Origin of the sequence: Dyella caseinilytica (genome assembly GCF_016865235.1) — a bacterium.
Classification (GTDB): Bacteria; Pseudomonadota; Gammaproteobacteria; order Xanthomonadales; family Rhodanobacteraceae; genus Dyella_B; species Dyella_B caseinilytica.
The window spans coordinates 3550319-3665279 of the sequence record NZ_CP064030.1; the positions used below are offsets into that span (position 1 = coordinate 3550319).

Annotated in this window: 106 protein-coding genes, 1 tRNA gene and 1 other RNA gene (2 of these 108 cut by a window edge); 44 read left to right on the forward strand and 64 right to left on the reverse strand. The window is 60.0% G+C overall.

What is annotated here, in order from left to right; translation table 11 throughout:
* The 4 genes in view from ISN74_RS15645 to ISN74_RS15660 are tightly spaced (at most 14 nt apart) and all read right to left on the reverse strand, a layout consistent with a single transcriptional unit that may run on beyond the window.
* Nucleotides 1-109, reverse strand: partial view of a pilus assembly protein PilP gene (locus ISN74_RS15645; protein ID WP_425488851.1) — the 5' end (the start) only. 407 nt of this gene lie to the left of the window's left edge; the window shows 109 of its 516 coding nt (coding positions 1-109); its start codon is at nt 107-109; its stop codon lies beyond the left edge, outside the window.
* Nucleotides 110-123: 14 nt separating this feature from the next.
* Nucleotides 124-795 (reverse strand): type IV pilus inner membrane component PilO, encoded by a 672-nt coding sequence (locus ISN74_RS15650; RefSeq protein WP_188800100.1) that lies wholly within the window; start codon nt 793-795, stop codon nt 124-126.
* Nucleotides 795-1511 (reverse strand): PilN domain-containing protein, encoded by a 717-nt coding sequence (locus ISN74_RS15655; RefSeq protein WP_188800101.1) that lies wholly within the window; start codon nt 1509-1511, stop codon nt 795-797. Before ISN74_RS15655 ends, ISN74_RS15650 begins: the two co-directional genes overlap by 1 nt.
* Nucleotides 1511-2569: a pilus assembly protein PilM gene (locus ISN74_RS15660; RefSeq protein ID WP_188800102.1), complete on the reverse strand. Its 1059-nt coding sequence runs from the start codon at nt 2567-2569 to the stop codon at nt 1511-1513. The genes ISN74_RS15655 and ISN74_RS15660 overlap by 1 nt, the downstream gene beginning before the upstream one ends.
* 553 nt (nt 2570-3122) lie before the next feature.
* Here ISN74_RS15660 and ISN74_RS15665 point away from each other — a divergent pair.
* Nucleotides 3123-5654 carry a penicillin-binding protein 1A gene (locus tag ISN74_RS15665; RefSeq protein ID WP_188800103.1) on the forward strand — a complete coding sequence of 844 codons (2532 nt, stop codon included), beginning with the start codon at nt 3123-3125 and terminating at the stop codon, nt 5652-5654.
* 193 nt (nt 5655-5847) lie between these two features.
* Nucleotides 5848-6525, forward strand: coding sequence for a hypothetical protein (locus tag ISN74_RS15670; RefSeq protein WP_188800104.1), 678 nt, complete (start codon nt 5848-5850; stop codon nt 6523-6525).
* Between the two features lie 214 nt (nt 6526-6739).
* Here ISN74_RS15670 and ISN74_RS15675 read toward each other — a convergent pair whose 3' ends face one another.
* The 7 genes from ISN74_RS15675 to rpoZ form a co-directional block, all read right to left on the reverse strand.
* Nucleotides 6740-8035 carry a citrate synthase gene (locus tag ISN74_RS15675; protein ID WP_188800105.1) on the reverse strand — a complete coding sequence of 432 codons (1296 nt, stop codon included), beginning with the start codon at nt 8033-8035 and terminating at the stop codon, nt 6740-6742.
* A 236-nt stretch (nt 8036-8271) separates the two neighbouring features.
* Nucleotides 8272-8517 carry a type B 50S ribosomal protein L31 gene (locus ISN74_RS15680; protein ID WP_188800106.1) on the reverse strand — a complete coding sequence of 82 codons (246 nt, stop codon included), beginning with the start codon at nt 8515-8517 and terminating at the stop codon, nt 8272-8274.
* Nucleotides 8518-8602: 85 nt separating this feature from the next.
* The gene (locus ISN74_RS15685) at nt 8603-9544 is read right to left on the reverse strand and encodes a nucleoside hydrolase (protein WP_188800107.1); all 942 of its coding nucleotides are present in this window, start codon (nt 9542-9544) and stop codon (nt 8603-8605) included.
* A 59-nt stretch (nt 9545-9603) separates the two neighbouring features.
* Nucleotides 9604-11718, reverse strand: a complete 2115-nt coding sequence (gene recG / locus ISN74_RS15690) for an ATP-dependent DNA helicase RecG (protein WP_188800108.1) — start codon at nt 11716-11718, stop codon at nt 9604-9606.
* 79 nt (nt 11719-11797) lie between these two features.
* Nucleotides 11798-12181 carry a RidA family protein gene (locus ISN74_RS15695; protein ID WP_188800109.1) on the reverse strand — a complete coding sequence of 128 codons (384 nt, stop codon included), beginning with the start codon at nt 12179-12181 and terminating at the stop codon, nt 11798-11800.
* 90 nt (nt 12182-12271) lie between these two features.
* Complete coding sequence (locus ISN74_RS15700; protein WP_188800110.1) at nt 12272-14434, reverse strand: RelA/SpoT family protein; 2163 nt, start codon at nt 14432-14434, stop codon at nt 12272-12274.
* Nucleotides 14435-14576: 142 nt separating this feature from the next.
* Nucleotides 14577-14867 carry a DNA-directed RNA polymerase subunit omega gene (rpoZ, locus tag ISN74_RS15705; protein WP_126673373.1) on the reverse strand — a complete coding sequence of 97 codons (291 nt, stop codon included), beginning with the start codon at nt 14865-14867 and terminating at the stop codon, nt 14577-14579.
* Between the two features lie 197 nt (nt 14868-15064).
* Between rpoZ and ISN74_RS15710 the strand changes: the two genes are divergently transcribed.
* On the forward strand, nt 15065-15931 hold the full coding sequence (locus tag ISN74_RS15710; protein WP_188800111.1) for an MlaA family lipoprotein: 867 nt from the start codon (nt 15065-15067) through the stop codon (nt 15929-15931).
* Nucleotides 15932-16010: 79 nt separating this feature from the next.
* Here ISN74_RS15710 and ISN74_RS15715 read toward each other — a convergent pair whose 3' ends face one another.
* The 7 genes from ISN74_RS15715 to ISN74_RS15745 form a co-directional block, all read right to left on the reverse strand.
* On the reverse strand, nt 16011-16319 hold the full coding sequence (locus tag ISN74_RS15715) for an STAS domain-containing protein (RefSeq protein ID WP_188800112.1): 309 nt from the start codon (nt 16317-16319) through the stop codon (nt 16011-16013).
* Nucleotides 16306-16989: an MlaC/ttg2D family ABC transporter substrate-binding protein gene (locus ISN74_RS15720; protein WP_188800113.1), complete on the reverse strand. Its 684-nt coding sequence runs from the start codon at nt 16987-16989 to the stop codon at nt 16306-16308. Before ISN74_RS15720 ends, ISN74_RS15715 begins: the two co-directional genes overlap by 14 nt.
* 23 nt (nt 16990-17012) lie before the next feature.
* A complete protein-coding gene (mlaD, locus tag ISN74_RS15725; RefSeq protein ID WP_188800114.1) occupies nt 17013-17885 on the reverse strand; it encodes an outer membrane lipid asymmetry maintenance protein MlaD in 873 nt (290 codons plus the stop codon).
* A gap of 52 nt (nt 17886-17937) precedes the next feature.
* A complete protein-coding gene (gene mlaE / locus ISN74_RS15730; RefSeq protein WP_188800115.1) occupies nt 17938-18711 on the reverse strand; it encodes a lipid asymmetry maintenance ABC transporter permease subunit MlaE in 774 nt (257 codons plus the stop codon).
* On the reverse strand, nt 18708-19544 hold the full coding sequence (locus ISN74_RS15735) for an ABC transporter ATP-binding protein (protein WP_188800116.1): 837 nt from the start codon (nt 19542-19544) through the stop codon (nt 18708-18710). Before ISN74_RS15735 ends, mlaE begins: the two co-directional genes overlap by 4 nt.
* Before the next feature lie 94 nt (nt 19545-19638).
* Nucleotides 19639-20268, reverse strand: a complete 630-nt coding sequence (gmk, locus tag ISN74_RS15740; RefSeq protein WP_188800117.1) for a guanylate kinase — start codon at nt 20266-20268, stop codon at nt 19639-19641.
* Nucleotides 20269-20361: 93 nt separating this feature from the next.
* Nucleotides 20362-21219, reverse strand: coding sequence for a YicC/YloC family endoribonuclease (locus ISN74_RS15745; protein ID WP_188800118.1), 858 nt, complete (start codon nt 21217-21219; stop codon nt 20362-20364).
* 77 nt (nt 21220-21296) lie between these two features.
* On the opposite strand from ISN74_RS15745, the gene rph reads away from it, so the two are divergent.
* The 12 genes from rph (at nt 21297) to ISN74_RS15805 (ending at nt 35890) form a co-directional block, all read left to right on the forward strand.
* Nucleotides 21297-22025, forward strand: coding sequence for a ribonuclease PH (gene rph / locus ISN74_RS15750; RefSeq protein WP_188800119.1), 729 nt, complete (start codon nt 21297-21299; stop codon nt 22023-22025).
* Between the two features lie 2 nt (nt 22026-22027).
* Nucleotides 22028-22627 (forward strand): RdgB/HAM1 family non-canonical purine NTP pyrophosphatase, encoded by a 600-nt coding sequence (gene rdgB / locus ISN74_RS15755; protein WP_188800120.1) that lies wholly within the window; start codon nt 22028-22030, stop codon nt 22625-22627.
* A 3-nt stretch (nt 22628-22630) separates the two neighbouring features.
* Nucleotides 22631-23794: a radical SAM family heme chaperone HemW gene (gene hemW, locus ISN74_RS15760; protein WP_188800121.1), complete on the forward strand. Its 1164-nt coding sequence runs from the start codon at nt 22631-22633 to the stop codon at nt 23792-23794.
* Nucleotides 23795-23870: 76 nt separating this feature from the next.
* Nucleotides 23871-26276 carry a DUF1631 family protein gene (locus ISN74_RS15765; RefSeq protein ID WP_188800122.1) on the forward strand — a complete coding sequence of 802 codons (2406 nt, stop codon included), beginning with the start codon at nt 23871-23873 and terminating at the stop codon, nt 26274-26276.
* Complete coding sequence (locus tag ISN74_RS15770; protein ID WP_188800123.1) at nt 26273-26605, forward strand: PilZ domain-containing protein; 333 nt, start codon at nt 26273-26275, stop codon at nt 26603-26605. The genes ISN74_RS15765 and ISN74_RS15770 overlap by 4 nt, the downstream gene beginning before the upstream one ends.
* 69 nt (nt 26606-26674) lie before the next feature.
* Complete coding sequence (gene pepQ / locus ISN74_RS15775) at nt 26675-27994, forward strand: Xaa-Pro dipeptidase (RefSeq protein WP_188800124.1); 1320 nt, start codon at nt 26675-26677, stop codon at nt 27992-27994.
* Between the two features lie 555 nt (nt 27995-28549).
* Entirely contained in the window at nt 28550-30130 is a 1581-nt protein-coding gene (locus ISN74_RS15780; protein WP_188800125.1) for a cytochrome ubiquinol oxidase subunit I, read from the forward strand.
* 3 nt (nt 30131-30133) lie between these two features.
* Nucleotides 30134-31267 (forward strand): cytochrome d ubiquinol oxidase subunit II, encoded by a 1134-nt coding sequence (gene cydB / locus ISN74_RS15785; RefSeq protein ID WP_188800126.1) that lies wholly within the window; start codon nt 30134-30136, stop codon nt 31265-31267.
* Between the two features lie 9 nt (nt 31268-31276).
* The gene (locus ISN74_RS15790) at nt 31277-31489 is read left to right on the forward strand and encodes a hypothetical protein (RefSeq protein WP_188800127.1); all 213 of its coding nucleotides are present in this window, start codon (nt 31277-31279) and stop codon (nt 31487-31489) included.
* 62 nt (nt 31490-31551) lie between these two features.
* Nucleotides 31552-33291, forward strand: coding sequence for a thiol reductant ABC exporter subunit CydD (gene cydD, locus ISN74_RS15795; RefSeq protein ID WP_188800128.1), 1740 nt, complete (start codon nt 31552-31554; stop codon nt 33289-33291).
* The gene (gene cydC, locus ISN74_RS15800) at nt 33288-35060 is read left to right on the forward strand and encodes a thiol reductant ABC exporter subunit CydC (protein WP_188800129.1); all 1773 of its coding nucleotides are present in this window, start codon (nt 33288-33290) and stop codon (nt 35058-35060) included. The genes cydD and cydC overlap by 4 nt, the downstream gene beginning before the upstream one ends.
* A gap of 113 nt (nt 35061-35173) precedes the next feature.
* Nucleotides 35174-35890 (forward strand): hypothetical protein, encoded by a 717-nt coding sequence (locus ISN74_RS15805; protein ID WP_229679315.1) that lies wholly within the window; start codon nt 35174-35176, stop codon nt 35888-35890.
* Between the two features lie 65 nt (nt 35891-35955).
* Here the strand turns inward: ISN74_RS15805 and ISN74_RS15810 are convergent, their stop codons facing one another.
* From ISN74_RS15810 to ISN74_RS15820, 3 genes are all read right to left on the reverse strand, one after another.
* Nucleotides 35956-38049 (reverse strand): phosphocholine-specific phospholipase C, encoded by a 2094-nt coding sequence (locus ISN74_RS15810; RefSeq protein WP_188800130.1) that lies wholly within the window; start codon nt 38047-38049, stop codon nt 35956-35958.
* A gap of 427 nt (nt 38050-38476) precedes the next feature.
* Nucleotides 38477-39826, reverse strand: coding sequence for an aminopeptidase P N-terminal domain-containing protein (locus ISN74_RS15815; RefSeq protein ID WP_188800131.1), 1350 nt, complete (start codon nt 39824-39826; stop codon nt 38477-38479).
* Nucleotides 39784-40347: a UPF0149 family protein gene (locus ISN74_RS15820; RefSeq protein WP_188800132.1), complete on the reverse strand. Its 564-nt coding sequence runs from the start codon at nt 40345-40347 to the stop codon at nt 39784-39786. The genes ISN74_RS15815 and ISN74_RS15820 overlap by 43 nt, the downstream gene beginning before the upstream one ends.
* Before the next feature lie 99 nt (nt 40348-40446).
* On the opposite strand from ISN74_RS15820, the gene ISN74_RS15825 reads away from it, so the two are divergent.
* From ISN74_RS15825 to ISN74_RS15845, 5 genes are all read left to right on the forward strand, one after another.
* Nucleotides 40447-40671 (forward strand): TIGR02449 family protein, encoded by a 225-nt coding sequence (locus ISN74_RS15825; RefSeq protein ID WP_188800133.1) that lies wholly within the window; start codon nt 40447-40449, stop codon nt 40669-40671.
* On the forward strand, nt 40664-41002 hold the full coding sequence (locus ISN74_RS15830) for a cell division protein ZapA (protein WP_188800134.1): 339 nt from the start codon (nt 40664-40666) through the stop codon (nt 41000-41002). Before ISN74_RS15825 ends, ISN74_RS15830 begins: the two co-directional genes overlap by 8 nt.
* 7 nt (nt 41003-41009) lie before the next feature.
* Nucleotides 41010-41195: non-coding RNA, 6S RNA (gene ssrS / locus ISN74_RS15835), on the forward strand.
* Nucleotides 41196-41581: 386 nt separating this feature from the next.
* A complete protein-coding gene (locus ISN74_RS15840; RefSeq protein WP_188800135.1) occupies nt 41582-42196 on the forward strand; it encodes a 5-formyltetrahydrofolate cyclo-ligase in 615 nt (204 codons plus the stop codon).
* A 280-nt stretch (nt 42197-42476) separates the two neighbouring features.
* On the forward strand, nt 42477-42914 hold the full coding sequence (locus tag ISN74_RS15845; protein WP_188800136.1) for an EVE domain-containing protein: 438 nt from the start codon (nt 42477-42479) through the stop codon (nt 42912-42914).
* Nucleotides 42915-43097: 183 nt separating this feature from the next.
* On the opposite strand, the gene kch is transcribed toward ISN74_RS15845, so the two are convergent.
* Nucleotides 43098-44279 carry a voltage-gated potassium channel protein gene (gene kch / locus ISN74_RS15850; RefSeq protein WP_188800137.1) on the reverse strand — a complete coding sequence of 394 codons (1182 nt, stop codon included), beginning with the start codon at nt 44277-44279 and terminating at the stop codon, nt 43098-43100.
* A gap of 153 nt (nt 44280-44432) precedes the next feature.
* Between kch and rpiA the strand changes: the two genes are divergently transcribed.
* The 3 genes from rpiA (at nt 44433) to ISN74_RS15865 (ending at nt 49214) form a co-directional block, all read left to right on the forward strand.
* Nucleotides 44433-45074, forward strand: coding sequence for a ribose-5-phosphate isomerase RpiA (rpiA, locus tag ISN74_RS15855; protein ID WP_188800138.1), 642 nt, complete (start codon nt 44433-44435; stop codon nt 45072-45074).
* A 408-nt stretch (nt 45075-45482) separates the two neighbouring features.
* Nucleotides 45483-48350, forward strand: a complete 2868-nt coding sequence (locus ISN74_RS15860) for a TonB-dependent receptor domain-containing protein (RefSeq protein ID WP_188800139.1) — start codon at nt 45483-45485, stop codon at nt 48348-48350.
* A 201-nt stretch (nt 48351-48551) separates the two neighbouring features.
* Nucleotides 48552-49214 carry a MarC family protein gene (locus ISN74_RS15865; protein WP_188800140.1) on the forward strand — a complete coding sequence of 221 codons (663 nt, stop codon included), beginning with the start codon at nt 48552-48554 and terminating at the stop codon, nt 49212-49214.
* A gap of 100 nt (nt 49215-49314) precedes the next feature.
* Here the strand turns inward: ISN74_RS15865 and ISN74_RS15870 are convergent, their stop codons facing one another.
* Nucleotides 49315-50067, reverse strand: coding sequence for an SDR family oxidoreductase (locus tag ISN74_RS15870; protein WP_188800141.1), 753 nt, complete (start codon nt 50065-50067; stop codon nt 49315-49317).
* Nucleotides 50068-50209: 142 nt separating this feature from the next.
* Here ISN74_RS15870 and ISN74_RS15875 point away from each other — a divergent pair, with 142 nt between their 5' ends.
* Nucleotides 50210-51106, forward strand: a complete 897-nt coding sequence (locus ISN74_RS15875; RefSeq protein ID WP_188800142.1) for a LysR family transcriptional regulator — start codon at nt 50210-50212, stop codon at nt 51104-51106.
* A 120-nt stretch (nt 51107-51226) separates the two neighbouring features.
* Here the strand turns inward: ISN74_RS15875 and ISN74_RS15880 are convergent.
* The 3 genes from ISN74_RS15880 to rplM form a co-directional block, all read right to left on the reverse strand.
* A tRNA-Gln gene (locus ISN74_RS15880) sits at nt 51227-51300 on the reverse strand.
* A gap of 67 nt (nt 51301-51367) precedes the next feature.
* Nucleotides 51368-51760 (reverse strand): 30S ribosomal protein S9, encoded by a 393-nt coding sequence (rpsI, locus tag ISN74_RS15885; RefSeq protein ID WP_126673400.1) that lies wholly within the window; start codon nt 51758-51760, stop codon nt 51368-51370.
* A 9-nt stretch (nt 51761-51769) separates the two neighbouring features.
* Nucleotides 51770-52198 carry a 50S ribosomal protein L13 gene (gene rplM / locus ISN74_RS15890; RefSeq protein ID WP_188800143.1) on the reverse strand — a complete coding sequence of 143 codons (429 nt, stop codon included), beginning with the start codon at nt 52196-52198 and terminating at the stop codon, nt 51770-51772.
* A gap of 400 nt (nt 52199-52598) precedes the next feature.
* Between rplM and ISN74_RS15895 the strand changes: the two genes are divergently transcribed.
* Together ISN74_RS15895 and coq7 are read left to right on the forward strand one after the other, a co-directional pair.
* A complete protein-coding gene (locus ISN74_RS15895) occupies nt 52599-53789 on the forward strand; it encodes a (Fe-S)-binding protein (RefSeq protein WP_188800144.1) in 1191 nt (396 codons plus the stop codon).
* 11 nt (nt 53790-53800) lie between these two features.
* The gene (gene coq7 / locus ISN74_RS15900; RefSeq protein WP_188800145.1) at nt 53801-54442 is read left to right on the forward strand and encodes a 2-polyprenyl-3-methyl-6-methoxy-1,4-benzoquinone monooxygenase; all 642 of its coding nucleotides are present in this window, start codon (nt 53801-53803) and stop codon (nt 54440-54442) included.
* Nucleotides 54443-54652: 210 nt separating this feature from the next.
* On the opposite strand, the gene speD is transcribed toward coq7, so the two are convergent.
* Complete coding sequence (gene speD / locus ISN74_RS15905) at nt 54653-55438, reverse strand: adenosylmethionine decarboxylase (protein WP_126685269.1); 786 nt, start codon at nt 55436-55438, stop codon at nt 54653-54655.
* Nucleotides 55439-55741: 303 nt separating this feature from the next.
* Here speD and crp point away from each other — a divergent pair, with 303 nt between their 5' ends.
* A complete protein-coding gene (gene crp / locus ISN74_RS15910) occupies nt 55742-56437 on the forward strand; it encodes a cAMP-activated global transcriptional regulator CRP (RefSeq protein WP_188800146.1) in 696 nt (231 codons plus the stop codon).
* Between the two features lie 344 nt (nt 56438-56781).
* Here the strand turns inward: crp and ISN74_RS15915 are convergent, their stop codons facing one another.
* The 14 genes from ISN74_RS15915 to ISN74_RS15980 all read right to left on the reverse strand — a co-directional run bounded on the left by ISN74_RS15915 (nt 56782) and on the right by ISN74_RS15980 (nt 71764).
* Nucleotides 56782-57732, reverse strand: coding sequence for a bifunctional helix-turn-helix transcriptional regulator/GNAT family N-acetyltransferase (locus ISN74_RS15915; RefSeq protein WP_188800147.1), 951 nt, complete (start codon nt 57730-57732; stop codon nt 56782-56784).
* 72 nt (nt 57733-57804) lie between these two features.
* Complete coding sequence (locus tag ISN74_RS15920; protein ID WP_188800148.1) at nt 57805-58506, reverse strand: HAD family hydrolase; 702 nt, start codon at nt 58504-58506, stop codon at nt 57805-57807.
* A 2-nt stretch (nt 58507-58508) separates the two neighbouring features.
* The gene (gene trpC, locus ISN74_RS15925) at nt 58509-59303 is read right to left on the reverse strand and encodes an indole-3-glycerol phosphate synthase TrpC (RefSeq protein WP_188800149.1); all 795 of its coding nucleotides are present in this window, start codon (nt 59301-59303) and stop codon (nt 58509-58511) included.
* A gap of 47 nt (nt 59304-59350) precedes the next feature.
* Nucleotides 59351-60409 (reverse strand): anthranilate phosphoribosyltransferase, encoded by a 1059-nt coding sequence (gene trpD, locus ISN74_RS15930; protein WP_188800150.1) that lies wholly within the window; start codon nt 60407-60409, stop codon nt 59351-59353.
* Nucleotides 60406-61005, reverse strand: a complete 600-nt coding sequence (locus ISN74_RS15935; protein WP_188800151.1) for an anthranilate synthase component II — start codon at nt 61003-61005, stop codon at nt 60406-60408. The genes trpD and ISN74_RS15935 overlap by 4 nt, the downstream gene beginning before the upstream one ends.
* Nucleotides 61006-61246: 241 nt before the next feature.
* Nucleotides 61247-61918, reverse strand: coding sequence for a hypothetical protein (locus ISN74_RS15940; protein ID WP_188800152.1), 672 nt, complete (start codon nt 61916-61918; stop codon nt 61247-61249).
* Between the two features lie 24 nt (nt 61919-61942).
* Nucleotides 61943-64000 (reverse strand): acyltransferase family protein, encoded by a 2058-nt coding sequence (locus tag ISN74_RS15945; RefSeq protein ID WP_188800153.1) that lies wholly within the window; start codon nt 63998-64000, stop codon nt 61943-61945.
* An 88-nt stretch (nt 64001-64088) separates the two neighbouring features.
* Complete coding sequence (trpE, locus tag ISN74_RS15950; protein WP_188800154.1) at nt 64089-65564, reverse strand: anthranilate synthase component I; 1476 nt, start codon at nt 65562-65564, stop codon at nt 64089-64091.
* A gap of 243 nt (nt 65565-65807) precedes the next feature.
* Nucleotides 65808-67814 (reverse strand): ATP-binding protein, encoded by a 2007-nt coding sequence (locus ISN74_RS15955; RefSeq protein ID WP_188800155.1) that lies wholly within the window; start codon nt 67812-67814, stop codon nt 65808-65810.
* Between the two features lie 33 nt (nt 67815-67847).
* The gene (locus tag ISN74_RS15960) at nt 67848-68444 is read right to left on the reverse strand and encodes a hypothetical protein (RefSeq protein WP_229679378.1); all 597 of its coding nucleotides are present in this window, start codon (nt 68442-68444) and stop codon (nt 67848-67850) included.
* Entirely contained in the window at nt 68444-69133 is a 690-nt protein-coding gene (gene pdsR / locus ISN74_RS15965) for a proteobacterial dedicated sortase system response regulator (protein WP_188800157.1), read from the reverse strand. Before pdsR ends, ISN74_RS15960 begins: the two co-directional genes overlap by 1 nt.
* A gap of 730 nt (nt 69134-69863) precedes the next feature.
* Nucleotides 69864-70535, reverse strand: a complete 672-nt coding sequence (gene rpe / locus ISN74_RS15970) for a ribulose-phosphate 3-epimerase (RefSeq protein WP_188800158.1) — start codon at nt 70533-70535, stop codon at nt 69864-69866.
* Nucleotides 70536-70640: 105 nt separating this feature from the next.
* On the reverse strand, nt 70641-71447 hold the full coding sequence (djlA, locus tag ISN74_RS15975) for a co-chaperone DjlA (protein ID WP_188800159.1): 807 nt from the start codon (nt 71445-71447) through the stop codon (nt 70641-70643).
* The gene (locus tag ISN74_RS15980; protein WP_188800160.1) at nt 71444-71764 is read right to left on the reverse strand and encodes a c-type cytochrome; all 321 of its coding nucleotides are present in this window, start codon (nt 71762-71764) and stop codon (nt 71444-71446) included. The genes djlA and ISN74_RS15980 overlap by 4 nt, the downstream gene beginning before the upstream one ends.
* 115 nt (nt 71765-71879) lie before the next feature.
* On the opposite strand from ISN74_RS15980, the gene ISN74_RS15985 reads away from it, so the two are divergent.
* The 7 genes from ISN74_RS15985 (at nt 71880) to ISN74_RS16015 (ending at nt 78820) form a co-directional block, all read left to right on the forward strand.
* Complete coding sequence (locus tag ISN74_RS15985; protein WP_188800701.1) at nt 71880-72776, forward strand: phosphoribosylaminoimidazolesuccinocarboxamide synthase; 897 nt, start codon at nt 71880-71882, stop codon at nt 72774-72776.
* 4 nt (nt 72777-72780) lie between these two features.
* Complete coding sequence (locus ISN74_RS15990) at nt 72781-73113, forward strand: DMT family transporter (RefSeq protein ID WP_188800161.1); 333 nt, start codon at nt 72781-72783, stop codon at nt 73111-73113.
* Entirely contained in the window at nt 73113-73601 is a 489-nt protein-coding gene (locus ISN74_RS15995; RefSeq protein WP_229679319.1) for an Mpo1 family 2-hydroxy fatty acid dioxygenase, read from the forward strand. Before ISN74_RS15990 ends, ISN74_RS15995 begins: the two co-directional genes overlap by 1 nt.
* Entirely contained in the window at nt 73598-74011 is a 414-nt protein-coding gene (locus ISN74_RS16000) for a hypothetical protein (RefSeq protein WP_188800162.1), read from the forward strand. Before ISN74_RS15995 ends, ISN74_RS16000 begins: the two co-directional genes overlap by 4 nt.
* 241 nt (nt 74012-74252) lie before the next feature.
* The gene (locus ISN74_RS16005; protein ID WP_203546629.1) at nt 74253-76253 is read left to right on the forward strand and encodes a phospholipase D-like domain-containing protein; all 2001 of its coding nucleotides are present in this window, start codon (nt 74253-74255) and stop codon (nt 76251-76253) included.
* A 72-nt stretch (nt 76254-76325) separates the two neighbouring features.
* The gene (locus ISN74_RS16010; protein ID WP_203546630.1) at nt 76326-77525 is read left to right on the forward strand and encodes an SEL1-like repeat protein; all 1200 of its coding nucleotides are present in this window, start codon (nt 76326-76328) and stop codon (nt 77523-77525) included.
* A gap of 146 nt (nt 77526-77671) precedes the next feature.
* Complete coding sequence (locus ISN74_RS16015) at nt 77672-78820, forward strand: SEL1-like repeat protein (RefSeq protein ID WP_229679321.1); 1149 nt, start codon at nt 77672-77674, stop codon at nt 78818-78820.
* 190 nt (nt 78821-79010) lie between these two features.
* Here ISN74_RS16015 and tkt read toward each other — a convergent pair whose 3' ends face one another.
* Complete coding sequence (gene tkt, locus ISN74_RS16020; RefSeq protein WP_188800166.1) at nt 79011-81005, reverse strand: transketolase; 1995 nt, start codon at nt 81003-81005, stop codon at nt 79011-79013.
* Nucleotides 81006-81281: 276 nt separating this feature from the next.
* Between tkt and ISN74_RS16025 the strand changes: the two genes are divergently transcribed.
* Nucleotides 81282-81878 (forward strand): outer membrane protein, encoded by a 597-nt coding sequence (locus ISN74_RS16025; RefSeq protein ID WP_188800167.1) that lies wholly within the window; start codon nt 81282-81284, stop codon nt 81876-81878.
* Nucleotides 81879-81954: 76 nt separating this feature from the next.
* On the opposite strand, the gene ISN74_RS16030 is transcribed toward ISN74_RS16025, so the two are convergent.
* The 3 genes from ISN74_RS16030 to pyk all read right to left on the reverse strand — a co-directional run bounded on the left by ISN74_RS16030 (nt 81955) and on the right by pyk (nt 85108).
* Nucleotides 81955-82959 carry a class I fructose-bisphosphate aldolase gene (locus ISN74_RS16030; RefSeq protein WP_188800168.1) on the reverse strand — a complete coding sequence of 335 codons (1005 nt, stop codon included), beginning with the start codon at nt 82957-82959 and terminating at the stop codon, nt 81955-81957.
* 147 nt (nt 82960-83106) lie between these two features.
* On the reverse strand, nt 83107-83553 hold the full coding sequence (locus ISN74_RS16035) for an energy transducer TonB (protein ID WP_188800169.1): 447 nt from the start codon (nt 83551-83553) through the stop codon (nt 83107-83109).
* A gap of 82 nt (nt 83554-83635) precedes the next feature.
* Complete coding sequence (gene pyk, locus ISN74_RS16040; RefSeq protein ID WP_188800705.1) at nt 83636-85108, reverse strand: pyruvate kinase; 1473 nt, start codon at nt 85106-85108, stop codon at nt 83636-83638.
* Between the two features lie 146 nt (nt 85109-85254).
* Here pyk and ISN74_RS16045 point away from each other — a divergent pair, with 146 nt between their 5' ends.
* A complete protein-coding gene (locus ISN74_RS16045) occupies nt 85255-87300 on the forward strand; it encodes an alpha/beta hydrolase family protein (RefSeq protein ID WP_188800170.1) in 2046 nt (681 codons plus the stop codon).
* 19 nt (nt 87301-87319) lie between these two features.
* Here the strand turns inward: ISN74_RS16045 and ISN74_RS16050 are convergent, their stop codons facing one another.
* Both ISN74_RS16050 and ISN74_RS16055 read right to left on the reverse strand, forming a co-directional pair.
* Nucleotides 87320-88132: a S1/P1 nuclease gene (locus tag ISN74_RS16050; RefSeq protein WP_188800171.1), complete on the reverse strand. Its 813-nt coding sequence runs from the start codon at nt 88130-88132 to the stop codon at nt 87320-87322.
* 53 nt (nt 88133-88185) lie between these two features.
* Nucleotides 88186-88650, reverse strand: a complete 465-nt coding sequence (locus ISN74_RS16055; protein WP_188800172.1) for an OsmC family protein — start codon at nt 88648-88650, stop codon at nt 88186-88188.
* A gap of 176 nt (nt 88651-88826) precedes the next feature.
* On the opposite strand from ISN74_RS16055, the gene gap reads away from it, so the two are divergent.
* Together gap and ISN74_RS16065 are read left to right on the forward strand one after the other, a co-directional pair.
* On the forward strand, nt 88827-89840 hold the full coding sequence (gap, locus tag ISN74_RS16060) for a type I glyceraldehyde-3-phosphate dehydrogenase (RefSeq protein WP_188800173.1): 1014 nt from the start codon (nt 88827-88829) through the stop codon (nt 89838-89840).
* Between the two features lie 155 nt (nt 89841-89995).
* Entirely contained in the window at nt 89996-90901 is a 906-nt protein-coding gene (locus tag ISN74_RS16065; protein WP_188800174.1) for an SEL1-like repeat protein, read from the forward strand.
* A gap of 70 nt (nt 90902-90971) precedes the next feature.
* On the opposite strand, the gene ISN74_RS16070 is transcribed toward ISN74_RS16065, so the two are convergent.
* The 6 genes from ISN74_RS16070 to hppD form a co-directional block, all read right to left on the reverse strand.
* Complete coding sequence (locus ISN74_RS16070; RefSeq protein ID WP_188800175.1) at nt 90972-91898, reverse strand: 2OG-Fe(II) oxygenase; 927 nt, start codon at nt 91896-91898, stop codon at nt 90972-90974.
* A 157-nt stretch (nt 91899-92055) separates the two neighbouring features.
* Nucleotides 92056-92556, reverse strand: coding sequence for a thiol peroxidase (tpx, locus tag ISN74_RS16075; protein WP_188800176.1), 501 nt, complete (start codon nt 92554-92556; stop codon nt 92056-92058).
* A 114-nt stretch (nt 92557-92670) separates the two neighbouring features.
* Entirely contained in the window at nt 92671-93654 is a 984-nt protein-coding gene (locus tag ISN74_RS16080) for a fumarylacetoacetate hydrolase family protein (protein ID WP_188800177.1), read from the reverse strand.
* Nucleotides 93655-93758: 104 nt separating this feature from the next.
* Nucleotides 93759-95057 (reverse strand): homogentisate 1,2-dioxygenase, encoded by a 1299-nt coding sequence (hmgA, locus tag ISN74_RS16085; protein WP_188800178.1) that lies wholly within the window; start codon nt 95055-95057, stop codon nt 93759-93761.
* 5 nt (nt 95058-95062) lie between these two features.
* A complete protein-coding gene (locus ISN74_RS16090; protein ID WP_229679379.1) occupies nt 95063-95452 on the reverse strand; it encodes an endonuclease domain-containing protein in 390 nt (129 codons plus the stop codon).
* 76 nt (nt 95453-95528) lie between these two features.
* Nucleotides 95529-96623 carry a 4-hydroxyphenylpyruvate dioxygenase gene (gene hppD / locus ISN74_RS16095; RefSeq protein WP_229679325.1) on the reverse strand — a complete coding sequence of 365 codons (1095 nt, stop codon included), beginning with the start codon at nt 96621-96623 and terminating at the stop codon, nt 95529-95531.
* Nucleotides 96624-96738: 115 nt separating this feature from the next.
* Between hppD and ISN74_RS16100 the strand changes: the two genes are divergently transcribed.
* A complete protein-coding gene (locus ISN74_RS16100; protein ID WP_188800179.1) occupies nt 96739-97212 on the forward strand; it encodes a MarR family winged helix-turn-helix transcriptional regulator in 474 nt (157 codons plus the stop codon).
* A 61-nt stretch (nt 97213-97273) separates the two neighbouring features.
* On the opposite strand, the gene ISN74_RS16105 is transcribed toward ISN74_RS16100, so the two are convergent.
* Together ISN74_RS16105 and ISN74_RS16110 are read right to left on the reverse strand one after the other, a co-directional pair.
* Nucleotides 97274-98782 carry a peptide MFS transporter gene (locus ISN74_RS16105; RefSeq protein WP_188800180.1) on the reverse strand — a complete coding sequence of 503 codons (1509 nt, stop codon included), beginning with the start codon at nt 98780-98782 and terminating at the stop codon, nt 97274-97276.
* 123 nt (nt 98783-98905) lie between these two features.
* Nucleotides 98906-99754 (reverse strand): tryptophan 2,3-dioxygenase, encoded by an 849-nt coding sequence (locus ISN74_RS16110; protein WP_188800181.1) that lies wholly within the window; start codon nt 99752-99754, stop codon nt 98906-98908.
* Nucleotides 99755-99966: 212 nt separating this feature from the next.
* On the opposite strand from ISN74_RS16110, the gene pdhA reads away from it, so the two are divergent.
* The 3 genes from pdhA to ISN74_RS16125 all read left to right on the forward strand — a co-directional run bounded on the left by pdhA (nt 99967) and on the right by ISN74_RS16125 (nt 103493).
* Entirely contained in the window at nt 99967-101052 is a 1086-nt protein-coding gene (gene pdhA, locus ISN74_RS16115; protein ID WP_188800182.1) for a pyruvate dehydrogenase (acetyl-transferring) E1 component subunit alpha, read from the forward strand.
* A 3-nt stretch (nt 101053-101055) separates the two neighbouring features.
* Nucleotides 101056-102036, forward strand: a complete 981-nt coding sequence (locus tag ISN74_RS16120; RefSeq protein ID WP_188800183.1) for an alpha-ketoacid dehydrogenase subunit beta — start codon at nt 101056-101058, stop codon at nt 102034-102036.
* Between the two features lie 77 nt (nt 102037-102113).
* A complete protein-coding gene (locus ISN74_RS16125; protein WP_188800184.1) occupies nt 102114-103493 on the forward strand; it encodes a dihydrolipoamide acetyltransferase family protein in 1380 nt (459 codons plus the stop codon).
* A gap of 88 nt (nt 103494-103581) precedes the next feature.
* Here ISN74_RS16125 and ISN74_RS16130 read toward each other — a convergent pair whose 3' ends face one another.
* The 8 genes from ISN74_RS16130 to ISN74_RS16165 all read right to left on the reverse strand — a co-directional run bounded on the left by ISN74_RS16130 (nt 103582) and on the right by ISN74_RS16165 (nt 112671).
* Nucleotides 103582-104289 carry an MHYT domain-containing protein gene (locus ISN74_RS16130; RefSeq protein WP_188800185.1) on the reverse strand — a complete coding sequence of 236 codons (708 nt, stop codon included), beginning with the start codon at nt 104287-104289 and terminating at the stop codon, nt 103582-103584.
* Nucleotides 104290-104312: 23 nt separating this feature from the next.
* The gene (locus tag ISN74_RS16135; protein WP_188800186.1) at nt 104313-105596 is read right to left on the reverse strand and encodes a methyl-accepting chemotaxis protein; all 1284 of its coding nucleotides are present in this window, start codon (nt 105594-105596) and stop codon (nt 104313-104315) included.
* A gap of 237 nt (nt 105597-105833) precedes the next feature.
* Nucleotides 105834-107231 carry an MFS transporter gene (locus ISN74_RS16140; RefSeq protein WP_188800187.1) on the reverse strand — a complete coding sequence of 466 codons (1398 nt, stop codon included), beginning with the start codon at nt 107229-107231 and terminating at the stop codon, nt 105834-105836.
* 74 nt (nt 107232-107305) lie between these two features.
* Nucleotides 107306-108772 carry an NAD-dependent succinate-semialdehyde dehydrogenase gene (locus tag ISN74_RS16145; protein ID WP_188800188.1) on the reverse strand — a complete coding sequence of 489 codons (1467 nt, stop codon included), beginning with the start codon at nt 108770-108772 and terminating at the stop codon, nt 107306-107308.
* The gene (locus tag ISN74_RS16150) at nt 108769-109806 is read right to left on the reverse strand and encodes an aldo/keto reductase (RefSeq protein WP_188800189.1); all 1038 of its coding nucleotides are present in this window, start codon (nt 109804-109806) and stop codon (nt 108769-108771) included. The genes ISN74_RS16145 and ISN74_RS16150 overlap by 4 nt, the downstream gene beginning before the upstream one ends.
* Before the next feature lie 34 nt (nt 109807-109840).
* On the reverse strand, nt 109841-110362 hold the full coding sequence (fae, locus tag ISN74_RS16155) for a formaldehyde-activating enzyme (RefSeq protein ID WP_188800190.1): 522 nt from the start codon (nt 110360-110362) through the stop codon (nt 109841-109843).
* 234 nt (nt 110363-110596) lie between these two features.
* Nucleotides 110597-111979 carry a sensor histidine kinase gene (locus tag ISN74_RS16160; RefSeq protein ID WP_188800191.1) on the reverse strand — a complete coding sequence of 461 codons (1383 nt, stop codon included), beginning with the start codon at nt 111977-111979 and terminating at the stop codon, nt 110597-110599.
* Nucleotides 111976-112671 (reverse strand): response regulator, encoded by a 696-nt coding sequence (locus tag ISN74_RS16165; protein WP_188800192.1) that lies wholly within the window; start codon nt 112669-112671, stop codon nt 111976-111978. The genes ISN74_RS16160 and ISN74_RS16165 overlap by 4 nt, the downstream gene beginning before the upstream one ends.
* Before the next feature lie 182 nt (nt 112672-112853).
* Between ISN74_RS16165 and ISN74_RS16170 the strand changes: the two genes are divergently transcribed.
* Nucleotides 112854-113351 (forward strand): periplasmic heavy metal sensor, encoded by a 498-nt coding sequence (locus ISN74_RS16170; RefSeq protein WP_188800193.1) that lies wholly within the window; start codon nt 112854-112856, stop codon nt 113349-113351.
* A 16-nt stretch (nt 113352-113367) separates the two neighbouring features.
* Here the strand turns inward: ISN74_RS16170 and ISN74_RS16175 are convergent, their stop codons facing one another.
* A complete protein-coding gene (locus tag ISN74_RS16175) occupies nt 113368-113571 on the reverse strand; it encodes a hypothetical protein (protein ID WP_188800194.1) in 204 nt (67 codons plus the stop codon).
* Nucleotides 113572-113628: 57 nt separating this feature from the next.
* Between ISN74_RS16175 and ISN74_RS16180 the strand changes: the two genes are divergently transcribed.
* Nucleotides 113629-114961: the 5' portion of an inorganic phosphate transporter gene (locus tag ISN74_RS16180; RefSeq protein WP_188800195.1), read on the forward strand. Its footprint extends 251 nt past the window's final position; only the first 1333 of its 1584 coding nucleotides appear in the window; it begins with the start codon at nt 113629-113631; its stop codon lies off the right edge, out of view.

A 114961-nucleotide genomic window follows, 5' to 3' on the forward strand; every position in this document is an offset into this window, starting at 1 on the left:
TTTCCTGCGCGACCCAGTCGCGCAGATCCGACATCCCGCGCGTACAACCTGCGAGCATCAGCGCCGTGCCAAGCAGCAACAAGACCTTGGCCAGAAGAACAGGTTTCATGGCAGGCATGTTCCTCATTTCCGCCCCCCAGCCTTCTTACCCTTGGCCTTGCTTGCTGTATCGCCCGTTTCGGAATCATCCAGATAGCGATAAGTCTTCACCGTGCCCTGCAATACCAGTAACTGGTTGGGACCGGGCTCTGCGCCCTTGCCAGGTGAATTAAGGGGAGTCAGCGAAACATCGTGCATGGTCAGAATCACCACACGCGGCAGCGAAGCCACGCCGCTGATGAATGCACCAAACTGATGGTAAGTACCGATCATCTTCAGCTGGATCGGCTTCTCGGCGTAGAAGTCCTTCGGTACTTCCGTACCCGGCTGGAACAGCTCCTGTTGCAAACCAGCTGACAAAGCCGTTTGCGAAACATCCACCAACAGCTCAGGCATTTCGGTCCTGCTTGGCAACTGGCGCAGCAATTGGCGCAGCATGTCCTTCATCTCGTCGAGCTGCTGTTGCAGCGCTTCCAGATTGACCGATTTGGCCTGCTTGTCGGAGAACTCCTTCTTGAGCGCCTCCTCTTTCCCGGCAAGACTCTGCAAGCTGTTTTGCTGATCGCTGATAAAGCTGTACCAGCCGAGAAAGATGATCACCACGAACAACAACACCGTAAAGAACGTCTTGACCGACATCGGCCAGCCGCCGATGTTGTTGCGGTCCAGACTGCGCAAATCGTCGAGGAGTTTCATTACTTGGCCCCTCCCTTGACTGGCGCAGCACCGCTTTGAGCGGGTGCCTTGGCGGTGGCCGAGGGTGTCATCACCGGCTTGAGCGCAGTCGCTGCGGGAACGATCGGTGCGGCCACGCCTGCGCTGCTGCTTGAGGAAGCGGGAGCTGCATTCCCTTGGTCCGTACCGTCATCCTTAGGCTTTTGCAGCGACACCGTCAGGCCGAAGCTATACGGCATGCGCGAAGCGTCGTGGCTGTTCTCGGTCTTGCTCAGATCGGTCTGCCCCATCCAGGGAGAGATCTCGATATTGCGCATGTATTCGGCAACGCTCGCGTTTGATTGCGCGACGCCGTCGAGCACCATCTGATCACCGGCCTGCTTGATCGAGGTCAAACGTACGCTGCCCGGAACCGTCTTCACCAGTTCGTCGAACAAGTGCACCATCTGCGAGCGATTGGCCTGCAGCTGTTCGATGATCTGCTTGCGCGCCAGCAACTGCGAGCGCACCTTTTCCAGATCCTTGATCTTGTCCAGGCGCACATCCACCTGCTTGATCTGGTCCTGCAAGTAGGCATTGCGCTCGTTCTGGTTGTCGATGCGCATACCCATCCAAAAGCCCCACAGCATCAGAACGCCAATGCCAGCCACGGCTGCGGCACCGAGTTGCATGAAGAACTCGCGCTGCCGCTGCTTGCGGCGCTCGGCGCGCCACGGAAGTAGGTTGATGCGTGCCATCAGTCGAAACTCCTCATGGCGAGTCCGACCGCGATCATCAGCGCTGGCGCGTCCTGTGTCAGCGACTGGGCCTGCACCCGGCTGGACAGGGACATGCGGGCGAGCGGATTGGCGACGATGCAAGGCAAGCCAAGCTGCTCTTCCAGCATGCTGTTGATGCCTTCGATCGATGCGCATCCGCCAGCCAGCACGACCTGGTCAACCTTGCTGTATTCACTGCCTGCGTAGAAGAACTGCAGCAGGCGGCTGATCTGCTGTACCAGCGACTCCTTGAACGGCTGCAATGCCTCGGTTTCGTAGGATTCCGGCAATCCACCCTTGCGCTTGGCACGGCCGGCTTCCTCGTAAGAGAGTCCGTAGCGGCGCATGATCTCGTCGGTCAACTGCTTGCCGCCGAAGACCTGTTCGCGCGAATAGATAGTGCGCTGGTTCTTAAGCACCGAAAGCGTGGTCATGGTCGCGCCGATGTCGACGACCGCCACCAGCGCATCACGCCCCACGTTCAACTGATCGGAGATCAGCGTAAAGGCATTCTCCAGCGCGAAGGCTTCGACGTCGATCACCTGAGCTGTCAAACCACCGAGGTCGAGCGCGGCAACGCGCATATCGACATTTTCCGTGCGCGATGCCGCGAGCAGCACGTTATTCATTTCGGGGTTGTCGCGTACCGGGCCAAGCACCTCGAAATCGAGACTGACTTCGTCGATCGGGTACGGAATGTACTGATTGGCCTCGACCTGGATCTGGCCTTCCAGATCTTCATCCGACAGCTCGGCGGCCATCGGCACGATGCGCGTAATCACCGCCGAACCAGCCACCGCGGCAGCGGCATGCTTGATCTTGGTTCCTGAGCGCGCCAGCGCTCGACGCACAGCCTCGCCGACGGCCTCGACCTCGACGATATTTTTCTCGACGACGGCATTAGGGGGCAGCGGCTCGATCGCGTAGTGCTCTACGCGATAGCGGCCTCCGGTCTGACTGAGCTGCAGCAACTTGACGGCCGTCGAACTGATGTCGACACCAACAAGTGGCGGCTTCTTGGGTGTAAAGAGCCCCACGATGATTCCCCCTTGACCCCTGGCGCTTCCGCCAGTAACTGGCAGGATTGCTGGGTCATTAGATCCAAAAATTAACGCAATAGCAACGGCCTACGCGATCTTCTTCGAGACTTTTGGCGTGATGGCCTGCACATTTGGACCAACCCGCGGGTTACCACGATTAAGGTTTTGCTAATCCGTCGCTGATGCTGCACATACTGCAACATCTATACTCTGAGCTGTTTTGACTCAGGTCTCGATTGAGACGATCTGATTCATGTTCCACAGGTAGCATGATGTCCAAGGATGACAAGCTGTGTGGGTAGTCGAGGAAAGGGCAAAGGTTTTCCTTGAACAGCTAAGGTGCAGATGCCCCGGCCACTCCCTGCACAGCAACGCAATCAATCGGACATCGGCATATATCTTCAAAATCAATGCGTTGGAATCAACTCTGTCTACCCCAAGCCCTACGACTCATCATGCCCGGCAGACCAACCGCCTGCCCTTGTTGATGGTCCATCGGCCTGCCATTTCGCAGAGTTGGTAACACCAACCCGAGCACCCCTTGAACTCCATGACGCGAATTCTGAAAGCCCTGTTGCGCTGGTTCCTGATCCTGGGCTTCAGCGGGCTCCTGCTGATTGCCGCTGCTGCCGGCGTGGCCTATTGGCTGGTAGCACCCCGCCTCCCCTCGGTGGCCGTTCTCAAGGATTACCACATGCAGGTGCCTCTGCGGGTCCTGAGCGCAGACGGCAAGCTGATCGCCACCTTCGGCGAGACGCGCCGCATCCCGGTCTCCATCGACCAAGTGCCGGACATGCTCAAGCATGCCGTGCTTTCGGCCGAAGATGCAGACTTTTACACCCATCCCGGTGTCGACTGGCGCGGCGTCGTGCGCGCGGGCTTCCACGTGCTGGCTTCGGGTGGCAACAAGACTCAGGGTGGCTCGACCATTACCCAGCAGGTCGCCCGCAACTTCTTCTTGAGCCCTGAAAAACTCTACTCGCGCAAGCTGATCGAGATGTTCATCGCCCTGCGCATGGAGGGTGAGCTCACCAAGGACCAGATCCTTGAGCTTTACCTCAACAAGATGTTCCTGGGACATCGCTCGTACGGCATCGCCGCGGCGGCCGAGTACTACTACGGCGAGCGTCTGGACCAGTTGACGGTCGCGCAATGCGCGGCTATTGCCTCCACCTTCCAGCTCCCCTCAGCAGTCAACCCGCTCACCAATACCTCGCGTCTGATCGCCCGCCGCAACTGGGTGCTCGGGCAAATGCTGGAGCACAAGTACATCAATCAGGCGCAATACCAGGAGGCGATCAATGCTCCTGACGACGCCGCCCCGCACGAACAACCGATCCAGGTAGAAGCTCCTTACCTGGCCGAAATGGCCCGCCTGCAGGCATTGGACCGCCTCGGCAACGACGCCCTGACCGAAGGCTATGTGGTCAAGACCACCATCCTGAGCACCCGACAGCTAGCCGCTGTCGCGGCGGTGCGTGATGGCCTGTCCATCTACGATCACCGCCACGGCTGGCGCGGCCCCGAGGCGCATCAAGAGCTTCCGCCGAATGCCACCGATGCCGATTACGGCAACGCACTGTCCAGCTACACGGATCTCGCAGGACTCACCCCGGGCCTGGTGATTGCCTCCGACGCAACCGAAGCCTCCGTCTATCTGCCGAACAAGCAGACGATCAAGCTCAGCTTGAGCGCGATGGATTGGGCTCACCCGTACATCAACGAAACCCGCGTCGGTGCCGCTCCCAAGGCTGTCAGCGAAGTACTCAAGCCTGGCGACATCATCCGCGTGATTCAGGACGATAAGGGCAACTGGCTGCTCACCCAGATTCCGAAAGCCCAGGCGGCCCTGGTGTCGCTTGATCCCGAGAATGGTGCCATCCAATCACTGGTCGGCGGCTTCAACTTCCAGCGCAGCAAGTTCAATCGCGCGGTCATGGCTGCACGCCAGCCGGGCTCCAGCTTCAAGCCGTTCATCTACTCCGCAGCATTCGAACGGGGCTTTAATGCAGCCTCGATCGTCAACGACGCACCACTGGCCCTGCCCGACCCCTCTCAGCCGAACGGGCTGTGGACACCATCGAACGACGACAACAAGTTCGCTGGCCCGATCCGCCTGCGTGAAGCGCTGATCGAATCGAAGAATCTGGTCTCAGTGCGCCTGCTCGATGCAATCGGCGTGCGTTACACCAGGGATTACGTCACCCGCTTCGGCTTCCCGCTTGACGCCCTGCCGAGCAATCTATCGATGGCGCTCGGTACCGCCTCCGTGTCACCGCTGAGCATGGCGCGCGGCTATGCCGTGTTTGCCAACGGCGGTTATCTCGTTACGCCTTATTTCATCAGCGAGATCGATGACCGCGACGGCAAGCCCGTGTATGTCGCCAATCCGGCGCGCGCCTGCGCCAACTGCCAGGCGCGCTTGCTGGAAAACAGCCCGCCTGCGCCACCACCGGCAAGCATGCTGACCAATGGCGTCGCAGCAGCCTCGACCAACGCTCCGGCTCCGGCCAGCAGTGTTGCCATGGCGGGTGAAACCACGCTGCCCGCCGATGCACATAACGGCGAGGCCGCTCCGGTACTGGCACCGCACGTGATCGATATCCGCAACGATTATCTGATCACCTCCCTGATGAAGGACGTCATCGCGTCGCCGATGGGCACCGGCTACGCCGCCAAGACGCTCAATCGCCCAGACCTTGCCGGCAAGACCGGTTCGACCAACGATCACCGCGACGCCTGGTTCGTCGGCTTCAACGGCGACCTCTCGACCGCCGTGTGGGTGGGCTTCGACGACTTCGGCTCCTTGGGCAAGGGCGAATTCGGCGCCAAGGCAGCCCTGCCGATCTGGATCGACTACATGGGCGACGCCCTCAAGGGGCTCCCCGAAAGCAGCCTGCCGATGCCGCCTGGCATCACCACGGTGCAGATCAACCGTGAGAGCGGCCTCCCCTCCGATCAGGGTGATCCGGATGCCATGTCAGAGATCTTCAAGGTCGAAGACGTGGACCGCCTGCACAACCAGGCCATGCAGCAACAGCAGCAAAGCCAGGATCAGCAGCAGGCCAACGACATCTTCTAGCCCTTGCGGCCCAGGCTGGCACGGATGACGCCAGCCTGGCACCGATCCAGGCACGCCAAGCACCTGATTCATCTCGGTGAACCGCTCAGCCATAGCAAACTGAAAACTTGAGAAAGTACAGAAAGGCACGTTCTCAACATCTTGATAATTTTCCGGTAGTCTTGGCTCGGACGCGCAACAGAGGGCCGGAGTCATGGCACGAGGCGAGCACCATCGCATCCACGCACACGACCGCGTGCAGCGCAACCGTCTACGCGTCGCCCAGGAGGCGGCGCGCCTGATGAGTGAACACGGCATCCGGGACTTCCACCACGCCAAACGCAAGGCCGCTGAGCGGCTGGGCGTGCTGGATGAACAAGCCCTACCCCGTAATCACGAGATCGAGGACGCGCTGCGTGAGCACCAACGCATCTTCCAGGGTGAAAGCCAGCCTCAGCTGGTAAGAGCCCGGCGCGAGGCTGCCGTGGAAGCCATGCGCTTCCTGCTTCGCTTCGAGCCCCGGCTGGTGGGTGCGGTGCTGGATGGCACGGCGGACTCCCACTCGGCGGTATGCCTGCACGTCTTCAGCGACGATCCGGAAGCCATCGGCATCTACCTGCGCGAGCATGGCGTGCCGGTGGAAACGCAGACGCGCCGGCTGCGCGTGAGCCGCGAGGAACAGGTGGAATATCCGGTGTTGTTGTTCGCGGCCGACAACATCCCGTTCGATCTGACCGTGCTACCGCATAACGCGCTGAGGCAGGCGCCACTGGATCGCATCGACGAAAAACCCATGCGTCGCGCATCGCTATCCTCGGTGGAAATCATGCTTGCCGAAGAGGACAGCGAGCAGGATGATTTCGAGCGGAAACTGGCAGCTGCCCTTAGATAAATAATGCGCTTTTCGCGTTCGCCTCCTCTCCCCTTCGGGACGCGGGGAGCGGCCATGGATGGCCGCGTCTTGAGGAGCGAGGAAGAGGATTGAGGTGAGGGGTCACGCTGGCGGCACCCTTTATTGAAGTGCGCTTCAAATCATTTAACTACGCGCAAGATTGTCCCCTCACCCCAGCCCTCTCCCCAGAGGGGAGAGGGAGTAGTGCTAACGATCAGCGCTTGTCTTTCGCCACGTAGTCGCGCTTGTCGGAACCGACATACAGCTGACGCGGACGACCGATACGCGAACCTGGCGTTTCGTGCTGCTCGATCCAGTGCGCAATCCAGCCGGCCGTGCGTGCGATGGCAAACATCACGGTGAACATCTCGGTCGGGATGCCCAGGGCCTTGTAGATGATGCCGGAATAGAAGTCGACGTTCGGGTACAGCTTGCGCTCGACGAAATAGTCGTCCTTCAGTGCCGCTTCTTCCAGCTTCATGGCCACATCGAGCAACGGGTCGTTGACGCCCAGCTCGTCCAACACCTTGTGGCACATCTCGCGGATGATCTTCGCACGCGGGTCGAAGTTCTTGTACACGCGGTGGCCGAAGCCCATCAGGCGGAAGTTGTCGTTCTTGTCCTTGGCACGCTTGACGGCAGTTTCCACCTTGTCCGCCGTGCCAATCTCTTCCAGCATCTTCAACACGGCTTCGTTGGCGCCGCCGTGTGCCGGACCCCACAGCGCAGTGATGCCGGCGGCGATCGACGCATACGGGTTGGCACCGGTGGAACCCACCAGACGCACCGTCGAGGTGGAAGCGTTCTGCTCGTGATCTGCGTGCAGGATAAACAGCAGATCCAGCGCCTTGGTAGCCACCGGACTCATCTGCAGCGGCTCGCTCGGCACTTCGAACATCATGTGCAGGAAGCGATCAACGTATTCGAGGTTATTGCGCGGATAACGGAACGGCCAACCAATCGAATAACGGTAGCAGGCGGCAGCGATGGTCGGCATCTTGGCGATCAGGCGAATCGCGGCCAGCTTGCGGTCTTCCGCGTTATCGACATCCAGATCGTCATGATAGAAGGCCGACAGCGACGCCACCGACGCGGCCAGCATGGCCATCGGATGCGCGTCGTGATGGAAGCCCTGGAAGAAGTTCTTGTGCGACTCATGCATCATCGTGTGATGCGTGATGTCGTTTTCGAACGTAGAGAACTGGCTCTTGTTCGGCAGCTCACCGTTCAACAGCAAGTACGCCACTTCGAGGAAGCTCGACTTCTCGGCAAGCTGCTCGATCGGGTAGCCGCGGTACATCAGCACGCCCTGATCGCCATCGATGTAGGTGATGGCGCTCTTGGTGCTGGCAGTACTGCCATAGCCCGGGTCGTAGGTGAAGTGCCCTGTGTCCTTGTACAGCGGGGCAATGTCGATGCAGGCCGGACCAATCGTACCGGTCAGCAACGGAAGTTCGCTGCTACGGCCGTTGGACTCATCTACCAGCTTGACGGATTTTGAATCGGACACGGAAACCTCCTACACGTGGGTCGCCACCGGGGCAACCGCATAGCGGCAACCAGCCGGCGAGGGAAAGGCACATCACTGCGGGGAATCAGCGATGCATCCGATCCATTATCGCACATCGGCCTATCAACATCCGAGGCCGCATGGTCCACTTGACACGCGCAAAAACACAGGGCAGGCGCGAGGCCTGCCCTGTGCTCAATAGCTAACCTGCCTATGACAGCAGGTATGCAGAATGATTACTTCTGCGCGTAACGGCGGCGGAACTTGTCCACGCGTCCGCCCACGTCGAGGGTCTTCTGCTTGCCTGTGTAGAACGGGTGCGAATGGCTGGAGATATCCACCTTGATCAGCGGGTACTCGTTGCCGTCTTCCCACTTGATGGTTTCCTTGGTCGCAATCGTCGAACGCGTCAGGAACGCGAACTCAGACGACAGGTCCTGAAACACCACCTGGCGGTAATTCGGATGGATATCGGGCTTCATGACTGACTCAAAGCGGTGGGTGAAAAGAGCGGCATTATAGGTTCCGACCAAGGGTTCGGTCAACCGACCTGCCCCGCCACACCCTTTACGCCGGCGTCTTGACCCCGAGTGCCTGCCGCACCATCGCGGCAAACTTGGCCTGATCCAGCTCCAGAACCACGTTGGCCCGGGCCGGCAGTTTCAAGCGATTGCCCCAGTCCACCACGGTCGCACCACGGGTCAAACGGCCGTCAAGTTCCACGCCGACATGGCGCTGCTCGCCGCGCACCACCACGGAAGGGTCGATGGCCACCGCCATGGCCAGCGCATCGGCCGCGATGATGCCACGCCGGCCGCCGCGGCGATTGGTCTCCCGTGCCACCTGGAACACCCTGCCGAAGAAAGCCGCCCGGCGATCGCCTTCGGCCAGCCACTCGTCAAACTCTGCCTCGTCGAACGCGTGACGCAACGTAAGCTCCCAGTCGACCAAGTCAAAGTCCGGAAAGCCCTCGAACACGATATGCGCCGCTTCCGGATCGAAGCCGACATTGAACTCGGCCGGCACACGGCCGGTGTTGCCATGCCCTGTCACCGCACCACCCATCACCACAAGGCGCTTCACGCGCTGCGGCAACGTGGGATCCAACTTCAGTGCGAGCGCCAGATTGGTCAGCGGCGCCAGCGCCACCAGCGTCAACTCGCCGGGACGCTCGCGCGTGAGCCGCAACAAGGCAAGCGCTGCATGTTCGCCTTCCACGCACGCTGCGGGCTCCGGAAAACCGACATCGCCTAATCCGTCCCTGCCATGCACAAACGCGGCGTCTTCCTCCGGCAACCGCACCAACGGTGTCGGGCAGCCGGCAAACACAGGTGTCGAAGCACCCGCCAGATCCACCAGCGTGCGCGCGTTACGCACGGTGTGCGACAGACCTACATTGCCCGCGGCAATGCTCAAACCCAGCACATCCGCGTGTGCGTGCGCCATCAGAATCGCCAGCGCGTCATCCACGCCGGGGTCGGTGTCGATCAGGAGTTGCGGCTTGCTCATGGGGATTCCTTAGGCGAGCGGCCTAGCTTATTGCGAGGAACAAACATCGAACAAGGTCATCACGCATTGGCGTATCGCGACGCTCCACCGATCCAGCGTTCAATCAAACGCCCTGCCCGTTCAGCATGCTGCGCCAGCATCTGTTCGCCGACATGCTGCACGGCCGGCAGCAAATGCGCGTCGCGTGAGAGATCGGCCATACGAAAACTAAGCTGCCCGGTCTGGCGCGTACCAAGCACTTCGCCGGGTCCGCGTAGTTCCAGATCCTTTTCCGCGATGCGAAATCCATCATTGGTTTCACGCATGACTTGCAGGCGCTCACGCGCCAGTTGACCCAACGGCGGCTGATAGAGCAGTACACAATTCGACGCGACAGCGCCGCGCCCAACCCGGCCGCGTAACTGATGCAATTGAGCAAGCCCCAGGCGTTCGCTGTTTTCGATCACCATCAAGCTGGCATTGGGCACGTCCACACCCACCTCAATCACCGTGGTGGCTACCAGCACGGCCAGTTCGCCCGCCTTGAACGCATCCATCACCACCTGCTTTTCCTTGGGCTTCATGCGGCCATGGATCAGACCAACCTTGCAATCGGTCAAGGCGTGCGTGAGTTCGGTATGCGCCGCTTCGGCAGCCTGCGCGCGCAGTTGCTCCGATTCTTCAATCAACGTGCACACCCAATAAACCTGACGTCCTTCCATACAAGCGGCATGAATGCGTTCAACGACTTCCGCACGCCGCGCATTGGAAATGGCAATCGTTTGGACAGGCGTGCGTCCGGGCGGCAATTCGTCGATCGCGGAAACGTCCAGGTCAGCGTAGGCGCTCATCGCCAGCGTGCGTGGAATGGGCGTTGCGGTCAGCACCAGTTGATGCGGCACCAACTCCCCCTCCAATCCTTTGTCGCGCAAAGCAAGCCGTTGCTGCACGCCGAAGCGGTGTTGCTCGTCGACAATCACCAGGCCAAGACGCGAGAACGCCACACCCTCCTGCATCAAGGCGTGTGTACCGATCACAATCGGCGCACCCTCGGCCACACGCTCCATGGCTTTTTGACGCGCTTTGCCTTGTTGTTTACCGGCCAGCCATTCGACAGCGATGCCCAGTGGTTCCAGCCAATGGCGGAAATTGCGCAGATGCTGTTCTGCCAGTAGTTCCGTTGGCGCCATCAATGCCACCTGATAGCCAGCTTCCACAGCCGACATGGCGGCCGCGCACGCTACCGCGGTCTTGCCCGATCCGACATCGCCTTGCACCAGGCGAAGCATGGGACATGGTTGGGACGTATCCGCAGCCACTTCCTTGATCACGCGCTGCTGCGCAGCGGTGAGCTTGAAGGGCAAGGACGTGAGCCAACGCTTTTGCAACTTACCCTGCTTGCCCAGGACCGGCGCGCGACGTTCGCGCACAGCTGCGCGCAACCGCTTCAGGCTCATGTGTTGAGTAAGCAACTCCTCGAAAGCAAGGCGCTGCTGTGCGGGATGCCGCCCCTGCATAAGCTGATCCACGCGCGCATCGGCCGGCGGACGATGCACATACAGCAAGGCTTCGTGCAAGGAGGTGAGCCCATGCTCCGCGCACAACGATGGCGGGATCAGCTCCAACTCGGCCTCTGCGGGCAGCAGTAGCAGGGCCTTGGCAATCACACCGGCCAGACGCTTTTGTCCAAGACCTTCCGTGGTGGGATAGACCGGCGTGAGGCATTCATCCAGAACCACTTCCGCAGTCTCATCCAGACGCCGGTACTGGGGATGCACCATTTCCAGGCCGGACGAACCTTGCCGTACCTCGCCAAAACACAGCAAGCGGATGCCAACCCGGAACTGCTCGGCTTGTGCGCGATTGAAGTGAAAGAAGCGCAGCAGCAAGGTCTGCATCACGCCGTCGCCGATCGCCACTTTCAACTGCGGGCGATAGCGCTGGGTCTTCTCAACCGCCTCCACCGTGCCAATGACCTGCACGCGCATGCCGGGGCGCAAGTCACTCAGGGAAAGGAGATGCGTACGGTCTTCATACCTCAGTGGCAGATGAAACCAGAGGTCCTGCACGGTGTGCAGCCCCAGACGGGCCAAAGTTTCGACCAAAGCAGGTCCTACCCCGCTGAGCCTGGACACTGGCAGCTTGCCGGGATCGGCCATGGTTTCTGTCATCAGCTGGGGTTTGGTCGCAGCCATGCGTCAAGACTAACCGAGCGTGCTCGTGCACGCTGCCGGACTGCCGACAAGAGCTGTCAGCAGTCTTCGCGCGTCTGAATCAGTCCAGCGCCATGATTGCATCGACTTCGACCTGCGCGCCCTTCGGCAAGCCGGAAACCTCGATGGTGGAACGCGCCGGATAAGGCTGCTGAAAGTACTCGCCCATCACGGCGTTGACGGCCGCAAAGTTCGCCAGATCCGTCACATAGATGCCCACGCGCACGATCTGCGATAGCGAACCACCCGCCGCTTCCGCCACGGCCACCAAGTTGTCGAACACACGGCGCGTCTGCGCGCTGATATCGCCTTCGATCAACGCGCCGGTGGCGGGATCAAGCGGAATCTGGCCGGAGAAATACACGGTATTGCCGGCACGCACGGCCTGCGAATAAGGGCCGATGGCGGCAGGGGCTTTGTCGGTAGCAATGATGGTGCGGGGCATGGGTCGATCCATTGCAGTCAAAGGCTGCAGTGTAATGGGAACGGGGAACAGCCAGTATCGCGAAACACTGATCTTCCCTATCCGCCATTTTCACAGCGGATAGCGATACGCCCCGCTCACCACACCCGTGCGCCGCACGCGTCGGATCACCTCGGCAAGGTGCTTGCGGTTCTTCACCTCGATCGTGAACAGCAGCGTGGCTGCGGCCATGTCGCGCTCAACATATTCCACGTTCTCGATGTTGGAATCCGCCGCAGCAATCGCCGCTGCCACAGTGGCCAGCACACCAGGGCGGTTGATGACTTCGATGCGCAGCTCGGCACGGTAATCGCCCTGCACGTCGCGATCCCATTCGATCGCCACGCTGCGTTCGGGCGACTTGCGCAGCTCCGCAACGTTAGGGCACTCGACACGATGCACGACGATGCCCTTGCCGGGCGAGAGATAACCGATGATGTCGTCGCCGGGCAACGGGTGACAGCAATTGGCGAAGCTCAACACGCCACGTTCGGCACCGGTGATACGGATCTTTTCCGCCACATGCGTCACCGACGTACCTCGCGCTGTCGCGCCACGCGAAGCGACCAATTGGCTGGCCACCTGATCGGGCATGCGGTTGCCCAATGCGATATCCGAGAGCAGTTCTTCCAGTCGCTTGAACTTGGATTTCTGCAGGAATTTCTCCAGCACTTCCGGCTGGATCGCATCGAGGCTGGTGCCTGCCGCATCGAGGGCGCGATCGAGCATGCGATGACCGAAATCGACCGCATCCTCATGCTGCAAATGTTTCAGGTATTGGCGGATCGCCGTGCGCGCCTTGCCGGTGACTACGAACTCCAGCCAGGCGGGATTCGGCACGGCCGATGGTGCGGTGATGATCTCGACCAGCTGTCCCGATTCCAGCCGCGTGCGCAGCGGCAGCAGCTTCTTGTCGACACGCACCGCCACCGCATGATCGCCCACGTCGGTATGCACCGCGTAAGCGAAATCGAGCGCCGTGGCATTGCGCGGCAACGACAGAATGTCGCCACGCGGCGTGAACAGATAGGTTTCATCCGGAAACAAATCGATCTTGACGTTCTCGATGAACTCCGCCGCTTCCGGCGTGTTCGCCTGGCTATCGGCCAGCGATGCAATCCACTCGCGCGCACGCGCCTGCGCGCTATTGGCGGGACCGCTTTCGGTCTTATAAGCCCAGTGCGCAGCGACACCGCGCTCCGCCACCGAATCCATTTCCTCAGTACGGACCTGCACCTCGATCGGCGCACCAAACGGCCCAAGCAGCACGGTATGCAGCGACTGATAGCCGTTGGCCTTGGGAATCGCGATGAAATCCTTGAAGCGGCGATCGACCGGCTTGTAGAGCGCGTGCACCACGCCCAACGCCATGTAGCAACTCATCGCGCTATCGGTCACGACACGAAAGCCGTACACATCCATCAACTGCGCAAAGCTCTTGTGCTCGTTGCGCATCTTCGAATAGATGCTCCACGGCGACTTGATCCGCCCCACGACCCGCACTGGGATGCGCTCTTCTACCAATCGCGCCGTCAACGCACCTTCGATGCGTCCCATGGCCTCACGACGATTGCCCAGCGCCGCGCGAATGCGTTCGCTGATCACGCGATAGCGATCGGGATAGAGCGCGCGGAAGCCAAGATCCTGCAATTCCGCCTTGACCTTGTTCATGCCCAGTCGTTGGGCAATAGGCGCGTAGATTTCCAGCGTTTCGCGCGCAATGCGGCGTTGCGAATCCGATTCTTTGGCACCCAGCGTACGCATGTTGTGCAGGCGGTCCGCCAGCTTGATCAGGATCACGCGCAGATCGCGCGCCATCGCCAGCAGCATCTTGCGGAAACTTTCAGCGTCCGCTTCCTGGCGGCTGGAAAAGCGCATCTTGTCCAGCTTGGTGACGCCATCGACCAGTTCAGCCACGGTTTCGCCAAACTCACCCGCCAGGGCGGTGCGACTAAGCGCCGTATCTTCCAGCGTGTCGTGCAGGATCGCCGCGATGATGGTTTCGGCATCCATGCCCATCTCAGCCAGAATGCCGGCCACAGCGATGGGATGGGTGATGTAGGGCTCGCCGCTCTTGCGCGTCTGCCCTTCATGCGCCACGGCGCCCACTTCGTAGGCACGCAGAACGCGCGCCACGTGTTGTTCGGGCAGGTAAGCGATGCGCTCTTTCAGCGCCAGCACATAGGGTGGCAGTGCAGACGTATCCTCGGGAGCGGGATGCGTAGCCACCGTCATGGAATCACGACGCCCGTTCAGGCGATCGCCTCGCTAGGAAAGAGAAACAGAGTCGGACAAGTACGAAGGGAAAGTGCGGCACAACCCACTTGTCCGGTAGGCCCGGATCGACGACTGCACTGTCGACAGCCGCCGCCTTTCATTAGTCGTCTCCGCCCTTGGAGAGGTCGTCGTCCACTTCCTGTGCGGCCCATTCCAACGCCTCGCGCTCGGCGCGCTCGCGTTCGGCACGGTCGATCTCGTCGATGGTGGCCTGGTCGATGCGACGATCAGCGATCTCGCGCAGCGCCAACACGGTCGGCTTGTCGTTGTCGGGGTTGACTGCCGGTTCAGCGCCGTTGGCGAGCTGGCGGGCGCGCTTGGTCGCCATCAGCACCAGTTCGAAACGGTTATCGACCACCTCAAGGCAGTCTTCCACGGTAATGCGGGCCATAGGAAATCCTTACACAATAAAAGACTTATGCGGTCTGACAGTTTATCGGGCAGCCACTTGGCTGGCAATGCGATTGGCTCTTATCATGCCAGATCGCCTGGCACCCGCTCGAAACGGCCGTGCAAGTCGTGCACAATATAGAACTAGAAAGTACAATTTTACCAAAAATCCCCTTTTTTGCAGCGGACCCCCTCTCGATGCCCTCCCTGCCTCGCCTCGTATTGAGTCGCCTCCTGCCCCTCGCGGCCACCGTCCTGCTGGTGGGCTGTGCCATAGCCCCGCCCCGTACGGATGACCCGCTGGAGAAGTTCAACCGCAAGAGCTACGCCTTCAACATGGCGCTGGACAAGCACGTACTGCGTCCGGTGGCCGTGGGCTACACCAAGGTAACGCCCAAGCCGGTGCAGACCAGCGTCAGCAACTTCTTCACCAATATCAAGCTGCCGATCAGCATCGCCAACAACCTGCTGCAGGCTCGCCCGAGCGACGCGATCACCGATACCGGCCGCTTCTTGATCAACATGACGGTGGGTGTTGCCGGCTTCTTCGATCCGGCCACGCACATGAAGATCCCGCTGAAGGAAACCGACTTCGGCATCACCCTGGCCCGCTGGGGGGTGCCCGAAGGCGACTACGTGATGATACCGCTGCTTGGACCATCCACCTTCCGCGACGTCTGGCAGTATCCGGTCGACGGCTATCTGTTTGACCCGCTCAGCTATTTCGAGCGCAACCATCAGTTCCATTGGGGTCAGTACTACATCCCCGAAGTGGTCTATTTCATCCAGATGCGCGCCCAGCTGCTTGATGCCGACAGCTTCCTGCAGAGCGCCTACGATCCCTACGCCTTCGTACGTGACGCATGGCGGCAGACTCGCCTGAACAAGCTCTATGACGGCAACCCGCCAGCCGACGTGATGCTGAAGCTGCAGCAGGGCCAGAGCTCGAACAACAAAAACCCCAACGAGAACTTCGATCCCGCCGAATTGCTGAAGGAACAACAGCAATGGGAGGAGAAGCAAAAGCAGCAGAACAATTCAGGCACGCCTTCCGGCAACCAGTAAAGCGCCGAAGTGCAGACATAAAAAAAACGGGGCGATTGCCCCGTTTTTTTTATGCCTTGAAAAGATCCCAGCGCAATCGTCAGTGCAAAAACGGCTCCACGCCGCAGACCTGTGCAAGCGCCTGCATACCTGCCGGCACATGGCGCACGGCCACCTTGCGTCCGCCCTGATCAGCCTCAGAAAGTGCCGCCAATACGCACGCCAAACCTGCGCTGTCGCAGTTCGTTACCCCGGAAAGGTCCAGGGTTTGGCGATCGCTTTTCGCAAATGCAGTACGCATCGCCGCGAGCGCATTCGCAGCCGTGGCGAAATTCAGCGCACCGGACACGGCGACCGTGTCCGGTGCGTCGGAAACAACCCGAAACTCACCGGATTTACTTGGCGCCATTACCTTTGTTTTCCTGTTCCATCTGCTGCAGCGCCTTGTCGCCCTGCGTTTCCAGATCCGCGATCAGCTTATCGAGACCTTCTTTCTTGATCTCGGCATCGACCTGGTTGCGATAGTTCGTGATGTAGGAGATGCCCTCGATGATCACGTCATACGCCTTCCACTGACCGTCGGCGGTCTTGTGGAACACGTAGTTCACCGCGATCTGCTTCTTGTCGTCGGTGGTCACCTGGGTCTTTACCACGGTGTACTTGTCGTTGAGCTCACCCTGGAACGGCAGGACATTCACGGAGCCCTTGGAATAGCTCAGCAGGCCTTCCGCGTAGCGGTTGGTCAGCGAGGTGTAGAACGCCTTGGCAAAACGCGAGCGCTGCTCCGGCGTAGCTTCACGGGCGTGCATGCCAAGCACCAGGATCGATGCCCAATCGGTATCGAAGTGCGGCAGGAAGATCTGATTGATCAGCGCCACCAGCTTGGGCTTGTTGTTTTGCAGCTCGGCCCGGTGATCGGCGATCTGGGTGTTGAGATCGTGAACGATCTGCTGCACCACCGCCTCCGGTGCCGCTGCGTTGGAAGTTTGCGCGCTCGATGCATCCTGAGCGAAGGCCGGCGCGGCAATCACAACGCTGCCCAGGGCGATGGCGGTGGCAATAGCCAAGTGACGCAACATGGATGACTCCTAGTAAGGCCGGCTCAATGCTTGCCGGCAGGTGTATTGGATGAACCGTTGCCACCGGCATTGCTGCCGCCGCTGGACGAACCATTGACCAGGAACTTGCCGATCAGATCTTCCAGCTGCATGGCCGACTGCGTCAGTACGAGCTGGTCACCATCCTTCAGGGAATTCGGCGAACCACCGGGTTGGATCGCAACATACTGGCTGCCAATCAAACCACTGGTGAATATCGATGCCGACGAATCGTCCGGAATCTGGTTGAACTTCTTGTCGATGACCAGGGTCACCGTGGCGTCGAGTTTGACCGGATCGGCCTTGATCGCCGCCACGCTGCCGATCGCCACGCCCGACATTTTCACCGGCGCCCCTACGAAAAGCGTACCCACATTAGTGAAATCGGCACGCACCGAATAGGTACCGCCAATCGCATCGGCGACACCGCCGCCGCCCATGAACTTGCTGAGCAGTTCCTCCAGCGGCGCCGAGGACTTGGTCAGGCCAATATGACCACCATCGGCGACGTAAGTTTTAGCGCCGCCGAATTGCAGGCCCACATATTGATCGCCCAGCAGGCCGCTGGTGTAGATCGTCGCAACGGAGTCGCTGGGGATCTGGTTGTATTTCTTGTCGATCGACAAGGTGACGTCGGCAACGTCCTTGCCCGGCTCCAGCACGATCGACTGCACCTGACCCACGCGCACGCCAGCCACTTTCACCGGCGCCCGCTCCTTGAGCTGGCCGATGTTGGCGAACTGCGCATCGACGGTGTAACTGGAACCCTGATGGCTGTTGGCAACCGAACTGGTCTGTGTCGCGAGATAAGCCAGCGCGGCGAAACCAAGCACGATGAACAGACCGGTGCCGACGGCATAGGATTTTCTCTGGCTCACGGCAAAGTCCTCAAAAAGAAGCAATTATTCATGAAGGTCCACATCAGCCCATTCACATCAGGAACGCGGTGAGCACGAAATCCAGCGCCAGGATCGCAATCGATGATGCGACCACTGTGCGCGTCGTGGCATAAGCCACGCCTTCGCTGGTTGGTGCTGTGGTATAGCCCTGGAATACGGCGATCAGCGAAATTACCGCGCCGAACGCGGCGCTCTTCCACATCACACCATTGATGATGTCATCCCACACGTTCACGTTGGCGGTCATGTTCGACCAGAACGTGCCGTTGTCGATGCCCAGCCAGTCCACGCCGACCAAATGGCCTCCGAAAATACCCATGGCGCAGAACACGCAGCACAGCAGCGGCGTGGCGATCACGCCAGCGAGGAAGCGCGGGGCCGCCACATAGGCAATCGGATCCACCGCCATCATTTCCATCGCGGCAATCTGGTCGGTCGCGCGCATCAGGCCGATTTCCGCGGTAATGGACGTGCCTGCGCGGCCGGCAAACAGCAATGCGGTCACCACCGGCCCCAGTTCACGATAGATGGCCAGCGCCACCACCGAACCGGTGGCCGAGGTACCGCCGAAGATGGCCAGTACGTGATAAAGCTGCAGACCCAGCACCATGCCGATGAACAGTCCGCAGGTCATGATGATGGTGAGGCTCATGGCGCCCACAAACCAAATCTGCCGGGCTGTCTCGCGCGCATGCCGCAGGCTGCGCGGTACGGCGGCAAGAATGCGCAGCAGGAACAGGCCGCAGTTGCCGATCTGCGCCAGGGTCTGCATCACGATGTTGTTATGCTGCATTTGTGCGCTCATGCCGCACCATCCCTGAAACCGAGGGCCTGCGCGTAGTCGCCTGCCGGATACTGGAACGGCACCGGACCATCCGCTTCGCCGCCGAAGAACTGGCGCGTCCAAGGCGAACCGTCGTCGGCAATGGTGTTGGGATTGCCCTGCGCCACCACTTTGCCGTTGGCGATCAGATAGATGTGATCGGCCACTTCCTTGATCGCGGCCAGTTCGTGCGCCACCACCACACTGGTGATGCCGAGCGTGTCATTGAGCGTGCGGATCAGCTTCATCACCTGGTTCAGCGCGATCGGATCCAGGCCAACGAAGGGCTCGTCATACAGGATCAGCATGGGATCGAACACGATCGCACGCGCCAGCGCCACCCGTCGCGCCATGCCGCCGGACAGCTCGCTGGGCGTCAGCGAAGCCGCGCCGCGCAACCCAACGGCCTGCAACTTGGTCAGCACGATGTTACGAATCAGCACTTCCGGCAGCTTGGTGTGCTGGCGCAAGGGGAACGCCACGTTTTCGAACACGTCGAAATCGGTCAGCAGCGCGGAGTTCTGGAACAGGTAGCCGATGCGCTCGCGCAGCTCGAACAGCTGATCCCGGCTCAGCTCCGGCACGTTCAGGCCATCGACCCGCACCTCGCCCTTGCTGCCGCGCATCTGGCCGGTGATGTGCTTGAGCAGGGTGGTCTTGCCGGTGCCGCTGGGCCCCATGATGGCAGTCACCTTGCCGCGCGGGATATCCATGTCCAGGGCGTCGAACACGGTCTTGCCGCTGAGCACCGTGGTGAGGCCACGGATGCGCACCAGTGCGCGATCGTCAGGCTTGGCAGAGACGGTATCAATCATGGGGAGGGGACGGCATCCAAAGTGGGCAAGTTAACTGAAGTGGGCATCCAATGCTATACGGACCGGTGTAGTAATCCCCCGACCAGGAAAGAACCTAATTGTCGGCCAATAGTTCCTGGATCAAGGTCTCGTGCCGCTGACATTGGGGTGCCGAACGCAGGCGCACAGCCCGAACGATGGCCTGAAGCCCGTCCAACGCGTCCTCAAAACGATCGTTGACGATGATGTAATCGAACTCGTGGGCATGAGCGATCTCCCCCCGCGAGTTGCGCAACCGCCGCTCGATCACCTCGGCGCTGTCCGAGCCGCGGCCACGCAGGCGGCGCTCCAGCTCGGCCCGCGAGGGTGGCAGGATGAAGACGCTGACGCAATCAGGCTTGGTCTTGCGGATCTGTGCGGCACCCTGCCAATCGATCTCCAGCAGGACGTCGCTACCCTGCTGGAGCAGGTCCTGCACCGTCTTGCTGGAGGTGCCATAGAAATTGCCATGCACCTCGGCGTGTTCGAGAAAGATGCCTTCGGCCACTTCGCGCTCGAACTCGGTGCGCTCGACGAAATAGTAATGACGCCCGTACTGCTCGCCCGGACGCGGCGGCCGCGTCGTATGCGAAATCGACAGGGAGATGCCCGGCTCGCGCTCCAGCAAGGCATTGACCAGCGTGGATTTGCCCGCACCGGAAGGTGCGGCGACGATGAATAGCGTGCCGCTGCTATCAGGCGACATGATGCGAAGCTCCTTCGCGCCCTCGCCCTGTCGGGGAGAGGATCGGAGTGAGGGGCTTCCGCTCGCGCGGTATAACCGTGATGCGCGGCGTTTTCATTCGATGTTCTGCACCTGTTCGCGCATCTGTTCGATCAGTACTTTCAGCTCCACCGCCGCATTGGTGCTGCGCGCGTCGATCGATTTGGAACCCAGCGTGTTCGCCTCGCGATTGAATTCCTGCATCAGGAAATCCAGCCGCCGGCCCACCGGTTCCTTCAGGCCGAGCACGCGGCGCGTCTCTGTGATGTGCGTGCTGAGCCGGTCCAGCTCTTCATCCACATCGGAACGCGTGACCTGCAGCACCAATTCCTGCTCCAGACGCCCCGGATCGGCCGGCTGCTTGAGATCGGCAAGGCGCGATTCCAGGCGCGTACGCAGTGCGGCGCGAATCTCCGGCATCCAGGTGCGTACGTCCGCCACGATGCGTGCGACGCCGTCCAGCCGCTCCCGAAGGATATCGCCCAGCTTGTTGCCCTCACGCTCACGGGTGGCAGCCAAAGCGTCGAGTGCACGATCCAGCACACCGAGCAGAGCCGCCTGCTGCACTTCTTGATCCACCTCGGCATGCTGCAGCACGCCGGGAAAGCGCAGCAGTTCGGTGAATTCGATGCGCATACGCGGGAAGCGGGCTTCCATATCCAGCGCCAGTTCCGACAGCCGCGCCACCATGGTGGTATCGACCTGCAGCGATTCGCCCCGCGACTCGCCACGCCGCACAATCACATCGACCTTGCCGCGCGACAGCCGGGCCGCAATGCGCTCGCGCAAAGCCGGCTCGAAGCTGCGAAGCTCTTCCGGCAGGCGCGGGCTGATTTCCAGGTAGCGATGATTGACCGTACGCAACTCGCAAGTTAGCGCCCCGGTTGGGGTCACGGCCTCAGCAGAGGCGTAGGCAGTCATGCTGCGAATCATGGTGCGAGGTGATCCCGGGCGATGGAGAAAGGGGGCAATGGTAAACTGTCCCACCCTGACTTGCCCAACACGACCTTATGACAGTGTCCCGCCCGAGCGGCCGCGCCCATGACCAGCTGCGCCCTATCACCATCGAGCGGCGTTACACCCGCCACGCCGAAGGTTCGGTGCTGATCGCCTTCGGCGATACCCGCGTGTTGTGCACCGCCAGCATCGAAGACCGCCTGCCTCCCTGGCTGCGCGGCAAAGGCGAAGGCTGGGTCACTGCCGAATACGGCATGCTTCCACGTGCCACCTCCACCCGTACGCAGCGTGAGGCCACGCGCGGCAGCCAAGGCGGACGCACGATGGAAATCCAGCGCCTGATCGGTCGCAGTCTGCGTGCCTGCATCGATCGCCAAGCCCTGGGCGAGCGTGTCATCACCCTGGATTGCGATGTACTGCAAGCCGACGGAGGCACCCGCACTGCCGCTATCACCGGTGCCTATGTGGCATTGGTCGACGCGGTCAATGTGTTGATGAAGCGGGAGAACCTGCGGCGCAATCCCGTCATCGGCGCGGTAGCCGCGGTATCGGTGGGCGTCTACCAAGGCGCGCCGGTGCTGGATCTGGACTACGCCGAAGATGCCAATTGCGACACCGACATGAACGTCGTGATGAACGACGGGGGCGGCTTCATCGAGGTGCAAGGTACCGCTGAAGGACACGCTTTCCGCCGCAACGACATGAATGCCATGCTCGAACTGGCCGAGAAAGGCATCAGTGAGCTGATCGCACTTCAGCGCTCGGCACTGGAATCACACTGATCATGCAGCGCATCGTTCTCGCCAGCAGCAACCAGGGCAAGCTTGCCGAATTCAACGCACTGCTTGCGGACAGTCATTTTGAAGTCGTGCCGCAAGGTGAACTTGGTGTAGACGATGCGGAGGAAACCGGCCTTACCTTCGTTGAAAACGCGTTGTTAAAGGCTCGCCACGCTTCGCGTGTCACCGGACTACCTGCGCTGGCCGACGACTCGGGCCTGTGCGTCGCGCATCTGCGCGGCGCACCCGGCCTCTATTCGGCGCGTTACACCGGTGTGCACGGTGACAGCACTGCCAATAACGCACGCCTGCTGCGTGAGCTCAATGGCGTGCCCACAGAACAACGCGGCGCGTTCTTTATCAGCGTGCTGGCCCTGTTATGGCATGCCGAAGATCCTGCACCATTGATTGCCGAAGGGCGCTGGCATGGCCGCGTCTTGGAAGCGCCTCGCGGTACGCATGGCTTCGGTTATGACCCGCTGTTCCTGCCGCACGAACAATTGCTCAGCGCAGCAGAACTGGAGCCCGCCGTAAAAAACCGCCTGAGCCACCGTGCACAGGCAATGGCCCAACTGCACGCCCACATCGCTGAGTTGCACACCTGATTCATGAACTTGATCGCCCCACCGCTGGCGCTGTACGTCCACATGCCGTGGTGCGTGAAAAAGTGTCCCTACTGCGACTTCAACTCACACGGCGTGCGCGGTGAACCGCCCTACGCGGCTTATGTGGAAACATTGCTGGCCGATCTCGATGCTGATCGCCATGATTTCGGCGGCGCGCTGACAGAAAGACCTATCGTCAGCGTGTTTTTCGGCGGCGGCACGCCCAGCCTGTTCTCGCCCGAACTGATCACTCGCTTTTTGGATGGCGCACGTGCCCGCCTGCCTTTTGCGGAAGCTTGCGAAATAACGCTGGAAACCAATCCCGGCACGGTCGAACATGGTCGCTTCGACGGTTATCTGGCCGCGGGTGTCAATCGCATCTCGTTCGGCATCCAGAGTTTCGATGACGACAAGCTCAAGCGGTTGGGCCGAATCCACTCCGCCAGCGAAGCGGAAGCCGCCGTGAAGTCGGCGCAGGACGCCGGCATCAGCAACATCAATCTGGATCTGATGTACGCGTTGCCGGAACAGTCCCTCGAAGGCGCGCTGGCTGATGTCGATCGCGCGACAGCCTTGCGACCGGCGCATATCTCGCATTACCAGCTCACCCTGGAACCCAACACAGTGTTCGCCGCGCACCCGCCGCCGCTGCCAGACGACGACTCAGCCTGGGCCATGCAGGAAGCCTGCGAAGCGCGACTGGCCGGGGCCGGCTATACGCAATATGAAATCTCCGCCTATGCCCAGCCGGGACGGCGCTGCGAGCACAACCTCAATTACTGGCGCTTCGGCGATTACCTGGGGATCGGCGCCGGCGCCCATGGCAAGGTCACCGACGTTGATGACGGCAAGGTCTTACGCCGCTGGAAAGTCCGCCACCCCGCTACCTACCTCGAAGCCGCCGGCGCTGCCCCCCGTATTGGCGGCCATGCCGCGGTCGCGGCCGGGGAGCTGCCTTTCGAATACATGCTCAACGCGCTGCGGCTGATCGACGGCGTTCCGGTAGAGGAATTCCATGCGCGCACCGGCCTGCCCCTGCAGCAGATCGCCAGCCGCCTCGCCGAAGGCCGCCAGCGCGGCTGGCTGCAAGCCGATCCCAGGCATCTGGGCACCACTTCGCTGGGCCAACGTTTCCTCAACGACGTGATCGCCAGCTTCCTCGACTGAGTGCAAGCTGTCAGCCTCATGACGGCAACCCGGATACGGCTTACACTTTCCCCTGGGGAAATTCTGGAATTTGGTCATGGATGTCGAACCGAGGGTCCATCCGTCTGCCGCCCGCGACCACCATCGCCGTGCTCTCCACGGTGATATGCCGGTGCGTGCGCGACGCCTGATCGATGCAGCCTGCACGCTGTGCGATCACTGGATCGAGCCAACACTGCGTCTGTGCCTGGACCGGTTCGACAAGCGCCTTTACGACCTGGCCGAAAAATCCCGCAATCATCTCGAGCAACAGCGCTGCTTTGACAGCCGCAATCTGATCCAGCAAGGGCGTGATGGTTTTATCCAATCCTTCGCCGCTCGGCTGCGCGACAGTTTCGAAGCGATGGGAAACACCGATGACGATGACGACGCCTCCCAGCCGCTCAGCCTGCAATCACTGACGCTGCTCGACCGCAACGAACACGAGTTGAATGCCGCGCTGGACAAACTTGCCGCACGCACCGAAGCGCACAACGGTGCGTTGCTGTCCGAACTGTCATACCGTCTGGCTGTGCTGGTCGGATCGCCTCCGCTGGAAGGCAAGGCATTGCCGCCGAGTCCGCAGAACATGGCGCAGATCCTGCGCGAGGTCAGCGAACCGTTCAATCTGCCCATCGAACATCGCCTGATTCTGTTACAGGTATTCGAAAGCAGTGTCGGCGGCGCGTTGATATCGCTGTATGAAGGCATCAACGCCAAGCTGTTGGCCGATGGCATTCTGCCGAAGCTGCGCGCCTTCGCGGCGACGCGACCCACTCACGGTCCCGCGCAACCGGGCGTATCGCCCACTACCACCCCGGCGGCGAATCCCACAGCATCGGGAAGCGCGGGCGAGCGTAGTGAGCCCATTGCAGTGCTTGAAACACTGCGCGACCTGTTGTCACGCATGCGCACCGGAACGGCCGGTCCTGCTCCAAGCGCTGGTGGTCGCCACGCAACGCAGGAAGAGCTCCAGCTCGCCTTGTCGGCATTGCAGCAGCACATGGTGCAGGTGACCGACCAGACCAGCCGCGAGTTGCGCAGCGCTCAACGCCTGCACGAAGAACTGCTGTTGCAACTCAATGCCGGCTTACCCGCTGGCGCTGCGCGCACGCAACTGACTGCGGAACAGGGCGACACGGTGGAGTTGGTCGCCATGTTGTTCGAGCAGCTCGCAAGCCAATTGCATCACGGCACTGACGCACGCCAATTGCTTGGCAACCTGCAATTGCCGTTGCTGCGTCTTGCCGTAAGCGATCGCGATTTTTTCAACCAGCACGAACATCCCGCGCGCCAGATGCTGAACAAGCTCGCCGAAGCCATCAACAACTGGCTCGACGGACCGGATGGCGAAACCGACCAGCAGTTGCTGGCCAAACTGAGTCATCTGGTGGAACGCACCCAGCAGGAGCCACCCTCCGCAGGGCTCTATACCAGCCTGCTGGCGGATATCGAATATCACCTGGCGCAACTGTCCCGCAAAGCGCAGGCAGCCGAGCGCCGTCATGTCGAAGCGATGCAAGGCCGCGAGCGCCTGGAGCAAGCACGCCAGCGCGCGGATGAACTGATGGCCGAACGCTTCAAGCTCGCTTCGCCACGGGGCTTGTTGCGCACATTGCTGGAACGCGCCTGGACCGATGTCCTTGCATTGAATCTTTTGCGGCACGGCGAGCACAGCGATGCGTTCCGGCAGCAATTGCGCATCACCGATCAATTGCTGGGCCAGTTCCCGGTGACCGACCCGGTCCTGCTGCGCCACGAAGTAGAGACCGGCTTGCAGCAGATCGGCATGAACGTCGAAGAAGCCGAACAGGTCGCGCAACGGCTGATCGGTGTGGACAAACAGGTGGCGAGCGCCCCGTCGGAGACGCTGGCTGAGACGCCCGCGGCAGAGGCCACGCCGCCGCCCCCGCTCACCGAAGCACCTCCCGTTATTGCCGAACAAGCCCCGCCCCAGGCATCCCAACCGGCGCAGCCCCAACCCGTGGTCGCGGCAAAGCCTATTCCCGCAGCCCCTCCACGCACGGCCGACGCCCCCAGCGCGACCGACCTGGCTATCCGCCTCAAGCAGCGCCAGCGCCTCGGCGAACACCGTGGGCAGGAAGCGGCACCCGCCACCAATGCCGCTGTGGTGCCCCCACTGGGCTTGCGCGAAGCACGTATCCATAACCGGTTGCGCCAGATGCCCTTCGGCAGTTGGTTCGAGTTCACCGATCCGAACACGGGCGAAACCACTCAGCGCAAACTGGCGTGGTTCTCCCCCGTCTCGGGCAACAGCCTGTTCGTCAATCGCCGCGGCCAGCGTAGCGATGTCATGAACCTGCAGGAGCTGGCGCGAGCCATCGGCAACGGCCGTGTGCGCGAACTGCCGCCGCAGGACGACAACCTGCTCGACCGTGCCTGGCACGCCCTGACCAACAGCTTGTTGCGGCCTGCTTCGCCCCTGCCGGAAGTCCGCTCATGAACGAACAACGCCGCGCACCACGCAAGCGTCCGGATTACAGCGTGATGGTGACCGACTCGATCAGCGGCCAACCGCTCGGGCACCTGGGCAATCTTTCCAGCAACGGCATGCTGTTGATCGGCCAGCGCGTACCGCGCAACGAAGCGGTCTACCAGGTGACGCTGCCACTGCCGCGACATGACGGCACCGCATCCACCATCGAAATCGGTATCCAGGAGCAGTGGCACGAACCGGCCGCGACGCCCGGTCAGACCTGGGCCGGCTACCGCATCATCGCCATCGGCACTGCGGATGCGACGCAATTGGAGCACTGGTTGCAGCAGGGCTGACTCCCGGGACAAGCGGAACGTTGCCAGCGGTTCTAAACTGGCGGGTGAATGCCAACGCCGGAAAGCCGCATGAGCCACGATCTCGCCCCGCTGTACGCCCAACACATCGCCACTTTGCGCACGCGCGCCGACAACGCCCTCTCACTGGGTGGTTTTGATCATCTGTTGATCGCCGCCAGCACGCCGCTGCGCAAGTTTCTCGATGACCAGGATTATCCCTTCGTCTCCAACCCGCATTTTCGTCACTGGCTGCCGTTGACTGACACGCCAGGCAGTTGGGTGGTTTATACGCCCGGAGAGAAGCCGAAGCTGATCTTCGTGCAGCCGCGCGATTACTGGCATGTTGTGCCCGCTGCACCGCGCGGCTATTGGGTCGAACACTTCGATATCACCATCGTGCGCACGGCTGCCGAGGCTGTGGCTGAGTTACCGAAAGGCAAGCGCGCAGTGATTGCGCCGAACTGCCCGGACATCGAGGGCGTTGAGGTCAACAATCCTCACGCCGTGACGGATTATCTGCACTGGCATCGCAGCTACAAGACAGCTTACGAACTGGCCCTGATGCGTGAAGCGAGTGTCATTGGTACACGTGCGCATCATGCGGCGGAAAAAGCCTTCCGTGCTGGCGAAAGTGAGTTCGGCATCCAGATGGCCTATCTCGCCGCGGCGCGCCAGACCGATGCCGAGCTGCCTTATTCCAACATCGTCTGCCTCAACGAGCATAGTGCGGTCCTGCACTACACCCACTTTGATCGCTTGCCGCCAAAGCAAAGCCGCTCGTTTCTGATCGACGCAGGTGGCAGCGCCGCCGGTTATGCCAGTGATATCACCCGCACTTATGCCGCAAGCGGCCACAGCGAATTTCAGGCCTTGATCGACAGCGTCGAAAAAGCCCAGCTTGGTTTTGTGGCCAAAGTGAAAACCGGGCAAAGTTATCCGGAACTGCATATCCATGCGCATCTCGTGCTGGCAAATGTGCTGCGCGAGCATGGCGTGATCCGCATGAGTGCGGAAAGCGCGGTGCAATCCGGCGTCACGTCCACCTTCTTTCCACATGGCCTGGGTCACCCGATCGGTCTGCAGGTGCACGATGTAGCAGGCTTCCAGTCCAGCGAAACCGGCGGCAGCATTCCGCGTCCGGAAGGTCACCCGTATCTGCGCATGACCCGCGTGCTGGAGCCTGGCATGGTGGTCACCATCGAGCCGGGCCTCTATTTCATCGACATGCTGCTGGAAGAACTGCGCAGCAAACCGGAGTCCAAGGATGTCGATTGGAGCAAGGTCGACGCCTTCCGTCCTTATGGCGGCATTCGCATCGAGGACGATGTCGTGTGCACTCACGGCGAGCCGGAAAATCTCACGCGCGACGCTTTTGCAAAGTTGAACTAATCGTTGATCAACGCACGCCGGATGGCATCAAGCACCGTCCGGCGTGCGATTCCGCAAGGCACTCGCTCTGGCATACGCAGTGGTTGCGATGAGGGTCATACGGCCCGGACAATTCCTACCTTGAGTCGCGCAGCACACCTTCGGTAACCCGAGGCTTTCTACTTTTTAAAAAGCGCGAAATGTATACCCGGCATCATGGCTTGTGCGGTCATTCGACGCAGAAACCGCAGATCCACGGATCTTCATCAACAATATGAACACGTAGATGACGTTATATGTTCCCCGTGGATTGATGGACAGGACCGTACTTTTCTTTGGCGCCGACGCGTGTAGGATGGGCGCTACCCGCAGGGGACAAGCCATGCTGACCAACAGGAATACGCTTCCGTTGTCTGCTAGGCCCTGGGCTCGTGGCCCTGGGATTGCGCGCGCATCCCACTTTTTTGCTTCCAGACGGGCCGCTCAGGTCCTGCATTCACACCTTCTTCGCCTGCCATTGCCGATGCCCGGCCCGGCTGCGCATGCACCCGATTTTTGTGTAAGGGAGCCTTCGCTATGCACGACATGAATGTTGTCGATTTGTCACGTCTGCAGTTTGCACTCACGGCGCTGTATCACTTCCTGTTCGTTCCGCTGACGCTGGGCATGACCTTCATGCTGGCCGCGATGGAAACGGTTTATGTCATCACAGGCAGGGAGATCTACAAGCGCATCACCCAATTCTGGGGCAAGCTGTTCCTGATTAACTTCGCGCTGGGCGTGGCCACCGGCCTCACCATGGAATTCGAGTTCGGTACCAACTGGTCGTTCTACTCGAGCTTCGTGGGCGATATCTTCGGTGCGCCACTGGCCATCGAAGGCCTGATGGCCTTCTTCCTCGAATCCACGTTCGTGGGCCTGATGACCTTCGGCTGGGATCGCCTTCGTCCCGGCCAACATCTGGCGGTCACCTATCTCGTGGCGCTGGGCTCCAACCTTTCGGCGCTGTGGATCCTGATCGCCAATAGCTTCATGCAATTGCCGGAGGGCGCGCACTTCAATCCAGCGACCATGCGCATGGAGCTGACCAGCCTATCCGACCTCATCTTCAGCCACGATGCGCAGGCCAAATTCGTCCATACCAGCATCGCCGGGTATGTCACGGCTGCGGTGTTTGTCGCGGGTGTCAGCGCATGGTACTTGCTAAAAAACCGGCATACGGATCTGGCACGCCGCTCGTTCCGTATGGCCGTCCTGTTTGGTGTGCTCGCCACCGCAGGTGTGATCACGCTGGGTGACGCGCTGGGCTTCGTCGGTGCGCAAGCTCAGCCGACCAAGCTCGCTGCCATGGAAGGTTTGTGGAAGACCGAACCGGCTCCCATGCCGTTCAACCTGATCGCTTTCCCCTCGCAGAAGTACCAGACCAACTACGGCGAAATCCAGGTTCCCTACGCTTTGTCGCTGCTCGTCACGCATTCGCTCACCGGCAATGTGCCGGGTGTCGATGAACTGGAACAGGATGCCACCCAGCGCATTCGTGACGGCATTCCTGCGGTGTCGGCGCTGAAGACGTTGTCGGCCAACCCCGGCGATCCGGATGCACTGGCGCAGTTCCATGCGCACGAGAAAGATCTCGGCTACGGCTTTCTGGTGCAGCGCTATGCGCCGGATGTAACCGTGGCAACCGACGACCAGATCGCTACCGCGGCGCGTGATGCGATTCCACAAGTGGCACCGGTGTTCTGGTCCTTCCGCCTGATGGTGGCGCTGGGTCTGGCAATGCTGGCGTACTTCGTGCTCGCCGTGATCTACACCATGCGCAATATTGTCGAGCGCAAGCGCTGGTTCCTGGTGATCGCGGTATGGATGATTCCCGTGCCTTTCATCGCCTGCGAAATGGGCTGGGTGGTGGCCGAACTGGGACGACAGCCCTGGACCGTGTTCGGCGTACTGCCTACCTGGATGTCCGCCTCTACGCATAGCGTGGGCTACATGATTTTCTCGCTGATCGGCTTCGTCACGCTGTACACCATCTTCATCATCGTGGAGATGTACCTGATGGTGCGCGCCATCCGTCGCGGCCCGGACGATGGACATGATGCACATTCACCTCATACATCCCAGGCTGCACGGCTGGCCGGCTACGCGGAGGGTTGATCGATGGAAACGTATGCAGTACTTCAATGCATCTGGTGGCTGCTGCTGGGCGTGCTACTGATTGGCCTGGCGGTGATGGTTGGCATGGACATGGGCGTGGGCACCATCCTGCGTTATGTGGGACGCAACGATGTGGAACGCCGCGTGGCGCTCAACATCATTGGCCCGCACTGGGATGGCAACCAGGTGTGGTTCATTCTCGGCGGCGGTGCGGTGTTCGCGGCATTCCCGCTGATCTATGCCACCGCGTTCTCGGGCTTCTACGTCGTGATGCTCCTGCTGCTTTGGAGCATGATCATGCGCCCGCTCGGTTTCGAGTATCGCAGCAAGCTTCCATCCACCAGCTGGCGCAATGTGTGGGATTGGGCACTCTTCATCAGCGGCTTCGTGCCGATGGTGGTATTCGGCGCGGCATTCGGCAATCTGTTCCACGGCGTGCCGTTCCATTTCGAATGGAACCTTACCTCGCACTACACCGGTTCGTTCCTTGCCCTGCTCAATCCGTTTGCGATCCTTTGCGGCCTGCTGTCATTGTCGCTCTCGGTGTTCATGGGATCGACCACCATGATGAACGGCGGGGAGAATGAGATTTACGAACGCGCGCGCAACTTGGCTCGTATTTCCGCCATCGTTGCCATCGTGCTGTTTGCGATCGGCGGTTTCTGGGTGCACGGTATGGCCGGTTACAGCATCGCCCACGGCCCGGGCGCTGGCGTACCACAGACACCGCTGCAACAAGGTGTGTCGCGCGTGGATGGTTCATGGTTCGCGAATTTCGCTGCGCATCCTCTGCTATGGGTCGTACCGGTGCTCGGGTTTGCCGGCATGTTGGCGGGCGGACTCGCGGCCAACGCGCGCCGCTCACACCTGGCCTGGTGGCTGGGTGCGGTAGCTTGGCTGGGCGTGATCGGCACCGCAGGTACAGCACTGTTCCCATTCCTGCTGCCATCCAGCAGCACGCCGGATCAAAGCCTCACCATTTGGAACTCCAGTTCCAGCGAACTCACCCTGGCTTGGATGGTCGGCTTTGCCGCGGTATTCGTGCCGCTGATCATCTGGTACACGAGCTGGGCTTTCTACGTGATGCGCGGCAAGGTCAAGGCCGATCACATCGTCAATGACGAGCACGCTTACTGAGGACGTGCCATGAAAACGTTTCTGCTATTCGTACTTCTCATGTTCATCGCGATGCTGGTCATCGTCATGGCGGTCATTCTCGGCGATGCAGGCGCATGGTACTTCGCGTGGCTGGTGGGCACGGCGATGATCGTGCTGATTGCTGCGGCCGGCGGTGTGATGCTCGACGCACAGGACGAGCGCCGCGCCCAGGCGTCGAAGGGGTCAGCCGGGAACGCGTGATGTTTACACCGTGTTGATGCGCAGGGTCGGCACTACGCCGACCCTGCGTTGTGGAGATCTGGATGCCTCTTGCTTCGACCAGCTGGCTACGGCAACAAGCCAGCCCCGTGCGCCATCTGCTCGTTAACGGCATCGTCGCAGGCGCCTTGCAAGCCGTATTGATGTGCGCTGGCGCGTGGCTGGTGGCGCACGTGCTGTCGCAGGCGATTTTTCACGCCAGCCCGCTCGCTTCGCTCTGGCCGTGGCTGGTCTGGCTGCCACTCATTGCCGTGGCGCGTTTCACGTTGACGGTGAAGCAAAGGCGCACGACGTTCGAGGCCGGTGCCAAGGTGAGCGCGACGGTCCGGCTGAAGTTGGAGGAACGGCTGCGCACGCTTGGTCCGCTTTGGGCAGCACAGCAATCACGCGGCGATATCGTCACGCGCTTCGTCGACGGTGTCGATGCATTGGTTCCGTACTATGCGGGCTATCTTCCGCAACTGGCCTTTGCCGCGATCGTGCCCGCCATCATTTTTGCTTCAGCGCTGTTTGCAGATCCGTGGTCGGCTCTTGTGTTGGCGGCAACAGCACCGCTGATTCCCATCTTCATGCTGTTGGTCGGGCGTGCTGCTGAGCAGGCAAGCCAGCGACGCTGGAAACGGCTGCGCCGCATGGGCGCGCACTTCATGGATGCGCTGGCCGGACTCACCACGCTTCGACTGTTCCGCGCAGTAAGCCGCGAAGAAGCTTTTCTCGCCGCCACCGGAGATGCCTATCGACAGGAAACCATGGCGGTGCTGCGGATCGCGTTTCTCTCCGCTCTGGTGCTGGAATTCTTCGCCACCGCGAGCATTGCCGTACTGGCCGTCCTGGTTGGTTTTCGTTTGTTATGGGGAACCCTGGGTTTCGAGCCTGGCCTGTTCGTACTGCTGCTGGCGCCGGAATTCTTCCTGCCGTTGCGCGCCCTGGGCACGCAGCGGCACCGCAAGATGGAAGCTGCTGCCGCTGCCGAGGATCTTGCGGCGCTTCTGGAAGAAAAAGCACCCGTACTTGCGAATACTGTGCATACAACAAAGCACTCCATCACTTCGAATCAGATTGCTGTTGCTTTCCGTCAGGTGACTTTCGGTTACGACGATGGACGCGATGTGTTGTCTGATGTGAACCTTGCTGTCACCGCAGGCGAACGGTTGACCATCGTGGGTACCACCGGCAGCGGCAAGAGCACACTTTTTTCGTTGCTGATGGGATTCGCCACTCCGCGCAACGGCAGCATCCTGATCAACGGCGAAGATCTCGCCCATCTCGATCTCGATGCATGGCGTCGCCACATCGCCTGGGTGCCGCAGCGACCGCACATCTTTCGTGGAACACTGCGCGACAACCTGTTGCTGGCATCGCCCGATGCTGATGAATTGCAACTGGAACGCGCCATTCACGCCGCGGCGTTGACGCCGGTCATTGCGCGCCTGCCACGGGGTCTGGATACGCCACTGGGGGAGCACGGCCAAGGACTCTCCGGCGGAGAACGCCAGCGGCTTTCGCTGGCACGCGCCTGGCTGCGTGACGCGCCCGTGCTTCTGCTGGATGAACCCACCCAGCACCTGGACAGCTCGACGGCCGCGCAGATCAACGCATCGCTGAGCAAGCTCGCCGAAGGACGTACGGTGATACGCATTGCCCATCGCCTGGATGCGATTGGTGCGGATGAACACGTCGCTGTCATGGCGGAAGGGCGCGTCGTCGAAACCGGGCGCGCAAGCACCTTGCGCCAAGCCCATGGCGCTTTCGCCCGCCTGCTCGCTGCGGATCGCGCTGCATGAGGCGCGCGGACGCTCCTGCATCATCCCTGTTGCTGGCACGCCGCCTGCTTGCCTTGTTGCGCACCGAGCGCGGCTGGATGCTGACCGGCACAATGATCGCATTGCTGAGCACGCTCGCCGGCATCGGCTTGATTGCGGTATCCGGTCACTTCATTACCGCGATGGCGCTGGCTGGCGCGAGCGGTGCGGCGATCAACTACTACACACCAGCGGCGCTGATCCGCCTGCTCGCCATCGTACGCACGCTGGGGCGCTATCTCGAACGCCTGATAACCCATGACGCAACCTTGCGCCTGCTCGCGCGTCTGCGTTCGTGGCTTTTCGCGCGATTGGCTCCGCTTGCACCCGCACGCCTGACCGTATTGCGCAGCGCCGAGCTGTTCTCCCGTTTGCGCGCGGATATCGACGCGCTCGAACATGCTTACCTCGGCATTGCCATTCCTGCCGTCACTGCCATCACGGTTATGTTCAGTGCGCTCATTGTCGCGCTGATCTACATGCCATGGCTCGGCGCTTGCCTGGCTGCCCTGTTTGCAGTCAGCGCCTGGTATCTACCCTGGCAGGCATCGCAACACGGCAAGAAACCAGGAGCGGAAACCGTGGCCTGCGCCGAAGCGCTGCGCGAGCTGACGGCCGATGGCCTGCGCGGACGTGCGGAGTTGGTGCTGTACGGCGCCGAAGCCATGCATGCCGAACGCATCGTCAAGATGACCGCACAACAACAGCAGGCGCGTCGCAAGCTCGACGGGCTGCAGGCCATGGGCAGTGCAGGCGTCATGCTTTGCGCCCAGTTAGCGGTGATCGGTGCGCTCGCGCTAGGCCTGCCTGCGCTACATGAAGGAACGCTCGCCGGCCCCGATCTGGTTATGCTCGCCTTACTGGCTCAGGCAAGCTTCGAGGCTGTCGCGCCACTACCCGAAGCCTGGGCGCAATGGGGTGCAACGCTAGCCTCAGCGCAGCGCGTCTTTGCGCTGGCCGATACACCGCCAGCGATCGAAGAGCCCGCACAGGTTTCACCCACCATCGAACATTTCGACCTTTCCATTCGGCAACTGCGGCTGCGTTACAACGAAACTGCATCCTGGGCGCTCGATGGTGTGAACCTGGATCTGCCGCAAGGCGCGCGGTTGGCTTTGGTGGGACCTTCCGGCGCGGGCAAGAGCAGCCTGATGGGTGCACTGCTGCGCTTCTATCCTTTTGAAGGCCGGATCGCGCTTGGCGGCATTCCTCTCGAAAATCTGGGCGGCGATGAGGTGCGATCCCACATCGCGGTAGTCGAACAACAACCTTATCTGTTTGACGCCAGCCTGCGCGAGAACCTCAAGCTTGGTCGCCCCGATGTCACGGACGAAGAACTTCGCACCGTGATTACACAGGCACGGCTGGACAGCTACGTCGACAGCCTTCCGCATGGTCTGGATACGTGGGTCGGCGAAAATGGCATCCGTGTTTCGGGAGGCGAGGCAAGGCGTATTGCCATCGCACGCGCGTTGCTGATGGACGCACCCATCCTGATTCTGGACGAACCCACGGAAGGGCTGGATGCTGTGACAGCTAACGAACTCTATGACAGCATCGCCGTGGCGGCCCGCGGACGCAGCCTCCTCGTGATCACGCATCGGCTAGGCAAACTCTGCTCGCTTGTTGACGAAGTGGCGGTGATGCGCGACGGACGCGTGGTCGAGCGCTTGCCGGTGGAAGCTTATCGGTCGCGCTTCATCCCGGATGCGCAAACCATGCACGAGCCATCATCCACTGCCCTGTCATGACAGGTAATGCTTTATATGCGCCGTAGGCGCATCATGGATCCTTGCCCTACTTCCAGATGGCCAGGAAGAACGAGGTTGCCCCACTTCTGCAGTCAAAGCGAATGGGAGGGTTTATGTGGAAGACCCGTGTCAAGTTCGTTGCCTTGGTGTTCGTGGCTCAAGCCTTGTTGAGCAGCACCCATTGTCTGGCGCAAGCAAAGACGCATTCGGATTATGCGTCCATGGCGCCGCTCGATCAGTATTTGATATCGAATGAACAAGCGGAAATCGCGCTCGCTCGTAGCGCCGCACCCGCTTCGATTTCACAGGCCGCCGAAATCATGGTCCTAGGACCCAAGGGTTATACAACCGCCGTAAAAGGCAGCAACGGATTTGTCTGTGTGGTAGAGCGCGGATGGGGTGCCGCCACCGATAACGCCGAATTCTGGAATCCCAAAGTGCGCGCACCGATGTGCTTCAATCCAGCCGCTGTCAGAAGCTTTTTACCCATCTATTTGATGAAAACAACGTGGATTCTCGCGGGAGAGTCGAGAGCGGACATTCCCAAGTCAATAAACGCTGCATTCAACAGCAAGGAGTTGTCCCCGCTCGAACCTGGCGCGATGTGCTACATGATGTCCAAGCAGCAATATCTGAACGATGAGGGCATGCACTGGCATCCGCACCTGATGTTTTTTGTATCGGACGACCCGGCAAAAAGCTGGGGAGCGGATTTGCCGGGCTCGCCCGTTATCTCTGCGAACGATCCGGAAGAACGCGTCACCATCATGTTCGTATTGCTCGGCGATTGGTCCGATGGCACGAGGGCCCCTTCGAGCATGCACTACTGATGCCTAAACAAAGGGCGCCATAACAGGCGCCCTTTGTTCACATGCTTGCAACCGGAGACTTCGGCTCAAACGTTGTTGAGGTTCTGCCAGCGGGATTGAGCGATCGCCGGATCGGTAACACTCGGCGCGCCCGTCTCCACGTGGCCTGCGAAACGTTGCACGAATCCATTCTCCGCATCCGCGCGCACGACCAAGTCGTACCAGCCGTAGCTATCCCCCAGATACCACTTCTTGCGCTGCTGCTCGCCGGGATGAAGTGCATAGGTGATGGATTCGCCGTTGTACAGGTTTTCGGCGGAAACGTTGCAGAAATCGTGACCCTCGTTGGACAGTTCCAGCACGACACTGCCCTCGTTGACATCGTAGCGAACGGCAATACGCAAGGTGGTTTTGGGAGACGAAAGATCGCCCTTGAAATGACGCATGAAGCCATTCGGACCGTAGACGCTGTAGTCGTAAGCCGCTTGCGTGGGCCAGGTCGGCGATAGCGACTTACCTGCTTCGACCGTGTAATACCACGGTCCATTTGAGCTATTGGCCGCGCGTACATGGAAGCACGCGCCAGCATTACCGGTGTTTTCCAGCCTGATGCCCAACACACCCTGCTCGTTGAAAAGCGCCGTGGCGTGCAACTCGTACGGCAACGCGCGTGCCGGTTTCATACCAGCTTCCTGATTCGGCAAGCTCTGATCCGTCGGCACCGTCGGTACATAATCCGGATAGCGCTGATCGTTCGGTGGCTGGTAGGCACTGGTGCTGGGTAGCGAAGGCTGGCTGCGGTCAGGCTTGGCGAAGTCGAAGGCGGACGTCAGATCGCCAGCAACTGTACGACGCCAGGCAGTGATGTTGGGTTCTTGCAAATCCCCATATTGGCGCTCGAAACGGCGCTCGATAAAGCGGATCAGCGAGGTGTGATCGAACACTTCGGAGCAAACCCAGCCACCCTTGCTCCACGGCGACACCACGATCATCGGCACGCGCGGTCCCATGCCATATGGTCCACTCTCATAACTGCTACTGCCCGGGAAGATTTCGTTGGCGATGGAAACCGTCGACTGCCCTTGGGTGTTCGAGGGCGGCACGCACGGCGGCACCATGTGATCGAAGAAACCGTCGTTCTCATCGAAGGTGATGAACAGCGCCGTCTTGCTGAATACTTCGGGATTGCTGGTCAACGCATCCAGTATCTGTGACACATACCACGCGCCGTAATTGGCCGGCCAGTTCGGATGCTCCGTATAGGCTTCGGGCGCAACGATCCAGGACACCTGCGGCAAGCTGTTGCCCATGACATCGGCGCGCAACTCGTCGAACAACGTGCCACTGACGGAAATGTTGGTGCCGGTTCTTGCCCCTTGATACAGGGGACTGTCAGGTTGCGCGTTCCGGTATTGGAAGAAATACAACAGCGAGTTGTCGCCGTAATTGCCGATGTACGCGTCATCGGTCCAACCCCAGGAACCAGCGGCATCGAGGCCGGTGCCTACATCCTGATAAAGCTTCCAGCTGACCCCTGCTTTTTGCAGCACTTCCGGGAAGGTCGACCAGGAATAGCCGGCTTCGGCATTGTCGATCACCGGACCGCCGCCTGCACCATCGTTACCCACCCAACCGGTCCACATGTAATAGCGATTCGGATCGGTCGGCCCCATCACCGAGCAATGATAGGCATCGCAAATGGTGAAGGCATCCGCAAGCGCGTAATGAAAGGGAATATCGTCGCGCGTGAGGTATGCCATGGTGGTGGTGCCTTTGTTCGGCACCCACTGGTCATAGTTGCCCTGGTTCCAGGCACCGTGTGTACTGGTCCAGTCATGCGCGAGATCTTCCAGGAACTGCAGACCCAGGTCCGGCGCGGTGGGATGGAATGGCAGCACATAGCTGGAACCATTGGGCTGATACCACACCGAATTACCAGTCGTCAGATTGACCGGACGCGGATCACCGAAACCGCGCACGCCTTTCAGCGAGCCGAAATAGTGATCGAAGGATCGATTCTCCTGCATCAGGATCACGATGTGCTCAATGTCCTCGATCGAGCCCGTGCGCCGATTGGCGGGAATCTCCATCGCGCGTGCGATGCTGGCGGGGAGCGCCGAGGCCATTGCAGTGCTTCCCAGAAGCTGAAGAAACCTGCGGCGATTCATCGAGGTCGTCATGAAGCACTTTCCTTACGGCACGGACATGTTGCGCGATGCTCGGTCGTGAACGTTTCAATCGTACGACATCACGTGATTTTATTGCGGTGATTTGCGCTTGATCACACTCATACGCGCAAGCGCATGCGAGTCATGACGTGTTCTTCACGATCATCGTGTGCATGCAGCGCGTAGTGGTACGTCGAAAAGGATGCATTCGCGCATAAGAGCAGTGGTTGTATAGACAACCAGATCATCGATAGCGAATGGCTTTGCGCGTTACATGAACCCATGAATCCATTTGCCACCTTACCGTCGTCTCGGCGAAGGCCGGGACCCAATGTCTTTGAAGTTCGGTAAGTCGCTGGGTCCTGGCCTTCGCCGGGACGACGGTAAGGCGATGTTGAAATTCAATGTATGTGTAGCGCATCAACACCGGTCGCCCAGATCATCGCCGCACCAACAATGCCTCAAGTACTTCCGGATCTTTCGGCACCCCTGCCGTAAGCACCTCATGACCATCTCGCGTAACCGCCACATCGTCTTCGATGCGTATGCCGATGCCGCGCCAAGCTTCAGGCACCGTCACATCATCCGGAGGAATGTAGATGCCCGGCTCCACCGTAAGCACCATACCCGGCTCAAGCATGCGCGGCTCGCCATCGACGCGGTAATCACCGACGTCATGCACATCCAGGCCCAGCCAATGGCTGGTCTTGGCCGGATAGAAACGCTTGTAGCTGCCTTGTTCGATGACTTCGGCTGGATCGCCCTTGAGCAGGCCCAGTGCACACAAGCCTTCAGTAATCACATGCACGGCAACATCATGCGCAGCGCTGTAGGAACGTCCTGGCTGCACTTCATCAATCGCTGCCTGCTGCGCGGTAAGCACCACTTCGTACAAAGCGCGCTGTTCGCGGCTGAAACGGCCGTTGACCGGAAACGTGCGGCTGATGTCCGACGCATAGCAATCCAGTTCCGCGCCGGCATCGATCAGCAGCAGATCACCGTTCTTCAGCGGCGCGCGATTGGCCACGTAATGCATGGTGCAGGCATTGACGCCAGTGGCGACGATCGGCGGAAACGCCGCGACCGCGCCTTGGCTGCGCATCACGCGCAACAGCTCGGCTTCGATTTCATATTCGTGGCGCCCGGCACTTGCCAGGCCCATCGCCGCCAAGTGTGCTTCTGCGGCAATCTCCGCGGAGGCACGCATCAATTTAAGCTCGGCGCGTGATTTGTACAGACGCAGATCATGGAGCAGATGACCCAGCGCCACGAATTCCTTGGGCACCACGCCACCACCGCGCAACTGACGCAATCGCCGCATCCAGCTCAGCAACTGCGCATCGAATTGCGGTTCACGGCCAAAATGGCAGTAGACGCGCCCTCTGCCTTCGATCATTCCGGGCAGGATGTCGTCGATATCATCGATAGGAAAGGCATCGTCCATGGCGTAATCGGCCACAGCACGCTCGGTGCCGATGGATTCGCCATGCCACCGTTCGTGCTCCGGATCGCGTTCACGGCAAAACAACACCACTTCGCCGTGCTGGCGCCCCGGCAGCAGCGCCAGGACGGCGTCAGGCTCCGGAAAGCCACTCAGGTAATGGAAATCCGAGTCCTGGCGGTACGGCCACGCAGCGTCGGCGTTGCGCATGCGCTCGGGCGCGGTGGCGATCAGCACCACCGCATCATCACCGGCCATTTTCATCAGCTGGCGACGGCGACGTGCGAATTCGTCGAGGGCAATATTCAATGCAGGGTATCGCTGGAAGGCTGGGCGGTGATGTGGCATTCGGTAAACAGCAACATGGCGGCCATGCGCACGAATTCATGCACTTCGATCAGTGCATCCTCGTCTTCGCTTTCATCGCCGAAGTCCAGTGAAGAAGAACCAATCGCGCCGAGATCGCGCAAAACCTCCTGCCCTTCCTCCGAAAGCCGGGCATGCGCATCGGGGCCGCCAAGACCGAAGCCACCCAGAAAACCACGGCACCAGTCGACCAGGGCATCGGCACGCTCAGGCAACGGGCGGTCATCGGCAGGGAGCAGCGGTTCGAATCCGAGTTCAGGGTCGGCCAGTTCCGTTTCGCTCTGGCGCACCAGTTGATCCAGCACCGATTGGTCGTCGGGGGGAACGGTGATGCCGCCAGCATCCAGTTGCAGCACTTCCAGCAACGGCCGCCGGCCCAGCCGGCCGTTCCCGGCCAGGAAGCCGCATAGGGAGCCGTGCAACTCACTGGCACTGACGGCCAGCCGCAAGTGGGCAATGACATCGTCCAGTTCGTCATAACCGATGGGTTCTTGGGCGGTCATTACCGTACTCCTTAGAGATCAAGCCACAAGTTTAATCGACTGCCAGCCCAACTGTTCCGGACCGCAGATTTCTATCGGCGTCCTGATATAGTTCGGGCCATGAACACACCCGACACCGCCCAGTACGAGCTTGCCGCGCTGAGCCAGCAGCTTGATCGGCTGCTCGAGCATGTGCATCGGTTGAGCGAAGAAAATCGCAGTCTGCGTCATAGCCAGGAACAATTGGCGAGCGAACGCGCCGGACTGCTGGCGCGCAACGAACAGGCGCGTAGCCGGGTAGAGGCCATGATCCAACGACTCAAGGCGCTTGAGAACAATGGCTGACGTTATCAGCACGTCCACGAACGAGCCGGTTGCACTGCGGCTGATCGATCGCGAATTCCTGATCGCCTGCCCGCCGGAAGAGCGTGAAGGCTTGCTGGAAGCGGCGAATTTTCTCGATCGCAAGATGCGCGAATTGCGTACACACGCCAAGACGCCGGGTTTTGATCGGCTGGCGGTGCTCGCTGCGATCAGCATCACACACGAATATCTGCAACTGCAGAAGCGCCCGGTGGCAAATACAAACAACAACGTGTCTGAACCTGGCATCGCTGAAGGATTGGCCACATTGCGTCGCAAGCTTGAAGCCGCACTCGACACGCAACTAAAATAGACGACGGCGTTATCTGCGGTGTGCGCCAGCACACTCTTACATTTGCCTTGTTCCTATATACGGCCCGGGGCGGTTACTTAAGGCTGTTGTGCATGTCCGCCACGAGCGGAAAGCCTCGAGGCCTTGATATCCCTCCCACCTGATCCCACTCGGATCAAGGTCGTTTGGTGGGTAGCGGCATCGCGGTTAACGCCACCTCATTCCCAGCCCGGAAGCCGTTTCAAAACGGCTTCCGGGGAGCGGATCGCCGATTGGGAGTCCGCGGGCGTCATTCGGGATGCCCTGATCCATTCTACGCAGGCGGCATGATGTCCAGAAGGCTCGCAGGGTGTGTTGCGCGGCACAGGGAAGGCCGGATGCCTTTGCAAGCCGCGCGGCGCAGCCTGCGAGCCTTCTGGACATCACCCCATCATTTAAAATCCAACTCGTTGGGGCCGGCTCTGTTCGTCCGCATCCCTTCGGCCCATCGTCTCGACAGACAGCCAGTCTGCCCTCGTCGATGGTCCTGTGGCCTGCGAACGGACAGAGCCGGTGACGCCTACGTAGAATGGATCAGAGCATCCCTAGGAGACGCGCGACGTGGATACCGCCGCACGACGCCGTGAACTGCGCCAGCGGCTGGCTGAACGCCGCCGCGCCCTTACCCCACCCCAGCGCATGATCGCCGCCCAAGGCTTGCGGCGCAGCCTGGAGCATCTGCCCGAATACCATACGGACAAGCGTGTGGCCGGCTACTGGGCCTGCGACGGCGAACTGCCGCTCAACCTCGTCATCCCGCCCCTGGCCAACCGTGGCCAGCAGTTCCTGTTGCCGCTGATCGGCAAGGACAACCTGCTGCGCTTTGCTCCCTGGGCCGCCGGGGACGAAGTACAACCCAACCGATTCGGCATTCCTGAACCGGTCACGCCGCACGAATGGTTTGCCCCGTTCCAGCTCGACCTGGTGCTGGTACCCCTGCTGGGCTTCGATCGCCAAGGCAATCGCATTGGCTACGGTGGCGGCTATTACGACCGCAGCTTCGCTTTCCTCAAGGATCAATTGCGCCCTACCGAGCCATTGTTGGTCGGCATCGCCTACGATTTCCAGGAATTGCCGGAGATTGCGCCAGAAAGCTGGGATGTGACGTTGGACTTCATCGCCACCGACCGCGAACTGGTCGATTGCCGCGCCAACGCTACCGGAGATGCAAGCTAGAGCCTGCCCTCATGGTTTGCATAGTCCGCGCTGCTTACCTAGGGCCGCCAGGTGATGGTGCGTGGCGATGTGCCTGACTGGCCGTCAGGTCGAGCCACGCGGCAGCGCTTGGCGGCCCTAGGTAAGCAACCCTTCGGGCCGGATCTGTTTGCCCACATGGCTGCGTTATCACTCAATCGTGTATCGACATACACTCATTCGTTCTTCCTTGCCATGCGGGCAAACAGCTTTCGGCGCGGACCATGCAAACCATGAGGACAGGCTCTTGAATTACTGGTTGATGAAATCCGAACCTGACACGTTCTCGATCGACGATCTCAAGCGGAAAAAGCGCGAAGCCTGGGATGGCGTACGCAATTATCAGGCGCGCAATTTCATGCGCGACGGCATGCGTGTGGGCGATGGCGTGTTCTTCTACCACTCCAACTGCGCCGAACCAGGCATTGCCGGCCTCGCCGAAGTGGCTAGCGATGCCTACGCCGACCCCAGCCAGTTCGACCCCAAGAGCAAATACTTCGATTCCGGCAGCTCCCGCGACAATCCGCGCTGGATGCTGGTGGATGTGAAATTCACGCGAAAACTCAAGCGCGTCATCACGCTGGATGAGCTAAAGAATCATCCCAAACTCGCTGATATGGCGCTGCTGCGCAAAGGCAATCGGCTGTCGGTGATGCCGGTGGATGGCAAGGATTGGCAGTACATCCTTACGCTTGAGTAGTGATGTCCTGCAGAAATGCTAAATAACTCGTCATCCCAGCTTTCGCTGGGATGACGGCTCGGCAACATTGAATTTAGGGAAAATGTCCGACTGCAGGCTGCGTGCCATACACCATCTTGGGCGAATGCCACTTCCCTAGAAAGTAGAGCACTTGCGCCAGAATGGCGGCTACAAAGTTGAGCGTTACCGGAACACCCGCTCCAACACAAAATCCGCCGTCACTTTCTCCCCCGTCAACAGCATTGCGGTCAATTCGCCACCCAACACCTGTGGCGCAATGATCACGTCCGGCTGCACCAACTTGATACGACTCAAATGCCGTGCATCGTTCACGGCAGCCACCGTTCGCGCAGTGCCAGCCAGTTCCTTCACGGCCAACACCGTGAACGCGTTTTCCGCATCATCATCGCGCATAGCAAGCACCGCCTTCGCCTCGTGGGCACCGGCCTGTCGCAATACATCAACGTCGCTGGAATCGCCGACCACGATATCGACCTCCGTCAGCTCGCCCTCTTCCGGCGCATCACGCAGGAGACGTGTTACGGACTGTCCGCGTTTGACCAGTTCACGCCAGGTATTGATCGCCAGCGAAGTGTTTCCGATGACAACGTAATGATCTTTGCGCTTCATGATGCGCCCCTTCTGGTTGACGATACGCTGGAGGCTGCGATTGATCATCGGCGTGACAACGGCGGTAAGCGACGTGGCGAACACCGCAACACCCAGCACCACCACTGATACCGCGAAAAGACGCGACTCCGGCGTATGCGGAACGATATCGCCATAGCCCACGGTCGTCATGGTGATCATGGCGTAATACAGCGCCGTGACCAGATCCTTGATGGGCGGCGAGAACTCCGCGCCAAGGTAATAGCTGCCGAGGGTGGCGTACATCACCAACATCACCACCGAGGTAAAAGCGAACAGCGTGCTGGCGGCAAGACTGGAGCGATCGAACGCTCGCCAGCTGATCAGCAGAGCCAGCAGCAGCAGTGAAAAATAGATCAGCGTCGGTGTGCTCTGATGGCGACCCAGGACCAAACTGACAATGGCGGCAATCGTCATCAAGACGGTCATGGTCCAGCCCACGCGCGAGCGCATCAGCAGGCCGGCCGACATGGTCAACTGCCCCAAGCCGATCAGCAGAGGCGGCAGCACGGCGGCGTGCTGGTCGAACTGCCCTTCCATCACCAAGGCCAGATAGCGCTGCCAGTCCCGCCCGACGTCCAGATGCAACAGCTTCAGCGCGCCGCCGGCCACCAGCACGGCAAGCGGCACATGCGGAAACCAGCCGTGCTTGCGCAAGGCATTGGCCCAGCGGCGCAGACTGGGTTGTATACGTTGCCCGAGGGGCTCGGATGCCATGCTTTCTCCGTATCGTCCGAACGACGGACCGCCCGGTCACGCCGGGCAGCGCCACCCTAGCAAGTCCCCGCGAACCCTGCCAAACCGGCGGCAAGGATGCGGCCAGATGTCAAATCAACGATCATTCCCTTTTTGGATTTCCGGGGTGATGCCATGAGCAACAGCGACGAAAAGCGCCTGGCGGGCGAAGCCGCCATCAAGTATGTGGAAGATGGTGCCATTGTCGGCGTCGGCACCGGTTCAACGGTCGCTTTCTTTATCGATGCGCTGGCCAGCATCAAAGATCGCATCCAGGGTGCTGTATCCAGTTCGGAACAATCCACTGCACAGCTGAAGAAGCACGGCATCCCCGTGTTCGATCTCAACGCCACCGGCCCGCTCGCACTGTACGTGGATGGCGCGGACGAATGCGATCTGCACAAGCGCCTGATCAAAGGCGGTGGCGCGGCGCTTACCCGCGAGAAGATCATTGCCGAAGCAGCACAGAAGTTTGTCTGCATCATCGACGCCAGTAAGCGCGTCGACCTGCTCGGCAAATTCCCACTGCCGATCGAAGTGATTCCCATGGCGCGCAGCCTAGTCGGCCGCGAGATCGTCAAGCGCGGCGGCAACCCGGTCTGGCGCGACGGCGTGGTTACCGACAATGGCAACTGGATCATCGACGTGCACGGCTGGCAGATCGCCGATCCGGTGGCGCTGGAAAATGATCTGAATCAAATTCCTGGCATCGTCACTGTTGGCCTATTTGCACGACGCTCGGCGGACGTTGTTTTAATCGGCGACAAGATAATGTAGTCACCCGCCAAATGGCGTGACTCATAAACCTCTTCGTTGTTATAAAGAAAAGGCCCAAACAGGGCCTTTTCTTTTAACCCTAATGATTAAAGACGGTTGAGCAAGCCATTACCCTACCTTGGCACGGAACTTTTTTTGTCGAAAATAATTACATTATATAAAACAATAACTTATAAAACTTTCTCGCGCTCAGGTGACGACAATTTCGGCGTGCATCAATACCGAAACTTTGCATTGAGCAAGCGAGTTATATATCCCTATTATTTAATCGCAAATTAATGCGGATGCGACTTTTGACATATTGTCAATAAGCCTTCACATTTATATAAGGGGAGAGTGAGGGGCAGGGGCGTTGCGTGCCTGCAGTCACATCTTCTGACTGTGCATAAATTCGAGGGAGCCAAAATAATGAGTAAGCAATTAAGGACCACGGCGCTGGCCGCCGTGATAGCGGCTGTTTTGTATTTTCCGGCCGCCCACGCTCAGGACACGCAGACGACATCTCCCAATAACGATCAATCGTCGTCGTCGAGCAATGAAAAGCCCGCAGATGCGACTCGTTTGAAGACGGTTGTGGTCAGCGGCTCGCTGTTCAACGATGCACAGATCGATACCGCGACGCCGACTTACACCATTACCGCCAAAGACATGAAGGCGCAGGGCTTCAACAACGTCGCAGAAGTGCTGGCGAACTCTGTTTACTCGACTGGCGCGAACTTTTCAGGCGGCAGCGTCGGCAACAACATTACGCCAGGCGCGCAGACCATCAACCTGTACGGCCTGAATCCCGACTTCACCCTGGTGCTGATCGACGGCAAGCCGCTCAGCCAGTTCGGCCAGCTCTACAACGGCCAGAGCAACTTCACCAACGTTTCCAATATTCCCATCACCATCGTTGATCACATCGACATCATGCCCGGTGGTGGCTCGTCGATTTACGGTTCCAACGCCATTGCCGGCGTCGTGAACATCGTGCTCAAACAGCACATGGACGGCGTGGAAGTGACTGCGCGCTCCAATACCTACCAGGGTGGCGGCGGTGGCGGCAGCGTCCTCTCTGCCGTGGGTGGTCACGACTTTGGCAAGCTGGACGTCATCGGTGCATTCGAGTACGACCATTCAACGCCGATGTGGGGCTACCAGCGTCCGTTTGTCGACAGCTCCAACTACAACCCGAACGGGCTGAACATCCTGCCGGTCTCGGTCGGCGTGCTGAACTACGGTAATCCGGCCTCGTCGAGCTATACGGGCATCCAGACCGGATTCATCAGCCCACCCAACGGCTGCGGCAGCCTTGCAGGCCTTTATGGCGGCAGCACCGTGTTGACCAATGGCGCAAAGAGTACCCCGCCGCTGTCCGGCAATTATTGCGGATCGCCAGCGACCAACTCTTACGTGACGCTGGCCAATGAGAACGAGAGCTACGACAGTATGCTCAAGCTCAAATACAACGTCAGCGACAACCTTCAGTTCTACGCTGACGCGTTGGTCGACTTCCAGAAACAGAAATACGACAACGGCGGCTCGCAGACCAATTACTGGAGCCCGCTGGACTTCGGCTCGAACATCGTCGATGCCAATACCGGCAATGTCGTTTCCCCGCTGTACTCGTTTGCTCCGGAAGAAATCCCCGGCGGTTACTACGGTGTGATGACCCGGCAGAACGATCTGCTGTATCAAGCTGACGTTGGCGCCAAGGGCACGTTCGGCAACTCCAACTGGAATTGGGACATCTACTTCCTGCGCTCGGGCGACAAGACCACGCTGAGCATGCCGGTCAGGCTGGCCTCCGCCGTGGACAACTTCTTCCTCAACCGCTTCCTGGGCGGCGGCTCGGTGGGAACCGAATACGGCTACAACGTCTACAACATCAACTACAACGCGTTCTTCCAGCCGATTACACCGCAGCAGTACGCCAGCTTCTCGACGAACATCCCAGCCAGCAGCAACACCTGGATCAACACTACCCGCGCCACGATCAGCAATGACAGCCTGTTCGCACTGCCTGGCGGTGATGCCGCGCTGGCCTTCTTGCTGGAAGGCGGCAGCCAGGCGTGGTATCAGCCTGTGAACAGCTTGCTGGCCAGCGGTCAGGTTTGGGGCCAGTCTGCTACCTCCGGTGGCGGCGAACGCTCGCATCAGGACGCTGCCTTCGAGTTCAACTTGCCACTGCTTAAGCAGCTGACGATGGATCTGTCAGCCCGTTACGACTACTACAACATCGGCAATGGCAGCGATGCCGCGTCCAACCACAAGCTCACCTACAAGATCGGGCTTGAGTATCGTCCGTTCGACAACTGGCTGATCCGCGGCAATTACACCACCTCGTTCATGGCGCCGGACCTGGCGTCGATGTTCCTGGGCGCATCGACCACCTACTCGTACATGCCAGATCCGTATCTGTGCGCCATCAATGGCAACACCAATTGCCAGAACTACTACGAAAACGCGATCAACTACATCTACTCCAACCGCGACCTCAAGCCGACGACCGCAACGAGCTGGTCGGCAGGTACGGTGTGGTCGCCGATGAACAACTTGAACCTGAGTGTCGATTTCCTGCATCTGTCGGTCCAGAATGAAATCATCCAGCAGAATATTCCGGAACTGCTTTCGCAGGACAGCCAGTGCTTGCTGGGGCAGTTGCCCGCCAGCTCCCCGACATGTACGGCTGCACTCGCTCAAGTGCAGCGCAATAGCCTGAACCAGGTCACCAGCATCACGACCTACTACATGAACCTGTCGAGCGAACAAGCCAACTCGCTCATCGCTGACGCGAAGTATCATTTCGACGTCGATCCGATCGGCACATTCCTGGTGCACTTCTCCTATCAGGATCTGCTGAAGCACACCTATCAGCTCTACGCCGGTGCAGCTCCGATCAACCTGCTGACCAACAACCTCTACGACAACAGCACCGAGTTCAAGAGTGTGGTCACCGGCGACCTGACCTGGTCGTGGCATGACAAATTCTCCAGCACCTTGTACTGGCACCGTTACGGCCGCACGCCGAACTACATCGCATCGTCGGAAGGTCCCACCACGCCTGGCGCTGGCTGGGTCGCGCCGTGGATCTATTACAACTGGAGTTTCACCTACTCGCCGACAAAGAACCTGGATCTGTCGTTGATGATCAACAACCTCACCAACAAGATGCCACCAGTCGACCGTGCCTACACGGTATTCCCGTATTACAACCAGAGCGCTTACAACGTGTATGGACGGGAATTCATGTTGCAGGTCGACTATCGCTTTGGCGGTGGACATAGCGACTAAACCGTCAGTTAGCTCGATGGTTGTGAAAAGCCGGACTCCTTGGGAGTCCGGCTTTTTTTTGCGCCAAGCTGAAACCTCTCTCTTTATCGGTGACTCGCCCCTACCCCAGAGCCATTTCGAAGGACGTATGATGGATGCGGACTCGCCGGGGAATCTTGCCGGCGTGTGCAGGCCACTCATCCAGACCAGGGCTTACGGGATATGGCATTCGAACTCCACACATTTATCCATCTGCTCTTTATCGGCGTGGTGGCACTGTTCCCGGTAGTCAATCCGATCGGGACCGCCTTCGTGGTGATGCCTTCTCTTACGCAACTGGACAGCGCCGGCAAAAAGCTGGCAGTACGCACGATCACGTTCTACGCGTTTTGCATCTGCACGGTGACGCTGATCGCCGGCGAATGGATACTGAAGTTGTTCGGCCTGTCGATTCCCGTGGTGCAGTTGGCAGGCGGCATCATGATCTGCAAGATGGGCTGGGAATTCCTCTCCTCCGACAAGGACGACAGTGCCGACAGCAGCAGCGATGTCGGTCAAACAGCACAGCACAATATCGACAGCAAACTGTTTTACCCGCTGACGTTTCCGTTGACCACGGGAGCAGGAACGATCTCGGTGTTATTGACCTTGAGTGCACATGGCACGAATACCGATCTACGCCAGACGCTGTACAACATGACAGCCATTCTGCTTTCGATCGTGGTGATGTGTGTGCTGGTGTACGTGTTCTTTCTCAACACGCAGCGCATCGAGCGCTATCTCGGCTCGCAAGGCGAGAAGATCTTCAATCGGCTGATAGCTTTCTTTATTTTCTGCGTGGGACTGCAAATCGCTGTCACAGGTCTCAAGACGCTTTTTGGCTGAGTCGTGCCAGTTGACGCAAAAGTGAGACAGATTCATTTGTCACCAGATCCATGACGCTGGAAACGAGCCTCCTCGTTAGGGCTGGGAAAGTACCGCGTCATTAGCCGTTTAGCGTGCGACCACCATCAACGATGATTTCAGAGCCGACCGTCCAGCGAGACTCGTCGGAAGCCAGGTACAACACCGCTTTGGCTACTTCTTCGGGTGTACCAAAGCGGCCGAAGGGAATGGTGGCGGCAATGTCCTTGTTGACCTGCTCGCGGTAGATATCTGGGATGCCGAGCTTGTCATACAGCGGAGTGTTGACTGGACCCGGACTGACTGCGTTGATGCGGATACCTCGCCCCAACAGTTCACCCGATAGCGTCTTGGACATGTTGAGCAGGGCAGCCTTGGTCGCGGCATAGATCGACGAATGCGCGGCACCCACGTGGGCATTGATGGACGCGTTGAGCACCACTGAGGCCGGGTTGGCAAAAACCGGCAACAACGCCTGGATCAAGAAATACGGCCCCTTTACGTTGGTGTCGAAGGAACGGTCGAACATATCTTCCGTCCATGCTTCGATCGCTTGCCAGACGGACACGCCTGCATTGATGAAGGCAATGTCGAGTTGGCCGTAGTGCGCCTGGACGTCCTGCGCCAGCTGCTGCTGAGCAGCCACACTTGCCGAGTCGGCAAACAGCACCAACACGTCGGGACCCAGCTCAGTCTGAGCCTTTCGGATGGAATCCGGATTAACGCCGGTAACGATCACGCGTGCGCCTTCGGCGATGAACTGCCTAGCCGTTTCAAGGCCGATGCCGGTGGTGCCGCCAGTGATGAGGGTACGTTTGCCTTGTAAGCGGGCCATGAAGATTCTCCTGTGAGCCAAATACGCGACCAGCTTGGATTTACTGGCCTTCACAAGCACTATGGACTCATGCTTTACACGCGATAAGAAAGCCATTTCGTATATGATCCATGCTTTATTTGCATGAATCTTCGGAGACGCCATGGACAGATTCTTGTTGATGAAGTGCTTTGCGCGCGCCGTTGAAACCGGCAGCTTCTCGGCCGCAGGAAGAGACCTTGGTTTGGGTCAGCCCAATGTGAGCCGTTATGTGGCTGCGCTGGAGGAACACCTGCGGACCCGATTGCTTCATCGATCCACGCGCAAGTTGGCTCTGACGCCCGAAGGCGAGCGCTACTACGCGGAGGCGCGACGAATACTGGATGCCGTGGAGGAATCAGAATCTTCCTTCCGCGATAGCGTGGAACCATCGGGTCTGTTGCGCGTGGCATGCCCCACGTCACTGGCTCACGCTTTCATCGTGCCGCTGATGCCCTCATTCCTGAAACGCTATCCGAAGTTGAGCCTGGATCTACAGATCAGCGATCGCTACGTAAATCTGATCGATGAAGGTGCGGAACTGGCGATCCGTATTGGCCATCTGAAAGACAGCGCGCTACGCGCACGCCGCATCGGATTGTTCGAACGTGTCTGCGTCGCAAGCAAACACTACCTGGATCAACACCGTGCACCCAAAACACCCGATGACCTACGCAACCATGAATGTGTGATCTATTCGCTGCTGTCGTCAGGGAGTACCTGGCGCTTCCAGGATGGTGACGTATCGGTGACCGGCAGGTTTCGGGTGAACTCACCAGACGCCGTACGCGAAGCAGTCATGGCAGGAATTGGTGTGGGCTACGGACCGCGGTGGTTATTCGAAGAGGGATTAAAGCGTGGTCAGCTTCGTCTGTTGTTGAGTAAGCAAATCGCAGCGCCGGTGCCGATACAGATCTTGTATGTCGCAAACCGCCTACTCCCTCGGCGTGCCATTGTGTTTATGGACTTCATTGCAGAGGCGTTAGCCCAGGTTCCAAGCCTCAACGCGAAGCAAGTGTGAGCCAAAGGGATCGGTGATTCTCTCCAGGTATTGGCATGGTCGTATAGTTCGAAAAAGGGGTTCGAATCCTAGTCTCCCAGCCAAAATAAAAAACCCGCCATGAAGGCGGGCTTTTTATTTTGGCTGGGAGACTAGGATTCGAACCTAGATAAACGGAGTCAGAGTCCGTTGTCCTACCGTTAGACGATCTCCCAATACCTTGCCGAGCGGTGCGCTCTGACTTGATGCACCGGACGGTCGAGTCGCTGCCTCTTGCGAGGATTAGCGCTTCGAGAACTGGGTAGCGCGACGTGCCTTGTGCAGACCGACCTTCTTACGCTCGACTTCACGGGCGTCGCGGGTCACGAAGCCAGCCTTGCGGAGCTGGGTCTTCAGGCTTTCGTCGTACTCGATCAGGGCGCGGGCGATGCCGAGGCGGATGGCGCCGGCCTGGCCGGTGATGCCGCCACCTGCAACGGTGACCTTGATGTCGAACTTATCGGTGCTCTGGGTCAGTTCGAGGGGCTGGCGCACGATCATGCGCGAGGTCTCACGACCGAAGAACTGGTCCAGGGTCTTGCCATTCACTTCGATCGCGCCGGTGCCCTTGCGCAGGAACACGCGAGCTGCGGAGGTCTTGCGGCGGCCGGTGCCGTAATTCTGCTGAATCGCCATGTTGCTTCCTTAGATTTCCAGCGCCTGCGGCTGCTGGGCGGTATGCGGATGTTCGGCGCCGCCGTAAACTTTGAGCTTGCGGTACATGGCGCGGCCCAGCGGATTCTTCGGCAACATGCCCTTCACGGCGATCTCAATAACGCGCTCGGGATGGGTGGCCAGCAGATCTTTCAGGCTGGTGGTCTTGAGGTTGCCGACATAGCCGGTGAAACGGTGGTACTTCTTGTCGTCCAGCTTGGCGCCGGTGACAGCCACCTTCTCGGCATTGATCACGACGATATAGTCGCCGGTGTCGACATGAGGAGTGAACTCGGGCTTGTGCTTGCCACGAAGGCGATGCGCGATTTCGGTCGAGAGACGACCGAGCGTCTTGTCCGTGGCATCAACCACGTACCAGTCGCGCTTGACGCTTTCCGGCTTGGCGCTGAACGTTTTCATTTCTGAATACCTGTCTGCCGCCACTAAGGGCGGTACGCGGAATCGATGGAACAAAGGCGCGAGATGATAGCGAAGCTTACATCCATCGCGCAAGCCCACGGTGGGCTGCGAGCTGCGAATGATAGCATGGGGTCGGCCCAATGTGTCTACCTGGGCTGCGCCGGGATCTGTTTGCCGGACGGGCAAGGAAGAACGAGTGAGGTGTATGTCGATACATAAGCGAGTGATGACGCCGCCCGGCGAGCAAACAGACCCGGCCCGAAGGGTTGTGTCTGCATGGCCGTCATGCGGCAGCGCGCGGCTTGACCTGACGGCCAGTCAGGCGCAGCGCCACGCACTACCACCTAACGGCCATGCAGACACAACGCAGGCCAGGTAGACACATTGGGCCGACCCTCGCATGCCTCTTGAGAAGCCCCACCATCGCATCGCTGTGCTGGCCGACCAGTGCGTGCAATGCGGCCTCTGCCTGCCCGTTTGCCCTACCTATGCCCTGGATGGCAACGAGGCGGAATCGCCCCGTGGCCGCATCGCCATTGGCGCGGCGCTGGCCCGGGGACAGGTCGCGCCAACGCCTGAGCTCCGGGAGCCGATGGATCATTGCCTAGGCTGCCTGAGTTGTCAGCGGGTATGCCCGGCGGGGGTTCAATTTGAGGAGCTGCTGGTGGAAACCCGGGCCTTGCTCGGCCCCGCTCCGCAGCGTCCTGGCACCTTGCTTGGTGTGATCAAACGCCCCTGGTTGAACCGATGGTTGCAGCGCGTGGCCCGCTGGACGGGCGCGGCGATGTGGCTTTCCCCCTTACTGAGTAGCCCGAGCTTTGCCGCATGGCGAACAGCGCTTTCTCTCATAGAGAAGGCTAAGCCACCGCCTCGAGTCTCATCTTCATCTGAGATGACTCCAGCCACGGCAGGCACGGTTGCCCTATTCCCCGGATGTGCCGCCAGCGTTCAAGATCAGGCCGCCGAACGCGCGGCCGAAACGCTGCTGCGCGCCGCCGGTTATCGCGTGATCCGCATGCCTGCCTTCTGCTGCGGCGCGCTCGATCTGCATGATGGTGTGACCGCCAAGGCACATGCCTCTATGGAACGCGTCCAACAAGCATGGGCCGATGCAGATGCGGACAGCCTGGTAACCATTACGCCGGGCTGCCTGACTGCGCTACGCCGCGCACTACCCGGGGTAAGCGTCGATGATCCTTATCGCCTGCTCGCTGATCGCATCACCCAATTGCGCTTTCGGCCACTGGCCTTGCGCGCGGCGCTGCATGTGCCTTGCACGCAATCCAATGTGGCGCGCAGTGACAGCGCGTTGATGACGCTACTGCAGTGCATTCCGAAACTGGAAATGAAACGTCTGCCCACCCCGCCCTACTGCTGTGGCGCGGCAGGCAGCCATGTCCTGCAATTTCCGGAACGCGCTGGGCGGATGCGCAGCGACATGCTGTCACACATCAATTCGCTGGATGTGCAGCTGCTTCTGTCGTCCAATATCGGCTGCCAGCTGCATTTGGCCGCTGGTCTTGCCGAGCAGGCTTCAGTGCTGCCGACGATGCATCCGCTGACCCTGCTCGCGCAGCAATGGAACCCTTGAAGAGTCATTTGATGAACGTACGCACCCTGACACCGTTGGATCGCTTGCTTGCCGGTATCGAACGCGCGCTCGAAACAGTGGCCGGATCACCCGAAGCACACCGCGTTTCACCTTCGCACGGCATCGCCGAGGCCGAGCTGGACGACGCCGAACGCGAACACGCTGCTGGCCTTATGCGTATCAACCACACCGGCGAAGTTTGCGCGCAGGCGCTTTATGACGGGCAAGCCGCACTGGCGCGCAAGGAAGAAAACCGCACCCATTTGCAGCACGCCGCCGCTGAAGAAACCGATCACCTGGCGTGGTGCGCCCAGCGCCTGCACGAACTGGATAGCCGCCCCAGCCTGCTGAATCCGCTGTGGTACGCCGGCAGCTACGCGATCGGCGCTCTGGCGGCACTGGCGGGCGACAAGGTGAGTCTTGGCTTTGTGATGGAGACGGAGAAGCAGGTGGAAGCGCACCTCGCCGATCACATGGACAAGCTGCCCGAGCAGGATGAGCGCTCGCGCGCGGTGTTGAAGCAGATGCAGACGGATGAGGTGCGCCATGCACAGCAGGCGCAGGAGCGAGGCGGCATTGCGCTGCTGTTTCCAATTCCGCAGCTGATGCATGCCAGTTCGATGCTGATGAAGACGGTGGCGTATCGGGTTTGAGTTGGGGGTTTGTCTCTTGCCAACACATCCGACCCTGCCTCATCGTCATCCCGGCGAAAGCCGGGATCCAGCGACTTGAGGGCATGAAAGGCACTGGATCCCGGCTTTCGCCGGGATGACGATGAGGTGGTGGTGAATCGTCCGGGCAAGCGCCAGAGAAGCCATCGCCGAAGAGAAAACGAAAAAGCCCGCCTTTCGGCGGGCTTTTTGTTACATCAGGTTGCGACCGTGGAACAATTCTTCGATTTCCCGACGCAGCAACTGTTCGATTTTCTGCCGCTCCTTGAACGAAAGATCGTCCGCATGCGCCTCGAACAGGTAGGTGTCGAGGTCGAAGTCCTTGATGTGCATCTTGGTGTGGAAGATGTTTTCCTGATACACGTTGACGTCGAACATCTCGTACTTCTGGCGAATGTGGCGCGCCAGGTAGTCCTGCACCGAGTTGATCTTGTGGTCGATGAAGTGCTTTTTGCCCTTCACGTCGCGGGTGAAGCCACGCACGCGGTAATCGCAGACCACGATGTCTGATTCGAAGCTGTCGATCAGGTAGTTCAGGGCCTTCAGCGGGGAGATCACGCCGCAGGTGGCCACGTCGATGTCCGCGCGGAAGGTCGCAATGCCATTGTGCGGATGCGTTTCCGGGTAGGTATGGACGGTGATGTGGCTCTTGTCCATGTGCGCCACGACGGCATCGGAAATCGTGTCGCGGCCCAGCTTCTCCACCACCGGCTCTTCGGAGATGAGAATGGTCACGGAGGCACCCTGCGGGTCGTAGTCCTGGCGGGCCACGTTGAGGATGTTCGCGCCGATGATCTCGGCCACGTCGGTCAGGATCTGGGTGAGACGATCGGCGTCATACTGCTCGTCGATGTACTCGATATAGCGCTGGCGCTGATCTTCGGACACCGCATAACAGATGTCGTAAATATTGAAGCTCAGGGCCTTGGTCAGGTTGTTGAAACCCTGCAGGCGCAGACGGGGAAGTGGTTTCACCACGGCGACACTCCATGGCCGGTTTACGGCCGACAGGTGAGGCGGGTTAGCTACAAGGGTCCCCGCTGGATTGGATAGGCATGCTGGACCCTTATCCTGCACGCCCCTTGTGTACGGACGATGGCAAATGCCACCATCCGCGGAAGACTGCGAAGTATGCGGCAAAACGATGAAAAACAGAACCGCGGGGAGGTCCACAGCCGCGTGTCGTCTTTGCCATAATGCAAAAGTCGCAAGGGATGCGTTCAGTCAATACGGCCGCCGGTAGGGGCGGCCCTTGGGACTACTCAGCTTGGGGAAACTTCTGTGGTGCAGCTGAAATATCAATTACAACAAGCATTCGAACGTTCACAGGCTCCACTGGGGTTCGCGCCAGACCCCGCTTCCATGGAGCGATTCCTGGGGCTCTGCCACCGCCGCCGTTATCCCGGCAAGACCGCCATCATCCGTCCAGGCGACCCGGCCAACACCCTTTATTACGTGATGGAGGGCTCGCTCGCCGTCTGCACCGAGGATGAGCAGGGCCGAGAACTGATCCTGGCCTATATCAGCCGCGGCCAGTTCATCGGCGAAATGGGGCTGTTCGTGGAGCAGGCCCAGCGTGAATCCATGGTGCGCACGCGCACGCCATGCGAAATGGCCGAAATCAGCTACGAGCGCCTGTTCCAGCTGATGGAAGGCCCGCTGCGCGAGGAATGCCCGAAGATCCTGTTTGCTATCGGCGCCCAGCTCACGCAGCGCCTGCTGCGCACCTCGCGCCAGGTCAGCCGCATGGCGTTCATGGACGTCACCAACCGCATCTCGCGCACCCTGCTCGACCTGTGCCAGGAGCCGGATGCGATGAGCCACCCGGCCGGTACCCAGATCCGCATCTCCCGTCAGGAAGTCAGCCGCATCGTGGGCTGTTCGCGCGAGATGGTGGGTCGCGTGCTCAAGCAGTTGGAGGAGCAAGGCATGATCGAGGTTTCCGGTAAGACGATCGTGGTGCGCGGCACACGCTGAGGATTTGCCCCTCCGGGGTGAGTCGCCAACTTGCCCTAGCCGGTTTATGGGCCACTCCCTGCTTTTCCGTCATTCCCGCGAAAGCGGGAGGTTGGCAAATTGGCTATTCGCACAAAAGGCATTCACCCGGGATCCCCAACATCACCTTACCGTCATCCCAGCGAAAGCTGGGATCCAGCGTCTTTGCCACATCGAAGGCACCGGATCCCAGCTTTCGCTGGGATGACGAGCAAAAAAGGCCCGCGCAAACCATCCGTGATGGAGAGGTTTTTTCAAGCCTCCCGCCTTCACGGGAATGAAGGCTGGGCAAGATTGAGCCTTACGGCATCGATCTGCTGCTCGAACTATGCAGGCTGATAGATCATGTACACATCCGCGCGCTCGTAATGCGAATCCGGGCGGATGTTCGGCTGCAGGTGGAATCCGGCCTTTTCATACATGCCCAGTGCCGGCTTGAGGCGGCTGCTGGATTCCAGGAACAAGGTTTTGCCCTTGCGCCGGTGAAATTCGGCGATTGCGGCATCAAGCAGACGCTTGCCGGCACCCATGCCCCGAAAGGTTTCATCGACGCCCATCTTGGTCAGTTCGTACACGCCGGGGGATTCCTGCAGCAAGGCGCAGGTGCCAATGACGTCCTCACCCAGATGCGCGAAGAAAATCGCACCGCCGGGTTGCAGGATGTAACGCTCCGGATCGGTCAATACCGCACGGTCGATATCTTCAATGCGGAAATAGCGCTCCAGCCATTGCGCGTTCAAGCGATAGAAATGCTCGCGCAACGCCGGTTCGTAGGGAACGATCTCCAGCGGTGTCGACATGATCGCGTCGTGCTCGGCGAGAATCGCCGCCGCCATCGGGCGCTCCTTCAGGACGCCTTCGCAAGCAGCCAACATATCGAGCAACCGCATGGCGTTCTCGCCCAGCGACGCGGAGACGCCGCGGCGCACGGCGCACCAGAGCGGCCCCAATTCCGCCAGCGCACTGTTGGCCTTTTCTGTCAGCGTCAACACCGTACGACGGCCATCCGCCGGGTCGCGCCGCCGCCGCACCATGCCCGCACGCACCAGTTTGTCGGTGAGCTGGCTGACAGCCGAATGGGTCTGGCCGATGGCATCGGCCACTTCGGTCACCGAGCTGGGGCCGATATCCGACAGGTAGCGCAGCACTGGCATCCAGCGTGATTCGATGCGGGCTCCGCGCGCCTGATAGACCTCATCCACCGCGCCATAGAAGTGATCGCTGAGCGCTTTGAGACGACTGCCGAGCGCCAGTTTGCCCAGGGATTCGAGGTACATGATTCGAGCCAACAAAATGCGTTAGCGCTAACGTATCTCGATGGCGACACTTCGGCAAGTGTCAGATAAGGCTCAAAACCAGGCCACCCGCGTGACCGTCCGGCCAATGGCTTTCTCTACTCGCTTGCACAGCTTGGGCGTGCCGTTGACCAGTACGGCCTCGCGGGCCTGTTTGAGCATGGGCACATCGAACATGGAATCGCCGTAGGCGACCCGCCATGCCTTCACGCCGCGAGCGGCCAAGCTTTGCACCTTCCGCCGCCCCACGTTGTGCACGGTAATCCGCATGCCAAACCAGCCCGGTTTCAGCTGCGAACCGATCACACCCACTTCCGGCAGACCAAGCTGCGAAAGCAGACGGGCGGCCAGCACCTGCTCGCACCCCGTCACCACCATCACCTCATCGCCGTCGGCAACGTGCTTGCGCAACGCCAGCAGGCCATCGCGGTAAAACTGGCGTGGACGACGCACCAGATCATCGGCAAACGCTTCGGCTATCTGCTGATAGCGTTTCTGCCCCATGCCAAACAAGGCCACGTGCACCAGCGCACGCGCGCCCCACCATCGCGACAACAACAGACAAAGCAACCACCACGGCATGCTCAGCACGGCGAGCGACTTGCTCAGCCACGACTGCTTGTAGCGATGGCGCATGAACATCGAAAACGAGTCGCCCTGAAACAGCACGCCGTCGAAATCAAAAAGCACGATGCGCGACGCGCGATCGTCAGCGCCGGTGTTGTCCGGTGCGATGTTTCTATCCCCTGTCGACATGATCAGTGCGTATCGAACAGCCGCTTCAATTCCAGACCGGGATCTGCAGCGCGCATAAACGCTTCACCGACCAGGAAAGCGTTGATGCCAGCCTCACGCAAGCGGGCAACATCATCGGGCGTGTGGATGCCGGACTCCGCCACCAGAATGCGGTCGTATTCCATCAGATCCTGCAATTGGAGCGACGTATCTAGCGAGGTGTGGAAGGTGCGCAGATTGCGGTTGTTGACGCCGATCAGCGGCACCGGCACGGCCTGGGCACGTTCCAGTTCTTCGGCATCGTGCACTTCGCACAGCACATCCAGATCCAGATTGGCAGCCAGTAGCGAAAGCTCCAGCAGATCCGCATCGCCCAGGGCCGCCACGATCAGCAGGATGCAATCCGCGCCGATGGCTCGCGCCTCATAGACCTGGTACGGATCAATGATGAAATCCTTGCGCAGCACAGGCAGCGAACACGCCGCGCGCGCCTGTTGCAGGAAATCCTCACTGCCCTGGAAGAAATCCTTGTCGGTCAGTACAGAGAGGCACGCCGCGCCGCCCGCCTCGTAGCTGCGTGCGATCGCCGCGGGATCGAACTCGGGACGAATCACACCCTTGCTGGGGCTGGCTTTCTTCACTTCCGCGATCACCGCAGGAAGCCCCTCGGCAATCTTGGCCTCGATGGCGGCGGCAAAGCCGCGAGTGTCGGGCATGTCCTTCACGCGCGCAGACAGCTCTATCAGCGGCAGCTTGGTGCTGCGCTCGGCGAGTTCTTCGGCCTTGCGGGCAAGGATGCGTTGAAGGATGTCGGTCATGGATGGGTGATCGGCATGGGGGACAAATGAAAGGAGGAGGCTAACACTCAGCCGGTACCCGTATCAGCGAGCCGCTGGGTGGTTGCCACGAATGTCTCCATTTTGGCACGAGCGGCGCCACTGGCGATGGTCGCACGGGCCAATTCGATGCCGCTGGCAATGGAATTGACCAGACCGGCGGTATATAGCGCGGCACCCGCATTGAGACACACGATGTCGTGCGGCACGCCGTGTCGATCGTCGAGCGCATCCAGCAGCATGGCCTTGGATTCGGCCACGTTCTCTACACGCAGATTGCGGCTGGAAGCCATGGCCAAGCCAAAATCTTCCGGTTCGATCTCGTACTCGTGGACATCGCCATTACGCAACTCGCCAACCAGGGTGGCGGCGCCGAGCGAAATTTCGTCCATGCCATCACGGCCCCACACTACCATCGCATGCTGCGCACCGAGTGCCTGCAACGCGCGTATCTGGATACCCACAAGATCCGGATGGAAAACTCCCATCAGGATATTTGGCGCACCGGCAGGATTGGTGAGTGGCCCAAGGATATTGAACAGCGTGCGTACTCCCATCTCCTTGCGCACCGGCGAAACCACTTTCATTGCCGGATGATGGTTGGGTGCATACATGAAACCGATATCGGTCTCGATCATGCACTGCGTGACCTGCGCCGGCGAAAGTTCGATCTTCGCTCCCAGCGCCTCAAGCACATCCGCACTGCCCGACTTCGACGACACGCTGCGCGAACCATGCTTGGCGATCCGCGCGCCAGCCGCTGCCGCGACAAACATGGAAGCGGTAGAAATATTAAAGCTGGACGCTCCGTCGCCACCGGTGCCGACGATATCCAGAAAATGTGGATGCGGTGGCGCATCCACCTTGGCCGATAGCTCACGCATCACGCGTGCTGCGCCGGTGATTTCGCCAACCGTCTCTTTCTTCACACGCAGGCCGGTGATGATCGCCGCGGTCATCAACGGACTCACTTCACCATTCATGATCTGCCGCATGAGCGCGATCATCTCGTCATGGAAGATCTCGCGATGCTCGATCGTCCGCTGAAGCGCTTCTTGCGGCGTGATGGTGATCGCGCGCCCGGTCATGCGGCGAGCTTTTGCAGTGGCAGGCCCAGGAAGTTACGCAACAGGTCGTGGCCATATTGGGTAAGAATCGACTCAGGATGGAACTGCACGCCTTCCACCGCCAGCGTCTTGTGCCGCAAACCCATGATCTCGTCGATCGAACCGTCGGGATTTTCCGTCCACGCGGTAATCTCCAGACAATCGGGCAAGGACGCCTGCTCCACGACCAGCGAGTGATAGCGGGTGGCTTCGAACGGATCCGGCAGCCCGGCGAACACACCTTTGCCGAGATGGCGCACGGGCGAGGTCTTGCCATGCATGATCTGCTTGGCGCGAATCACCTTCCCGCCAAACGCCTGACCGATCGCCTGATGGCCAAGACAGACGCCGAACACAGGAATCTCCCCCGACAGTTCGCGCAGCACATCCAGCGACACACCGGCATCATCCGGCGTACCAGGCCCTGGCGAAATCATGATGTGCGACGGCCTCAGCGAGCGGATGCCCGCGACATCCATCGCATCGTTGCGCACCACTTTTACCTCCTGCCCCAACTCGCCGAGGTACTGCACGAGGTTGAAGGTGAAGCTGTCGTAATTGTCGATCATCAGCAACATGGCGGGGAAAATCCTGTGATAGGCCATTTGGATGGGCTGGACTTGCCGCCCATCCAGCGATGCCGCATCGCGGCATGGGAGTCCATTGTGCGCGATGGAACGCCTTGCCGTCATCTCACTACTGGCGGCAAGCCTCCGCAAATCCTCATGAAAATCACGCCCATAGGTAAACACCACCAGCCTCAACGGTGAGCGCCGCCGCTAATAAAATCAGGGCATTACGCCGTTCGTGATGGGACTGTCAGGGTCGACTCAACACATGTCCGGTGTAGCTCTCGACCACCAGGCTGAACGGTTGATTGTCGGCGGTGTACAGCACAGCCCGATGCTGCAGCACGTGGTCCGGGATCGCCAGGGATGCGCTGCTCGGCGGCGGCAGGGGCGCTCCGCTGTCCCAGCCTTCCGGCAGCGGCGACCACAGCAGTTCGGCGGACAAGGTTTGACGGCGGAAATGCAACGGCTGCACGACCTTGCCAAATGGCACGTCGGAGTTATCCAGTAGCTGATTCATCGCGGCGGTAAGACGCGACGGGACGTACCAGTTGTCTGCGTCGGACAGCACCACATCGCCGCAACTCAACGCCACGCGGCGATAACGTACCGGTTCATCCGGTCCAATACCCAACAAAGCTCGGGCGCCATCGGGTAGCGGTTTGTCCTCGCCGTGCACACGACGGGCCACGACCTTCGCGTCGAGCGCCAAGTGGTGCACGCTGCACCAGTGCTCCAGTGTCAACGTCGCGCTTGGATGGCTGAGCAACTCGGCATTCAAGGTTTGTAATTCGGCCAATGCCTGCGTGCGGCTCAACACGGTATCGGGCCAGCTTTGCGGAGGCTGTTTCGCCAAGGCTGGCAGTGCAACGGCGAGTGAAACAACACCGATGATCGAGTAACGGCAAATACGTTGTGCCATGTCTCTTCGTTCCCGTTCATGGGCTTATGAGCCCGTTGCATGAGATGGAGCTGTGGAAGCCACGGGGGCTTTGTCCAGGCTCTGCGGCTTTGTCTCACTCATGATCTGGGCAAGCTGCCCTGGATGCTTTGCATTGTAGGCATCGTAATAGAGCCCACTGCTCACCACATTGAGGTGTCCATAATCGTTGGCCACGTAGAGCGGCACCTCTTGCAGGGACGTATGGCAGCGATCCGCGCTGCAAGGCACGTCGTAAGTATTGATCAGACTCACTTGCGGATACTTCTTCATCACTTCTGACAACGCCGCGAATGTCGCCCGATGGGCGTCATTCGCCACGCTATCGGGATAACTGCAGTCACGCCTCGCCAGTGGCAGCCACATCTGGTTGTAGAGCTGACAGTTCGTGAGCACTTCCGGCTCCGCCGGGATGTCATCGAAAAGAACGACATGTTTTCCGGCTTGCAGAAGCATGGCAACGGTATTGCCCAGTTCGTCGGCAAATCCCCCCTGCCGGAAACCGAATCCATTGATCAAGCCGGTGGTTGGCGCATTGGCGTAGATGTCCCAGTTGGCCGACACAAAAACCGTGCTGATCTGCTTGTTTGCCAACACATAGGCAAAAGCAGTTGCATTGTGGGCCGCGCATTTTTCCTGCGTGGCCTTCAGGTTCGCTGCATCTGCCTTGGGCGCTTTCGCTATCGGTGCGCAAAGAGGAAAAGCCAGGTCGTGGATGGACAGCTGGTATGCCTTGCCCAGGCGATCCATGAACTGGATCAAATGATACGCGTGGGAGTCTCCAAGCATCACCGCATTGGTTGGCAGCACGGTATCGCCCAAGCTGCATGTCGCCGCGTTCGTCAACGCCACCTGATCCCAGCATTGGCGGCCACGTGGATTCATCCACGTACTTTGCTTGGCACTTGCGTAGAGCCGCTGGAAGCCTGCGGGATACAAACGCTCGAACTGATCCGTAAGTTGTCCCACAAAGAACAGTGCAAAGGCGCCAAGAATGGGCGCAGCGATATAGCCGAGAATCACGCGCCGCCTTCGGGTGCGCGCATAGCGCAGAGGCGTCTCGACATAGCGATAAGACAGATACCCCAGCACGATGGATAAAACAATCGCAACGCATGTCCACGGCAAAGTGCTGGCATCAAAACGCCGAAACGCAAATAGCACGGGCCAGTGCCAGAGATACAAACTGTAGGAAATACGGCCAAGGAAAAGCATGACGCCATTACCCAGCAACGCAGCGGCGATTCGGGAGGCCCTTCCAAACCCTATGATCAGACCTGCTCCAACACAGGGAAATAGCGCCATCCATCCTGGGTAAGGCGTCGTGGCACTGAGCAGGTACGCGGAAAGCAACGTAGTGATCAACCCCGCCACAACAGCAGCGTCTGCGGCAACGCCGCGGATCGCGTCGCGCCTGAAGGACAGGAGGACGCCCGTCATGAACTCGAAGCCCCGATAAGGCGTCAGAAAATAGGCGCCTTGTGTCGCATGCGACACTGCCCATTGGGACGCGCACAGCGACGCAATACCCAGGCACACGAACAAAGCCAAGCGCCAGCGTGACTGCCAGCGCCAGCTCAGCAGCAACAAGGCCGGCAATACCAGATAGAACTGCTCCTCGACCGACAGCGACCAGATGTGCAGCAAAGGCTGATTGTTGGTCTGCGAGGCAAAGTAATCGGTCTTGTGCGCCAGATAGATGTTGGACGACAGCAAACTGGCGTAACCAAGCGTCTTCAGGGTTCGCATCGCGTCGTCTGGCATCAGATAAAGCAACGCGAAAACGAACACGCATCCCATCAACACATAAAGTGCCGGAGCAAGACGCTTGGCTCGCCCCAGATAGAAACCGATAAACGAGAAATTCCCGTCTGTCAGCCCGCGCTGAATCGCCCGCGACACCACGAATCCGGAGATCACGAAAAACACATCCACACCGATGAATCCGCCCTTGAACAGGGAAAATCCGGCGTGAAAGAACACCACCAACAGCACTGCGACGGCGCGCAAGCCATCAATATCCGGGCGGTAATAGGGCGAGTCTCCGCGCGCCTTCTCAGACATTTCCATCCCCATTTATGGAAAACCCGAGGATACACATGCATCGCCCGGGCATTGCGTTAAAAGAACTTGCTTGCGGCGCAGCGCCGGATCAAAGCCCCTTGGCTGCCTGCGCCACGGCTCGAAACAGCGCGCGCCCCTTGTTCATGGTCTCTTCCCACTCGGACGCAGGATCGGAGTCGTAAACAATGCCCGCGCCAGCCTGCACGTGGAGGCGTCCGTCTTGGATCACGGCGGTACGGATGGCGATGGCGGTATCCGCATCACCCCACCAGCCGATCCAGCCGATGGCACCGGCGTAGATGTTGCGCTTGTAGGGTTCCAGTTCCTGGATGATTTCCAGCGCGCGGATTTTGGGTGCGCCGCTGACTGTGCCGGCGGGGAACGTCGCTTTCAGCACATCCATGTAGCTCAGATTCGGTGTCGCATTACCTTCTACCTGCGACACGATATGCATGACGTGCGAATAGCGTTCCACCACGAAGGATTCGCTGACTTCAACGCTGCCGGTCTCGCTGATACGACCGATGTCGTTGCGGCCCAGATCGATCAGCATCACGTGCTCGGCGCGCTCCTTGGGATCGGCCAGCAGTTCCGCTTCGAGCGCTCTGTCCTCTTCCTCGTTAGCGCCACGCTTACGCGTGCCGGCGATAGGCCGCACGACGACCTTGCCATCCTTGAGGCGCGCCAGGATTTCCGGCGACGAACCGACAATCTGCGTATCGCCCAGATCCACAAAATACATGTAAGGCGAGGGATTCATCGCACGCAACGCACGATACACATCTACCGGGCGCGCATTGAAGCCGACACTCAGGCGTTGAGAAGGAACCACCTGGAAGATATCGCCGGCGCGGATGTATTCCTTGGCGCGATCCACCATCGCCTCGAATTCCTCGCGCGTGAAGGACGATTTGAAATCGCTCTCATCCAGTGCCGTTGACTGTGTCAGCTGCGGATAAGATGCACCGCCCTGACGCAGGCGATGCGTCAAGGCATCGAGCCTGCGCTGCGCGTGCGCGTACGCTTGCGGCTGCGAAGGATCGGCGTGGACGATCAGATACAGACGTCCCTTGAGGTTGTCGAAGACCGCCACTTCTTCGGCGAGCATCAGCAATACATCGGGAGTCCCCAGTTCGTCCTTGCGATCCCACTGCGCAAGACGCGGCTCGATATAGCCGATGGTTTCGAACCCGAAGTAACCCACCAGTCCGCCACTGAACGCCGGCAGCTGCGGCAAGCGCGGCACGTCATATTGCTTGCGCAGGTTTTCGATCTCGGCGAGCGGATCATCCAGATGTCGACGCTCGACAATCTCGCCGGCGTCTTCCACTTCCAGCTCATGACCGCGCAGGCGATAGACGCGGGTGGCCGGCAGGCCGATGATCGAATAGCGTCCCCACGTAGCGCCGCCTTCAACCGATTCGAACAAGAAGGTGTAAGGACCATCGGCCAGCTTCAGGTAGACCGAGAGCGGTGTATCCAGGTCGGAGAACACTTCGCGCACCAGCGGGATACGGGTGTGTCCTTGCGCGGCGAGCGCGTCGAATTGGTCGCGGGAAATCACGTTGGGGAAGTCCGATGGAACGCGGGAAAGGGTAATTGTATAGGGAGGGGCCGCCGTTTCGCCCACCCTTGCGGGCTTGGTTACCCACCTACCTTTAGTGATATCCGTTCACGCCTCAACGTCATTCCGGCGCAGGCCGGAATCCACGCTTCGTACTTGCCATGGATTCCGGCCTGCACCGGAATGACGCTGAGGTAGTGGCATACAGCACACAAGACTGCGATTTTCGAGGGGCAGCGGCGACTAGCCCGCTAAACGCTGCCTGGGCATCCCACGCAGGCGCAGGCTGAACGCCACGCCGCTCCCATCTTCAAGATTACGCGCCGAGGCAATGCCACCATGGCGCTCTGCCACCAGGCGAACCACATACAACCCTAGTCCAAGATGCGGCGCATCGCCCGGGGTGGCTTTGTCGCGAAGGCTCACCAGCGAGTCGAACAGCCGTCCCTGCATCGCGGCAGGAAGCGGCGACCCCTGGTTAGCCAGTTCGATCTCCGCCCCGTCGTCGACCGGGCGCAAGCTGAGCCGCAGCCAGCCATCCGCAGGTGTAAAGGACAAGGCATTGTCGAACAGCTTGTCCAACGCCTGAGCGATCAGTTCCGGTGCGCCGTGCAAATGCAAAGGCTGCTGAGGTAGTACGCAGTCCAATCGGCGCGCACCGGCTAGCGGGCGGTAGGCATCGGCACAGCCGCGCACCACGTCGACCAGATCCACATCTTCCGGCTCTGCGGCCACAATCGCCCGTTCCATCCGGCTGGCCTCGCTCATCGCGCGCACCAGGGTGCCCAGCCGCGCCACGCCATCGCGAGCGCGTGCCAGATAGGGCTGAGCTTCGGCGGATAGTTCCGCATGTTCGAGATTGTCCAGCGATGACTTCACGATCGCCAATGGCGTATTGAGTTCATGCGAGAGTTTTGAGGCCAGCGTGCGCAGATAATCGGTGTAACCACCCACCGCTTCGAACAGCTTTTGGAAGCTGCGCGCCAGGTCACCGATTTCATCATCGGATTCCGCCATCGGAAAATGGCTCTGGATCATTTGGCCGTCCAAACGCCCATCATTGACCTGCGCGCGTTCCACGGCATCGCGCAACCGGCCCAGGCGCAAACTGAGGCGCGTCGCGAACAGCAGCAGGATCGCGCCCGCCACCAACGTCACGCCGAAGCTGGTGAGCAACAGACTCAGGAAAGCGCGATTGGCGAGCAATGGCACTGCTCGGCTAGCTTGTTCCAGCAAAAGCACGCCGACCACGGTGCGATCGCGTTCCACCGGAACTGCCGCCGCCAGCACGACGCTGTCGCGTTCTTCGCCTTGACGCCATACCGTGGTGGGCTGACCGGTGCGCGCACTCTGGATTTCCGGTAAATCCAGCCGTGGTGCATCAGAGGTCCACGCTTCGGCTTCTTCCAATGGATTAGCCAGCAGCGAACGATAGATGACCGACGAGAACCAGCCCGGTTGCGGGCCTGACGTAGTGAGATGTCCGCTCTGTGCCAGCACCCAACCTGCCGGTGCGACCAAACGCGCGCGCGTGTCTTCTGGCGCCATACGCGACAGCTCTTGTGCAAGATCCGGCGAATAACGCCAGAGCGCACGCACTTCCGCAGCAAGCGGATCGCCGCCATCGACGGCGGTGTAATTGCCAACCCCCAATGCACTGAGCCCCAGACCGGGAGCCAAACGCAATTCAGCGCGATAACCGCTGCCGTCTTCCTGCCATTGGCCAACGATCCGGTCGGGCAAGTCGCCAGCGGCAGGATCGAGTGTCAGCGCCGTAAAAGCACCGGGTGCCGCACTGGCAATCAAATAACGACGATGCTGCGCCCCTTGCACCAGATCCAGGATCACATGATCGGACGACAGCGCATTGGGATCACCCGCATCGGCGCGCGTACGACGCGGCGCACGCACGTCAATGTAAATGTAGAAACCATTGTCGTCCTCGGCCAGCAGCAGCTTGCCGTGCTTGCCCAGCGACTGACTCCACGGCGTCATGGGCGCCCAATCGTCGCCATAACCATCGATGGTGATGGGATTCACTGCCTGCTGCACATACCAGCCAATGCCCGGCTGTGGCAGCGGCACGTCGGTGACGGCAAGGCTGCGCGCAACGGCCGTCGCGGTTGCGGTCAGGGCTTGCTCCTGCCCCTGGCGCAAGATGCCTTCCATCTGACGCACGTATAACCAGCCCGCGACCGGCAGGGCGAGCGTACAAAGTGCGACCAACAACAGTTTTTGGCGAAGACTCATGCTTCAGCGATCCCGCAATATCTGCGCCACAGCTTAATGCGCGACGGCCTTGTCCTTGGACGCCGGCGTCGGAACGTAGTGCATATAGCCGGAATGCTCGACCACCTGCTTGAACGCATCGATCGATGATTGGCGCAAGGGATCGGCCGCACCGACCGTCATCGACCAGCTGTAGTGAATACCGGTAGCCTTGCCCGGATCGCAAAACACCACGACGTCATCGACATGATCGCTGCCGTGATACATCACGCCTTGGCAAGCGATCGATGGGGGATTGGCGACGGGAAACGCCTCCACCTTGCCGTTAGGATCAAGTTGCACGTAGTGCTTGCGATCGTCCTGCAGCTCAGCATCCAACGTGGGCAGCTTTACCGGCCATACGTTGAGCACCATGACCCGGTCCGGCTTACCGGTCCATTCGCCCTGATAAAGCACCAGGTTGACCCCGATGGCGGCGGCATAGGTGCAGCAATCCTTGGTCCAACCGGGCAACAGATCAGTCGTGATGGCCCAGCCCGGTACGTTGCCATCGGGCTTGCCGTAAACAACGACGCCCGGTGCGCCAGCTGCTTCGGCATGCGTGGTTGCGGCAGCAGCGGCGAGAAGCAGCGCCAGCCCCACACGCCGCATCACGGACGCCACCGATAGCCGACGCCATGCACGGTTTCGATCGCATCGAATTCCGGCGCGACGGCGATGAATTTTTTGCGAATGCGCTTGATATGCGAGGTGATGGTGGCGTCATCCACCACCAGTTCTGCCTCGCGCATCAGTTGGTCACGATTTTTCACGTGCCCAGGGAAGCGCACCAGTGTGTGCACCATCCAGAATTCAGTCACGGTGAGCGGCACTTCCTCATCGTTCCAGCTCACGCGCATGCGTTCGGATTCAAGCTTGAGCGGGCCGTGGCCGATCACCGTTTCGCTGGAAGCGGGCGCCTTCAGCGATTCGATTCGCCGGAACAGCGCAGCAATGCGCGCAGCCAACTGGTGCAAGCTGGTGTCTTTGCTGAGGTAATCGTCGGCTCCCAGACGCAAGCCGGAGATCACGTCGAAATCCGAATCGCGTGCGGTCAGGAAGATGATCGGCAACGTGCCGGACTTCGCACGCAGCTCACGGCACAAGTCGAAACCGCCTTCAGGCTCATCACCCAGCCCGATGTCGATGATGACCAGTTCCGGCAGGCGCGCGGCGAAAGCGCTGGATGCCTCCTGGCGTGAGCCGTAACCGCGTGTGTCGTAGCCGAAGCGGTTCAGCGCCTCGACGTAATTGGCGCGAATCAGCGGTTCGTCTTCGACGATGGCGATGCTACGTCCCATGTGGATTCCTCGTGATGATGGCGGGCAGGTTGCTATGCGGATCGTCCCTGCGCAAGCCGCACGTGTGCTTTGCCCGCGTTCTGCCAGATTCCGTCGGCCGATCGCCCTCGCAACGCCGGGGGTGACGCCTCAGCCGGGTGTTTGATAAGCCTCAAGCCAGCAACGAGTCCTGTCCATGCGTGCCGACCCCTCCATCGATCCCAACGCCGAACTACGCGAATTCGAACCACTGCGCGTCGTGTTGGCCGTGGCGCCCTTGCTGCTCGCGATCCTGCTGAGCCTGCAATAAACCGCTCTCTGTGCGTGAAGCTGACGTGGAAGGCAGGGGCGCGATCGGCGCGCAAGGAAGCAAGCCGATCGCGCCACCGGGCAAACCACCGTCGCAGCCACTGTAAACCGCATCAGCAAGCCATTTCTCCGGTCATTCCTGTCCCGGCGTTCCTTCCCCTTCCTATGTCGGAGGGGATTTTTTTTGACTTTTTGAAATTATTTGCGTTCTGGAGGGAACCATTTGGGGGGGACCCGGTCCGATTACTCGGCAGGCGCAGAATCCATATGCCGTGGAACTCGCCCATGCTGATACGACGGCCGAGCCTCCCGTCCTTCAGCTAAGCGCTGTACGCATCTGCCGATGGTGTCTCCTCTAGCGTCTTTCGACGCCCCTCCTGCCCGGCACGGATTTCCCCCTGTGCCGGGTTTTTCTTTATAGAGCCTGCTTAATGGCGCCTGCTCAGCCGCCGATGGCGGCGCGCATCTTGTGGATCACGGCCTGATAGTCGGCCGCGCCGAAGATGGCCGAACCCGCCACGAAGGTATCGGCGCCGGCGGCAGCGATCTGGCCGATATTGTCAGCGGTGACGCCACCATCCACTTCCAGACGGATCGGCAGGCCGCTCTCATCGATACGCCGACGCACTTCGCGCAGTTTGCGCAGCGCTTCAGGAATGAATTTCTGCCCACCGAAACCAGGGTTGACCGACATGATCAGCACCAGGTCGAGCTTGTCGAGCACGTGGTCGAGCCAGTTCAGCGGCGTGGCGGGGTTGAACACCAGACCTACCTGGCAGCCGGAATCCTTGATCAGGCCGATAGTACGATCCACATGCTCGGTGGCTTCCGGATGGAAGCTGATCCGCGTGGCGCCGGCCTTGGCGAAGTCCGGCACGATGCGGTCCACCGGCTTCACCATCAAGTGCACGTCAATCGGGGCAGTAATGCCGTAATCGCGTAGCGCCTTCAGCACCATCGGGCCCATGGTGAGGTTGGGCACGTAATGGTTGTCCATCACGTCGTAATGCACCCAGTCGCCGCCTGCTGCCAGCGCCTTGGCGGTGTCCTCGCCCAGTCGCGCGAAATCGGCGGAGAGAATGGAAGGGGCGATGATGGGGGATTGCTTGCTCATGGCTTCATAACGTCGGAAAAAGGAAACAGCAAGGCTCAAGGCTCATACACCTTGAGCGCGCGAAGTGCGCATTTTACAGGGCGGCGCCCTTCCCTGCCCGTTGTCTTATTTGAATCCGCGCTCTGCCTTGATCCGCTCGTACGCAGCGTTGATTTCGCTGGCGCGGGCCTCAGCACGCTTGCGCATTTCTTCGGGCAAGTCGCCCAGGCGGTCGGGATGATGTTCGGAAATCAGCTTGCGATAGGCGCGCTTGATGGCGCGGTCGTCGGCCGTGCGCGGAATGCCCAGTACCGCGTAGGGATCAGGCCCCATGGTATTGCGCTGCGGCGGTACGTAGCCGCCACCGTTTCCGGGACCGTGGCCACGCGCGCCCGCTGCGCCCTGCCAGACATAGCCCTTCATGGCCATCAGCGCCATCAGTTCCATGTCGCTAATGCGCAAGGCGAACGCCAATTGGCGCAGGATCGCCATCTTCTCCGGCGGCGGATTGCCTTCTGCCAGTACGGTTTCGATCACCACGTCGAGCACGGGAAACGCGTGATCGCGGCGCAGTCCAACCCACTGGCGCAGCGCGTTGATGGGTCCGGTGACGTCGAACTCGGGCTGCTTGCCCGCATTGAAGCTGCTGATGGCCTGCTGGCGTGCGCCGGCATCCAGCCCCATGCGCGCCATCACCCGTTCGGCGATGGCGATTTCCGCCTCGGACACGCGACCGTCGGATTTGGCGATCGCGCCAAGCAAGGCGAATAGCGGTCCCACATAGCCGCCTGCTTCCGGCGTAGCGCTGCGGCGCTGGCTGAAGCGCAGGTTGTCGAGCACGAAGCCGACAATCGCGCCGACACCGGCCCCGGCCAGGCCATGTCCAAACAGCAGGCCCGCCATGGCGAACCAGAAGGTATAGGTATAGCTCATGGCTGGGCGGCTGAGGGTTGCGGTGTCTGCGCGCTGTACCAGCGTGCGAGTTGATCCAGATCAGCGTCGCTGACCGGGCCGATAGCTGCGCGCATCAGCGGGACATTGCGACTGCCGTCGCGGTAGTCCTTCAAGGCGTTGCGTAAATAATCCAGCTTTTGTCCCGCCAGGTTCGGCGCACCGGGAATCTGAGCCATGCCGGTTTCACCGTGACAGGCCGCGCAAAGCCCCAGGCGCACCGGCTTGGGCGGCATCTCGGCAGCGAGCGCTGGCAAGGCACAGGTCAGACCGAGTGCCGCGATCAATACGGTTCGCATCAATGAACGCATGGATATAAAGGCGCCGATTCTAGCAGTGTGCGGGGTGGCTCTGATCTATTCCGCGCGCCTGGGCCGTTACAATAGCCAGCTCGTTGATCTACTGGAGCGCACCGTGCCCACGACCCTGCTGCAATCGAACCTGCCCGGCCTTGAGCTGATCCATCGCGGCAAGGTGCGCGACGTCCACGCCCTGCCCGGCAATCGCTTGCTGATCGTGGCCACCGATCGCCTGTCGGCCTTTGACGTGGTGCTGCCGGATCCGATTCCCGGCAAGGGCGAAATGCTCACCCAGATCTCCAATTTCTGGTTCGGCAAGACCGCACACATCATGCCCAACCATCTGCTGCACACGCCGCTGGAGGATGTGCTGCCGCAAGGTGCCAATCTGGCGCTATACAGCAAACGCGCTGTCGTCACCAAACGGTTGAAGCCGGTGCCGGTAGAAGCCATCGCGCGTGGCTATCTGATCGGTTCGGGCTGGAAGGATTACCGCGCCACCGGATCGCTGTGCGGCATCAAGCTGCCGGCCGGCCTGCGCCAGGCCGAGCAGTTGCCGGAGCCGATCTTCACCCCGTCGACCAAGGCGGCCGTGGGCGATCACGACGAAAACGTGAGCTTCGATGCCGTGGTGGCCGCTGTCGGCAAAGATCTGGCCGAGCAGGTGCGCGATGCCACGCTGGCGATCTACAAATGGGCAGCTGCCTACGCCGCCGAACGCGGCATCATCATCGCCGACACCAAGTTCGAGTTCGGCACGGATGAAGACGGCAAGCTGTACGTGATGGATGAAATGCTCACGCCGGATTCCTCGCGCTTCTGGCCGGCCGATCAGTACCAGGTCGGGATCAGCCCGCCGAGCTACGACAAGCAATTCGTGCGTGACTATCTGGAAACGCTGGACTGGAATAAACAGGCACCCGGTCCGCGCATCCCCGCCGATGTCATCAACGGTACTGCCGCGAAGTACGCCGAGGCCTTGCAGCGCGTGGCCGGCATCACGCTGGACTAAGCGCATGAATGTCTGGCTCACGCTCGGTGTGGCGATCATTGCCGAGGTCATCGGCACCAGTGCGCTGAAAGCCTCCCATGGTTTCAGCCAACTGTTGCCTAGCATGGTGGTGGTCGCCGGTTATGGCGTGGCTTTTTTCTGCCTGAGCCTGACGCTGCGGCAGATGCCGATCGGCATTGCCTATGCCGTGTGGTCGGGTGCCGGCACCGCCTTGATCGCGCTCATTGGCGTGGTGCTTTACAAGCAACGACTCGACATACCGGCCATCATCGGCATCGTGCTGATCATTTCCGGTGTACTGGTGCTCAATCTCTTTTCCAAAAGCAGCCCTCACTGATGCCGGCCACACCAACCCAACGCAGCATGCGTGACTGGCTGGACAGCTACAGCCGCGATCATCAACACCCAACGAATCAATGGCTGCATTGGGTCTGCGTGCCGTTGATCGTCTGGAGCGCCATTGCCATGCTGTGGACGATTCCGGTGCCGCAGGCATGGTTTCGTCCCGGCTCGTGGGCGGTGCTGGCCATCGTGCTTTCCTTCACCTGGTACTGGAAACATTCACGCCGGCTTGGTGCAGCGTTGCTTGCGGTGCTATCTGTGTTTGCCTTCAGCTGCTTCTGGATATTCCAACAGTTGGGATCCGCGACGCTGTTACGCGCTGGCATCGGCGTGTTTGTCGTCGCGTGGATCGGCCAGTTCGTAGGCCACCTGATCGAAGGGCGCCGACCGAGCTTCCTCACCGATCTTGCCTACCTGCTTGTCGGTCCGGCCTGGTTGATGGATAAACTGCTGCGTCGCATCGGCTTCAGGGAAACCCCATGACGGGTCTGCTCGCGCTGCTAAGCAGCGTTATCTGGTGGGTGCTTTACAGCAGCGTCGGCGCCATCGTGCCCGCGCTGATCGTCTGGATCGTGCTGCGCTGGAGCGAACGCGTCCCGGTCGTATTCAATCGGGCTTATCTCGCCTGCCTGGTGTGGTGTTTGTTTGCCATCCTGATCAGCGCCGGTGTAGCAGCGCATCTGGGCATATGGCATCCGCCGCTTGAGCCGTTGCTTGCAAGCGGGCTGTTTCGCGTCTCGCTCGCCGTATCGATGCTGGTCGGTGTGTTTGCGCTGTGGCGGCTGATTCCGCGCATCGATGCGCGACGTATTCGGCTGACGAGCGCGTGCATGGCCGTCGCCGTGGTGATGGCCGTCGGCTTTGGCGTGCTTACAACACTGGCGAGCAACTAACCCGCCTGACAAGCCAACATCTGACCACTCCGTCAGATCATACCTGCAGACTGCAACAGGGGCATACCCCAGCCTGATGGCGCTCCTCACGCAAGAGGGCACGGCCGCCAACGGCGAGCGCGAATCAGGGTCTCCCGTTTCTGGAATCGCATGCGGATCACGGCGTCATGCCCACCGACGATCAGGCCGGACACCGCAATCGCTGCGTTGGTCTGATCAACCTTGCCTGGGAAAGCGACAGGTGACCGACTACTACTTCCTACCCGCCCCCATCACCACACCGATCGCTTTGTCACGCACCAACAGCGCCACGATCACCTTGCCGTGGTTTGTGCAGGCAACCCGAAAGGGACCGAAAGACGAAAAGGGCCTGGCGGAATTTCCCCCCATGCCCACCACCTATTTGCCGCTGATCAACGGCGAGGCCGCCTTTGGCGCGGTGTACGACGCCATCTTCGAAGCCAAGTCGTGCGTGGACATCATCTGCTGGGGCTTTCAGCCTTCGATGTATTTCAGGCGCGGAAGCGGTGCGCCGTGCATCGGCGATCTGCTGATCAAAAAGGCGATCGAAGGGGTCAAGGTACGTGTCCTGTCCTGGAAGGACGCCCCACCGCTGTCGCAATACACCGAAAACAATTTACCGGGTTACAGCGTTGCGCGCCTAGCGTTTACGCACGACGAAAAACGCGACTCTCTCAATTACGACGGCCACTGGTTTTACGCGATTAACCACGGCATCGATGTGCTGAACCAGACAAAAGACAATCCGCTTGTACAGAGTGACACCCACAACGTACTGGATTTCTCTGCGTTCCTACGCACATTAGACCCCGCGAGCGCCATCCGCACACTGCAAAACATCCAATTTGTCACACGCGGCTTTTCCAAAGACGACGGCAACGAAATCTACACGCGCGAAACAGCCTATCGCGCCGACAAGCAACTGGACGACGCGGCGATAACGGCTTTCCAGTACTTCCCCACCCACCACCAAAAAACCGTCGTGGTGGACTACGACATGCCCGACCGCTCACTCGGCTTCGTGATGGGTCACAACATGCTCGACGCCTATTGGGATACCGATGCGCACAGTTACCTGCGCCTGGCCCCCGACGCAGGACGCAACGGCGCCACACCGCGTCAAGACATGTCCTGCAAGATCACCGGCCGCTTGCTGGAACACCTCAACTACAACTTCTGCCGCGCCTGGCAGCGCAGTACGGACGAAAACCTTCTCGCCGCGCGCATGTTCCTAGGGCCGCTGCACGAGCTGCGACGCAAGGAAGGCTTTCCTGTGATGGCGCAGATCACCCGCACCCAATCGCAGGAAGGACGGCGCGACATCAAAACGATGTACCTGCAAGCCGTCAACAACGCCACCAACTTCATCTACATCGAAAACCAATACTTCCGCTGGCCGCCACTGGCCGACATGATCAAGGAAGCGGCCAAGGAACAGCTGACGTGGGGACGCGATCCCGGTCAGCACGGTTCGATCTATCTGTTCGTGGTCACCAACGCAGACGACGATGCACTCTTTCAAGGCGACTTATCCACCTACCGCATGCTCGAAGGCCTGGGCCAAGCCAACGCCATGCCCACCGTCACGCGCCTAGAGCGCGGTGAAGCGTTGCAAGCGCAACGCAATAAAGCGCAGGGGCAATACGACTTGTGGAAGACGGATACGACGATCATGGACAAATTCACGCAACACGCGAAGGCGACCCAGGCACGCTTAAGCGCATTGCAGCAACAACTCGACGATCTGGATCAACAGATCAAGAACAACAACGACGCCAACCAAGCGTTGCTGCCATTGGACATCCCCGGCCTCAAGGTACTGATCTGCACCCTGGTTGCCCCTGATGGACCCACGCCGTGGATCAACACCTACGTGCACAGCAAGATCATGGTGGTCGACGACGTCTTCCTCACCCACGGCTCGGCCAACATCAACACACGCAGCATGGAAGTGGATAGCGAGATCAATATCTGCCATGAGCACGGCGACGTGACGCGGCCGGTTAGGGAGCATTTGTGGGACATTCATACCAAAGGAATGGGCGTGGGCCAGAACGAGAAGAACAGCAATCGATTGGATGCGGCGGATGCTTATGATCAATGGGTTAGCATCATCAAGACCAATAAGAGTCGACATGCGAAAACAGATACAACGCTCACACCCTACGCCCCGTTGATTGCCTTCTACCGTGATTCCGCTACACGCGGCCGTCGGGACTAACACATGCGCAAAACGACCCTGATCATTGTTATCGCTCTGCTCATTAGCGCGTGTTCGCACAAGGAAAACTCCATGACCTCACTATCTCCCTTGAACGATGTGCGCGCCAAGCTGGCTTTTACGTGCACGCACGAAGTCGATCATCTGCCGCCGCTCGATCCGCAAGCTGATCAGCTGTTCAAGTACGCGCGTTATCTGGAAAAGAAAGCAGGCCCGAAAGACTTCAACGACATTGCGCGCCATTACCGGATTGCTACGGCATACGGCCATTACAGCGCCAATCACAACTTGCAGTTGTTGGTTTCGGAAGGCTTAGCCTCGTCAGCGCATCCGGCCACCGAAACCATCGACTTGACGATGCAGTTGATCGCGCAAGGCGTTCCTGGCGGTTATTACGACATGGGCCACTACCTGGAGTTGGGCTATGGCGTGAAGCAGGACAAGGAGGCAGCGCTGCGTTATTTTCGCAAGGCTGCTGATTTGGGAAGCCCCGAAGGTCAGGCATATGTCGGCAATTTGCTTGAACCCTCGGATAAGGCTCCGCAGATTGCCGTACAGATGTGGCAGTGTGCAGCGGATCAGGGATTCGGAGACGCAGCCAACACGTTAGGTATCCATCTTCAAGTAGATGAGCGCTATCCCGAAGCCGTCCAGGCATTCCAGAAAGGGGTGGCGGCAGGCGACAGTATCTCTGCGTCGACATTGAGAGATGCGTTCAAAGGTCCGCAGTCATCGAGTGATTTAGGTTATTTGGCGCTTCCAAACGACCCCGAGCGCTCACAACGCTACGACGCCATTGCTGATTTCATTCGCGCCAACGACGGCCGCAACCCCAAAGTTCCCGACATCGACCAGATCGTGCCGCTACCGCCTGCACCGTTACCGCCGTGGGACGGCACCTTCCAGTGGCAAAAAGAACAAGACGCCACGCCACCACCAGCCAAGCCTTCCGATGACGTAATCGAACGGCTGAGCAAGGCCAAAAACCTCGACCCCGCTACCGGCCGGCCCATTCCACCGCCGCCCAAGACTGCGCTAGGCACCCGCGTCAAAACCGGCGAACGCTGCCCGGGAAGTGGGGACTGGTGCGCGTGGCTCACGCCCACTTACCGTATCGCTCACTTCCAGCGGAGCATCTGGCAAGGCAGTGCCATGCCCACCTACACGCTCTACAAGCCACGCCGCTTCGACCTGCTCGATGACCTGTTCGGCATGCGCCACGAAGAGGTTGTGGTGGAGTGGGAACTCATGCGCCATGCCGATACGGTGTAGCGATGCGTCGCCGCACCTTTCCTGTTCTGGCGGTCATCGGCTTTCTGTGCGCTTGCTCGCACGAGGAGAGCCCGATGGCCTCACTGCTTTCATTGGGCGATGTACGCGCCAAGCTGGCTTTTACGTGCACACACGAAGCCGATCGCTTGCCGCCGCTCGATCCGCAAGCCGACGCGTTGTTCAAATACGCACGTTATCTGGAAAAGAAAGCAGGCCCGAAAGACTTCAATGACATTGCACGCTACTACCGAATTGCTGCCGCGTACGGTCATTACAAAGCCAACCTCAACTTGCAGTTGCTCGTCTCAGAGGGTTTAGCCTCATCTCCATATCCCGCGAAGGAAACCATCGATCTGACGATGCAGTTGATCGCGCAAGGCGTTCCTGGCGGTTATTACGACATGGGCCACTATCTGGAGTTGGGCTATGGCGTGAAGCAGGACAGGGAAGCGGCGCTGCGTTATTTCCGCAAGGCGGCCGACTTGGGCAGTCCCGAGGCACAGGCTTATGTCGGCGATTTACTGGCGCCCTCAGACATGGCTCCGGGGACCGCTCTGCAAATGCGACAATGTGCGACGGATCAGGGATATGGTGATGCGGCCAGCACCTTAGGTATCCATCTCGAAAATAGGGGACTTTATTCAGAAGCCGTCCACGCATTCCAGAAAGGCGTGGCAGGCGGTGATTCGATGTCTGCAATGGTTCTGAAGAATGCCTTTCAGTTGTCGACGCCACTTCAGACTCAGTTGTCACCATCACAACGGCCCTATTACCTAGATCTATCCGATGATCCCGAGCGCTCACGACGTTACGGATTGATCATCGACTTCCTCGACGCCAACGACGGCCGCAACCCCAAAGTCCCTGACATCGACCAGATCGTGCCGCTGCCTCCTGCGAAGCTGCCCGAATGGGACGGCACCTTCCAGTGGCAAAAAGAACAAGACGCCACGCCACCGCCGGCCAAGCCTTCCGATGACCTGATTGAACGGATGAGCAAGGCCAAAAACCTCGACCCTGCCACCGGCCGGCCCATTCCACCGCAGCCCAAGACTGCGCTGGGCACCCGCGTCAAAACCGGCGAACGCTGCCCGGAAAGTGGGGACTGGTGCGCGTGGCTCACGCCCACCTACCGTATCGCTCACTTCCAGCGGAGCATCCGGCAAGGCAGTGCCATGCCCGCCTACACGCTCTACAAGCCACGCCGCTTCGACCTGCTCGATGACATGTTCGGCATGCGCCACGAAGAGGTTGCGGTGGAGTGGGAACTCGTGCGCTATGCCGATGCGGTGTAGCGATGCACCATGAAGAAATCGCGACGACGTGAGAACTGGAGCAACACGCCACTTACATGCAGTGACACTTTGCTCTGATCGCCTTCTCGGCCCCAGCGCTCAAGGCCCTGCAGCAGCGACTTGGTAATTTCCCATAAGCGCTGCCCCCAGCCTTCCCTCTCCCCACAGGGAGAGGGAGCAGAGTGAAGCGTTAGCCGATCACGCGCTTTGCGGCATCGACCACTTTAGCGACAGTGAAACCGAAGTAGTCAAACAAGGCAGGTGCCGGAGCGGATGCACCGAAAGTGGTCATGCCAACCACTTCGCCGTCGAGACCCACGTACTTGAACCAGAAGTCGACGCTGGCCGCTTCCACGGCCACGCGTGCACGGCACCAGCTCGGCAGGATGCTTTCGCGGTATTCCAGCGGCTGTGCGTCGAATTCTTCCGTGCAGGGCATCGACACAACACGCACCGGCACGTTCTGCTGCGCAAGCGTACGGGCGGCTTCCATCGCCAATTCCACTTCGGAGCCGGTGGCGATCAGGATGGCCTTGAACTTGGTATCGGCCGGATCGGAGAGCACGTAGGCGCCACGTGCGATATCCGCCACCTGCTGCGGCGTGCGTTCCTGACGCTTTAGCGTCTGGCGCGAGAAGATCAGGCAGGATGGATTGCCCTTGCGCTCGATCGCCACCTTCCAGGACACCACCGATTCCACCACGTCGCACGGACGCCACAGGCGGTTGTTCGGGATCAGGCGCAGCGCGCTCATATGCTCAACGGGCTGATGCGTCGGACCGTCTTCGCCGAGGCCGATCGAGTCGTGCGTGTAGACGTGAATGACATGCGCCGGAATCAGGCAGCTCATGCGCACGGCGTTGCGCGCGTAATCGGAGAACACCAGGAAGGTACCGTCGTAAGGCAGGAAGCCACCGTGCAGCGCCAGGCCGTTGGCGATCGCGCTCATGCCGAACTCGCGCACGCCGTAGTGCACGTAGTTGCCATCGGGGCCGGTGATGTTCTTGCTGCCCTTCCACATGGTGAGGTTGGAACCGGCCAGATCGGCCGAACCACCGACCAGTTCCGGCAGCAGCGGACCGAAGGCATCCAGCGTCATTTGCGAGGCTTTGCGCGAGGCCACATCCGGACCTTCGGCCTGCATTTTCGCAATATAGGCCTGCGCCTTTTCCGCGAAGTCCGCCGGCAGTTCGCCAGCAGTACGGCGGCGGAATTCGGCGGCAAGTTCCGGATAGGCTGCTTCGTACTTGGCGAACACGTCATTCCATTGCTGTTCGCGCTCGGCACCGATTACCTTCTTGTCCCAAGCGGCGTAGATGTCCGATGGGATTTCGAACGGCGCATAGCGCCAGTCGAGCATGTCGCGCGCGGCGGCGACTTCGTCCTTGCCCAGTGCGGCGCCGTGGCTTACTTCCTTGCCCTCCTTGTTCGGAGCGCCAAAACCGATGATCGTCTTGCAGATGATCAACGTGGGCCTTTCGCTCTGCGCGGTCGCCTGCGTCAGCGCCTTCTTCACGGCTTCGGCATCGTGGCCATCGACCACGCCGATCACGTTCCAGCCGTAGGCCTGGAAACGCTTGGCGGTGTCATCGGTGAACCAGCCTTCGACTTCACCGTCGATGGAGATGTTGTTGTCGTCGTAGACCGCCACGAGCTTGCCCAGCTTCCACGTACCCGCCAGCGATGCGGCTTCGTGAGAGATGCCCTCCATCAGGCAGCCATCACCTACGAATACAAAGGTGTGGTGATCGACGATGGTGTGGTCAGGACGATTGAAGTGCGCGGCCAGCACCTTCTCCGCAAGCGCGAAACCGACCGAATTGGCGAGCCCCTGCCCCAGCGGGCCGGTGGTGGTTTCCACGCCTGGGGTTTCGCTGGCTTCAGGATGGCCGGCGGTCTTGGAGTGCAACTGGCGGAAGCGCTTGAGCTGCTCCATCGGCAGGTCGTAGCCGGTGAGGTGCAGCAGGGCGTACTGCAGCATCGAGCCGTGGCCATTGGACAGTACGAAGCGGTCACGGTTGGGCCACTTCGGGTTAAGCGGGTTGAACTGGAGGAAGTCGTTCCACAGCACTTCGGCGATGTCGGCCATGCCCATCGGCATGCCGGGATGGCCGGAATTGGCTGCCTCCACGGCATCCATGGCCAGGGCGCGGACGGCGTTGGCGAGTACGCGACGGGAAGTCATCAGATCTGTCTCCGGGGGCAGGCAACAAAAGTGGCTATTGTCGCCGATCGTTCGTTATCTGTCGTCCGGTTCTCGCTGTAGGTGCAGAACAGACTTCGTTAGGATTTATTCATTTTTCTCAAATACTTAATAAAGTCTTAATACTGAACCTTGCGGTGTTGAATCTCCGGCGGGTGAACCTATCTAAGCATTACGCATCGCCACACGCATGCGTACGGGTCTTCGGCTTCCCCCTCAGTGCCGACGTCCTGATCAATGCATAAAAAGGAGTACTCCATGAAAACGCTGTTTGCTGTTGCTATTGCCGCCGCCGGCCTTGCTGCCGCCCCCGCCTTCGCTCAGACCGCTCCCACCCAGACCGCCCAGCAGGGCTGGTACGTCGGTGCCGAAGCCGGTTACGGCCAGGTCAACCAGGGTGCCTATGACAACAAGGGCAGCTACATCGGCGGCATCAAGGGCGGTTACCGCTTTGCCATCAACCCGGAAGCTTCGGTTGGCGTGGAAGCCGGTTATCAGTACCTGGGCTTCGTCGACGCCAAGGGCGCTTACAACGGTGATTCGTCGGCGCGCGGCCGTTTCCATGCCCCGACCCTGGGCGCAAACTTGCGCTGGAACTTCACCCCCGACTGGTACGCTGAAGTCCGCGCCGGTGCCTTCTATGCGAAGGGTTCGGGCCTGACCAATGACCAGTATGCGTACGAGCGCATCGGCAACATCCGTCCGTACGCCGGCGTGGGTGTTGGCTACAACATCAACCAGCACTTCAGCGTCGGTGTGAACTACAACTACTACGACGCTACCGGCAAGGGCAGCAACCAGGGTGTGCAGTTGCAGACCAATGCCGTGACGGTCGCCGGTGAATACCGCTTCTGATCGCAGGTTGTGTAGGTAAAAACAGAAAGGGCGCCTGACGGCGCCCTTTCTTCTTTGCGGTGGGGGCTTTAAGCGATCAGCCCTTCCACTGGCCCAGCGCGGCAAGACCGTTGTCTTTGGCACGTGCCGCCACCGTCTTCTGGGCTTCGCCGTAGTTGGCCTTCATGTCTTTGGACCACAACTTCAGCGCGGCCTGCTGCATGGCGCGACCGTAGGAGAAGGACAGCGGCCACGGATGCGGACCCATGCGGTTCATCGCATTGAGGTGGGCGGTGGACTGCTCGTCGGTCTGGCCGCCAGACAGGAACACGATGCCCGGCAAGGTCGCCGGCACAGTGGTCTTCAGCGCGCGCACGGTAGCTTCGGCCACTTCCTCGACGCTGGCCTGCTCTTCTGCGTCCTTGCCCGGAATGACCATGCTGACCTTCAGGATGGTGCCTTCCAGCAATACGTTCTGCTCATACAGTGCATTGAACAGGCTGCGCAGCACGGCTTCGTGCACTTCGTAGCTGACTTCGATGCTGTGATCGCCATCCATGATCACTTCGGGCTCAACCATCGGCACGATGCCGGCTTCCTGACACAACGCGGCGTAGCGGGCCAGTGCGTGGCAGTTGGCTTCGATGGCGGTGGAGCTGGGGTTGTCTTCGCTGATGTTGATGACCGCGCGCCACTTGGCGAACTGGGCGCCGAGCTTGACGTATTCAGACAGGCGCTCGCGCAGGCCATCGAGGCCTTCGGTCACCACGTCGCCCGGGAAGCCGGCGAGCGGCACCGGGCCCTTGTCGACCTTGATGCCCGGAATGATGCCGTTCTTCTTCATCACCTGGGTGAACGGCACGCCGTCCTTGGTGGACTGACGGATGGTTTCGTCGTAGAGGATCGCGCCGGAGATGTGATCGGAGAGGTTCGGTGCGGTCAGCAGCAGTTCGCGGTAGGCGCGGCGATTCTCTTCGGTGTTCTCAATCCCGACCGCCTCGAAGCGCTTCTTGATGGTGTTGGTCGACTCATCGATGGCGATGATGCCCTTGCCGGGCGCGACCATCGCCAGGGCGATGCTCTCGAGATCTTCAATGCTCATTGGACGACTCCGTAAAACTTTGGCGGCATACGGCCGCAAGGGGGGATCCACCCGTGCGGGCGGTCAGGTTGAAAAGGCCCGATTATAGCCCCAACCGCAATAACCGGCGCCGGCATCTTGGCCGGCGCGGCCCCCTGCCGACTCCGATCAGCCCTGTCCGTAACCCGGCAGCTTGCAGGGTGCCATCAAGGCTGCCTGCTGGGTTTTGTCGTCCGGACCGTTGAAAGGAACGATGTAATACGTGGCGAAGGGGTCTTCGTGCTTGTTGGTCAGCGAAGGCCCATAACGGAACTTGGACACGGCACTGACGGCCGCCTTGCCGAGGTCGCTGGGCGGCATCATCTTGGCGACCTGCAGATTCATCGGCACGCCGTCATTGCCGATCGTGTAGGTCACCGCCACGCAACCCGGCTTGTAGATATTGACGCCGCTGTTGGGGACATCCACAGAGATGCTGCCCTGATTGAGCAGGACCCAGTCATTGGGCAACTGCTCCGGTGCGACCTTGCGCATCTGCTGAGCTAGCGCAGGCATGCCCGCGGCCAGCACGGCGGCCACTAGCAAAGATTGGCCGAAACGAGTCAAAGCGCGCATGACATACCTCCGATGTAGTGCTGTGGGGACAGCTAGTCTAGCGAACCCGCAGCGCAGCAGCGCTACGGGACGCCATCGCGATTCATAGATCGCGAAGGCTTTCCACCATTCCTTCCGCGCCGACCGAAAGCAGCTTGAGCGTATTGGTGCCGCCGCCACGACCGATGTGATCACCGTGGGTGAGCACTACGCGGTCACCTTCCGAAAGCTTGCCAGCGACGAACAGCTGGCGCACGGCCTCACGTGCCGACACGGCCGGGTTCAAGGTGTCATGGGTGAACTTCACCGGCTGCACATCACGCAACATCAGCATGCGACGACGGGCATCGTCGAACGGCGACAACGCATAGATCGGCACGGCACTGCGATAACGGGAGAGCCACTGCGCGGTCGCACCGGATTCGGTTAACGCCACGATGGCACGTACCCCCACTTCACTGGCAAGCACCATCGCTGCCAGCGCGATCGCCTGATCGGTGCGATCAAGACGATGGCCTCCGGTGGTCATGTCTTCCTTGGGTTCAAACTGGCGTTCGGCACCGAGACAGATGCGGCGCAACGCAGCGACGGCCTTGTCCGGATGGGCACCTGCCGCGGACTCTTCTGACAACATCACCGCATCGGTGCCATCGATGACGGCGTTGGCGACGTCCAGCACTTCCGCGCGAGTCGGAATGGGTGAACGCACCATCGATTGCAACATTTGTGTCGCCGTAATGACGGCACGGTTCCGCTGCACCGTTTCGCGAATGATCTTCTTCTGCAGACCCGGTAGTTCGGCATCGCCGATTTCCACACCCAGGTCACCACGCGCCACCATCACCACGTCGGAAGCGTCGATGATTTCGCCGAGCACCGGAATGGCATCGGCACGCTCGATCTTCGCCACCAGCGAGGCGTTGCCGCCGGCCTCGTGCAACAAGCGACGCGCCTGCTCCATGTCCGCGCCGGAACGCACGAAGGATACGGCCAAAAAGTCAGCGCCAATCTCGGCCGCCAGTTTGATATCGGCCTTGTCCTTGTCGGACAGCGCAGTCACGGACAGACCGCCGCCCTGACGGTTCAAGCCCTTGCGATCGGAAAGCTTGCCACCGATCAGCACGCGGCAGCGCACCTCGGGGCCGACGACTTCCAGCACGGTCAACGCCACCAGACCATCGTCCAGCAGCAGCACATCGCCGGCCTTCACATCTTGCGGCAAACCCAGGTAGCTCACGCCGACGCGAGTGACATCGCCGGGGGGAGCATCGGCGCGGCAGTCCAGCACGAAGGGTTCGCCATCACGCAACTCGATGGGACCGTTGGCAAAACGTTCGACGCGGATCTTCGGCCCCTGCAGGTCGGCAAGAATGCCTACTTCGCGCCCGACCTTTTCAGCGGCCTTGCGCACAGCGACCGCTCTGGCGCGATGATCGTCAGATTGACCGTGGGAGAGGTTGAGGCGGACTACGTCCACGCCTTCGTTGATGATTTTTTCGAGCATGCCCGGCGCATCAGTGGCGGGGCCCAGGGTGGCAACGATCTTGGTACGGCGGGAGTGAGTATCGGTAGTCATCGCTTCAATTTTCGCAGTCATTCACAGAGCCTAACAGAACTACACTCGTACTCGGCAAGATGATTCGCAATGCAATCGAATGCAATGCGCTCTGACGCATTGCCGCAAGAAATTTAGAAAAGCAAAATGTCGAAAAGGTGAAATGGATGGATAGACGTAAATGGGGCCTAACGGCCGTGCTTGTGTCATCCCTCCTGGCAGCGCATGCCGGGTTGGCGGCTGATGCATACGCCGATACTGTCGCGCATGGTCCGGTCCCCATCGCCGACTTCATCCGACAGCCGGACTTTTCCAAGGTCACCATCTCGCCGGATGGCCACTACCTGGCAACGCTGGTACCGCAGCCGGACAATCCCTATGGCAACCTGATCTGCATTGTCGACGTGGGCACCGGCAAGATCCTGCACGTGTTGCGCTCAGGCCGATCCATGCTGGTGTCCGATTACCTCTGGGCCAGCGACAGCCGCATCATTGCCACCGTGGCCATCCAATACGGCGGCCTGGATACGCCGACACCGACCGGCGAGCTTTTTGCGATCAACGCCGACGGGAGCGATGCCATCGACCTGTTCGGCTATCGCGCGGGAAGCATGCAAACGGGCAGCATGATTCCCGTTCTCCAGCGACGCGATGCGTACGCGGAACCGCTAGGTGTCGATCCGGTCGCGGAAAACAAGATTCTTATCGCCACCAACGATTTCACCCTGTCGCGCGAAGGCAGCTACACCTCGGCGGAAGTCCTGGATGTGCGCAACGGTCGCACAGTAAGTCAGGGCGCCTCGCCCGTCCGCAATGCCAAACTCATCGCCGATCATGCCGGTCTGGTCCGAGTGGCCTACGCGGACAACGACTATGCCGGCGACGTCGTGTGGCTGCGTGCATCCGCGAACGACGCCTGGACCGTGCTTAACGACCCCGCCAAGACGGGAATCGAATTTGTGCCCATCGGGTTCAACCGCGACAACAGCAAGCTCTATGTACGCGTGGCACACGGCGATCGCCCGGATGCCATCGAGCTGCTCGACATCGCCAGCAACACCTTCCGGCGGCTGTACCAGGGAGCATTCGCCAATCCCGGAACGCTGCTGCCGACGGCAGATGGCTTGGACTATTACGCCGTCATCACCCAGGACGGCCAGCAGAAGCTGTTCTATCTGGATGACGACAGTCTCGAAGCGCGACTAAGCAAGGCGCTGGCTGCCAACTTCCCCGGACAGCTGGCTTATTTCTCCAGCTTCACGCGTGATGGAAAGCACGCGGTGGTGACCGTTGTCAGCGACCGTAATCCGGGCGACTACTACCTGTTTGATCTAGGCACTCACAACGCGCGCCACCTATTCAGCGCGATGCCTTGGATCGACCCGAAGCAGATGCGCCCCATGCAACCTATCGCGTTCACCACGCGTGACGATCTGCTCTTGCACGGATTCCTAACCTTACCGGCTGGCCATCCGCCTTTCCCCATGATCGTGTTGCCGCATGGCGGCCCCCACGGGATCGCCGACGAGTGGCGTTTTGATCCGGAAGTACAGCTCTTTGCCAATCGCGGCTACGCGGTGTTGCAAATCAACTATCGCGGCTCAGGCGGATACGGCAGCAACTTCATTTCGCGCGGCTTCCGGCAATGGGGACTGAGCATGCAGGATGACCTCACCGACGCGACGAAGTGGGCTATCCAGCAAGGCTACGCTGACGCGAAACGCATTTGCATCTACGGCGCCAGCTACGGCGGATACGCTGCCCTCGAGGGCGCCGTGCGTGAGCCCGATCTGTATCGATGCGCCATCGGCTACGACGGCGTCTACGATCTGCGCGTCCAGCTGAGCCGAAGCGACACCGAACAGACCGACCGCGGCGATGCGTATCTGAAACTCGCACTCGGATCCGATCCAGACGACTTGCTACGCCGATCACCGCTAAGCGGTGTATCACGCATCAAGGCAGATATTCTGCTGATTCACGGCGGCGAAGATCCACGCGCCCCCTTCAAGAACTTCCAGGAACTTGTGAAAGCCCTCCAGCAAAGCGGCAAGCATGTCGAAACGCTGGTCGAACCCGCGGAGGGGCACGGCTTCTTCTTGCCGCAGCACAAGGAAGAAGCCTATGAAAAGATCGTTGAGTTCATCGATCGTCACATCGGCTCAAACACGATGACCTCAAGCAACCAAGGCAGCCCAGATACCTCGCCTTAGGCAAGCCCTCTATACACGCTTAGCCGTTTTGTAAGGTGAGATTCAACACCTCTGCCAAACGCCTGCCTGCTTCGCGCAGGCGGGTGTCGGCGACTGGCAGCTCGGCATTGATATAAGCCTGATCGATCTTGTGACCTGCCGGATAAATGCTACGCGTGATCTGGCAGGATTCTTCCGCCCACTGCGCCGCAGCGTTGTCGTAGGGCGCAATCGATGGTGGCAACGCGACCTCACCTTCGGCGTCGAGCATGTTTGCATAGGCCTTCCAGTCGAGGTTGCGCGTACTCAGCAAACCCGAATCCCATACGCGATGCAGATTCGTGCCCTGCCCCTGGAACTGCACCTGGTATTTGTTGGCGCCGGCATCTTGCTGGTAGTTCGCATGCAGCGGCTGGTGAATATCGCCAATGAAATGCACTACGAATTTCAACGCCTGCAACCGCGCTGCATCCGGCTGGCTGCGATCGCCCAGGATGGCGATGTAATGCGGAATGGCCTCGACAACGCACTGGCCATCCTTGCAATCGCGTGGAGGCGTGTAGATGCAATCGGAGCCGTTGAAATCGATGTAGTGCAATTCGCGCGTCTGCTTCCACAAATCCTGCTGTTTGGGATCGTTGCGGATTTCATCGGGCCAGCTGGCGATGTCGGCCAACGAGGTCGTGTGATCGAGCGCCAACAGATGTTCCACTTCGGCCTTGGCCGCCGGACTGAGGTGACGCTGCGCCAGTTCCGCCACCACGCTGTGCCCCAAAGGTCCCCATGCCTGTGCCGCGGGGGCGATGGCAAGTGTGGCAAACAGGGCGGCAGCAAGGCGGCGTACGGACAGCATGCGGATGACTCGTGGACAAGAAAGTGGGCATCTTGCCATAACCGGCATGACACTCAGACGGCACTGGTGTGCACGACATTTCCTGACGCATCACGCACATTCACGTCTACGGCAATACCCTGCCGCACGCTCTCGGTGACGATGCAGAAATCCTCGAACTGCGCGAGCGCGCGATCGACATGCTCAAGTGCCGTGACGGCATCGGTCAATTGCAAATCCACGCCGATACGCGTGATACGCCAGCGCCCATGTTCGTTTCGCGCGAGATGAGCCTGGGCCTTGGCCGACAGATTGCCCGGCGCATTCTTGAATTTGCGCAAAGCGAACAAGAGGCTGGCAGCAAGACAGTTGGTCACGCCCGCGGCCAACAAGCGCGACGGGTTGGGACCCGCATCCCCTCCGAGCGGTGCGGCCTCATCCGTCGTCAGGTCAGGAATGGCCGTTCCGTCGAAGCGGACCCGGAATTCGTAGTCCTCGACCTGCTCCAGGCTCAGCTCGATCAGCTGTTCGTCACTCATGGGGATGCTCCGGGATGGATGGCCGAGAGGCGTTTGGCCCACGATCCTGCCCTGTCTGGATAGCCCAAACCAGTCCCAGATGAGGGATAGGTCCGGTTCGGGCTAAAATGGCGCTTTCGGCGGCCCGACTGGACCGCCGCTTTGTTGCCCGCCATCACTTCGGAGGACGCTGTCCCATGGCCATCAAGGTCGCCATCAACGGTTACGGTCGCATTGGCCGCAATGTTCTACGCGCGCTGTACGAATCAGGCCGTACGAACGAATTCCAGATCGTCGCGGTCAACGACCTCGGCAATGCCGAGACCAACGCGCACCTCACCCAGTACGACACCGCCCACGGCAAATTCCCGGGCGAAGTCTCGGTGGACGGCGGTGACCTGATCGTCAACGGCGACCGCATCAAGGTCTGCGCCGAACGCGACCCCTCCAAGCTGCCCTGGGGCGAGCTGGGTGTGGACGTGGTGCTGGAGTGCACGGGCCTGTTCACCTCCAAGGCCAAGGCCGGTGCGCACATCGCCGCTGGCGCCAAGAAGGTGATCATCTCCGCCCCCGGCGACAAGGATGTGGACGGCACCTTCGTGTTCGGCGTGAACCACGACAAGATCACCGCCGCGCACGACGTGATCTCCAACGCCTCCTGCACCACCAACTGCCTGGCTCCGCTGGCCAAGGTGCTGCACGACAAGATCGGCATCGTGCATGGCCTGATGACCACCATCCATGCCTACACCAATGACCAGGTGCTGACGGACGTCTACCACTCCGACCTGCGCCGCGCCCGTTCGGCTACGCACTCCCAGATCCCGACCAAGACCGGCGCTGCCGCCGCGGTGGGCCTGGTGCTGCCGGACCTCAACGGCAAGCTGGACGGTTTCGCCATGCGCGTGCCGACCATCAACGTATCGGTGGTTGACCTCTGCTTCGTGGCTGCCCGCAACACCACCAAGGAAGAAATCGATGCCGCCATCAACGAAGCCGCCAATGGCGCGCTGAAGGGCATCCTGGCCGTCAACACCAAGCCGCTGGTGTCGATCGACTTCAACCATAACGCTCATTCCTCCATCTACGATGCCACCCAGACCCGCGTCATGGGCGGCACGCTGGTGAAGGTGCTGAGCTGGTACGACAACGAGTGGGGTTTCTCCAACCGCATGCTCGACATGACCAAGGCGCTGCTGGCCGCGAAGTAAGCGCCATCCTGCGATAGGTCGAAAAAAGCCGGGTCATACCCGGCTTTTTTCTTGCCCGCGACAGCGTCACTGTGCCTCACAGGCGCCGGGATGCTCGTCGGCGTTCCAAGGTGCTAATGTTGCCCCGGCATACGGGAACACGGATGGGGCACGATATGGGGCATCAACGGACGTACGCATTTCGCGCAGTGATCGCGCTGCTGATGGCATGCAGCATCGACTACACATGTGCTGCGGATTCCACGCATCCCCCCGTGGCGCCAGCGCTAAGCCCATCCTCCGATGCATCCTGGTCGCAAGTATTCGACAGCACGGTTCCGCTCGCTGATCGCCAGCGCATACTGACGAATCTCGAAGCAGACGCGACTCAAAGCAACGACCCGCATGCGCTCTACATGCTGGGCTCGCTCTACCACATGGGTCAGCACGCGCCCGGCTCACCGGTGCAGGAAAATCCGCAGAAAGCCACGCTCTACTTCGGCAACGCCGCCATCCGCGGCAGTGTGCTGGCGATGGCAAAGATGGCCGAACTTGAGCTCGCGGCTGGTCAATATCGCGAAGCGATGAACTGGGCGCAGATTTATGCCCACTATGCGCTCATGTCAAAACGGGACAGCCAATCTCGTAATGCCTACGCCGCCGAGCTGGTACAGCGCGTACAGGATCACATCAGCGAATCGCAAATGACCGCCATCATGAAGGATGTAAACAGCTTCGTCGCCACGTACGACACGGAAATCAAGGTAGGTATCGCTGGCGAGGCAATCCTCAACCATCTGCATCCCACCTCAGTAAGAAATCACTTCAAACCGGCGCTGGATGATCGTTTACCCGACTCAGGTATTGCCGACTTTATCGTTGCGTTCAAGCCCGACGGTTCCGTGGCAAACGTGCAATTGCTCGATGCTGTGCCGCGTATCGATGTGGTGGCCACGCTGCGTGAATACGCGGAGAAAATGACCGTGACCCCTGTCCCGGATGGCGGTGATCACGCGTTGCGCTATGCCTGGATACCCACCATGCTGAATGACCGGCGCTATCGCATCGCGACCAAGCACTGACGACTCAGTCAGGTCTGTTTGACCCGGATACGCGAGCCAACGCCAGAAGCTTCCGGCATTGGCACACGCCTCAACGCCGGAAGCGCACGTAAGCGCGTTTGGCCAGGTACAACAGATTTCCTGTCAAGCCACGATCCTGCGCTTTGCGTAACGCGGTATTTTCAGCGTAAAGCAGGCGGATATGACTATCGCGCACGTCCAGCAGCTGCTTGATTTCTGCCACATCGCTGCGCGACAACGTACGACCTTCAGCGAAATGATCAGGCAACTGGCGGTTGACGTAATAGGTTGTATGCCTGGATGCGGTTTGCTCCGCAGGCCGATCCTTGGTGTAGAAATACAACGCAACTGAGCGACGGCTCATCCCTTCATGTTCGGGGGGAATCCGTATCGTGTCGAAGGCGTGCCAGGACACTTCCGAGGTTTCAAAGATCACGCAGCGGTTGAAAACCGGACTCACCGAACGCGACGGCCGGTTGTCAGCATGCGGATCCCGGAACAATTCCAGGCAACCACCCCAATCTGCACCCCAATTCGGGTTGAGATAAACGATGAGATTGAGACGACGATGCCAGCGTTCGCTGGGGTGGTAGTTGAAGTCGACATGCGGATCCAACGCCATGCCGTTGCGGTTCTCATGCGTTCCGCCGCCCAGATACCAAGGGTCGTAGATCAAGCCTTCGATGCCCGTGAGATCGCCGATGGCCTTCAGGAATTCCGGACTCTTGATCGCATCGTCCAACCGCTCGAAGGCCGGCCCAAGGGCGCGCACCTTGTCCACGGTGGACTTTCCGCCCAGCTCGCCGCTATCGCCCACCGCGTTACCGCGTTCGAACGCCGGGAACGTATCGAGCAAGGCCTGCGCAAAATCGGGCGCGAGGAAGTCATCGATAACAACGTGGGGGAAAGGCGGTGCCGACATGAACTCCTGGCAGTAGTCGGAGCGCTTGCTCAACACCACCGGATTGATGATCGACGTCCCTGTGGAACCCTGCATGCACATCCCCCAAAACATCACCACGTTTGAGCCAACAACCCTGCCTATCGCAGAATCATCAGCCGTTGATCCATAGAATAAAGCGTCTCCAGGCCACAGCCAATGACGCCCAAACCAGATCCCCAGCACAAAGCCGGGGATCTCCTGACCTCTTGGCTTAGTGAAGCGACTTCAGCGCTTCGTCGTAATTCGGCTCATGGGCGATCTCACCGACCAGCTCGGTGTGCACCACCTTGTCGTGCTCATCGAGCACGACCACGGCACGTGCGGCCAGGCCAGCAAGCGGACCGGAACTGATGGCAACACCGTAATGCTTGAGGAAATCGTGTCCACGCATGGTCGACAACGTGACGACGTTATCCAGGCCTTCTGCACCGCAGAAGCGTGCCTGCGCGAACGGCAGGTCCGCCGAGATGCAAAGCACGACGGTGTTGTCGAGCTGGCTGGCCTTCTCGTTGAACTTGCGCACGGAAGTGGCGCAGGTCGGCGTATCCACGCTCGGGAAGATATTGAGCACCTTGCGCTTGCCATTGAAGCTGGCAAGGGTGGCGTCGGAAAGATCTTTGGCGACGAGGCTGAAGGCGGGTGCCTGATGGCCCAAGGCCGGCAAATGCCCTTCAACGTTGATCGGATTACCCTTGAGGGTGACTTGGGACATGAGAATCTCCTGGCGTCTGTGGGAGGGATCGCCCGAAGATAGCGCCGATGTTCCGGCGCGTCACCTGTTCGTACCAATACACGTGACTCCGACAGGAATCGGGATCGATCATCCTTACTTCAAGGGCGCAACAACCTGTTCGATCGCGCCGAAAATCGAAGCGCCCTGCTTATCGATGATTTCAATGCGCAAGGTGTCACCAAACTTAAGGAACGGCGTGCTGGGTTTGCCATCGCGCAGCGCTTCCACCGTGCGCTGTTCAGCCAAGCAGGACGCGCCCTTGCTGGTGTCTTCGTTGGCAATCGTGCCAGAACCGACGAGAGTGCCTGCCGTCAGCGGGCGTGTCTTGGCGGCATGCGCGACCAGTTGCGCGAAGTTGAACTGCATGTCCACGCCGCACTCGGCTTCGCCAAACCACTTGCCGTTGAGCCAGGTGCGCATGGGCAGATGCAGCTTTTCGTCCTGCCACGCATCGCCCAATTCATCAGGCGTCACGAAGACCGGCGACAAGGCTGAGCGCGGCTTCGATTGCAGAAAACCGAAACCCTTGGCCAGCTCCGCGGGAATCAGGCCACGCAGGCTGACGTCGTTGACCAGGCCAACCAGCTGAATGTGGGTCGCCGCCTGCTCGGGTGTCACCGCCATCGGCACGTCATCGGTGATCACCACGACTTCCGCTTCCAGATCGATGCCGTAGTCTTCGCTCGGCACCACGACCGGATCACGCGGCCCCAGAAAACCGGCGCTGGTAGCCTGGTACATCAGCGGATCAACGTAGAACGATTCGGGAATCTCCGCGCCACGTGCGCGACGCACGCGCGCCACGTGAGGCAGATAAGCGCTGCCGTCGACGAATTCATAAGCACGTGGAAGCGGCGAGGCGAGTGCACTCATTTCCAGCGTGAAGGCACCGGCAGCCTTGCCCGCGTTGAGTTCTTCGTACAAGGCATTCAAGCGCGGCGCAGTATTCGACCAATCATCGAGTGCAGCCTGCAGGGTTGCGGCAATGCCGGTGGCTTTCACGGCGTGCTTGAGATCGCGGCTGACCACGATCAAGGTGCCATCGCGACCACCTTCCTTCAGACTGCCCAGCTTCATGCATTCACTCCATCGGCTGCATGGATGGGCAGCCTTTTACAACGTTGATTGACGATGGCTGCAGCCACAATAGCTGCGCACCATGACCGGAACGGCCGGTTATTTTACGCGCGCTCTGGATCAAAGTGCTTGGCGATGCCCTGCCAGCACTGGTAGTAATCGCCCTGCAGTTGCGGCGCTTCCAGTGCCTGCCGGGTCGGATGGATCACCTTGCGCGTTTCGAACATGAAGGCCATCGTGCCGGTGAGATGATCCGGCTTGCTCACGTCAGCAACACTGGCCTTCTCGAAACTCGCCGCATCAGGACCGTGTCCGCTCATGCAGTTATGCAGACTCGCACCACCCGGCGCGAAGCCACCGGCCTTGGCGTCGTAGACACCCTCGATCAGGCCCATGAATTCACTCGCGACATTGCGGTGAAAATACGGCGGGCGGAAGGTGTGCTCGGCCACCAGCCAGCGCGGCGGGAAGATCACGAAATCCACATTGGCCGTGCCGTGCGTATCGCTGAGCGAGGTCAGCACAGTGAAGATCGACGGATCGGGATGATCGACGCTGATGGAGCCCACGGTGTTGAAGCGGGTGAGATCGTATTTGTAGGGCGCGTAGTTGCCGTGCCATGCCACCACATCGAGCGGTGAGTGGTCGATGCGTGCAGTCCACAGATTGCCCTGAAACTTCGCAATCAGCTCGAAATCGCCTTCGACATCTTCGTACGCGGCATGCGGGGTCAGAAAATCACGCGGCAAGGCCATCGAGTTCGCGCCGATCGGACCAAGATCCGGAAGGCGCAGCAAGCTGCCGAAGTTTTCGGCGACGTAGCCACCCGCTTCGTTGTCCAGTAGCTCGACCCGAAACCGGATGCCGCGCGGAATCACCGCGATCTCCAGCGGCTTGATCTCCAGCACGCCCAGTTCGGTCGCCAGACGCAGTCGCCCCAGCTGCGGCACAATCAGCAGCTCGCCATCGGCGTCGTAGAAAAAGCGGCCTTCCATCGAACGATTGGCCGCGTAGATGTGGATGCCACAACCCGCCTGCTCCGCCGCACCGCCGTTACCGGCCAGCGTTACAAGGCCATCGACAAAATCGGTGGGCTTGGCAGGCATCGGCCATGGATCCCAGCGCAGCTGGTTCGGCGTCACCGGTGTTTCGTCGAAACGATTGTGGAAGGTGCCGTGTATGCGCGGTTCAAACGGCTTGTGCATCGCTGCTGGCCGGATGCGATACAGCCAGCTGCGGCGATTGCTATGCCGCGGCGCGGTGAAAGCGGAACCGGAAAGTTGCTCCGCATACAAACCATGCGGCACACGCTGCGGCGAATTCTGGCCGAGCGGCAGAATGCCACTGATCGCTTCACTGGCGAATTCATTGCCGAAGCCGGATTGGTAGCCGTTCGATTGCATAGGCCTTATCGCTCTTCGCTTGTAAGCCCCTCTCCCCTCGGGAGAGGGGTTGGGGTCAGGGTACGATCTTCGAAGGAACTAAAAATCACTTCGAGCACCGCATCCATCTGCTGTAGCACATCATTGTCCCAGAAGCGCAACACCTTCAGTCCTTGAGCTTCAAGATACAACGTGCGCGTTTTATCTGTTTGTGGATCATGTTGGGATCCATCCAATTCAATGACCAACCGGTTGGTGTCGCAATAAAAATCGGCCACATAAGGCGGAATCGGATGTTGTCTTCGGAATTTGTGCCCGTTCAAGCGACCACCGCGCAAGCGGTACCACAGTTCCCTTTCTGCCTCTGTACTCGTTTGCCGAAGATGGCGAGCTTGTTCTCGCGTTCTCGTCGGCAACGGTGGTTTGATACATCCCTGCACTACCGAACCCTCACCCCAATCCCTCTCCCAAAGGGAGAGGGGCTTTCAAGAATTACAAAAAACCACGTTTCATCTGATCGCGCTCAATCGACTCGAACAGCGCCTGGAAATTGCCTTCGCCGAAACCTTCATTACCTTTGCGCTGGATGATCTCGAAGAAGATCGGCCCGATGTTGTTCTGGGTGAAGATCTGCAGCAGCTTGCGTTGCTTGGTTTCCGGATCGGCATCGATCAGGATCTTGTTCTTGGCCAGACGCGGCACGTCCTCGCCGTGGTTTGGAATACGCATGTCGATCACGTCGAAATACGTATCGGGCGTATCCAGAAATTCCACGCCCTTTGCGCGCATCGCTTCTACGGTGTCGTAGATGTTGTCGGTAAAACAGGCGATGTGCTGGATGCCTTCACCGTGATAGGCATCGAGGTATTCGTTGATCTGGCTCTTCGGGTCGCTGGATTCATTCAGCGGGATGCGCACGATGCCATCCGGTGCGGTCATCGCCTTGGACACCAGGCCGGTCTTGGCGCCCTTGATGTCGAAGTAGCGGATCTCGCGGAAGTTGAACAAGCGCTCGTAGTAATCGGACCACTTCTGCATGTTGCCGAAGTAGAGGTTATGCGTGAGGTGGTCGATAAAGGTCAGGCCAAAACCAGCCGGATTCTGATCAGCACCGGGCACCGGCACGTAATCGCCGTCGTAGATGCTGCCCGTGCTGCCGTAGCGGTCGACCAGATACAGCATGCAGTCGCCAATGCCCTTCACCGCCAGCGCGCTCACAGCCTTGGTGTCAGCCTTGTGAGCAGATACCTCTCCACCGTTGGCCAGCACCGCCTTGAGCACCTCATCCGCCGGCCTCTTGAAACGGATTGCAAAACCGCAGGCACTCGGGCCATGTTTGGCGGCAAAATCGGCGGCAAAGGAATCCGGATCTTCATTGACCAGGAAGTTCACGCCGCCCTGGCGGTAGACGGTGATCGGACGGCTTTTGTGCTTGAGCGTGGCGGTGAAGCCCATGCTCTTGAACAGGCTATGCAGTTCGCCACCACGGCCTGCGGGTGCGGCAAACTCGACGAATTCGAAACCGTCGATGCCCATGGGGTTTTCGAAGGTGGTCACTTGCATGCCGAGGTTGGGCTGGGCGTTCATGGCGCTCTCCTGACTTGAGTCCGATGCGCGACGGCGGCTACAGCAGCGTGCCACCATCGGGATAATGCCCTCGTTATAGTTACATGTGAAACTAATTGCAAGGAACACTGCCGCAATGTCAACCCCGCGTAAGCCAGCCCCTGCCGGAGCCGAACATGCCCCCCTGGAACTGGAGCACTTCCTGCCTTACCGGCTATCGATCCTTTCCAACACGGTGAGCCAGGCCATCGCGGACGACTACCAGCGACGCTACGACCTCAGCGTGACGGAATGGCGTGTGATGGCTGTCCTCGCCCGCTTCCACGGGCTATCCGCCCGCGAAGTGGCCGAGCGCACAGCGATGGACAAAGTAGCGGTAAGCCGCGCCCTGGCTCGGCTGGTGACGGCCGGGAGGGTCCATCGGGATACCCACGATGGCGACAAGCGCCGCTCGGTGCTGACGCTTACCGAAGCGGGCTGGACGATTCACGATGACGTAGCGCCGATGGCGCGGGCGCGCGAGCGCGAGGTGCTGGAGAAACTGGATCCGGAAGAGCAGCAATGGCTGACGCGGATTCTGGACAAGCTTCAGCCGGTCTCACAGAACTGATCCTTTGCTGACGGTAAACGGGCAACAACAACCCTGCCCGTTTACCGTATCCCAGTCGGCGCTACTTCACGCCATGCATCAGTTTGTTGATGAGTGGTGAAACCAGCAGCAACAGCACGCCCGCTCCCGCCAACAGCCAGAAGCTGAAGGTAAAGCCGCTCAACGCCGACGCTGCGGTCATACCGCTATCGCCACTGATATGGCCCGCGAGCAATCCGGAGAGATTGCCGCCCACCGCCAGCGACAGGAACCATCCGCCCATGGCCACGCCCACCAGGCGCGGCGGCGCCAGCTTGGTCACCATCGACAAACCAATCGGCGACAGGCACAACTCGCCCGCTGTCTGAAGCACATAGCACGTGGTAAGCGGCCAGAACGGAATCAATCCCTGCGCATTGATCAGGTGCGACAACGCATACATCAGCACCAGAAAACCAAATCCGTTGAGGATGAGGCCAAAGCCAAACTTGCGCGGGATCGACGGCTCTTTACGACGCTTGGCAAGGAGTGCCCAGATCTGCGTGACTATCGGCGCCAGCACGATGATTGCCAACGGATTCACCGACTGGTACCAACCTACCGGAAATTCCCAGCCACCAAACATCTTGCGGTCGACAAGGTTTTGCGCAAGAAAGTTGAACGAGGTGCCTAGTTGGTAATAGAACATCCAGAACAGCATGTTGAACGCGAAAATGACCATCATCGCGATCACACGCTCCACCTGAACGCGATCGTGACGCCCTGCTTCGACGATCAACATCACCGCCACACCCACGAACAGAAGACCCAGCAGCCATTGCAGACCGATCGCCCCGATCGCCGACAGCATCCAATAGACGACCGGCACCGCAGCTATCACGCCAACCACAACCCACAGCACGCGCATGAGACTGTCCGCGCCTGGCGCAGGCCTTCCCACGCCACGCAGGCCACGCCGACCGAACCAGAACCAGAGCAAGCTCAATACCATACCGATGCCGGCAGCACCGAATACGACGTGGAAATTCTGTTGCAATGGCGTATCGGTGAAATAGCTGGCCAGCCATCCGGTCACCAGCGGCGCCAGAAACGAACCGCAGTTGATGCCCATATAGAACAGGGTGAAACCGCGATCACGACGATCGTCGTCTCGCGCATACAACTGCCCCACCATCGATGAAATGTTCGGCTTGAACAAACCATCACCAACAATCACCATCGCAAGGCCGTACAGCATCGCCAGCTTGCTGGGCAGCATCACCGTGAACAAGCCGATGGACATCACCACGGCGCCGATCAGAATCGAACGCTGATAGCCGATCAATTTATCCGCGACATACCCGCCGAAAAGGCTGGTGGCGTAAACCAGTGCGGTATATGTACCGAAAATGGCACTGGCCCAGTTCTGCCCCGAGGGATCGCCGTGATAGAACTGCGCCACGATATACAGCGCCAGCGACCAGCTCACGCTGTAGAACGCAAAGCGTTCCCAGAACTCGGTCATGAACAGCATCCATAGCGGACGCGGATGACCGAGCAGCTGTGGAAAGTCGGGCGTGGCGGCGACGCCGGCTTCGGAACTCTGGCTCACGGATTTCCCCTTGGGCTTTGGATTTAAAAAGATGTAACGAGCCAAACACGCTTTCGTCAAATGCAATGCAACAACTCGCCTCACCGTCATTCCGGTGAAGGCCGGAATGACGGTGAGGGAAGGTCAACTTCCCAGCACAGTGCGCACATCCAGTAATTCGGGAAAAAACTCCAGATCCAGCGCCTTCTTCAAAAACGCCACGCCCGAGGAACCTCCGGTGCCGCGACGGTGTCCGATGATCCGCTCCACCGTTTTCATATGGCGGAAACGCCAAAGCTGGAAACTTTCCTCCACATCCACCAATTGCTCGCACATGTGGTATTCCGGCCAAAACTTAGCCCGCTCTTCATAAATGCGCTTGAACACCGGCAGCAGATCGTCATGGCGTTGATACGGCTGGCTCCAGTCGCGCTCCACCCGCGCCGCCGGCACCGCATGGCCGCGGCGCGCCAGATAGCGCAGGAATTCATCGTAAAGCCCGGGCGCCTCCAGCACTTCGCGCAACTGCGCCTGAGCGGGTGGGTCGCACTCGAACACTTTCAGCATCTGCGCGTTCTTGTTGCCCAGCACGAACTCGATCGTGCGGTATTGCAGCGACTGGAAGCCGGAAGACTCCCCCAGCACACCTCGAAATTCCAGGTACTCCGACGGCGTCAGCGTCTCCAGCACCGCCCATTGCTCGAACAATTGCCGCTGCACCTGCTTCACGCGCGCAAGAATCTTCAGGCAGGCATCGAGGTCGTCGACCCGCAGGCGCGCGGTCGCCAGCTTCAGCTCGTGAATGATCAGCTTCATCCACAGCTCGGCCACCTGGTGCTGCACGATGAACAGCAGTTCGTCATGGTGCGGGGGCTGGCTGAGCGGTTGCTGGGCGGTAAGCAGTTGGTCCAGCCGCAGGTAGCCGCTGTAGGTCATCCGGCCGTTCAGGTCGAGCTGGATGCCCGCCTCGAGGTCACGCTGGTTATCCGTCATGGCGCCCGCAAACCCGCAAAAAGACACATGTTAACCGGTACTGCAACCGCCCACGTACGGGGTCGCATGCTGCGGTGTGCCTTGCAGCGCAACATGGCTGCCTGCTATCAAATGTGGTCTTGTCCGGGACTTTCCCTGTGCGTTCGGCCCCACTGGATGGGCCTCGCCTCCCCCGCAGAGATCTTTTCCTTACCCCACCCCGGGAGCGAGTCGTGTCCATCGCCGCCAAGTTTGAAATTGAATATCTGCAATATCTCGATGCCGAAGGCAAGCAGGTCCGTGACGATCTGCCTGAGTTCGCCAAAGACCTCAATCACATGGTTGAGCTGTACAAGCTCATGATGTCGACCCGCGTCTTCGACGCGAAGTCGGTGGCACTGCAACGTACTGGCAAGCTCGGTACCTATGCAAGCTGTCTCGGTCACGAAGCCGCCCACGTCGGCATCGGCAGCGCCATGAAGCCTGAAGACGTGCTGGCAGTGAGCTATCGCGAATACGGCGCTCAGCTGTATCGCGGCGTGCAGCCACGCGAGGTCTACATGTACTGGGGCGGCGACGAGCGCGGCAACGACTACCAGAACGAACCGGCACGCCACGATTTCGCCTGGTCGGTGCCGATCGCCACGCAATGCCTGCATGCCGCTGGCACGGCACTGGCGTTCAAGATCCGCAAGGAACCACGCGTGGCCGTGTGCACGATCGGCGACGGCGGCTCCTCCAAGGGCGACTTCTACGGCGCCATCAACATCGCCGGCGCGCAGAACCTGCCGATGGTCGCCGTGATCGTGAACAACCAGTGGGCGATTTCGGTACCGCGCAAGATCCAGTCCGGCGCGCCCACGCTGGCGCAGAAGGGCATCGCTGCTGGTCTCTACTGCATCCAGGTGGACGGCAACGACATCATCGCCGTGCGCAAAGCGATGGAAGACGCACTGGACCGCGCCCGCAACGGCCAAGGTGGCAGCGTGCTGGAACTGGTCACGTACCGCTTGAGCGACCACACCACCGCCGACGACGCCCGCCGCTACCGCGGCGAGCAGGAAGTGAAGGACGCCTGGGCGAAAGAACCCATGAAGCGCTTGCGCGCCTGGCTGGTCGCCAAGGGTGTATGGGACGACCAGAAGGAAGAAGCCTGGAAGAACGAGTGCGACGAGTGGATGGATAACGAGGTGAACGCGTACCTCGAAACCAAGACCCAGCCGGTCACGGCGATGTTCGACTACACCTTCGCCGAAGTTCCCGCAGATCTCGCCAAACAGCGCGACCTCGCGCTCTCGCTTGAAAAGAAGGCGCACTAAGTCATGGCACAAATCACTCTTATCGAAGCCGTCACCCAGGCTCTTGCTTACGAAATGGCCCACGACGATAGCGTGGTGGTATTGGGCGAAGACGTCGGCGTGAACGGTGGCGTGTTCCGCGCCACCCAGGGTCTGCAGGAAAAGTTTGGCGAACTGCGCGTGCTCGACACACCGCTGGATGAAACCACCATCGCGGGTGTCACCGTCGGCCTCGCCGCCGCTGGCATGAAGCCGGTGGCTGAAGCACAGTTCGAAGGCTTCATCTATCCGATGATGGAGCAGATCGCCTGCCACGCTGCGCGCATGCGCAACCGCACGCGCGGCCGTATTACCGTGCCGGCCGTGTGGCGTGCACCGTGGGGCGGCGGTATCCGTGCGCCGGAGCATCATTCCGAAGCGAACGAGCATCTGTTCACCAATATCCCGGGTCTGCGTGTGGTGATGCCATCGTCGCCGGCTCGCGCTTACGGCCTGCTGCTCGCTGCGATTCGTGATCCGGATCCGGTGATGTTCTTCGAACCCAAGCGCATCTACCGCCAATACAAGGAAGAGGTGCCGGACGACGGCGAAGCGTTGCCGCTGGATGTGTGCTTCGTGCTGCGCGACGGCACCGACGTCACCATCGTGACCTGGGGTGCGCAGGTGAAGGAAGCGTTGGAAGCCGCCGACGCGCTGGCCGAAGAAGGCATCAGCGCCGAAGTGATCGACGTCGCCACACTCACTCCGCTCGACTTCGACACCATCGCTGAATCGGTGCAGAAAACCGGCCGCTGCGTGATCTTGCACGAAGCGCCCAAGACTGCCGGCTTCGGTGCGGAAATCGCTGCGCGCGTCGCCGAGGAATGCTTGTACGAACTGCTGGCACCCGTCGAGCGCGTCACCGGCTACGACACGCACATCCCGCTGTTCCGTCTCGAGATGAAGTATTTGCCGAGCGCGGAACGCGTGGTCGAAGCCGCCAAGCGCACGCTCGCCAACTCCTGAACGCATAACGACATGTCATCCCGGCACCTGCCGGGATGACTGCATAAAGAATCAAGACTGATTACGGGAACCGACTCATGGCCGACATCAAGACGTTCTACCTGCCGGACCTCGGCGAAGGCCTGCCCGACGCCACCATCGTCGAATGGCACGTAAAGGAAGGCGACACCATCAAGCTCGACGCCCCGCTGGTGTCGATGGAAACCGCCAAGGCGGTGGTCGATGTGCCTTCGCCGTACACCGGCAAGGTCACCAAGCTGCACGGCGCCGCAGGCGACGTGATCGAAACCGGCGCCGCACTGGCCGAATTCGAACCTGATCCGAACGCCAAACAACGCGCCGAAGCCGAAGCGACCGGCCATCATCATGGCCCGAAGAAAGCCGCAGCCGAGCCGAAGAAAGTCACCGCTTCCGATGAAGGCGGCGAGATCGAATCCGGCAACGGCAAGACTGCTGATCGCGAAGACGAAGGCACCGTGGTCGGCGCGATGATCAGCGGCAGCCATGTGCATGTCGAACAGGCCGCCAGCGTTGGCGGTGTGAAGGCGGTGCCGGCTGTGCGTGCGCTGGCCAAAAAGCTCAAGGTGGACATTAGCCGCGTGCGCCCGACGGGTGCTGATGGCGTGGTCACCATGCAGGACGTAAAAAACGCCGCCGCCAACGGCACGGCCGCTCTCGGCTCCGCACCAGCGCGCGCTGCCGTGCCCGCTTCCGCCGGGCGTCATCTCGCACCCGAACTGCCGCAGCCAGAACCGGCCCGCACGCCGATGTCGCAAGCCGGCAAGCCGGTACGCACTGCGCCACCGAGCGTAAAAGCCAGCGGTCAGCCGGAACAGCTCAAGGGCGTTCGCCGCAATATGGCTCGCGTGATGGCCGAGGCCCACGCCAACGTGGTGCCGACCACGCTGGTGGACGACGCTGACCTGCACGCCTGGATCGGCAAGCAGGACATCACCGCTCGCCTGATTCGCGCGATCGTCGCTGCCTGCAAAGCAGTGCCGGCACTCAACGCATGGTTCGACGGCAAAAACCTCAGCCGCACGCTGCATCCGCATGTAGATATCGGCATTGCTGTCGACACCGAAGATGGTTTGTTCGTGCCGGCATTGCGCAACGCCGATGTGCTCGATAGTGCCGGCATCCGCGCCGGTATCCAGCGCCTGCGTGCGCAGGTGGAAGATCGCACGATTCCGCCGTCGGAACTGTCGGGCTACACCATCAGCCTGTCCAACTTTGGCATGTTCGCTGGCCGCTACGCCACGCCGGTGGTGGTGCCGCCGTGCGTCGCGATCATCGGCGCCGGCAAGCTCAGCCATGACGTGGTGGCAGTGATGGGCGGCATCGAAGTGCATCGCCGCATGCCGATCAGTCTCACCTTCGATCACCGCGCTGCAACCGGTGGCGAAGCGGCACGCTTCCTGAAGGCGCTGCTGGATGATTTGTCAGCGCCGAACTGATTTTTATCAGACCACTGCAAACAAAAAGGCGCCCGTTGTGGGCGCTTTTTTTATTTCAGAACTCGCGTTGAAACAGGTGGTATTCCAATCAGCGCAGCAATGCCGACCACTGGGAAATACTCACTATCGCCGTCGCTGCAATGACAAGACCAAGTATCACCGATGCATCGCTCAAACTATTGGCCGTAGAACAATAGGCGCCCGGCGCGAACATCGCTGCCGCCATGCCGGTGTAGTGCATGCCCGTCACAGCCACCCCCATCACCAGCGCCGCACCCAGGCGTGCAAGTACGCCGGGCAAGCGTTCGCTGTCCCGCAGCCACGTCATGATCAGCAGTGCCGCTGCGCTGGCGCCAAACGCAATCGCCACAGAAATCCAGAACAAGGTCGGCTGATAGCTGAGACCATCGCCCATCTGCATGGCATACATGCCGCCGTAATGCATGAGACAAACACCTGTGGCCATCAAAGCCGACGCCAGCAGCCAAGTGCCGAGCTTTATGCCATTGCGGATCACATAAAAGCCAATCCCGCTGACGAACACGGCAATGACCCATGAAGCAAAGGTCAACCAGGCATCGAACGTCACTGGCACCGGCAGCATAAGTGCCACCATACCCATGAAGTGCATACCCCACACGCCAGTGCCAAAGGCGAACGCTGCGGCAATGATCCACAGCCATTTGTCTTTGACAGCGCGGCGCACTCGCGATGTCATCTCGATACCGCAATAGCCAGTAAGTGACGCAATCACGAAGGAATACGCGACCAGCATAAGATCGTAATGCTTGACCATGCCAGGAATCCTTTAAAGAAAGTTCACGCCGTCACCGCCTGCGATTCAGCGGCAAAGTTGAAATATTCCACTTCATTCGCGAGCATGCCGGCCTGTTCGAGCAGGGCCTGGCTTGCGTGATTGACGGTCTGCACCTGGTCATGATGTTTACTCATGCTGGTGTTCATGCGCGTTACCGTCGTGCTTACCTGTGCAACGTCGGCCGCTTGATGCTCGCTGGCCGCGGCAATTTCGCCCACGATGTCGCTGAGCTTGCGTATGCTCTGCATAATGTCCTCAAAATCGACGCAGGAGCGATGCACCCACTGCGCCCCCTCTGCAACAGTAGTCTGGCTCTCACCGATCACGCGCTTGATCTCGCGCGCGGCCCCAGCACTGCGTTGTGCCAGATTGCGCACTTCCTCGGCGACTACCGCAAAACCGCGCCCTTGTTCGCCGGCACGCGCCGCTTCCACGGCAGCATTCAAGGCCAGCAGATTGGTCTGGAACGCGATGCCATCGATCTCGCCCGTGATGTCGGCGATACGATGACTGGACTGGCCTATGGCTTCCATGGCCTGCGTCATTTGCGCCATGGCCGTGCCACCGCGTTCGGCCTGTGCACGTGCCTGTGCGGCGAGCTGGTCCGCCTCACCGGCGTTGTTGGCTGTGCGCCGGATGATTTGCGCCATGGCCTCCATGCTGGTGGCCGCTTCGCTGAGGGACGAAGCCTGCTCGTGCATCAGCGCAGCCAGCTCGCTATTACCGGACGCCAAAGCGCGCGACGTTCCGTTGACTGTATCCGCACTGCCACGTACACGGCGAATCACGCTGGACAGATGTTCGTCCATTTCGCGGAACGCTGAGCGCAACTCGCCGATTTCATCGCTGTACAGTGTAGGAATATGGTTGTCGAGCCTGCCGCTCGCCACCGTGCGGGCCAGCTCTAGCGCTGCGCGGATGCGTGCGGTAATGGAACGCACAAACAAGCCATCGCTCACGACGGTAAGCAGCAGACCGAACAACACCACACCCAGCGCAACATCGCCTATGTAATGCCCTTCGGCCGCGATCTCGCTGTAATGGGCTTGTGCAAGCGCAAGATGTTGCTCGAAGACTTGCGCAGCGGCTGCACGTTCATGCGCGTCAGACACATTCAGTCGATGACCTGAGTCAGCCAAGGCCAGTACATCCACGCGATAAAGCCGCTCAGCACCAGCATTGGCGCGCTCGATCCCGTAAATGCCTACGATGCCGATAGCCATCAGGAACAGCAGCAGCAAGCCCAGCCGCGCACCCATGCGTAGTTTGATCGTATAGCGAATCATGAGCTCCCCACTCGTGAGTCGACGAGCATCGTATCGGCCGCCATTGCGACTAACTTGAGCTGTCTCGCGAGGGCAGGTACCACAATGTGAAGCTCATCACATATTACAGCAGCACTCGACAGGGCACAGATATTTCGGCAAATCCCCGCCGCAAGCGATCAAGAACGAACCAATCAGCGGCCGACATAAAAAAGCGCCCTTTCAGGCGCTTTTCTTCTCGCACTGCCTTTCACTTCATCATGTGTTGGCAGCATCGTTCAAACGCAAATTCCGCGTTTCCGGTGCCCACGCAATCGACACGACCATGCCAATCAGCAGCAAAGCAGCCAATGCCATCAACATCGTTTCAAGGCCGAATTGTTTCACACCGATAGGCAGCAGAAACACGCTGACCGCCGACCCAATACGACTGCACGCGATGGCAAATCCCACGCCACTAGCGCGCACCTCGGTAGGAAAGCACTCCGGTGGATAAACGCCCACCAGATTGGATACTGCCGAGAGCACCAACGTAAACACGCCAAAGAGCAACACCAGCGTGACAACAGTAGCGGTAGGCCAGACGCACAAACCGATAAGCGCGATGGCCGTCACAGCAAAGGATCCAATCAGGAACGTGCGCCTCGGCAATACCACCGTAAGCCAAATGCCAATGATCGCTCCAACAACCAACAGGCCATTGGACAGTAGATCCGAACTGCCTTCCGGAAGATGTAAGGCGCTAAGAATGCTCGGCAGAAATGTGAAGACTGCAAAATAGGGCATCACCAAGCACGTGAAGAAGATGCAATTGAACAGCGTTCGCCGCAGCAGATCTTGCTTGAACAAGCGTGCGAAGCCACCCGAATGATGATGATTTTGTACGCTGGTATCCAGCCTCACCTGTTTCCCAAAGCATTTCCGTACGACGGCATCCGCTTCAGCCACGCGCCCCTTGTCAAACAGCCACCGTGGCGACTCTGGTGTACCCATGCGCAGAATCAGGACGATCAAAGCTGGCACACCAGAGGAAGCGAGCAGCCAACGCCATGCGTCCGGACTTGATGAGTGGTGGACGTACTCCATGCCGATCACATTGGCGACCGCATAACCGATCGTCCATATCACACTGAAGGAGCCCAGCAGCAAGCCGCGGTGTTTGCGTGGTGAAAACTCCGCGAGGATGGCATGACCTACGGCAAAATCTCCGCCCATACCTATACCGAGTATTACGCGCAGCACGCACAGAATCAGCGGTGTGGATGCGTAGAACTGAGCGAACGCCGTTGCAGTGATGATCACGAAGCTGAGCAAAAAGATCTTTTGCCTGCCAACGCGATCGGATAACCAGCCAAACACCAGACTGCCCAGGAAGATGCCGATCAGGGTGGAACTACCGATCAACCCCGCCCATAGCGCGCGGTGCTCGGCCTGAACCCCTAGCATTTGGTTCAAAAAGGGCGCCAACGCATAAGCGATGGTCCCAATGGCGTAACCTTCCGTGAGATGCGCGCCAAAGGTCAGCGCGGCAATCTTGCAATGGAAAAAATTGAGCGGAACGTCGTCCAACAAAATCTTTTCTTCTACGTGTCGTTGCCGTACATCCGCGCGACCACGCCCATCCGCAGCCGACACCTGGCCATCTCCACTACCCATGTGTTGCTCCTCCATTGCATGGACGCGGACTGCGCCCGTTCGCACGCATCCTCCCCGGCGCGTGCGTCACGACGTCACGCCTGCAGACCACCCAGCATGAGGTACTTGAGCTCCACGTATTCGTCGATGCCGTACTTGGAACCTTCACGCCCCAGGCCCGACTGCTTCACACCACCGAAAGGGGCGACTTCTGTGGAAATGATCCCTTCGTTGATGCCGACCATGCCGCTTTCCAGTGCGCTGGCGACGCGCCAGGTGCGTGCCATGTCACGCGTGTAGAAATACGCGGACAGACCAAAGGGCGTATCGTTGGCGGCAGCAATCACTTCTGCTTCCGTGTCGAAACGGAAACAAGCCGCAACGGGGCCAAAGGTTTCTTCCTGCGCGATCAGCATGTCGGCCGATGCATTCACCAAGACGGTCGGCTCGAAGAACGTGCCGCCGAGCACATGGCGCTTTCCACCCACCAGCACCTGAGCCCCTTTGCTCACGGCATCAGACACGTGCTGTTGAACCTTATGCAGTGCCGCTTCGTTGATCAGCGGCCCTTGATCGAAGTCGCCCGTCAATGCGTTACCTACGCGCAGCTTGCGCACAGCTTCGGCGAATGCCTGAGTGAATGCGTCATAGATGCCACTTTGGACATAGAAGCGGTTCACGCAAACACAAGTCTGTCCCGTATTGCGGAATTTCGAGGCCATGGCACCGCGCACAGCGGCATCAATGTCGGCATCATCGAAGACGATGAACGGCGCGTTGCCGCCCAATTCCAGTGACAGCTTCTTGAGCGTGTCCGAACACTGGCGGGCCAGCAGCTTGCCGGTGCGCGTGGAGCCCGTGAACGACAGCTTTCGTACGACGTCGGAGCCGGTCAGCACCGAGCCGATCGCCACAGCATCGCCCGAGACGATATTGAACACACCGGCAGGTATACCCGCTTGTTCGGCTAGCACGGCCAGCGCGAGTGCCGACAACGGCGTTTCCTCGGAAGGCTTGAGCACCATGGTGCAGCCCGCTGCCAGCGCTGGCGCAGCCTTGCGCGTAATCATGGCCAACGGGAAATTCCATGGTGTTATCGCCGCGACGACACCTACCGGCTCACGCAACACCAGAATCCGGCTATTGGGTAAGGTGCTGGGAATCACATCGCCGTAGACACGCTTGGCTTCCTCCGCAAACCATTCGAGAAAGCTCGCCGCGTAAGCCACTTCACCGCGTGCCTCGGCCAGCGGCTTGCCTTGCTCGCGCGAAAGCAGCTCAGCGAGCGCCTCGCGATTCGCCAGCATCAACTCACCCCAGCGGCGCACCTTATTGCTGCGTTCTTTTGCCGTCAGCGCACGCCAGGCAGGGAATGCCGCGGCTGCCGCGCCCACCGCCTGCTGCGCTTCAGCGGCGCCGCCCTTGGCGACCTGGACGATGACCTCGCCAGTTGCCGGGTTGCATACGGGATAGGTCTCGGAACCCGAGCACCAGGCGCCATCCATGTAATGACCTGAACGAAGCAAGTTCGTTGCGTCGATCTTCTGGTTGCCGTCGCTCATGCCATTTTCTCCTCTGCGTCAGCGAAGGAGCCGCGTGCCGGGCGGCCGTCACGCGCAATGCGCAGACCAGCGGTGTAGTCGTTGATCAGATCGCACGGGGTGTAGTTTCGCTCCAGTTCGTACAGCTCATCCTCGTCGAGCTTGGTATTGAGCGCTGCCACCGCACTATCGAACTGCGCCGGGGAATCCGCACCGACCAGCATGCAGTCAATGTTCGACCGCCCCAGCACCCATGCCTGCGCGACCTGGGCCGCCGACACACCGCGCCGCGCCGCTACGCGCACGGCGGAGGCTGCGATTTCCAGCGAGGCGTTGTCGCCATACATCTGCGCGGTAAAGAAGTCGGTCTGGTTGCGCGTGGACTTCGCATCGCCGCTGAGCAATCCACGGGCAAGCGGACTGAACACGGATACGCCAAGGCCCTGATCCGCACAATACGGAATCATTTCACGCTCTTCCTCGCGGTAGGCGAGATTGAGCTGAAGCTGCATATTGATCGGCCTGGCCCAACCGTTGCGATCACACGCCTGGATGATCTTGGCGAGCTGCCAGGTGTACATGGTGGAAACACCGATATAGCGTGCCTTGCCAGCGCGAACGATGTCGTTCAGCGCGTCCATGGTTTCTTCCACCGGCGTGTTGACGTCGAAGTAATGCAGCATGTAGATGTCGACATAATCCATGCCAAGGCGCGTCAGCGAGCCATCGATGCCATCCATGATGTGCTTGCGCGAATGGCCGCCGGCATTGGGGTAAGTACCCATGTCGTAGCCGACCTTGGTGGTGATCACGATTTCTTCGCGACGCACCAGTCGATTGAGGATGCGACCAACCACTTCTTCGCCCACACCCGTCGAATAGAAATCAGCCAGATCGATGAAATTGACGCCCGCGGCCAATGCATGACGCACAATCGGCTCGCTCTGCGCCTCGTCAAAAATCCAGGGTTTCCAGCGCGGCGTGCCCATGTTCATGGTGCCCAGGCACAGGCGCGATACTTTCAGGCCGGACTGGCCGAGACGCACGTATTCCATACGATGTATTCCTGCTCTGTGGATGCGCCAGCGCTCAGGCTTTCGGCGTGTAGAACGGGTTGCTGACGTTGGCAGCCGCCGCAAAAACGTCTTCGCGACGTGGCAGGCCCTGCATTGCCGCGAGGATGGCGTTTTTGCAGGCACGGTAGTTGTTCTCGTAAACCGCATCCAGATCATCCGCAGCAGGGTTGACCCAGTTGGCCGACACGACCACCCAGTCGTTCTCCGCTTCGGGCGGCAGCACACCCTCCTGCAGCGATTCGGCCACGGCCTTAGCGATGCCTGCCTGTGAGGCACCCCAGGTGGCGTTGCCGTGGAAGTCGTTGGCGATCTGCGCCTTGTTGACGTACAGCGTCAGCGGTTTGGTCGGCACGCCCGGCTGGGCGATGATGACGAATGGCGCGTGGCCAGCGGACGGTGTCGCCAGCGCTGTGGCGAACGCCTGACCTGCAGGGCCGTTGCGCGGTCCAACCAGTACGTTGATATGGGCGAGATTGACGCCCGGACCTTCAAACCCTTCGCCAATGTAAAGCGTCTTGCTTTCCGACGTGCTCATTTCTTTCCTGCCATTCAGCGATCAATCGATGTTCCGATTCTGCGTTCGCGATGGCCTTCAAAAGAATCGATAGCGCCTGATATGCGTATGGGGAAACTCAGCACACCATGTGCTGTTATGCCTACAAGGGCTTACTAAAGTTCGTACCAGTCTTGCTGTCTCGCAGCAATTAAATACAAAGACCCATTTCGTTAGACGGCAGCAAGCACCAGAATGGCGAGCAAAGAAAGACGCTCAGGCATGATCCAAGCCGTTATCTGGCGGCAACCGCATGATGATCTCAAGTCCGCCGCCTTCCGCATTGCGTGCTGTCACGTCACCGCCATGTACCTGCATGACACGCTGCACAATGGTCAGTCCGAGACCGTGTCCATTGGCGTGCACTGCGTTCGTGCCACGAAAGAATGGACGGAACAGCGAGCCGAGTTCCTCCGCTGGCACACCCGGACCATGATCGCGGATACGCACTTCGACCTGTCCATCATGTTTAGCGACGCTGACGTCGACCTGCCCTTCTGCGGGACTGAACTTGATGGCATTGGCGATCACGTTGTCCAGCGCGCGTTCCAGCAGAATGCCGCTACCCCAGACGGTTACTGGTGCGCTATCGACCGCATGCAGTTGAACGCCGCGTGCTTCGGCCTCCACCTTCGCTGCGTTTAGGCGCTCACGCGCAAGGTCCGCCACGTCTACTGATTCGCACTCCATCCCCGGCAGACCACCTTCAAGCCGCGACAGGGCCAGCATTTCAGCGGTCATCCGGTCCATGCGTGCAATCTCTCGCTCGGCATGTTTGAAGTGAGCCTCCGCTTCCTTCGGATCAGCGCTGTGCTGGGCCAGGTCCAGAATCAGGTGCAAACGTGCCAAGGGTGAGCGCAATTCATGCGACAGATCCTGCAGAACGCCGCGATCATGCGCGACCAGTATTTCGATTCGCTCAGCCATGCCGTTGAAATCACGCGCCAGTTGGCCAAGCTCGTCATGGGCATCGGTCCAGCGTCTATCCACGCGTGTCGCGAATTTTCCCGCTGCCATGTTGCGTGTAGCGTTGCGCATCGCCTCGACCGGACGCGACACGCTACGCGCAACCCACCAGCCGATGCCGCCGATCAACAGTAGTGACAATCCCAACTGCACGCCGAGCAGGATCTTTTCCCGCATATGCCGCGGAATGCGCGCGCGTGAACTGCTGAGGCCTACCAGCTGCCGCGCGTGTCCATCATTGCCGGTCACCGGTTCCACAGCCATGTAAAAGCCGGGAAAGGGATTCAGTTCAATGCTGTGACCCGTTGCCAGCCATTGCGGCAACGAATCACGCATAGGCCCCGGCAGATGGATATCGCGCAAGGGCACGCCATTTTCATACAGCGTCGCTTCGATACCTTCGGCATGCTGCTGTTGTGCCCAGGTGTCGAGCCCTGCCAGACCGCCATTGTCGTAAGCATCTTCGGCGGCTTGTGCCAGCACGGGCCAATCGACGCCTTGCTCGGCGGAGAAGGCGATGAAACGGCTGGTGAGCCAACTTCCCAGCACCAGCACCAGCAGATTGGCGATGCAGAAGAAAATCAACAGCCGCCAGAACAACGGACTGCGAAACGGACTCTTGAACGAATTCACGCCTGCCCTCCCCCATTGGACAGCAACACATAACCTGCGCCGCGAATGGAATCGATGCGTGGCGATTGCGGCGAAGCTTCCGCCAGCTTGTGGCGCAGACGACTCACATGCACATCAATACTGCGGTCGAAACGCTCCAGTTCACGCCCAAGTGCCACGCGTGTCAGCGAGGTCTTGTCGATCACTTCGCCCGCGCGCTGCACCAGCATCAGCAGCAAGGCAAATTCGGCGCCGGTGAGATTGAGTTCCTGTTCGCCCGCATACGCACGGCGCTCGCCAGGTAGCAGACGCAATACGCCGGCAGTGAGCACACCGACACTTTCCACCGTATGACGACGCAGTTGCGCTCGCACGCGTGCAAGCAATTCGCGTGGAAGGCAGGGCTTGGACAGATAGTCATCCGCGCCCAGCTCTAGGCCCACGACGCGATCCACCGGCTCGCCACGGCCGGACAACATGATGACCGGCAAGCGATGCTGCGCACGCAGTTCACGCAGCGTATCAAGCCCGTTGCGACCAGGCAGCATCACATCCAGGATCAACAGATCCGGACGCGTGGCCTGATCGCGCAATTGGGCCAATACGGCCTCGCCATCGTGCACCACGTCGACCTGCAGGCCTTCGCGGCGCAGGTATTCGGACAGCAGTGCGCAGAGTTCTCGATCGTCGTCGCCAATCAGTATTCGGGACATGGATAGCCAGCAGTAAGCCTTCGAAACACGGTGCTTACTATCGCATTACCTGCTGCGATTGGCTCCCGAAAGCTTGCGCGGTGCTGACTTTACCCTTCTTTACACAGCCGCAAAGATCTTAAACGCGCTCCTGGTTTCCAATAATCACCAACAACCTACCCCCAAACAAGCAGGAGCTTGATATGCGCAAGACAATGACCCTGTCGATCATCCTGGCTGCGGCCCTTGGCTGCTCCGCGCTGGCACTCGCCGGCCCGGGTGGTCCGGGTTTCGGCCCCGGTGGCCATGGCCACCACGGTGGCTTCGACCAGTTCCGCGGCCTGAACCTGACTGACGCCCAGAAGACCCAGGTCAAGCAGATCGAGCAGCAGAGCTTCAGCTCGCTCAAGACGCAATTCCAGGCCGTGCGCCAGGACCGTCAGGCGCTTGAGACCCTGGCACCGAACTCCTCGGGCTACCAGGCCGCCGCGGCCACTCTGGCCCAGGCTGAAGCCAGCCTCGTGAGCGCCCGCATCACGGCCCAGGCTGCCAACACCGCTCAGATCTACACCTCTGTGCTGACCAGCGCCCAGCAGACGCAGTACACCGCCAACAAGGCTGCGTTCCAGGCCCGTATGCAGCAGTGGCAGCAGTTCAAGGCGGAGCACCCGGTGACGTCGACCAGTTCCTCCCAGCAATAACAATGAAGCTTCACGGTTAGTCGCACTTAGCGGACGTTCTAACCCGAATGAGCTTGGCGATCGCCGCTGCATCGGCGATCGCTTTTTTATGCGCAATATTTGGCGCTGCTGGCGTCAAATCCCGGTCCATTGCATCGGTGCGCTGACATAAAGGCCTCATCGTCCCGGCACACACCAGCTCATCGACAAGGCTTGAACCCACCATATTCAGGTTTGTCACGCCTTTGTCTTGGGCAGTGCTTAGCTTCCATCAGGCTGAATACTGAGGGGCATGCCCATGCAGACTGAAGTCGCTGTAGCTACAACCGCGTCATCAAGCCAAGGTTCGGGACGCATTTTCGGCATCATTTTCGGGTTGATTCTGCTGGTGGGCGTCGGGTACGCGGCGGTGCACCTGATGGACGATCTTTCGATCGTCCGCACCCATTCCACGACACCTTTCATCCTGCTCGGCGTCGCCTTGCTGATCGCTCTGGGCTTTGAGTTCGTCAACGGTTTCCACGACACCGCCAACGCGGTCGCCACAGTGATCTACACGCACTCGCTGCAGCCCAATCTGGCGGTGATCTGGTCGGGCTTTTTCAACTTTCTGGGTGTGCTGACATCGACGGGCGCGGTGGCCTTTACCGTAGTGTCACTGCTGCCGGTGGAGCTGATCCTGCAGGTGGGCAGCGGCGCAGGTTTCGCCATGGTGTTCGCGTTGCTGCTTGCGGCCATTCTGTGGAATCTCGGCACTTGGTATTTCGGGTTGCCGAATTCTTCCTCGCATACCTTGATCGGATCGATCATTGGCGTCGGCCTGGCCAATCAGCTTACGGCCGTCAAAACCGGCACCAGCGGCGTGGATTGGGGCGCCGCGATGAACGTGTTCAAAGGATTGGTGTTCTCGCCCATCGCCGGCTTTCTCCTGGCTGGCCTGCTGATGGTGCTGGCCAAGGCGCTGATAAAAATTCCCGCGCTCTATCGTGCACCGGAGGGCAACAAGCCGCCGCCGTGGCCGATTCGCTTGCTGCTGATCCTCACCTGCACCGGCGTGAGCTTCAGCCACGGCTCCAACGACGGCCAGAAAGGCATGGGCTTGATCATGCTGATCCTGATCGGCACGGTGCCAACGGCCTATGCCTTGAACGGCGCGGTATCAGGTGGACAGGTGAAGACCTTTCACCAGGTTTCTGTCGAAGCGCAGCAAGTACTGACCACGCTCGATCACGGCATCGTCTTCACAGGCAATCCACGCGATGCTGTGACGGTCGCCGTTCAACAGCGCAAGCTTCAGGCAGACACGGTGCCGGCCTTGTCGCAATTGATCACCGAGATCGATCAACAAGTGGGCAACCGCACCTCCCTGCGCGCAGTGCCGCAGGAGCAGATGGGCAACGTTCGTAATGACATCTATCTGGCCAATTCAGCCATTCCCATGCTGCTCGCACAGCCGGATCTCAGTGAGGATCAGCAAAAGATCCTGACGACTTGGCGCGGTCTTGGCGTGAAAGCCACACAGTTCATCCCGCTGTGGGTAAAGGTCGCCGTTGCACTTGCGCTCGGCCTTGGCACGATGGTGGGCTGGAAACGTATCGTGGTGACGGTCGGTGAAAAGATCGGCAAGGAAC

What these genes read in the sequence shown, in the direction of transcription:
- ISN74_RS15820 (WP_188800132.1), bottom strand. Translation starts at nt 40,347, where the DNA reads ATGACCGCCCAAGAACCCATCGGTTATGACGAACTGGACGATGTCATT.
- ISN74_RS15790 (WP_188800127.1), top strand. Translation starts at nt 31,277, where the DNA reads ATGAAAACGTTTCTGCTATTCGTACTTCTCATGTTCATCGCGATGCTG.
- tkt (WP_188800166.1), bottom strand. Translation starts at nt 81,005, where the DNA reads ATGACTTCCCGTCGCGTACTCGCCAACGCCGTCCGCGCCCTGGCCATG.
- ISN74_RS15915 (WP_188800147.1), bottom strand. Translation starts at nt 57,732, where the DNA reads ATGTACCTCGAATCCCTGGGCAAACTGGCGCTCGGCAGTCGTCTCAAA.
- ISN74_RS15980 (WP_188800160.1), bottom strand. Translation starts at nt 71,764, where the DNA reads ATGCGAACCGTATTGATCGCGGCACTCGGTCTGACCTGTGCCTTGCCA.
- coq7 (WP_188800145.1), top strand. Translation starts at nt 53,801, where the DNA reads ATGAACGTACGCACCCTGACACCGTTGGATCGCTTGCTTGCCGGTATC.
- ISN74_RS15995 (WP_229679319.1), top strand. Translation starts at nt 73,113, where the DNA reads ATGCCGGCCACACCAACCCAACGCAGCATGCGTGACTGGCTGGACAGC.
- ISN74_RS15860 (WP_188800139.1), top strand. Translation starts at nt 45,483, where the DNA reads ATGAGTAAGCAATTAAGGACCACGGCGCTGGCCGCCGTGATAGCGGCT.
- ISN74_RS15770 (WP_188800123.1), top strand. Translation starts at nt 26,273, where the DNA reads ATGAACGAACAACGCCGCGCACCACGCAAGCGTCCGGATTACAGCGTG.
- rph (WP_188800119.1), top strand. Translation starts at nt 21,297, where the DNA reads ATGACAGTGTCCCGCCCGAGCGGCCGCGCCCATGACCAGCTGCGCCCT.
- ISN74_RS16130 (WP_188800185.1), bottom strand. Translation starts at nt 104,289, where the DNA reads ATGGTCAAGCATTACGATCTTATGCTGGTCGCGTATTCCTTCGTGATT.
- djlA (WP_188800159.1), bottom strand. Translation starts at nt 71,447, where the DNA reads ATGAGCTATACCTATACCTTCTGGTTCGCCATGGCGGGCCTGCTGTTT.
- ISN74_RS15655 (WP_188800101.1), bottom strand. Translation starts at nt 1,511, where the DNA reads ATGGCACGCATCAACCTACTTCCGTGGCGCGCCGAGCGCCGCAAGCAG.
- trpD (WP_188800150.1), bottom strand. Translation starts at nt 60,409, where the DNA reads ATGACCGGGCGCGCGATCACCATCACGCCGCAAGAAGCGCTTCAGCGG.
- ISN74_RS15845 (WP_188800136.1), top strand. Translation starts at nt 42,477, where the DNA reads ATGAAATCCGAACCTGACACGTTCTCGATCGACGATCTCAAGCGGAAA.
- rpiA (WP_188800138.1), top strand. Translation starts at nt 44,433, where the DNA reads ATGAGCAACAGCGACGAAAAGCGCCTGGCGGGCGAAGCCGCCATCAAG.
- ISN74_RS15670 (WP_188800104.1), top strand. Translation starts at nt 5,848, where the DNA reads ATGGCACGAGGCGAGCACCATCGCATCCACGCACACGACCGCGTGCAG.
- ISN74_RS16055 (WP_188800172.1), bottom strand. Translation starts at nt 88,650, where the DNA reads ATGAGTGACGAACAGCTGATCGAGCTGAGCCTGGAGCAGGTCGAGGAC.
- ISN74_RS16050 (WP_188800171.1), bottom strand. Translation starts at nt 88,132, where the DNA reads ATGCTGTCCGTACGCCGCCTTGCTGCCGCCCTGTTTGCCACACTTGCC.
- cydB (WP_188800126.1), top strand. Translation starts at nt 30,134, where the DNA reads ATGGAAACGTATGCAGTACTTCAATGCATCTGGTGGCTGCTGCTGGGC.
- ISN74_RS15875 (WP_188800142.1), top strand. Translation starts at nt 50,210, where the DNA reads ATGGACAGATTCTTGTTGATGAAGTGCTTTGCGCGCGCCGTTGAAACC.
- ISN74_RS15805 (WP_229679315.1), top strand. Translation starts at nt 35,174, where the DNA reads ATGTGGAAGACCCGTGTCAAGTTCGTTGCCTTGGTGTTCGTGGCTCAA.
- pyk (WP_188800705.1), bottom strand. Translation starts at nt 85,108, where the DNA reads ATGACTACCGATACTCACTCCCGCCGTACCAAGATCGTTGCCACCCTG.
- pepQ (WP_188800124.1), top strand. Translation starts at nt 26,675, where the DNA reads ATGAGCCACGATCTCGCCCCGCTGTACGCCCAACACATCGCCACTTTG.
- ISN74_RS16010 (WP_203546630.1), top strand. Translation starts at nt 76,326, where the DNA reads ATGACCTCACTATCTCCCTTGAACGATGTGCGCGCCAAGCTGGCTTTT.
- fae (WP_188800190.1), bottom strand. Translation starts at nt 110,362, where the DNA reads ATGAGCACGTCGGAAAGCAAGACGCTTTACATTGGCGAAGGGTTTGAA.
- ISN74_RS16145 (WP_188800188.1), bottom strand. Translation starts at nt 108,772, where the DNA reads ATGAGCGACGGCAACCAGAAGATCGACGCAACGAACTTGCTTCGTTCA.
- ISN74_RS15810 (WP_188800130.1), bottom strand. Translation starts at nt 38,049, where the DNA reads ATGACGACCTCGATGAATCGCCGCAGGTTTCTTCAGCTTCTGGGAAGC.
- ISN74_RS15695 (WP_188800109.1), bottom strand. Translation starts at nt 12,181, where the DNA reads ATGCCCCGCACCATCATTGCTACCGACAAAGCCCCTGCCGCCATCGGC.
- ISN74_RS15940 (WP_188800152.1), bottom strand. Translation starts at nt 61,918, where the DNA reads ATGGCACAACGTATTTGCCGTTACTCGATCATCGGTGTTGTTTCACTC.
- rpsI (WP_126673400.1), bottom strand. Translation starts at nt 51,760, where the DNA reads ATGGCGATTCAGCAGAATTACGGCACCGGCCGCCGCAAGACCTCCGCA.
- ISN74_RS15650 (WP_188800100.1), bottom strand. Translation starts at nt 795, where the DNA reads ATGAAACTCCTCGACGATTTGCGCAGTCTGGACCGCAACAACATCGGC.
- hmgA (WP_188800178.1), bottom strand. Translation starts at nt 95,057, where the DNA reads ATGCAATCGAACGGCTACCAATCCGGCTTCGGCAATGAATTCGCCAGT.
- ISN74_RS15945 (WP_188800153.1), bottom strand. Translation starts at nt 64,000, where the DNA reads ATGTCTGAGAAGGCGCGCGGAGACTCGCCCTATTACCGCCCGGATATT.
- ISN74_RS15865 (WP_188800140.1), top strand. Translation starts at nt 48,552, where the DNA reads ATGGCATTCGAACTCCACACATTTATCCATCTGCTCTTTATCGGCGTG.
- tpx (WP_188800176.1), bottom strand. Translation starts at nt 92,556, where the DNA reads ATGTCCCAAGTCACCCTCAAGGGTAATCCGATCAACGTTGAAGGGCAT.
- ISN74_RS15920 (WP_188800148.1), bottom strand. Translation starts at nt 58,506, where the DNA reads ATGTCGACAGGGGATAGAAACATCGCACCGGACAACACCGGCGCTGAC.
- ISN74_RS15710 (WP_188800111.1), top strand. Translation starts at nt 15,065, where the DNA reads ATGCCCTCCCTGCCTCGCCTCGTATTGAGTCGCCTCCTGCCCCTCGCG.
- ISN74_RS15715 (WP_188800112.1), bottom strand. Translation starts at nt 16,319, where the DNA reads ATGGCGCCAAGTAAATCCGGTGAGTTTCGGGTTGTTTCCGACGCACCG.
- ISN74_RS16110 (WP_188800181.1), bottom strand. Translation starts at nt 99,754, where the DNA reads ATGACGGATAACCAGCGTGACCTCGAGGCGGGCATCCAGCTCGACCTG.
- ISN74_RS16125 (WP_188800184.1), top strand. Translation starts at nt 102,114, where the DNA reads ATGGCCGACATCAAGACGTTCTACCTGCCGGACCTCGGCGAAGGCCTG.
- ISN74_RS15895 (WP_188800144.1), top strand. Translation starts at nt 52,599, where the DNA reads ATGCCTCTTGAGAAGCCCCACCATCGCATCGCTGTGCTGGCCGACCAG.
- ISN74_RS16150 (WP_188800189.1), bottom strand. Translation starts at nt 109,806, where the DNA reads ATGGAATACGTGCGTCTCGGCCAGTCCGGCCTGAAAGTATCGCGCCTG.
- ISN74_RS15735 (WP_188800116.1), bottom strand. Translation starts at nt 19,544, where the DNA reads ATGATTGATACCGTCTCTGCCAAGCCTGACGATCGCGCACTGGTGCGC.
- ISN74_RS16080 (WP_188800177.1), bottom strand. Translation starts at nt 93,654, where the DNA reads ATGAAGCTGGGCAGTCTGAAGGAAGGTGGTCGCGATGGCACCTTGATC.
- rpe (WP_188800158.1), bottom strand. Translation starts at nt 70,535, where the DNA reads ATGAGCAAGCAATCCCCCATCATCGCCCCTTCCATTCTCTCCGCCGAT.
- ISN74_RS15700 (WP_188800110.1), bottom strand. Translation starts at nt 14,434, where the DNA reads ATGACGGTGGCTACGCATCCCGCTCCCGAGGATACGTCTGCACTGCCA.
- ISN74_RS15665 (WP_188800103.1), top strand. Translation starts at nt 3,123, where the DNA reads ATGACGCGAATTCTGAAAGCCCTGTTGCGCTGGTTCCTGATCCTGGGC.
- ISN74_RS16165 (WP_188800192.1), bottom strand. Translation starts at nt 112,671, where the DNA reads ATGTCCCGAATACTGATTGGCGACGACGATCGAGAACTCTGCGCACTG.
- ISN74_RS15830 (WP_188800134.1), top strand. Translation starts at nt 40,664, where the DNA reads ATGGCTGACGTTATCAGCACGTCCACGAACGAGCCGGTTGCACTGCGG.
- gmk (WP_188800117.1), bottom strand. Translation starts at nt 20,268, where the DNA reads ATGTCGCCTGATAGCAGCGGCACGCTATTCATCGTCGCCGCACCTTCC.
- ISN74_RS15780 (WP_188800125.1), top strand. Translation starts at nt 28,550, where the DNA reads ATGCACGACATGAATGTTGTCGATTTGTCACGTCTGCAGTTTGCACTC.
- hemW (WP_188800121.1), top strand. Translation starts at nt 22,631, where the DNA reads ATGAACTTGATCGCCCCACCGCTGGCGCTGTACGTCCACATGCCGTGG.
- ISN74_RS15680 (WP_188800106.1), bottom strand. Translation starts at nt 8,517, where the DNA reads ATGAAGCCCGATATCCATCCGAATTACCGCCAGGTGGTGTTTCAGGAC.
- ISN74_RS15870 (WP_188800141.1), bottom strand. Translation starts at nt 50,067, where the DNA reads ATGGCCCGCTTACAAGGCAAACGTACCCTCATCACTGGCGGCACCACC.
- kch (WP_188800137.1), bottom strand. Translation starts at nt 44,279, where the DNA reads ATGGCATCCGAGCCCCTCGGGCAACGTATACAACCCAGTCTGCGCCGC.
- ISN74_RS15685 (WP_188800107.1), bottom strand. Translation starts at nt 9,544, where the DNA reads ATGAGCAAGCCGCAACTCCTGATCGACACCGACCCCGGCGTGGATGAC.
- mlaE (WP_188800115.1), bottom strand. Translation starts at nt 18,711, where the DNA reads ATGAGCGCACAAATGCAGCATAACAACATCGTGATGCAGACCCTGGCG.
- ISN74_RS16100 (WP_188800179.1), top strand. Translation starts at nt 96,739, where the DNA reads ATGTCAACCCCGCGTAAGCCAGCCCCTGCCGGAGCCGAACATGCCCCC.
- ISN74_RS15720 (WP_188800113.1), bottom strand. Translation starts at nt 16,989, where the DNA reads ATGTTGCGTCACTTGGCTATTGCCACCGCCATCGCCCTGGGCAGCGTT.
- ISN74_RS15955 (WP_188800155.1), bottom strand. Translation starts at nt 67,814, where the DNA reads ATGAGTCTTCGCCAAAAACTGTTGTTGGTCGCACTTTGTACGCTCGCC.
- cydC (WP_188800129.1), top strand. Translation starts at nt 33,288, where the DNA reads ATGAGGCGCGCGGACGCTCCTGCATCATCCCTGTTGCTGGCACGCCGC.
- gap (WP_188800173.1), top strand. Translation starts at nt 88,827, where the DNA reads ATGGCCATCAAGGTCGCCATCAACGGTTACGGTCGCATTGGCCGCAAT.
- cydD (WP_188800128.1), top strand. Translation starts at nt 31,552, where the DNA reads ATGCCTCTTGCTTCGACCAGCTGGCTACGGCAACAAGCCAGCCCCGTG.
- ISN74_RS15815 (WP_188800131.1), bottom strand. Translation starts at nt 39,826, where the DNA reads ATGCCACATCACCGCCCAGCCTTCCAGCGATACCCTGCATTGAATATT.
- ISN74_RS15745 (WP_188800118.1), bottom strand. Translation starts at nt 21,219, where the DNA reads ATGATTCGCAGCATGACTGCCTACGCCTCTGCTGAGGCCGTGACCCCA.
- ISN74_RS16140 (WP_188800187.1), bottom strand. Translation starts at nt 107,231, where the DNA reads ATGGGTAGTGGAGATGGCCAGGTGTCGGCTGCGGATGGGCGTGGTCGC.
- pdsR (WP_188800157.1), bottom strand. Translation starts at nt 69,133, where the DNA reads ATGGGACGTAGCATCGCCATCGTCGAAGACGAACCGCTGATTCGCGCC.
- ISN74_RS16045 (WP_188800170.1), top strand. Translation starts at nt 85,255, where the DNA reads ATGGATAGACGTAAATGGGGCCTAACGGCCGTGCTTGTGTCATCCCTC.
- rplM (WP_188800143.1), bottom strand. Translation starts at nt 52,198, where the DNA reads ATGAAAACGTTCAGCGCCAAGCCGGAAAGCGTCAAGCGCGACTGGTAC.
- ISN74_RS16030 (WP_188800168.1), bottom strand. Translation starts at nt 82,959, where the DNA reads ATGAGCATTGAAGATCTCGAGAGCATCGCCCTGGCGATGGTCGCGCCC.
- recG (WP_188800108.1), bottom strand. Translation starts at nt 11,718, where the DNA reads ATGGCTGCGACCAAACCCCAGCTGATGACAGAAACCATGGCCGATCCC.
- ISN74_RS16170 (WP_188800193.1), top strand. Translation starts at nt 112,854, where the DNA reads ATGCGCAAGACAATGACCCTGTCGATCATCCTGGCTGCGGCCCTTGGC.
- ISN74_RS16035 (WP_188800169.1), bottom strand. Translation starts at nt 83,553, where the DNA reads ATGCGCGCTTTGACTCGTTTCGGCCAATCTTTGCTAGTGGCCGCCGTG.
- ISN74_RS16025 (WP_188800167.1), top strand. Translation starts at nt 81,282, where the DNA reads ATGAAAACGCTGTTTGCTGTTGCTATTGCCGCCGCCGGCCTTGCTGCC.
- ISN74_RS15960 (WP_229679378.1), bottom strand. Translation starts at nt 68,444, where the DNA reads ATGCGGCGTGTGGGGCTGGCGCTGCTTCTCGCCGCTGCTGCCGCAACC.
- ISN74_RS15765 (WP_188800122.1), top strand. Translation starts at nt 23,871, where the DNA reads ATGGATGTCGAACCGAGGGTCCATCCGTCTGCCGCCCGCGACCACCAT.
- ISN74_RS16135 (WP_188800186.1), bottom strand. Translation starts at nt 105,596, where the DNA reads ATGATTCGCTATACGATCAAACTACGCATGGGTGCGCGGCTGGGCTTG.
- ISN74_RS16120 (WP_188800183.1), top strand. Translation starts at nt 101,056, where the DNA reads ATGGCACAAATCACTCTTATCGAAGCCGTCACCCAGGCTCTTGCTTAC.
- hppD (WP_229679325.1), bottom strand. Translation starts at nt 96,623, where the DNA reads ATGAACGCCCAGCCCAACCTCGGCATGCAAGTGACCACCTTCGAAAAC.
- trpC (WP_188800149.1), bottom strand. Translation starts at nt 59,303, where the DNA reads ATGACCGACATCCTTCAACGCATCCTTGCCCGCAAGGCCGAAGAACTC.
- ISN74_RS16070 (WP_188800175.1), bottom strand. Translation starts at nt 91,898, where the DNA reads ATGCAGGGTTCCACAGGGACGTCGATCATCAATCCGGTGGTGTTGAGC.
- ISN74_RS16000 (WP_188800162.1), top strand. Translation starts at nt 73,598, where the DNA reads ATGACGGGTCTGCTCGCGCTGCTAAGCAGCGTTATCTGGTGGGTGCTT.
- ISN74_RS15990 (WP_188800161.1), top strand. Translation starts at nt 72,781, where the DNA reads ATGAATGTCTGGCTCACGCTCGGTGTGGCGATCATTGCCGAGGTCATC.
- rpoZ (WP_126673373.1), bottom strand. Translation starts at nt 14,867, where the DNA reads ATGGCCCGCATTACCGTGGAAGACTGCCTTGAGGTGGTCGATAACCGT.
- rdgB (WP_188800120.1), top strand. Translation starts at nt 22,028, where the DNA reads ATGCAGCGCATCGTTCTCGCCAGCAGCAACCAGGGCAAGCTTGCCGAA.
- ISN74_RS15935 (WP_188800151.1), bottom strand. Translation starts at nt 61,005, where the DNA reads ATGTTGCTGATGATCGACAATTACGACAGCTTCACCTTCAACCTCGTG.
- ISN74_RS16065 (WP_188800174.1), top strand. Translation starts at nt 89,996, where the DNA reads ATGGGGCATCAACGGACGTACGCATTTCGCGCAGTGATCGCGCTGCTG.
- ISN74_RS15825 (WP_188800133.1), top strand. Translation starts at nt 40,447, where the DNA reads ATGAACACACCCGACACCGCCCAGTACGAGCTTGCCGCGCTGAGCCAG.